Raw genomic sequence first — 115,343 nt, forward strand, 5'->3', positions numbered from 1 at the left:
TGTCTCAGGCAAGACCTATTTGGGGAAAAGAGCCTGGGCGCACTCGCCGATGTGACTGAATTTCCTTTCCCACGTTACTTTGGAAAGGCTCGTACACCCAGGCTAATTGATGAGCTAAACACAGACCTGAATTCTTACATCTAATCAGTCCTTTCTTTTTATAGTTCATGCCACTACCGAGATCTTGAATAATCTCAAATTCCCATCCCTGTTTGGCACAGTAACTTTCTAAGACTAAAACTTGTCTATTTAGATCGTCTTTTTGGTCGTGACTAGATACTCTAGCATAACCAACGGTTAATTCGTTACCAGATTTATTACCAATTAAGTCAACAATATCGTATCGACGATGACCACCAGCTGTCCGAGAAGCTCGTATTTTGCCGTTGAGTTCCCATCGGTGCAAAGTTTTGACCGTCACACCTAGTAGAGTTGCTGCTTCTTGGGGCGTTAAACTAGACATTGTTTAATTATATCATAGAAAATGTCCAGTTATGTCACTAATTGTCTAGATATTTACCGACTGTTAGTTAACCCTGCTATCGCTGAAGGTGAGGACTTTCGCGATTACTGGACTGACACAGCTAAAATTGTGGAATAGATTTGACGTTTAACCCTGAATTTCGACAGGCTCAATTGCCGCGAAGCGACGCCCTGAGTGTGCCGAAGGGTCGAAGGGTTAAACCGGGCGCACGCCATGCGCCCCTACAATGCTAATCCACCAATTAAGGTGTGCCACGCCACTACGTTAAGGTTTCCGGTGACTTATTGTTTTGAGTTTAATCCTTACCAGCGCCAATTCCGACATCCCCTAACCACTCATCATGGCATCTGGAAAGTACGCGAGGGGATTATCCTGCGTTTGGTGGATGAAAAGGGGCGAGTGGGTTGGGGAGAAATTGCCCCACTTCCTTGGTTTGGTTCTGAAACCTTAGAACAAGCCCTAACCTTTTGTCAGCAGTTCCCGTCTCAGATTACATCAACCGATATTTTCTCGATTCCGGCTGAATTTCCCGCCTGTCAGTTTGGCTTTGAGTCAGCGTGGGATGGGTTAGTCGCAAGGAATGGGGGAGATGGGGGAGATGAGGGAGATGAGGGAGATGAGGGAGATGGGGGAGATGAGGGAGATGGGGGAGATGGGGGAGATGAGGGAGATGAGGGAGATGGGGGAGATGAGGGAGATGGGGGAGATGAGGGAGATGGGGGAGAGAGTCGTATTGAAACAGAAAAAACAAGCCTATCGTTACCCAATTCGTCGCTGAAATACAGTTATCTTTTGCCCACTGGAGAAGCCGCGTTAACCTCTTGGCAGGAAGGTTGGCAACAGGGCGATCGCACGTTTAAATGGAAAATTGGTGTAACCTCGATGGAGTCGGAACTGAAGTGGTTTGAACAATTGGTTCAAGCCTTACCCCCATCGGCTCAATTACGCTTAGATGCGAATGGGGGACTTACACAGAATCAAGCTCAACAATGGTTACAGGTGGCGGATCAGGCGGGAATTGTCGAGTTTCTGGAACAACCCTTGCCACCAGAGGAATTTGATGTGATCAAGGCAATGCAGGATCAGTATAAAACAGCGATCGCCCTTGATGAATCCGTTGCTACGTTGAACCAACTCAAAACCTGTTACCAGCAGGGATGGCGAGGAATCTTTGTGATTAAAGCGGCGATCGCGGGATCTCCAACACAACTCCGACAATTTTGTCAAGTCCACGATATCGACGTGGTTTTCTCCTCCGTCTTTGAAAGTGCGATCGCAAGAATAGCGGTTCTCAATTTAGCTGTAGAATTATCTCATCCCCATCGGGCAGTTGGGTTTGGAGTTAATCACTGGTTTGTCTAAGTGGATAGGCGTTTCAATTCTGTATTCCCTATTGCCTGTTGCCTATTCTCTATTCCCTTTGAGAAATTTAGAATCCAAATTCAACGGCTGAACAGCTTATGATTCAAGTCAAAACTAAACAACCCGAAGGACCCAAAGCCCCCAAATGGTGGCAAAAAATTCAGTGGATTACTAAGCCGCTGGATTACATGGATGCAGCAGGGCAACACTATGGTGATATTTTCAATGCCCCTGTTATTGGCAATCATTCCTGTATGTTGTTTGTCAGTCATCCCCAAGCCTTACAACAGATTTTCACCAACGATACCAAGCAATTTACAGCTCCTCCAGATAGACTTTTGCAGCCAATTGTTGGAGATCATTCAATATTTGTGTTAGAAGGCGATCGCCATCGTCGGGAACGCAAACTCTTAATGCCACCGTTTCACGGCGAACACATCCGAACTTATGGGCAACTTATTTGTGACCTAACGGATAAGGTAATGCAGCAAGTGCGTCCCGGTCAAATCTTTGTGGCTCGTTCTCTAGCTCAAGAAATTTCTTTAGAAGTTATCTTAAATGCTGTTTTTGGTATTCATGATCCAGAGCGATTTGGTCAACTGAAAGGGCTAATTGCTAGCATGATGGATCAATTTAAATCTCCCTTCACATCAGGATTACTTTTTTTTCCAGCCCTACAGAAAGATTGGACACCTTGGGGTGAATTCCGTCGCTTAAAGCAGCAAATTAGTCAGCTAATCTATGCGGAAATTCGAGAGCGCCGTCAACAGAAAGACTCTTCGGGTTCAGATATTCTCACCCTACTGTTATCGGCAGAGGATGAAGAAGGTAAACCCATGACAGATGAAGAATTGCATGATGAATTGTTTACTTTATTAGTAGCTGGTCACGAAACTACCGCTACTGCGATCGCGTGGGCGCTGTATTGGGTTTATCGATCGCCTGATGTGCAAAACAAGCTGTTGCAGGAACTGGATTCTCTGAGTCAAGAGGCCGATCCTGTGGACATTGCTCGTTTATCTTATCTCACAGCCGTGTGCCAGGAAAGCTTGCGGATTTATCCTGTGGCTGTCTTAACTGTACCGAGAGCCGTGAAAGAACCTGTTGAACTGATGGGATATCAGCTACAACCAGGAACCCGAGTTTATGGCTGTATTTATTTAACTCATCATCGCCAGGATTTATATCCAGAATCTCATCAATTTAAGCCAGAACGCTTTTTAGAACGCAAGTTTTCTCCCTATGACTTTTTCCCCTTCGGCGGTGGGATACGCCGCTGTATTGGTGAAGCTTTGGCATTCTTTGAAATGAAATTAGTCCTTGCCAAAATTGCCTCTCAGCATCAACTAACTCTGGCACAGCAGCAACCTGAGCAACCTCAGCGACGGAGCGTAACCCTAGCGCCTAGCACGGGTGTAAGGTTAATTATGCAAGGTAGGAGATAGGGGAACCAGGGTATTGGTAGGGGCGGTTTTAGGGATTAATTTCGTTTTTTTTCCTAACTGAAATGCAAAAACCGCCCTAATTTTTGGTTGGGGTGGGTTTAAGGAAATGAATTCTATTTTCATCGATATAAAACAGCGAAATAATGATTGGCTTATTGGTTTTGACAACAACCAATTCAAAGAAACAAATCAGAAATTATTTGATCAATTTTCTAACTTATCTCTATGTAAAACCGTTCCTAAGATTATTCTGGCTGAATCTAACCCTTGGCGATTCCTTGCTGCATTTAGCGCCGCTATTGCTGCCGATTGTTCAGTATTTTTGGGCAATCCCAACTGGACACAACCGGAATGGCAGCAGGTTTTAGCATTAGTTCAACCCGATTTAATTTGGGGAGATTTGTCACGGGTGATTCGTCAAGAGTCATTCGTCCAAAATAAGGGACAAGGGATAATCAAGACGGAACCGACAAGGGATGTCACTGAATTGGGCGTTTGTAGTAAGCGCTTGATTCGTGATGGCACTAAAGTGCCTACTACAAACCCTGATGGCACTAAAGTGCCTACTACGAACCCTGGAATAATGATTCCTACAGGGGGTTCCTCTGGTAAGATTCGCTTCGTGATGCACAGTTGGGATACTTTAATGGCGTCGGTGCGAGGGTTTCATCAGTATTTTGACCAGAAGCCAGTGAACTCCTTCTGTGTCTTGCCTGTGTATCATGTGAGTGGGTTGATGCAATTTCTGCGATCGCTAACCACAGGAGGACAACTGGTTATTCTACCCTTTAAAGAGGTGGTGGCGGGGAAGGGACGAGAGATTGACCCAAGGGATTTTTTTATTTCCCTAGTTCCAACTCAATTACAACGCTTACTCCGTGCGAATGCAGCAAATTGGTTATCTCAGTTTCACACGGTTTTGTTAGGTGGTGCGCCAGCTTGGGAGTCTCTCTTAACTGAGGCGAGACAACAGGGTATTCGCTTAGCGCCAACTTATGGAATGACAGAAACGGCGTCTCAAGTGGTTACTCTTAAACCAGACGCATTTCTAGCAGGGAATAATAGTTGCGGTCAAGTTCTCCCTCACGCCCACGTTACCATTCGCAGTACAACCGGGGAATTTTTTGGGACGCATCAAATCGGAATTGTCACGATTGCAGCAGAGTCTTTGGCATTGGGTTACTATTCTTCAGGAGATAAGGAAGATAAGGAAGGTGTAGAGTTAACTCAAAACCATGTCCTTGAGCGCAGCGAAAGAGGAATCAGGGCGAGTTTTGAGGAAACCACTGGCGCGAATCAAACCTCGTCCCTACAGACGAATAATGGCACATCTCTACACTTCCCCAATCACCAATCCCCAATCTCTAATAGTCATGCAACGCCTGATAAAATCCCAATGCTGCAATCCGATGATTTGGGATTTTTTGATGAGCAGGGGTATCTAACCATTGTCGGACGGCACAGTCATAAAATCATTAGCGGAGGTGAAAATGTTTTCCCAGCAGAAGTCGAGGCGGCTATTTTAGCCACCCAATTAGTGCGCGATGTGTGTGTGATTGGCATACCGCATAATTATTGGGGTCAAGCCGTTACAGCGGTTTACGTTCCTTGTGCATCGGACGTTTCTGTGGATATTTTAAAAGCCGCGCTGGTCAATCAGTTAAGTAGCTTTAAGCAGCCCAAATATTGGTTTCCTGTTGAACAATTACCCCGCAATGAGCAAGGAAAAGTAAATTATGAATCTGTTAAAACAACGGCTTTAGAATTTTTGCCTAGGGCTGAACCTGACAGCAAGCCCTAAATAGGGTCTGCTGAATAAGTCTGGTGGAGGGGGTAGGGAGCAGGGGAAGCAGGGGGAGCAGGGGAAGCAGGGGGAGCAGGGGGAGCTATAGTACATTTTCCCTGATAGCGGTGCAAGGGTATAAAAGGGTTAAACCCTTTTTTCTTGAACAGAAACAAATATCAATGCCACTCAAAGCCTTGATAGCTAAGGGTTCCTGACTTGTGCAGCAAGCTCTAAATAATGACTTTGCCAATCATTAAAACCCCCTGATCTGCTCGCAGATAGGGAACAGACGTACCCTTAAACCCGGTAATAAATGGCTTGTGATGCAACTGCCAATAGCTGGAACTCATATCATTGGCGATCGATTTTAAAGCCCTAAGTTCTTCCACCAGTTCAGTGGCGAGTTCGTTAATCCGATTGGCATGATCATAAGCCTGTTGAGTGGCGATCTCTACCTCATCAGCGAAGGTTAAGGGTTGCTTGGGTTTGGCGAGAGGCTGTAGTTGTTGCTGTTTTTGCTCCAACTGCGCCTGCAACGCCGCGATCGCATTATCAATTCCTTGGACTTCGGCGGAAACCTCTGCGGCTACCCTTGCTTGATGACGATAAGCCGCCGCGATCGCTTTGGGTGAATTATTCTCCGGTTGAACCTCCTGATTGGTTAGAGTATCCCGTTCTTGACGTAGTGCCTCGAGTTGGGAGCGAATTGCCTCAATTTCTGCTTGTATCTGATCCATCCTGATTCCACGTTGTCTTATAAAGATACTTTTTTCTTGGTGCGGGTCTACTACCTTTACATAACACAATCGTTACATAACACATAAGTAGGGACACGGCAGTGCCGTGCCCCTACTTGTTTCGTAAATGCGAGTTGACCTGATAATCTGGAGAGTCAACTTATTCAACTATACCCAGCAAAGGTTGGGCTTTGGCTTTGGGTAGGGATGGTGCGTTGAATTTACCAGAATACAGCTTTGTCCGTTCTTGTGCAATGACTGGCAAAACTTGACGAACTTGAGCCGTTACCGCCACGGTTTTGACATCATAGGTTTGGGTAGCAACCTTGGGATATAAACCAATGCCGACGATGGGGATTAACAAGCACAGGGCGACAAAGATTTCCCGTGGGTTGGCATCCCCGAAATAGTTATCCATAGAGAACTCCATCTTAGCTGTGCCGTAGAACACTTGGCGCAGCATGGAAAGTAGATAGATGGGAGTGAGGATTAATCCCACGGCAGCTAACAGTACCATGACGACTTTAAAGGATGAATTGTAGGCATCGCTAGTAGACATGCCCAGGAAGATAGACAATTCTCCGACAAACCCACTCATCCCCGGTAATGCTAGAGACGCCATTGCACCAGCCGTAAACAGGGCAAATACTTTAGGCATTTGTTTTGCCATACCCCCCATATTTTCCATTTCCAGAGTATGGGTGCGATCATAAGTGACACCTGACAGGAAGAATAACGCGGCGGCAATTAATCCATGAGAGATCATTTGTAGCATTGCGCCATTTGTACCTAATGCCGTAAAGGAGGCAATACCAACTAGGACAAATCCCATGTGGGAAATAGAAGAATACGCCAAGCGCCGTTTCAGGTTATTTTGAGCAAAGGCAGTCAACGCCCCATAGATAATATTGACGACACCTAAAACAGCCAGCACTGGGGCAAAGCGAATATGGGCATCAGGCAGCATTTCCATATTCATCCGGATCAATCCGTAGCCTCCCATCTTCAGCAACACACCCGCTAAAATCATCGAGACAGGGGCAGAGGCTTGAGAGTGAGCATCAGGTAACCAGGTATGTAAGGGGAAAATCGGTAATTTTACGCCATAAGCAATTAACAAGCCTGCATAAACCGCCAATTCCATTCCCATGGGGTAATGCTTTTGGGCAAGCTGTTGCATATCAAAGGTAAAGGTGTCGCCATAGAATGCCATGGCTAATGCCGCGACGAGAATGAAGATAGAACCTGCGGCGGTATAAAGAATAAACTTAGTCGCGGCATAGAGGCGCTTTTCTCCACCCCAGATGGAAATCAGCAGATACACGGGAATCAGTTCTAATTCCCACATTAAGAAGAATAATAGTAAGTCCTGAGCCGCGAAGACGCCAATCTGGGCGCTATACATCACCAGCATCAAGGCATAAAACAGACGAGGCTTACGGTTGACTTTCCAAGATGCCAGAATAGCGAGGGTAGTGACTAAGCCTGATAACGCAATTAAGGGCATAGAGAGTCCATCGACTCCGACTGACCAGTTTAAGCCTAGTTGGGGAATCCAGGAATAGGTTTCTTGGAGTTGGAACTGAGAGTTTTGTAAATCGTAGTGACGCCAAAAGGCATGGATGGTGAGGAGGAAGTTTGCCATGCCAACCCCTAGAGCATACCAGCGGACGGTTTTACCTTCTTTGTCAGGGATTAGGGGAATCGCTAGAGACGCCAGTAGGGGCAATAAGATAATCGTCGTTATCCAGGGAATCTGACTGCCAATCATGACTAAGGATATATGCTTATCGTTAATGTTGGTTACATTGTATTAAGTTTCGTAAAGGTTTGAGAAGAGGAGAAACACAAGCATACCAAATCTTCACAATAAACAGGACTAATACAAAGTTTCTCTGGAATTCAGGTTGAGGAACATCTAACATCACAAATTATTCAAATTGTCAACAATTGAATCCTTGGCTACCGATCGCCCTCACGCGATTCAGGTGGTTGCCGGGAATGGAGCCGGATCGATCAATACAGGTATCACTTGTGGGGTTAAACATTTGCAAATGACTAATTTACAAAACAATCAAACTGTTTCCTGTTTCCTGTTCCCTGTTCACTGTTCACTGTTCCCTGTTCCCTCAATTTGATGATAAAGTTTTCTCAAAACCCAACCCGCCTACGTGAGAGAGTGTTCAGTTTTGAGTGACTTATGACTGATAAATCCGGTACAGGATATCGAATCGAACAGGATTCTATGGGGGAACGACAAATCCCCAGCCATGCCTACTACGGGATTCAAACCCTACGGGCAATTGAAAATTTTCCCATCAGCGGGATTAAACCCTTACCCACCTATATCGACGCCTGTGTACTGATTAAAAAAGCCACTGCGATCGCGAATGGTAATCTAGGCTGTATTCCCCAAGAGATTAGCCAAGCGATTGTCCAAGCGGCGGATGAAATCCTCAAAGGGCAATGGCGGGATCAATTTGTCGTCGATGTTTACCAAGCGGGCGCTGGTACATCCCACCACATGAATATTAATGAGGTGCTGGCAAATCGGGCATTGGAAATTCTGGGTGATGAGAAGGGGAACTATAAGCGGGTTAGTCCCAATGATCACGTCAATTATGGACAATCCACCAACGATGTCATCCCCACAGCGATTAGAATCGGGGCGCTGTTGGCTTTAGAACATACCTTGTATCCCGCCCTATCTGATGCGATTACCGCCCTGGATAACAAAGGCGATGAATTCCAAGATGTAGTTAAATCTGGCAGAACCCATCTCCAAGACGCTGTACCTGTACGCCTGGGGGAAGACTTTCGGGCGTGGGCGCAAATTCTCACCGATCATACCACTCGGATTGAACGAGCCTCAGAAGATTTAATGGTACTGGGGTTAGGTGGAAGTGCAACAGGAACGGGATTAAACACCCATCCCGATTACCGCCATCAGGTTGCCCAAATTCTTGCCCAACTGGTAGATCAACCCCTCAAATCTGCCCCCCATCTCATGGCAGCGATGCAAAGTATGGCACCATTTGTTAATGTATCGGGCAGTTTACGCAATTTGGCACAGGATTTAGTCAAAATTTCCCATGACTTGCGGCTAATGGATTCGGGACCCAAAACTGGATTCAAGGAAATTCAACTTCCCCCGGTGCAACCAGGATCATCGATTATGCCAGGAAAATATAATCCGGTGATGGCGGAAATGACCTCTATGGTATGCTTTCAGGTGATGGGGTATGACAGCGCGATCGCTCTGGCGGCTCAAGCGGGTCAATTGGAGTTGAATGTGATGATGCCGCTGATTGCCTATAATCTGATTCACAGTATTGAAATTTTAGGCAATACCCTATCTGCCTTAACCCAAAAATGTCTAACGGGAATCACAGCCCGACGCGATCGCTGTTTGGACTACGCCGAAGGGAGTCTCGCATTAGTTACCGCCCTGAATCCCCACATCGGTTATCTAAACGCGGCGGCTGTCGCCAAGGAATCCCTAGAAACAGGCAAATCTCTACGGCAAATCGTACTCGATAAAGGATTGATGAGTGCTGAAGACTTAGCCAAGGTACTCGATCTTGATAAAATGAGTGCCTTGTCGTCTAACCAATGACAAAGGACGAATGACGAATGACAAAGGACTAACCATGCAAAGTCAAGATAGTTTTACTCAAATCACCTTGCATTACATCAATGGCGAAACCGAATCCTTTGATATTCCGGTGACACCAGAAGCCTTTAGCGAACAACTTGCCGATTTCCTCAGTCAACCGTGGTTAACCCTGCATCTGTTTGATCAAACAGTACTGATCCTCACCGCACAAATTGTCAAAGTGGAAGTGACACCCCAGCTTACTCAACTGGAAGGGGATGGGGTTTTCTTTGATTGTCAACGAGTCACGGCTCTGTCCCGTGGCGCGAAGGTCTAAGATAAACTAAAGCTATTTCACGACACTTATGTCTAGCGTTAGTTTAATTCGGACAGATTCCTATAACCAAAAGCCATTGAGAACCGCCGTAGAAACCTTGCTGGAACCATTGGGCGGGATTAGGGCATTTGTCAAATCAGGCGATCGCGTCCTCCTCAAGCCTAATCTGCTGACGGCTGGGCGTCCGGGAAAAGAATGCATTACTCGCCCCGAACTGGTTTACACTGTCGCCGAGTTGGTCAAGGAAGCGGGGGGTCAACCGTTTCTGGGTGATAGTCCAGCCTTTGGTACAGCTAAGGGGGTAGCACAGTCGAATGGCTATTTGCCGATGATGGAGGAACTGAATATCCCCATTGTCGAATTCCATGGTCAGCGTTATCAAACGGTTAGCCATACCTTTAACCACCTGCGCCTGTGTAAAGAAGCGATGGATGCGGATGTGGTGATTAATTTACCCAAGCTGAAGTCTCACACCCAGTTAACTCTGACGCTGGGGGTTAAGAATTTATTTGGCTGCGTCCCTGGTAAAATGAAAGCCTGGTGGCACGCAGAAGCAGGTAAAGATGCCCTACGGTTTGGGGAAATGTTAGTGGAAACGGCGCGGGCAATTGATCCCAGCTTGACGATTCTGGATGCGATCATCGCTCATGAGGGTAATGGTCCGAGTGGGGGAGAACCCCGACGCTTGGATACTCTAGCGGCGTCGGCGGATGTATTTGCTTTGGATTGTGCGATCGCGAATTTACTCAATGTCGATCCGACTCAAGTCCCCACTCTAGCCGCCGCGATGAACTTAGGGTTAAATCCAACTCTGGACACTTTAGATTTTCCTCACCTGCACCCAGCCGATATCAATGTACTCGATTGGAAGCTACCGGATAGGTTAATGCCGATTGATTTTGGGATGCCTCGCCTGATTCGCTCCACATTTAAGCATTTTTACATCCGGTGGATCAAAGAACCAATGGGCGTGTATGCTCATCGCTAATGTGATAATTGTCGTATCATTTTTGAGCAAAATTTAACATTTAAAACTCAAAAAGGGATTATTTGGTAAACATTGTTACAGTCTCCCAAGAAGGAAAGAACGTAATCTAATACTACCCTCCGATTGCTTAATTCCACCGCCTAGTGTTAGAGGCGGTTTTTTGTATTTTCTGACTGGAATTAGACTAGATTAGGTGTTTACGGTTAGGTTTTTAGTTAGGAAAATTAAATGTCACATTTGATACGTAATCCCTAATCAATAGAGTTTTATTAAGCTGACTTTTTACAGTATTTTTTGCTGAAAAATATGGTAAAGTGGGAAAGGTAAAGTTGTGAATTTGAGTCAACTCACCATTCTTTGATCTCCTGGATTAGACGTCGTATCCCTACGCTAACGTACCGTTGGACTTGCCGAGCTTGACTAAGGCTCTTCCTTGTCTCCTTTGTCTCCTTTCTAAGAGAGGGTCAGAAACTTCTGCGAGGATGCACGAGGACTCACCTCAATCTGTCTCGTCAATCTGTCTAAGGTCAGTTGTTTGGGGAAAACAGATGTCCTAAGTCATAAAATGTAAGGTTTTATGCGAATTGTTTACTAGAAAACAATTATTGATAAAAAAACTTGTTAAAATAGACGCCATGGGGTTTCATAGTGTACCCCATTTTCAGATCAATTCTCAATTGACTCAAGTTCCGATCAAAACCTCATTTATGGAATCAAGCGGCTCGTCTGCCAACTCTTCTGAACCCCATCCTCATAGGTGGGCAGAAATTATAGGTGCGGTAATGGCTTTTTTAACTCTGACCTTACCTTTCTTAGCCATTGCTTATTACTCGTCTGGCAGCTTAGATGTTTTGCCGACAACACCCTACTCACTGCCAAGGTCAGAAATAAACAATTGGCAAAATTATTAAATAACAAAATAACGATGAAATAATTAATAAACAAGGATGGCGGATACCAAATTCGAGTTGGCGGGATAAATCCGATCATGTCCGCCTAAAGCATCATCTGAGGTTTTGGCGCACGGCTAATAGATACCAAATGTCCCCTGTGGTACTTGGTATCACGGAAGGTTTTGGACAGTCCCAGCAACGTTGTATAACAGAAAAGGCACAGGTCAAAAATCAAAGCGAACCGCTACCTGTGCTGGCTTGACCTTGACAATCTTGGATAGTTAGGTCATCCCATCTGCTGTGTCGCTTACACGATTTAGTCATGGATTTATCACGCATTGTAAGTCAACCCAAACCGGGACTGATCAACGTTTTAATTGAAATTCCAGCCGGGAGTAAAAACAAGTACGAGTACGACAAAGATTTACAGGCTTTTGCCCTTGATCGAGTCTTATATTCCTCGGTGCAATACCCTTATGATTACGGCTTTATCCCAAACACCTTAGCCGATGATGGCGACCCCCTTGATGGTATGGTGATGATGGATCAGCCTACCTTTCCGGGTTGTGTGATTACCGCCCGTCCCATTGGTATGCTGGAGATGATTGACTCAGGCGATCGCGACGAGAAAATCCTCTGTGTTCCTGACAAAGATCCACGCTATGCTCAAGTGAAATCCCTTAAAGATGTTGCCGAGCATCGGTTGGATGAAATTTCTGAATTTTTCAAGACTTACAAAAATCTGGAGAAAAAAGTCACGGAAATTCTAGGCTGGAAGGATATCAAGGAGGTTATGCCACTGGTTGAGAAGTGCGTCGCCGCCGGGGACAAGGCTGGCAGATAGTCCCGTAGCCTCAGTAGTGGTTGGGTTATAAAACATCCGTGTCAACTTAAGCTCAACCCCTCTCCCACGCCAGCCCTCACCCCCAGCCCCTCTCCCAAGCTTGGGAGAGGGGAGCAATAGGGGAGCAAGAGAGTCCGGTTCCCCTTCTCCCGTGCAACAAAAGCGAAGCATCCTCTGTCCTCCCCCCTCTTGTAGGGGGGAACGAGGGGGGTGGAGTTGGGGTTAGGGGATGAGGGGGAAAATTGAGAGGAGTAGACAGACACGGCTTAAAACCTCGTCAGTATTGGTTTGCACCTTAAGTTGACACCAGTGGGTAACCCAACCCCTACTCATTGCTTTTTGTGACAGAACTCACAAGTCCAGTCCACCAAACACGCTAAAATTAACAGACTTGAGAGAAACTTCCTGATCGGAATCAGGGTGCTAGAAAATTCAACCTAGGGGAAAGCTATAAATTCATCGTTGTTTTTGTACAAGCTCTCCCAACCAAATTTCCTTTAAAAATACCTAATTTGCTCCCTTGGACACAAAAGCCTTAGCGACTATCTCACCGAAAGTACCCTTATCTGAGTATCATATAGTGGAAATTGCTTGGTGTGAAGCTTGGCTAAGGGCAGCTCACTTAATTGAACGATGCCAGATTCTGATCCAGCGTCACCCAGTCCCCGCACATCTAATGTTATAGCCAACATGGTAACTGGCCCTACCGTCAATTTTGTTGTCCAATTTTGGGGCGTTCGAGGTAAAGTTTCGGCTCCAGGAAAAGAAACGGTACGCTATGGTGGCAATACCTCCTGTGTAGAAATGCGTGTCGGTTCCAAACGCCTAATTTTTGATGGGGGGAGTGGTTTGCGACTTCTCGGCAACCATTTACTCCGTCAAATGCCCCTAGAAGCTTACCTCTTCTTCACCCACTGCCACTGGGACAGCATTCAAGGATTTCCATTTTTTACACCTGCCTTTATTCCCGGCAATTGTTTCCACATCTATGGTGCAAGGGCGACTAACGGAGACTCAATCGAAAAGCGCTTAGGGCGGCAAATGTTAGCGCCTAATTTTCCCGTTCCCCTCCAAGTCATGCAATCGGAGCTAAAATTTTACGAACTGGGTTCGGGGGATAAAATCACCGTGGATGATTTGGTCATTGAAGCCGTTTTACTCAACGCTGCATCCCACTCAATGGGCTACCGAGTCACCTGGAACGGTCATTCTGCCGTCTATGCGATCGCTCACTCCCAATCACCGGATCAACTGGATCAAAATTTGTTGCACTTAGCCCGCCATGCTGACTTGCTCATCTTGGATGCTCCCTGTAATATTCATGCAGATGATTCTCTAAAACCTTCGCCTTTAGACTGGCAAGACCAACTCTGGAAAACCGGTTTAGCTACAGCTAAAGCCGCAGGAGTTAAACGAATTGTCATGTCTCACTACCATCCTGACCATGATGATGAGTTTCTTGAATGGATGGAATCCCACGTGAAATCGGTCTTTCCCAATGATGTATTGGCTCGTGAGGGTATGGTTATACCAGTTTGTTAATCAGAGACGTTTTGACACTTTAAGCAAAATAATTTATATTAACATAATTGATTTGTATTTGAGCCAAGAAAAACTAACTCAAATACCTCATTGCGGTTATTCCCAAACGAAAAAGAAAGTTCAAGCGCACTGACCATATTGGCAGGTAACGGAATAGGTGTAACAATCAAACGCTTCATCACATCAGGGGCTGAAAAGCAAATAGTAAGCTGATATCGCCAAGCGAGTCGCTTTAGATCAGTAGGTTGGTGGACATAACCCCAACTAGGTTAACTGTTGTAAACATTCCTCAAATCCTTACATAAACGTAGCTTGCTTCTCGCTCAAGCGAGTATGACTATCCCCGCCGTTAATTTTGATTTTTCCCACCTACTTAGTCGTACCACTCCGCCAAAGTCGCCAGTCTCCTAGGGTTTTACGACAGGAGCGAGACGATTAATGAGAATAGGTGTAGAATCTTTGCCATGCCTCACGACTAGTGGTCGATCGAACAGACGACTCTATTCATGAGCAACGATAATTACCTCACCATGTTTCTCGATAATTAGCCTCTTTATTTTTTATAAATGAACAAGATGATTGGTGTTAATTCCAACGGGCAAATTCTATTCACTTCTATAGCAGCATTGTGGGCGGCGTTTTGGCTAACTCCCTCGGTCAACGCTCAAACTCTGCCTATCCTCACAAACACTAAGTCTTCAGCCGATCAGGGCTTGTCTCTCACAAAGGCAGAAGATTCCATCAAGGCAGAAGGTAGGGAACAGAGGGCAGCAGGTAAGCAGTCAGGTGGCAAGATCGAAGGACATGATAACTGTTTAGGCGGACATGAGATCAGCCATTCAACCCTCAGTCAGGGCGGGTTTTGCCCAAACGTTACTATCTATAGGCAAACGACAGTCCCTAAACCTGCCCCTACAAACCAGGTTTCCGATGCACCTAGGGTTGGGTCAATACTCAACACCCAACACTCAACATTCAACGCTCAAGTTCCCGATCGCACCACTCCCCGTGACAGTCCCTCAATTCCTGAACTCCCTCCGCCTCAAGACATTGAGCCACCGCCTCCCTCAAGGCAACCAGAAGCCACACCCTCTCCCACACTACCTCCCCCCGAACAGCTTCTCGAACCCCCTGAATTTTCACCGACAACGCCGGAGACGCCTGAGGGTGTCACAAGCGAGCAAATTACGGTGAACCAATTTGAATTCATCGGTAACACCGCCTTTAGTGATGAAGAGTTAGCCAAAGTAACGGCGGAGTTCACCAATCGCCCGATTACCTTTGCTGAACTCCTAAATGCTAGAACGGCTGTCACCCAGTTGTACGTGGACAACGGCTATGCCACATCGGGTGCCTTTATTCCACCTCAACCCCTAACCCAAGACACCGTAACCATTGAAATTGTCGAAGGTGGAATTGAAGAGATTCAGGTGAATGGGCTGCGCCGTCTGCGTCCCAACTATGTGCGATCGCGGATTGCCGTGGCGAATCCCAAACCCCTGAATGTACCGCATTTACTAGAATCCCTGCGTCTTTTGCAACTCGATCCCCTGATTGAAAATGTCTCGGCTGAACTCTCAACGGGTTCTGGTCCGGGTACAAGCTTATTAATTGTCGATATTATCGAAGCCAACACTTGGAGTTACCAACTCGTTGCCAACAATGGACGTTCCCCTAGTGTGGGTAGCTTCCGACGTGGGGCGTCCATCACCCAAGCCAATTTACTCGGATTCGGTGATGGCGTAACCCTCAGCTATACCAACACCGATGGTAGCGACGAGATTGAATTTAACTATACCCTACCCGTTAATCCGCGTAATGGCACGGTTAGCTTTAGCTTTAGCAATACCTCCAGCGAGATTATTGAAGATCCATTTAACCTTCTCGATATCCAATCCGACTCCACCAGTTTTGACCTGACGTTTCGTCAACCCCTCCTGGAAACGCCAACCCAAGAATTGGCAGTGGGTTTAACCGCATCCCGACGCAATACCAAAACCGTTTTCTTAGAAGAGTTGGTGGGAGAAGAAGTGGGTTTCCCCTCGCTGGGTGCTGATGAGGATGGACGGATTCGGGTTTCAGCCCTACGATTCTTTCAAGAGTGGACTCAACGAGGGGCTAGTGAAGTCTTTGCCCTACGCTCTCAGTTTAATTTGGGTCTGGGTATCTTTGATGCCACAGTCAACGATGATGAGCCGGATAGTCGCTTCTTTTCCTGGCGGGGTCAAGCCCAGTGGGTAAGACTTTTAGCCCCGGATACATTACTGGTGCTTCGCGGTGATCTTCAACTGGCGGCTCAAGATTTGTTACCCGTTGAGCAGATTGGGTTAGGGGGTTTAGGGAGTGTGCGCGGCTATCGCCAAGATATTCGACTCACGGATAATGGTGCCTTTGCCTCGGCGGAGGTGCGGCTGCCCATTTTACGCATTCCTGAGTGGGACGGTATTTTGCAGGTTACTCCCTTTGTGGATGTTGGCACAACCTGGAATAACGGCGAGATCGAAGATCCTGACCCCAGTAGCTTGGCAGCGTTAGGGTTGGGACTACAATGGCAACAAGGCGATCGCATTACCGCTCGCTTAGATTGGGGGATTCCCCTGATTTCAGTCGATTCGGAGGATGATACTTGGCAAGAAAATGGCGTATATTTTTCGATAACGATTAATCCGTTTTGATAATTTTTATCTGATGACTGGTCATCCTTTTATTATTTCAACCCAATTTCTAAAAGAACACCTTGATGATCCGCCAGTGGTTGTCATTGATTGTCGTTTTGCCCTTGCTGATCCGCAACAGGGATATAAAGAGTATCAGACGAGTCACATTCCGGGAGCGTATTACTTGGATTTAAACCAAGATCTGTCTGCCCCTGTGGAACGTCATGGCGGGCGTCATCCCTTACCTGATCCCAACCGAATTGCCCAAAAACTTGCCGCGATTGGGGTCAGATTCGGTGACACCTTAGTCGTGGCTTATGATGATTCCCGTTTTGCGTTTGCGGCGCGTCTGTGGTGGTTACTGCGTTACCTGGGACACGATCGCGTCGCGGTACTGGATGGTGGCTGGGGCGCATGGCAATCTCAAGGGTATCCGGTAACTGATGCGATACCGGAACCTCAACCGGGGCAGTTTGTGCCGCAAGTGCGCTCTGACTGGGTGGTTGATATCAACGGGATCAAAACTCGGAAAGATTTACCTGAAGTGGCTTTGGTTGATTCACGGGCACGCGATCGCTATTTAGGAGAGCATGAACCGATTGACCCCGTTGCGGGACATATCCCTGGAGCGATTAATTACCCTTGGCAAGAGGTAACGAATGCTCAAAGCTATTTACACTCCCCTGATCAGCAAAAACAGCGATGGCAGGATATCCAAGATAAATCAGACATCATTGTCTATTGTGGCTCTGGAGTCACCGCCTGCGTGAATCTCTTATCTCTGGAATTAGCTGGAACGGGAAGGGGTAAGCTTTATGCCGGAAGTTGGAGCGACTGGTGTTCTTACTTAGGGTCTGCTGAATAAGTCTTGTGGTGGGGAGAGGGAATAGGGAATAGGGAATAGGGAACAGTAAAGAATGTCCTAGGCGTGACTTTCCTTATACCCCACGGTAGAATTATGCTTATATCAGTATGTTTAGGAAAAAATATGTAATATTATCACACTTGTTCATGAACCGCGCCTTACTTCGAGAAGACGCGGATTGGCAGAGGGAACCTGTCAGTAGAGACGCGCCATGGCGTGTCTGTACATGAATAGGGCATGAGTTGTTAGGGGATAACCACTTCTAAGCACTTCTCTAGCTTGGATTAAATGTAGGTTCAGGAATCTCTGAAAACTGGGTAAATCCAGGACACACCCTTATCAATGCCTTAAGAGACGTAAACATTTACACGAATGGATTATCTCTATGAATCGTGTTCCAGTAGTTAGCAAAGAAGGAAAACCACTGATGCCTACCAAGCCATCCAGGGCTAGACGGTGGGTCAAAGAAAGTAAGGCGGTGGGGAAGTGGTCAGACTTAGGGGTTTACTATGTTCAACTGACTTCACCGCTATCGGCAGAGGAAGTACAACCAATTACTGTTGGAGTCGATCCGGGTAAGTCCTACTCCGGTGTCGGTGTCCAGTCCGCTAAATGTACCCTGCTGCAATTGCACCTTATTCTTCCGTTTGGGCGGGTTAAAAAACGGATGGAAACCCGCGCCATGTTACGACGGTCTCGACGTTCTCGACGAATCAACAGGGATGTCCCGTTCAAACAACGTAACCATCGGCAATGCAGATTTGACAATCGCAAACAATGCAAACTTCCTCCATCCATTAAAGCCTCCCGGCAGTTGGAGTTACGGACAGTTACCGAATTAGCGGCTATCTTTCCGGTAACAGCGATTGGGTATGAACGGGTTAGAGCCGATGTAGATCAGACCAAACGCAAACGTGCCAAATCGGGCAAGGGCTTCTCCCCAGTGATGACAGGTCAGAATTGGGCAATATCCCAAATGGAAACAATCGCCCCCGTCTATGTCCGCGAAGGTTGGCAAAAGGATGGGAACGGTACATCCCAACTCCGAACCCAGCTAGGGTTAGAGAAGGACAAGATTAACAAGTCCATAGCCAAACCGGAAACCCATGCAGTTGATGGGGTGACGTTGGCTTGCGGGTATTTTGTCAGATATGTCCCGTTCACTGGCTCTAACTCCCAGGGTTACACCCATAAGGGTAGCGTTAACGTGACCCCTTCCCCTTTTAAAATCATCACCCGTCCTGGTGCGCCGCGTCGAGGGAAAGAGTATGGATTCTTCCGTCGTCAATTGCACTTTGAAGTCCCAGATAAGTCGGGAGTAAGGAAGCGTAAGGGTGGAACGATTACCCCGTTTGGTCTTAGGATTGGTGATTTGGTTAGAGCCGAAAAAGCCGGGAAAGTCTACATTGGCTACGTCAGCGGGTTTACCGATACCAAAAAGACTCAGAATTTTTCCGTTTGCGACTACACATGGAAACGTATTGGGCAATTTGCCCCCAGTAAAGTCGAGTTAATCAGGAGGCATAACGGTTTATGTGTAGCGTAAAAAGAGTTGGATGCCTCCATTCTTCCAGCATCCCGCTATCTCTCCCCATCTTGCTTACGCGCTACGCGCACGCAAGCGAACGCTGAAGATGGGGACTTCCGCGAACACGTTGACTTGAATGCAAGGAAGCTTGCTGTTACTGGCGATTCATCCCTAACTAACTCTGATCGGGTATAGTTGGGGATGAATCGCTGAATTCGATAAAGTACATCTACAGCTAATGGGTTGGTGTTATTCTCAAGCCTGAGAATAGCTTGAAGATAGCCCCCTGTCTACATCCTATAGAGTTGCTAAGGTTTTCTAAAGCAGAGAGAAATCTAGCGACAGGAGTTTCTTTGCCAGGGGATTGAACTTGGAGGTGAGAGAGTAAGAACATTTAGATAGCGCTAAAACGCTTAGGAATTACGCCGATAGACTAACTATCAGCCAATATTTAGATTAAAATTGCTAAAATAAGAAGTTCACTTAAATTTCCCAAAACTATTAGGTCTGAGTTTATATGCCTTGCTCGATGAACCGTATTTCTATTTTTGTTGATGGGAATAATATGTTCTATGCTCAACAAAAAAATGGCTGGTTCTTTGATCCAAAGCGGGTCTTAGAATATTTTAGAAAAGAACCCCATATTGTTCTGGTTAATGCATTTTGGTATACCGGATTAAAAGATCCCCAAGATCAGCGCGGATTTAGAGATGCCTTAATTAGCCTAGGTTACACCGTCCGAACTAAAATTTTAAAAGAGTATTATGATGATAGTTCGGGTCGCTACTCCCAAAAAGCTAATCTTGATATAGAAATTGTTGTTGATATGTTTAATACTGTAGAACAGTATGACCGAGTTATTCTGTTTAGTGGAGATGGTGATTTTGAACGGGCAATCGAGTTGCTGCGTTCAAAAAATACTCACATTACAGTCGTATCAACGGAAGGAATGATTGCTAGAGAATTAAGAAATGCTACAGATCGGTATATCGACTTAAATGATATACGTGATTATATCGAGAAAACGGATTCTTGATTAATCACACAAACTAGCCCTTATGATTTAACTCATTGAAGATTAACGAGTTCTGACTGGAGACAATCAAATGAACACACAACCCAATCGAATTATTATTTTTGATACCACGCTGCGCGATGGCGAACAGTGTCCTGGAGCCACATTAAATGTAGAGGAGAAACTGACGATCGCACGGCAACTAGCACGACTCGGTGTGGATGTGATTGAAGCGGGTTTCCCCTATGCCAGTGTCGGTGACTTTGACGCGGTGCAAAAGATTGCTCAAACCGTTGGCGTCGAGTCAGGACCGACAATTTGTGGGTTAGCCCGAGCCACTCGTCAGGATATCGAAGCCGCCGCCAAAGCCCTCAAACCTGCTGCCCATGGGCGAATTCATACATTTATCGCCACATCTGATATTCATCTAAAATATAAACTGAAAAAGACTCGACAAGACGTATTGGCGATCGCAGAGGAAATGGTAGCGTATGCCAAATCCTTTGTCGAGGATGTGGAGTTTTCCCCCGAAGACGCAGGGCGTTCTGATCCAGAGTTTCTCTACGAAGTGCTAGAACGTGCGATCGCGGCGGGGGCGACAACGGTGAATATTCCCGATACCGTAGGCTACACCACCCCCACTGAGTTTGGCGGATTGATTCGCGGGATTAAAGAAAATGTCCCCAATATCGACCAAGCGATTATCTCCGTTCATGGTCACAATGACCTAGGATTAGCCGTTGCCAACTTCCTGGAAGCGGTGAAAAATGGGGCGCGACAGTTAGAATGTACGATTAACGGCATTGGCGAACGGGCAGGAAATGCCGCCTTAGAAGAACTCGTCATGGCATTACACGTCCGGCGGCAATTTTACAACCCCTATTTGGGACGCCCTCCGGAGTCAGAGGAATCATTAACCAATATTGACACGCGCCAGATTTACAAAACCTCGCGGTTAGTCTCGAATTTAACCGGAATGTTAGTGCAACCGAATAAGGCAATTGTCGGTGCTAACGCCTTTGCCCACGAATCGGGAATTCACCAAGATGGCGTCCTCAAAAATAAGCTGACTTACGAAATCATGGATGCCAAGTTAATCGGTTTAACTGATAATCAGATTGTCTTGGGTAAGCATTCTGGGCGCAACGCCTTCCGCAGCCGCCTGAAGGAATTGGGGTTTGATCTGTCCGAGACGGAGTTGAATAAGGCATTTGTCCGGTTTAAAGAAGTGGCGGATAAGAAAAAAGAGGTATCGGATTGGGATTTAGAGGCACTGGTTAACGACGAAATCCGCCAAGTTCCCGAACTCTTCCATCTGGAATTAGTCCAGGTATCCTGTGGGGATCATGCTCGTCCCACGGCTACTGTAACCTTATGCACCCCAGAAGGTGAAGAATTGATGGATGCGGCGATTGGAACCGGTCCAGTGGATGCGGTATATAAAGCGATTAACCGGGTGGTGAATGTTCCCAACGAACTGATTGAATATTCGGTGCAGTCAGTGACAGCCGGGATTGACGCCCTAGGGGAAGTCACAATTCGGCTACGGTATAACAGTCGCGTTTTTTCCGGTCATGCTGCCAATACCGATATTATTGTGGCATCAGCCCAAGCCTATGTGAATGCCCTGAACCGACTCTATGGTTGGTTACAGGGGCAAGGTCAACAAGAGAGCGATCGCGAGACAGATAAAGCGGTAGCCTCAGTTTAATCCTCCTTACCAGATCCCTGACTTCTTGGAGAAGTCAGGGATCTAATTTATAATCCAGTCCGCGCAGGCGGACTTTGTTTGTGTAGCAGCGATTTTAATCGCCGTGGCTTCTTAAGTGGATTTGATATCATCAATTGCATCAATTGGAGCAAAATAGCTTGAGTGTCACTATTCCCATTCGCGCCATTAAACTAACTCCAGGTAGCACCATTCAGATTTCTGACGTATCTTGGCAAGACTTTGAACAAATTCTGACTGAATTAGGCGAACAACGGAACACTCGCATCGCCTACTACCAAGGCATTCTCTCAATCATGTCCCCTTTAGCCATTCATGAACGTCCCCATCGCATCATTGCCGATATTGTTAAAACGATTTTAGATAGCCAAGAGCGGGATTGGGAAGACTTTGGTTCGACAACCTTCAAACGTCCAGTTATTGCTGGTGTTGAACCCGATACCTGTCTCTATATCCAAAACGCCAACCGTGTTCAGGGTTGCACGATGATGGATTTGGATATTTACCCACCCCCTGATCTGGCTATTGAGTGTGATGTCACCTCAAAAACCACCCTTGACGCCTACGCCGCGTTACAAGTCCCAGAAGTTTGGATTTATCGTCATCACCAGCTTAGGATTTATATTTTCCACAATGGGGACTATAGTCTCTCAACAGAAACAGCCATCTTTCCTGATATGTCGATTACCGAACTGATTCCCCCATTGGTGCAACAAGCCATTGAACAAGGAACCAGTCGGATGCTGCGGGAATTGAGACGACAACTGGGTCGATAAGATTATAGAAAGAAACTCAAATCTTGCACTCGCGATCGCGATAATTCCAGCCATGTCTCCATTCTCTGTTGTATCAGGATACCGTCCCCAGGCTGAAGACACCAGTATAGAAACTGATCAGTTGACATTCCACTTACTCCGACAACGGACACCGGGCGATCGGTTGAAAATGGCAGCATCGCTGACAAAGAGCGCCCGTAAGCTGTCGTTGTGTTCTCTAAGCCAACAATTTGCACATCTTTCCCCAACCCAGTTCGCCCAAAAAATTGCCAAAGCGTGGTTACAAGACCATTGCCCTCCTAATTACATTCCCACCGTCAAGTCACAAATGTGGATTCAGGATTCGGTACAGTTAGCGGTTAAACTTCATCCCATTTTTACCGCCTTGTCCATTCCCTATTACATCACGGGTGGGATAGCAGCAATTGCTTACGGTGAACCCCGGACAACACAGGATTTAGATTTGGTTATCGGGATTTCTGCGACTGATATTGATCGCCTTACCGACGCCCTCAGCGAGTGTGGTTTTTATGTTCCTGGTGTTGATGATGTGAAATTAGGTCGGATGAGAACCCTGCAAATTACCGATATGGAGAGCATTAGTCGTGCTGATTTGCTGATAACCGGAACCGAGGAATTTGATCGCCTAAAGTTTGAGCGCCGACGGGTGATTGAGTTTGAAGACACGATGCTCTATTTTGCTTCTCCTGAAGATGTTATTTTAAGTAAACTCCGATGGAGGCAGGGTTCAGGTTCGGACAAGCAATGGCGTGATGTCTTGGCAGTCCTCAAGGTGCAAGGGGAACAACTTGATTTTGATTATTTATGGGAGTGGGCAGAAAATTTTGGTTTAACACTTGACCTAGACCGAGCTTTTACCGAAGCTGGCTTGTTTGGTTTTTGAGCTTCAGGGGTTCCCTGATTTCTTCTTTGTTTTCAGGGCGCGATCGCCATTTTTTTTACCGACAAAGGTGATATTATCCCAGGGCGACCCGAGTCAATTGAGTGGACAAAATTGGGCATTTGTGCAAGCGGGTCGCCCCTACAGGAGAATCAAAGGTGATGTACTCTCGATTCTATAGCAGTAGACACATCGATTAGGACTTTCGGCACCATTGTAGAGACGTTGCATGCAACGTCTCTACATAAATGATGTGTCCTAACAGCCATGGCGGTTGCTATATCTACCTTGCTCACCACCCTTCTTAAAATATGATCAGGTAGTATAAAATTTACCATGACAGATTCTTTTTCCTTCTAGATTGCTTACCCACAACATGATTGACGAAACTCTCAGCAAAGAACGCCAGTTTCATGATAACTGGGCAGCCGCCATTGATGTCGATGGCATTCGCGTGGCTGATTATTTTGAAGCCTGTACTGCCCCAGAAAACCGATTTATTCTGCAACAACTAGGCGATATTCGCGGTAAACGTCTCTTAGATTTAGGCTGTGGTGCAGGTGAAAATAGCGTTTATTTTGCCCAAAAAGGCGCGAATTGTGTCGCCGCTGACTATTCAGCCGGAATGGTAGACGTGGCGCTAAAATTAGCAGCGGCTAACGGCGTTAATATTGAGGGACACACAGCGAATGCTATGGCGCTGGATTTTGCCGACAATACGTTTGATATTGTTTATGCCTCCAATTTATTGCACCATATTCCTGATCCCAAAATCGCCCTAAAGGAAATGCACCGTGTTCTCAAACCTGGAGGAAAAGCCTGTTTTTGGGACCCGCTAAAGCATAATCCTGTGATTAATATTTATCGGCGTATGGCGACTGAAGTGCGTACCGATGATGAAATGCCCTTGGATATTAATATTATCAAGGTGGTTAAGTCTCTGTTTTCGCAAGTAAGCTATGATACCTTTTGGCTGGCAAGCCTTTGGATTTTCTTGCGATTCTATTTAATTGAAAAGGTTGATCCCAATCAGGAACGTTACTGGAAAAAGATTATTATCGAATATGAACGATTAAATCCGACGTATCGGCGGCTGGAGACAATTGATCAGAGTTTAAAAAAGATTCCTTTGATGAAACGGTTGGCGTGGAATATCGCTGTTGTCGCGACGAAGTAATTCCTGAAAAAATACATTCAGAATACAGATGACAAAAGGAAAAGAGTAAGGTAGCCAAATGACAGGAAACAATAACGGTTTCGGCGGATATGATATCATGAATCGAAATCAACCGAAAAATCTTAGCCTTAGCTAACCCAAATATATACTTTTTTGACCCTTTGCAACCCTCGATGGCAAGTTTTTAAACTTTGTCAAGACGCGATCGCGACCTCCTGGATACAGCTTCCTGGGGATAGTCCGGAAAAGAATCGTTCACGAGACTCTTGCCTAACCAAGCCTTCCATGACCGCTTGCTGCAATCGAATGAAGGCTTTCAAGTCTTCTGTGCCATAGTTTCTAGATAGGAGCTGGCGCAGTTGATTTTCCGATTCCAGGGTTAAATAACCGGTTAATAGCGCTTGTTGAGTAATTTCACAAATTAGATTCATTCCTTCTTGTCCTTCTTTAGATGTCTGTTCAAGATCAGGTGTATTTTATCACCAACTGTATCCAAATCTACGATTGCACTTCAATGGCAACCCAGGATTCTTATCGAAAAAGACGTACTCCTTAAGGGTTTGTTTCAAGGTTGCGCTGATACGCCCCACGTTTTTGATTAAAGATTACATTTATTTACAGAAAACCTTGACTCAGTTGACAAGTGCCTAACCTTATACTGAGTAAGTTAGCTAAATCATTATGTTTTGGGTATCCTTCTGAAGAAAGAATTAATCTAAGTTAGCTGTGACAAAAAGGCAGGATGCACCGAACCTGACCCAATACCTGCTCTCCCAGACGCGATCGCGCCAGTGCATCCAGGATTAATATGGCTGCCAACGGCGTTGCCTGGTATAGTTAATGGCAAAAACTTAAACTATAAAATCATTTCTACTCTTGCTACCGATGAAGTCTTATCTTGCCGCTGCTGTGCAAATGACAAGCTTGCCTGACCTAGAGAAGAATCTGGTTGAGGCAGAAACATTGATTGAATTGGCGGTGCGCCAAGGCGCTGAGCTGATTACTTTACCGGAAAATTTCTCGTTCCTCGGTAAAGAAGAAGACAAAGTGGCGCAAGCTGACGCGATCGCTCTCCAGAGTGAAAAATTCCTCAAAACCATGGCACAGCGCTTCCAAGTCACGCTGCTTGGGGGAGGATTTCCTGTGCCTGTAGACAATACAAAAGTTTACAACACCGCCTTGCTCATCGATCCCAATGGCGTCGAACTGGTGCGTTATCAAAAAGTTCACTTATTCGATGTGAATGTTCCCGATGGCAACACCTATCAAGAGTCGAGTACGGTGATGCCAGGGGATCAACTACCACCTGTTTGCCACTCTGAAGCATTGGGCAACTTAGGACTATCGGTGTGCTATGATGTTCGCTTCCCAGAACTTTACCGTCATTTAGCCTATAAAGGGGCTGACATTCTGTTTGTTCCGGCTGCCTTTACCGCGTATACGGGAAAAGATCATTGGCGAGTCCTACTCCAAGCACGAGCCATTGAAAACACCTGTTACGTGATTGCACCCGCCCAAACGGGACGTCATTACGCCATGCGTAAAACCCACGGTCACGCCATGATTGTTGACCCTTGGGGGGTGATCTTAGCCGATGCTGGCGATCAACCGGGTGTCGCGATCGCAGAAATTAATCCGACTCGCCTTGAACAAGTTCGCCGCCAGATGCCATCCCTAGAACATCGGGTTTTCATCTGATTGGTCATTGGTCTTATGTTTTTTGGATGTGAAGTGACCCAACAGGATTAGACAACTGGTTTTGCCGTAAAAATTTGTTAAGCCTAAATTTACAACATAAAACCTATGGATGCTACAGAAATTCGGTCGCGTTATGCCGCAGGTGAAAGAAATTTCCGCAGTGTCAATCTGATTGGTGCTGACCTAAACCAAGCTGACCTAAGTTATTCTGACTTGAGTGGTGCTAATCTAAGCGAAGCTAATTTGCAAGGTGCCAATCTAACGGGTGCAGATCTAATTTTTACCACCCTCAGTGATGCGGATTTGAGAGGGGCTAACTTGAGTGAGGCAAACCTGATTGGCGCCAAGATGGGTGTTGCTAACCTGAGCGAGGCAAATCTGATCGGTGCCAACTTAATCAGTGCAGAACTCAGTGGTGCTAACCTCAAGAGCGCCAGCCTGAGTCGCGCTTATCTGAGTGATGCAAGTTTAATTAAAGTGAACTTAAGCGACGCTAACTTAAGCGGTGCTAATCTAAGTATTACCAATCTCATCGGAGCGGATCTCAGTGGTGCTAACCTAATTAGTGCTGATCTCAATGGAGCTAACTTGATTGAAGCCAATCTCAGTGGTGCCAATTTAAGTGAAGCCAAATTGTATCGAGCCAACCTAGCTCATGCCAAGCTAAATGGAGCATTATTGTGTCATGCAGATCTGCGCGACGCCAACTTAGCTAGTGCGGATTTGACCGATGCCAATCTAGATCAAGCTAAGCTAGAAGGAACCTTGATCAGTTTGACTGGAGATTCCCAAACCAGTTCCGTGAGTTAGGATTCCGGTATCCTCTGGTTCGTGCTAAAACTTAGCATTGGGAAAAGCTCATTCAAGCTGAATTCCCAACAAACAAAACCTACCTACACCTATGGATGCAAACGAATTTCGGTCACGTTACGCAGCAGGAGAGCGAAGCTTTCAGAATGCTGACCTGCGTGATGCCGACTTGCGTGATGCTGACTTGCGCGACGCTGACTTACGAGGGGCTGACCTTATGGGAGCTAACCTGCGTAATGCTGACCTCAGTGATGCTAACTTACGAGATGCCAAACTAATTGGAGCGGATCTCAGTAGAGCTGATCTGATTATTGCCACGCTCAGTAATGCGGATCTCAGAGATGCTAACCTCAAGGATGCGAATTTGATTGGCAGCAAACTTGGCGTTGCCAACCTGCGGTATGCCAATCTCAGTGGCGCTAACTTAAGTGGGGCTGAACTGAGTTGTGCGGATATGAGTCATAGCAGTCTGATGATTGCTTACCTGAGCGGCGCTAACTTGATCAAAGCGAATTTGAGTAACGCCGATCTCACAGGTGCTAATCTCAGTATCACCAATATGATTGGAGTCAACCTCACCAATGCTAATCTGAGTGGGGTTAACTTGAGTGGGGCGAACCTCATTGAAGCTAATCTCACAGAAGCTAAATTGAATGGAGCCAATTTAGGTCGGTCTAATTTAGCTTATGCCAAGTTAACGGCGGCGATTCTCAAAGATGCGGATTTAAGCGACGCCAATTTAGCCGGGACTGACTTGACAAATGTCAAACTTGATAGCACCAAACTAGAAGGGACAATCCTTGAGGTCACCTCTTTAAACTTAGTGGAATGAATTGGATAGTTCTCCCTCCGACTGTAGAGACGTAGCATGCTACGTCTCTACCATAAGATGCATCCTAACCGCTATGGCGATTGCTGCTATATTTGGGAAAATACAGATTTGCTACAAATAAAATGAATCAACCAATTCTTCAGTTTCTGGCAGCAAAAAATTATAAAAATCTACAATTATATCAGTCGAACTATCTCAATAATCTTAACGTCTTTATCGGTTCAAATGGTTCAGGAAAAAGTAATTTTATTAGTTGCTTGGAGTTCTTGAAAAATTGCCTAACAACTATTCCTGATGAAAGTCGAGGGGTTAGTAGTTTTGAAAATGCCGTTGCCCAAATGGGTGGGAATAAAATTTTAGCTGGGAACCTGGATAGTCCGGCAACGCCAATAATATGGATTTAAATCAAATAAGACTGGCAGAACCGAAAATAGCTGGGAGGGAGTATTTCATTTATTGTTGCTTCAGCACTAGCAATGTAATATCATCAAACACTTTCTGCTGACCAATGTGTCGCCGCACATCATCAATCACCGCCTGCTTAATCTCCTCCGCCGACTTTTGCCAATTTTGACTCACCACCTGACAAAGCTTTTCTATCCCATACTGAATCCGGTTTATATTTTCAGCTTCGGTAATCCCATCGGTATAAAGGACAATCCCATCACCCGGATTGAGTGGTACGAGAGTATGACGAATAAATTCGGAAATTTCATACTCCAAACCAATGGGAAACCCTAAATCTAGGGTGTCAATGCGTTCTATTTTGCCACCCTTTCGCACTACAATAGTTTCTTCATGTTGACCACTTATGCTGACTTGATTTTGGGCATAATTAAGAATCGCTAATGTCAAATTTTTGTCCGAGTTCATCCGTTGAACATTCTTATAAATAGTCCGATTAAGCGTATCCAGGAATCGAATCGGATCAGTTTCGCGAATTTCTTTAAGCGTGCGGACACCCATTTGAGTCATCAGCATTAAAATACCACTTTCGAGTCCGTGTCCAGTAACATCACCGATACCAATAGTGACAACACCGTCACTGTAGAGTACATCATAATAATCACCACCCACTTCATCTGCGGGTTCCATAAATCCAGCAATATCGAGTCTTTCAATACATTGGAGTTCCTCAGCTTTGGGTAGAATTAGATGCTGCATTTGACGGACAATATCCAGTTGAGCGCTCATGCGGAGGTTTTCGGTTTTCAGCTTCTGATTGAGCGCCTGAATCTCTTGATTCGCTGTCGCGAGTTGGGCAGTGCGTTCGGTAACTTTATCTTCTAAGGTGACAAAGGCGTGCTGAAGTTGTCCTGACATACGGTTAAATGAGTCAGCGAGTTCCCCCACTTCATCGGTTGAATTAACCGCCGCTTTAACACTCAAATCCCCCTCTTGGAGACGACGGGTCACGTCTGTTAGCCGTTTAATCGGTTCAGCAATTTGTCGGCGTAACCAAAATGCCATAGCGATGGCAAGGATTAAGGCAAAAATTCCCCAAATCAGCGTTTGCCATTGCGCTTGATTGAGACTGCGATTGGCTTTTTTTAATTCCTGAGCTAGCATCAATTGCTGGTCAGTAACAATTTGATCAAGCTGGCTCAACATATCTTCAGCTAGGGGTTCAGCTTGGGTTTTCAGTAAGAATAATTCTTGGCGATAGCGGTCACTTTCAACAATTTCAAACATTCGTGGGGGTAAACGAAAGAATTCGGTACGTCTGTTGGCAATTTCATCAAAGCTGGTGCGCTGTTTAGCCGTCAAAAATTGTTGTTTTGCTACTAACTCTTGCCAAGCATTTTGGTTGGCTTGAGCCAGAGCATTGTACTCAAAGCGAAAGGAAGGAGAACGAGTGACTAAGTAGCTTTGTAAAGCAGAGATGAGGAGAGCAAAACTACTTTGAAACTCAGCCATATCTCTGAGGAGAGCCGTGTTAGTAGCGGAAGGCGATCGCGTCTGTTGATCATCGAGCATTTCTTCTATCTCTCGCTGAATAATAATAATCGGTTTTTTCCCTTGGCTATCCAAGAGTTTTAAGGCGGGTTGATTTTCCAGCAAGTCATCTCGCAAGGCGATTAGCTGATCGGGGAGTTCCGACCAAATCTGATACGTTTGTTTCAGTTGACCGACGCGATCGCGAATATCAGAGGCGGAGTGGTTCGCCAGCGCCTCCATTTGGGCTAAATCGGCTTCAAACTTCTGTCTCGATTCCTGGTAGCGGTAGCGGTACTCCGGATCTCCCGTTGCTACATAAGCTCGCACCTGGGATAACATTTTCAGCAAATTTGCCTGGGCTTGGGCGGAGGCGAGGACAGTCGGAACTCGTGTATTCTGGGTTCGATTGATATTGACTTGAGCCTCTCGCCCCCCCAAATAATTTCGCCCAATCACCAGAAACGTCATCACAATTAAAATACCAAAGGCAATATTTAATTTTTGTCCAATTTTCCGATTACGCAGCTTAACAGCTAGTTTCCGACGGTTAGCTTGAAATCGATGATTGAGTAGTTTAGATTTAAAAGCATTCAGCCTGAAACTCACCGTATTAACCTCGCCCCATGTAATCGGGTTGAACTGATACCGAGTTTAAATTTTATAGTTTAGCACCTTTTACCCGAATCAATCCCGACTCAATCATTAATTTTAGCTAAAATCTTTAGGTACAAACTGCTCCAAACTCAATTCATTGATCCGATTCCACTGATAAATCTTACGGCGAAACGCTTTCCATTTATTATATACCTCTCTAAAGATTATATCTTGACGAGCATTTTCTTCCAAAAGGTCAACACTCACTTGATACGCCGTTTGTAATATCTCTTGGCTGTAGGATTTTAATTGGGTTCCACCCTCAACTAACCGTTTCAGCGCCTCCCCATTCGCTGCATCCAAGGCGGCTAACATCGTCAAACTCGTTTCCGTCGCCGCCGCTTGCAAAATTTGCTGATAGGCTTTCGGTAACGTTTGCCATTGCTGGCGACTCACGAGAATATCTTCACTCGCGCCCGGTTCCCACCAGCCTGGATAATAGTAATAGCGAGCGACACGGTGCAATCCTAGCTTCTCATCATCATGAGGATTGCGCCATTCGGCTGCCTCAATTCTACCCGTCTTTAGCGCCGCCAAAATTTCATCGCCCCCTAAGATAATCACTTTCGCCCCAAAACGGCTGAGAATTTGCGCTCCCCATCCAGGAATGCGAATTTTTAGTTCTTTAAAGTCAGTTGAACTATTCATTTCTTTGTTGAACCATCCGCCCATTTGGATACCCACAGCCCCAGCCGGGAATGCAATAATGCCAAAGTCAGCATAGAGCTGATGCATAATCTCTAAACCCCCCCCATAATGTAGCCAAGCATTCTGTTGGTACGTTGTTAGTCCAAAGGGAACAGAAATGCTAAAGATTAAGGTGGGATTTTTGTCCAGATAGTAAAGAGCGGTTGTATGCCCGCACTCAACCGTTCCCGCTTTAACCGCATCAAACACCTGTAGTGGGGGAACAATTTCACCCGCCGGATAGGGAATAATCACAAACCGTCCATTCGTCGCCACCTTCACTCGTTGACAAAGTTCTTCCACCGCGCCAAAGGTAATATCACTTTTGAGCCAACTGGTTGCCATGCGCCATTGAATCGTGGGTTGCGTTGGTGTAGAAGCCTCAGGTTGAGGAGTACTTTGAGTTGAGGCTACTGTGGTGAACCCTGCTGTTCCTAGCACAGCATTTTTGCAGAAGTTTCGGCGCTTCATCGTTAGAATACCCATTGAGTTTAAATGGAATGGTACTGACTTAAGCACTAAAGTTCTGACTACAAACCTCAGTTTTGCCAGTAAGATAGATTTCATGAGGATGTAACTCTAATCCACCAAATAGGGAAAATATTATAACGTTCCCATTACAGCATCAACCAATAAATCTGCCCCAAATCGCACCACATCCGTACAAGGTAAACCTGTCTCATCCTGAACCTGGGCGATCGCGTCTTGTGCTTTCTTCTCTGGCAAATGCCCCGTATTTAAGGCAATTGCCACGACTGGAATGGGTGCAAACGCCCCTCCCGCCCTAGCCACAGTTTCATAGAGGTGAATCACCTCCGGTAACGGTGGAATCATTACATCCTGACAATGGCGAATATGAGTTTGTCCAGCGCGATGAACTACTATTAACCCTGTCGGTTGTGTGCCTCGCATTAAGGGTAAGGTGGCTGTAGAACCGGGATGAATCAGTGAACCCTGTCCTTCTATGATTAATAAGTCATAACTATTACCAAATTTCATCACCGTATGTTCAACCGCACCCGCCGCAAAATCAACTCGAATCGCATCTAAAGGAATACCATCTCCAGCAATCATTAACCCCGCTTGACCCGTTGCCAAAAACTTAGACTTGATTCCCTTTCGACAAGCTGCACGATGGAACTCAATACTGGTAGACATTTTGCCCACACTCATATCCGTCCCCACGGTTAAAATCCGTTGACAAGAGAGCGATCGCGCTTGGGCTTTGCCAATCCCTAAATCCTGGGGTTCCTGACGAATATCCCAAATTTGTTGATTCGGTTGAAGTAATTCCCGTAATTCGGGATCAGATGCCATTGGCGTATGCAAGCCGTTATAAACGGAAAGTCCAGCCGCGATTCCCTGCTTAACTTCTTGCCACCAAACCTCTGGCAACCCTCCCCCCGATGGGGCAATTCCAATCGCTAAAATCGTGGGATTGTAGGCGAGGGCGGAACTCACCGAATCCACAATCGGCGCATTACAGTTAATTCCAGTTAATTCAGATAAAGACTCTCCCGCACAATCTTGATCAATCACCGCCACCACTGTCGCTTCGCTATATCGTAGCAGCGTTAATCCGGTTTTCCCCTGATCGCCGCGAATCCCTTCATGTAATAAAATAGCGACGCGCTGATCACTTGTCAGATACATGGCGCTGTACTCCCAATCCTGATAAATTATTTGGTATCAATCGTCCATCTTGCAGCGTCGCCCCGGTGAAAGGATCGTCGGCTAAGTTCAAATGGCTGTCTAAATCCAGATAATCGGCGAAAGATGATAAGTGAGAAGCGGCGGTATTAGCGAGGGTACTATCGGAATAGCAGCCATACATCACCTGTAACCCAAAGGCTTTGGCGGTATGTACCATCCGCAAGGCTTCGGTTAATCCACCGGATTTCATTAGTTTGATATTAATCCCATGAATGCAATCAGCGAGGGGCGGAATATCCGCACTGGTAAAGCAGCTTTCATCCACAAAAATCGGTAGAGGCGATCGCGAATACAGGTGAGGTAAATCCGCCTCTTGTCCGGCGGGAAGAGGTTGTTCGACGTATTTGACGCCCTGGGGGGCTAACCAGTCGCACATTTTTATCGCATCATCTACACGCCAACCGCCATTCGCATCAACGGTTAACTGGGCTTGGGGGGCGACATCTCGGATAGCTAATAGCATTTCGCGATCGGCTTCAATTCCGTCAGGGGAACCGAGTTTAATTTTAAGCACATTGCCCCCCGTAATCGGTATCCAATTTCGCACTCGTTGTTTGACGGCTTCCGGTGTACCAATTCCTACCGTGGCGGAAATTGGCACAATCCGGTGACGATTACATCCCCACAATTTCCATAAGGGAACACCTAGGTGTTTTCCTAACCAATCCTGTAATGCGATATCAATCGCCGCCCTAGCCGCCGATGGTGCATCCGCATCTGCCAAGACTCGTTCAATTTTCTGGCGTTCCCAGGGGGTATAAGCTTCTAATGTCGGTATCACTAACTCCAGTGCATCCAACAACATCTGAGTCGTTTGGGGAGGTTTAGTTAAGGGATGGGATGGAGTCGCGATCGCAAAGGGAGAGGCTTCACCCCAACCCTCTATACCCTGATGTTCTAGCCGCACCCAGATATTGGTGCTTTGGGAGGTTGTACCGCGACTAATGGTTAAGGGAAATCGCTTGTGAACAGTAAAAGGTTCTAGGCTAAGGCGCATAATCCAAGGGTGGTTTGGGGAAAAGGAAACCCATACTAGGTTATGGTACTGGAATTTCCTGATCTCAACCGGAAGCCGATGGGGTAACGGGCTTAAAGCTTGGCTTGACAGCGCTTCAGGTAAATCTGTGCCACGCGATCGCTTGAATTTTGCCGTAGACATTCCTCGAACCCCTGTGCCGCTTCTTTGTAGGCATTGAGGTTGTAGTAGGAACAGGCTTCTGTATAAGTTTGCAGGGTGGCTAACTTCTTGTCTTTAATATCAGGGAAATCAGCATCAAATACTTCGTAAACAATCACAAATTCTGACTTGCCTTTAACTTTCACCCTATCCACTTGACGAATATCATAATTTGTCGGATTTTGCAAGCGGGAAAATGTATGCTGGGAGATTAATAAAGATACACCATACTCTTTCGTCAGACTTTCAATGCGAGAGGCTAAATTCACCGCATCGCTAATCACGGTTCCATCCATCCGGTTTTGTCCGCCAACCGTTCCCAACATCAAATATCCTGTATTAATTCCAATGCCATTTTGAATAGGTTTATAACCAGACTTAACCCGATGTTCATTATAATCAGTCAGGCGGTGCAACATCGCAATTCCGGCTTTTACGGCATTATCCGCTTCACCGCTAAACAGCGCCATAATCGCATCACCAATATATTTATCAATAAACCCCTGATGTTCAGTAATGGCGGGTTCCATGCGGCTGAGGTAGGAGTTAATAAACTTGAAGTTATCCTCTGGCGTCATTTTTTCTGAGAGACTGGTAAATCCGCGAATATCGGAAAATAGTACCGACATTTCTAACTGAACTTGATTGCCTAATTCCACATCAACAATACTGTTTTTCTGTAAAAACTGGAGGAATTGATTTGGCACAAATCGCTCATACGCCTTGTTTAGTTTGCGGATGTCGGTAAAAAGTTGAGAATTTTGGATTGAGATAGCAGCTTGTCCTGATAAAAGTTTCAACAGTTCCACTCGTTCAGCAGTAAACGCTCCTGTTGTTAGATTATTTTCTAAGTAAACAATACTAACCAGTTGACCTTGATCAATTAGGGGAAAGCACAGAATTGACTTCGGCTGATTGTCTTGAATATAAGCATCATGGGTAAAGTTGCCTTCGCGGGTTGCATCATTTAATACCACACTGTCTTTTGTTCTGGCGACATAATTGACAATTGCTTGTGAGACAACCTGAGAGTTCGCTACAGGAATTGATTGTAACAGGGTTACTTGCTCTGAATCAATACTTCCTGTCGCTTCAATCAGTAGTTGTCCCTGATGTTCTAAAATTAAATATCCTTTTTGCGCCCCAACATTCTCAATCAGAATTTTCATCAAACTGGATAGTAATTTTTCCAGCACTATTTCCCCAGAAATTGCCTGTGAAGCTTTCATCACTGTGGCGATATCTAGATGTGATGTTGAACGACTGCCCGTTTGAGTTGTAACAATTTGATTGTCTTTGATTTCTGATTGATTGATTGATTGATTGATAGATAATAACTGGGAATATCGCGTTTCTAAATCTTTGACCTTAGCCTTAGCGCCCCATCGCTGATACCAGTAACGCGCCTCTTGCATATAAGCTCTGGCAATTAGTTCTTTTCCTTGAGACAGATAGAATTTGGCAGCGAGTTCGTAAGCGAGAGCAGCTTCATTAATATAGTCGTTTTCTTTGGCAAGAGCAATGGCGCGATCGTAATAATCTGCTGCTAAGAAATCTTTACCCAAAACCCGATATCGTTCTGCCTCCACAAGATAAAATTTGTGTAAGTAATTGATTCTTGAAAAGTTTGACCATTTTTTTATTTTGTTTATATTTTTGCTTATTATAGACAAATCTCTATTATTTTTTATACTACCTAACAAACTTGTTAAGATTAAAGAGTAGTAAAAATAAAACTGAGAAAAAGCTACTGTTCCTATAGCTCCATCTAAATATTGTTCTGCCAATTTCGCATAGTGATAAGCTTTTCTGTACTCTTCAAACAAATAAAACAATGTAGTTTTATGTAAAAATAATCTATAAGCTGCACTTCTATCTTTAGATGTCAAATAAAAAGGCAACATTTGTTCTTCATCATAATATTTTCCGATTAAACTGCATGGATTATCGGACAATCCTAGTAAATTAAGAACTACTTGATAATTCATTTTATGCACAGTCAAAATTGTTGGTTGCTTGAGTTTATTTATTATACTGCCATAGCAAGCCATCTCCTGTTCAAGTTGCACCAAATTTATCCCTATAATGTAGGAATGATAAGAATATAGAAAGGCTGCGTGTGCCGCAAAGGAAAAGTTTCCATTTTCTATTCCACTCAAATAAGCTTTTTTAAGTGAGTACAATGTTTTATTGATAGATTCTTTCCAATGTACTATACCTGCATTGACTATAGTTAAAACTTGAGATTCAAGTTTACTTGAATTGAATTTGCTAAATAGACTTAAAGCTAACTTACCAAATCGATAACCAGACTCAAAATCTTCCTCTATTCCATTGATTAATTGTGCATAACAAGCATACCCAAATGCTGATGAAGAAGTATTACCATATTGAATTGATAAAATGACTTGTTGACATACAATCAGCGTATATAAGTTAGGTAAGGATCTAAAGGTTGCACTCTGTACGCTAACTAAAATACGAATAGCTGCTAATTTAGAAGGATTTGTCATTGTAGGCAGATCAATTAATTTTTTATGGCTTTTCAAGCACAAAGCAATTTTAGTTTTTTTCATAAAAACAAATGCATCAATTTTATTGGGATTATTTGGCAAGTAAATTCCAAACTTTTCTAGGAATTTTATTGCTGTATTGATTGCTAGCTCTAGTTTATTTTGATTGGTTAATGCGATAATTTTTATTTCAATGATGCTGCTGCTATCTAAAATATTTTTTGCATTTTGCAGCACAATTTTAATGAATCTATTCATCTTTTCAAAGTCACCAATGAGATAAGTAACCTCTGCGGCTTCCTTATAAAGTGCTAATGCCAAGCAATACTGAAGTTGCCAACCATTTTTTTTTAGCAATTTCATCCCAAATTTCAGGTAATTAAATCCTGAATGATATGCTGCTGAAGCTTTCGCTTTCTTCCCGGCTTGTAGATTCAATTGAGCCAGTTCATTGCGTTCTGACTGATTCGATATAAGTTTCTTGCCTAAATTAAGTTGATTAACAATCTCAAAGAGTTTTGCTTCTCGCCTTTCTTTCGGAGTGTTTTGCAGCAGTAGTTGTCCAATTTGCTGATGAATGACTGGCTTGTGTTCTTCGGAAATTAACGAATACGCCGCTTGCTGAATTCTGTCATGAACAAACTTATATTCAGGAGGTTGGTAATTGGTAGATTCACTCTCGATAAGCGCTAATTTTACATCTTCCCGACTTCCTAGAGGTATAACCAAACTCGAAGCAACAGCTCCATGTAATTCATTGGCTGTATCTTGCAGCGATTTTTCACAACTGCTTGCTAGGGTTTTGAGGTCAAACTGATTACCAATACAAGCCGCTATCTTTAAGAGGTGTTGTGTACTTTCTGGCAGCTTTTGAATTTTACTCGCCATCAGTTCAACAACATTGTCTGTGAATCCTAGTGAGTTAATTTGTTCTAAATCCCATTGCCATTGTCCTTTCATTTCTCCATTACTCAGGGTAGAATAGGTGAATTCCAATAACCCTTCTGTATAAAGTGACGTGAGAAACTCATTCATAAAGAAGGGGTTTCCGCCTGTTTTAAAATCCACCAATTTAGCCAGCGATTTAGCCCTGTCTTCAGAGCAGTTGAGGGTATCACAAATGAGTTGAGTAACGGTAGGTAAATCTAGGGGAGACAAAGAAATCTGATTGACAATTGACCCAGCTTTGGTAATCTCCTCTAACATTAGCATTAGCGGATGTGCTGGAAACACCTCATTGTCTCGATACGCGCCAATTAAAAATAGTCCAGGTGACGCAGCGGACATTAACACTTGGATGAGTTTTAAAGACGCACCATCTGCCCATTGCAAATCATCAATAAATAAGGCGAGAGGATGGGAGGTATCAGTAAAAACGTTGATGAAGTTCTGAAAGACTAAATTAAATCGATTTTGTGCTTCTGTCGCCCCCAGTTCTGGTATTTCAGGTGGCTTGCCAATAATCCATTCAACCTCTGGAATGACATCAATAATGACTTGTCCATTAACGCCTAACGCCGACAAAATTTTCTCTCGCCATTCTTGAAGCTGGGCTTCCGGTTCGGTTAACAGTTGTTTGACTAATTCCTGAAATGCATTAACAATTCCACTGTAGGGAATACCACGCTGATACTGGTCAAACTTACCGGAAATGAAATAACCGCGCTTTTGGGTAACGGGTTTGTAGAGTTCTTGTACTAAAGCAGATTTACCAATTCCTGAGTAGCCAACAACCAACATCACTTCACTGCGTTCTGACACTCGCTCAAAAGCACTAATTAATTGTTCAATTTCACGTTCTCTCCCGTAAAGCTTTTGGGGGATTTGAAATTTATCGGGACTATCGTGACAAGCGAGGGGGAAATTTGAGATAATACATTTTTCGTGAACTTGACGCTGGCATTCTTCTAAATCGGCTTTGATTCCCAAGGCACTTTGATATCGCTCCTCAGCGGTTTTTGCCATTAATTTCATGACAATCTCTGAGATGATGGTGGGTAAAGGTGCATCGTCGTAGGGCGCAGGTTGGTTCAAGGGCGCACGTCGGTGCGCCCCTACGAGTTCGTGGGGGGGTATGGGTTGTTTCGCTAGATGACAATGGACTAACTCCAAGACATCCGTGGTTTCAAAGGGGAGTTTTCCGGTTAGCAGTTCATAAAAGGTAGCACCGAGGGAATAGAAATCTGTGCGGTAATCGAGGGAACGATTCATTCTCCCGGTTTGTTCCGGTGACATATATGCCAATGTACCTTCCAACACATTCGGGTTTTTCAGAGTTGGCGTTTCCCGTGATAACACCGTAGAAATGCCAAAATCAATCAGTTTTAGCTGTTTCGTGTTGGGATTGTAAACAATATTGGCAGGGTTAATATCTTTGTGAATAATGTTAGCGGCGTGGACTTGAGCTAAACTTGTGGTTGTCGCGATCGCAATCTGTAAAAAGTCCTCTAGGGTGAAGGAATACTGATTCATCCACTGTCTGAGAGACTCACCCCCAAAGTCTTCAAAGACAATGACTAAGGTATTTTGATAGGGTTCCAGACTCAGGGAACGACATACCCCTTCTAAATTAAGGTGGTGAGTCAAATCATACTCTTGCCTATAGCGAACTAATTCTTCCGGTGTAGGATAATCTTGTTTCAGTAGTTTGAGGATAACTGGTTGACTATCTTGAGTGCGGATAGCGCGGTAGACGAGGGAATTAGCGCTTTCGTAGACTTGCGCCTGGGTTTGATAGTCAGGGAAAACCAGCATAGGGTTTGACTAGGGGTAAGAGTACAAAAGCATGAGGGGAAGAAATTAATTCTCTTTTTTTAGCACAATTAACAAGCAACAACAATCCTCAATAGAGTAGTACTGACTTAAGCGGAATATCGCTGACTTTTCTGTCAGGGTTCGCGGAGTCCTGAGCGAAGCGAAAGAACGGCAGCGAAACATCTGGTAGAGATTCTTCACTCAGCTATCGCTCCGTTCAGAATGACAGACTCTGACCATGCGAAGTATATAAACTTATTGGGTAAGTCTTTGAACCCGTTTTAACGGGACGCGAGCTTTTAGCCCGTAGACGTGGAGCGGCTTCTATTAATTCAGGGCTTAATTCTTTGTTGTTTTACGGTAATGTTATATTTTGTCACGTTATTCAAAGAATCTTTACGAAATTATCTTCCTGCACCCCTCCGCCCCTCCGCACCTCCACCCCCCACACCCCAACTTTTAACCGGGGGGCCAGTCCATCTGGCGTCCGCCTAAAATGTGTAAATGTAGATGATCCACGGTTTGACCGCCATCAGCACCGTTGTTGATCACCACCCGATACCCTTGATTCAAACCCACTTGTTCAGCCACTCGCTTGGCGGTTAACAGCAGATGCCCCATGAGGGCGTGATCGTGGGACTCCGCCGCCGCTAGCTGGGGAATCGGTTGTTTGGGAATGAGCAGAATATGAACGGGGGCTTTGGGTGCAACATCCTTGAACGCTAGGACTAGATCATCCTCGTAAACAATGTCAGCCGGGATTTCCCGACGGATAATCTTGCTAAAGATTGTCTCACTCATGGCTTATCGCGGTTTTAGTCTAAATGCTTCATTAGAAAGTAGCATACAGGAACCAAAACCACCTAAGATCGAGATAGAGTAAACAATTTGGGAGAAACCTCTCTAATTCAACCGCATCGGTTTTCTATAATTTATTAGCCTTCAACGAGAGTGCATGGCATTCTCACTATTGGAACAAGACGTTAGTCAGCTATGTCTATCGAGAAACTTCAGCCTGCTGAAAAAGCCGCCGTCGGTGTCTACATGCCTTATTATCAAGGCGCTAAGCGCAATGCTCTCCCTCTGGCGATTAGTCTGTATCAACAGGGATCGTTAGAAGGGAATCGCCGTATTGAAGGCGGTGAGAGCATTCCTTTTGTGGCAACCTGGTTTGTCTCTAAACTCCCTTCAGAACCCACTCGCTGCCGATTACAGTTTGACGGCAATGCGGAACTGAGTTATGAGGTAACGTTGCCGAATTCTGAATTTATTAACTACTTAATCGAAGTGATTTTGAATTTCAAGCGTACCCGCTTGACGGATTTTTCCCAGACGTTTTATCGCAAACTACTACGTGACGAGTAAACTCAAGTGGCATTTTGAACAGAGGAGCGAAATTAGGGGTGACAAAATCCGTGAATTATTTACTAATCGGATCAACTGAAGCATATAGTGGCAAGTCCGCCATCATTCTGGGCATCGCCCATCAGCTTAAAAGTAAAGGACTAGATATTGGTTATGGTAAGCTTTTAGGCTGCACTGAGTATGTGAATCAACTGAATCGGGAAGGCGATGATGTGCAGTTTATTCCGTCTATCCTAGATCTACCAGAAAAACGGGTGCGATCGCCTCTACTCTATCTGGATGATCAGACGATGCAGAAACGCTTGCGGGGTGAGGATTCGACCAATTATCGTGCATCGCTGAAGTCCTATCTCCAGCCGCCAATTGGTGATTTAATGGTACTCGAAGGACCGAGTACCCTGTTTGAAGGCAATTTATTTGACCTCTCATTGCTGAACATTGCTCAGGAAATAGAGGCTTCAATTATATTAGTCAGCCGTTTTCATTCGGTGCTACTGGTGGAAACGCTGCTATCTGCCAAAAACCAACTTGGCGATCGCTTACGGGGAGTTGTGATTAATGCGGTTCCGGCAGATCAACTGGAAATCGTCCAATCCACTGTTCAACCGTTTCTAGAGGCGCAAGGTATTCCCGTATTAGGGATTCTACCTCAAAACGATTTACTCCGCAGCGTTACGGTTCGAGAATTGATTCATCAACTCGATGCTCAAGTGCTTTGCCGTCCGGATCGGATAGATTTATTGGTTCAAAGTTTGACCATTGGCGCGATGAATGTCAACTCTGCCCTAAAATATTTCCGCAAAGGCAAGCACATGGCAGTCGTCACCGGAGGCGATCGCACGGATATCCAAATGGCAGCACTGGAAACATCAACCCACTGTCTGATTCTAACAGGGCAAATACCACCCCAACCGTTAATTGTCAACCGGGCTGAAGAACTAGAAATCCCTATCTTATCAGTGGATCTCGATACCCTGACAACGGTGGAAATTATCGATCGCGCTTTTGGTCAAGTACGCCTGCGCGAATCCATTAAAGCCCAGTGCATCCAACAGCTTATGGGAGAACATTTTGATAGTGAACGGTTGATGAATCTATTGGGTTTAGAAGCGGCTGTGTCAACGCATTAAGACTTCATCATTTGTCATTTGTCTTTAGTTTTTAGTCATGAATCTGTCTACCTTGATACGGCAGATTTTTTGTTTGAATCTTGAATTTTAAATTGGCTGGATTAATGGTTACCCATCACTGAATAGACTCTCATGAGGTTAGATTTAGAACGATTTTTTGCGGCGTGTAATCCCAGCAAAACTCTAAACATGAAAAATGCTGAGGATAACAAGTATTACATCGAATTTGCTGGAGTGCGGGGTGGTAAGGCAATTGAAGCCCTAAAACGAACGATCGCACGGCTATCACCTAACGAACCCACCTGTCAATTATTCACCGGACATATTGGCTGTGGCAAGTCTACAGAGTTATTGCGGTTAAAGATGGAGTTGGAGGCGTTGAACTTTCATGTCGTCTATTTTCAAGCCACCGATGATTTAGATGTCGCGGATGTTGATATTACCGATATTCTACTCGCGATCGCCCGTCAGGTGAGCGCCAGTTTAGAATCGAGTCGGGTGGCGTTACAACCGGGTGGATTTAAGGCGTTTTTACAGAAAACTATTGATGTGCTACAGACACCGATAGAAGTGGGAGGGGAAGCCAAAGTTCCGGGGATTGGTACAGTTAAAGCGAGTACCGAGGGCAACTTTGAAGTCTCCCTTCCCGATAAAATTGCCAAACTGACGATCAAAGCCAAAAATAGCCAGCAGATGCGTTCCAAACTCAGACAGCATCTGGAACCCCAAACCAGTCAAATTTTAGAGTATATTAATCAGGAAATCCTCGAAGTTGCTATTGCACAATTGAAGCAACTAGATCAAAAAGGATTAGTCGTCATTGTCGATAACTTAGATCGCATTCCCAACCAAGAAACCGCAGCCTCCAGCAAACCCCTTCCCGAATATATTTTTGTCGATCGCGGCGAACAATTAAGTCAACTCAATTGCCATTTGGTGTATACCCTTCCCCTATCGCTAATTTTCTCCAATTTACGAGAACCGTTAAAGAATCGTCTCGGAAATGGTCGTAGTCCGATTGTCTTATCTATGGTGCCAGTCTTCTCCCGCGATGGTCAAGATCATCCGGGAGGAATTGCGCTACTGCGACAGATGATTTTAGCCCGGGCATTTCCAGAAGCGACAGCCGAGGAACGTTTAGCAAGTGTCACCAAAGTATTTGATAGTCTTGACACATTAGACCGACTGTGCAAGATTAGTGGCGGTCATGTAAGAAGTTTGTTGGGGATGCTTTATGCCTGTCTCCAGGAGCAAGATCCGCCGATTTCTCGCCCGATTTTGGAAATGGTCATTCGCCAAGAACGGGATAGTTTATTATTGGCAATTGATAATCATGAATGGGAGTTATTGTTTCAAGTGGTGCGGGAACAAAAGGTTAAAGGCGATCATGAATATCAAGCGTTATTGCAAAGTTTATTTGTGTTTGAGTATCAGGATGAACAGGGAAGTTGGTTTGGCTTAAATCCTTTGTTATTTGAGACACAAAAATATCAGGCGTGGGTGCGGCAGAATGGATAAAAGGATAGGAGAATAGTGGCGTACATTGGTGTCAACTTACGCTTAAACACAAAGCGATACCTTGATCTGACCCCACCCAAACCCACCCCATGCCAAGGGGAGGGAACTGGAATGGCTTGAGTTTCCCCTAAAACGCCGGGAGGATTAAGGGGGATCATTTTCAAGGTAATGAGATTCAAACTCTCACAGGGAAAAGCTTTTCACCTGAAGTTTACACGGATAAACGACGTGCGTCCGATTTAACCGTAAAATCTCCTACACAATTTTAGCTGTGTCACACCAGTACCCCTGCGATACGATTTATATATCTGTAGGGGCGAGTCGCTGAACTAAGGTCAATGGCACAACCAATTACTTTTACTGACTAGCCATCTGCCTTCTACCTGATTGTGCTAGGTTAATTGATTGCGTTCAACAACCCCAACTTACTTTGTTGAAGTTGGGGATTGCCGGACAAACGGTGATTTAAACCGTTGAATACCGCATTGACCCTTCGGCTTCGCTCAGGGTCAACACCGAGCGAAGCCGAGGTGTTGAGTCTAAACCTGGTACAGACTCTCGGATGCTTCCCTAGTCCGAGTTATCTCTAAGACTTTTTGTCGAGTCGCTATTCATTTAGGACATCTTGGTTTAGATGCGGGAAGGGACTACAAACTCACTCGTGAGGATTATCTCCAATGTTACGAGTACCAGTTTTATCAAAATCAGGCAAACCTTTAATGCCTACCTTACCTAGCCGTGCTAGACGTTGGCTGAAAAAGGGTAAAGCCAAAGTTGTACACTTTGAGTTTGTTCAATGGCGGGAATGGCATTCTGACAACGCCAAACATGGTAGCTGGAAAGGTAGTGTTCAGATTACACCAGCGCCATTTGCGGTAGTCCGTAGACCGCCCGTTAGTCGCAGAAAATTACACTTGTGCGTTCCATCTAAGGGTGGTAAGCGACGAAAGTACGGCGGTACAGTTACTCGTCATAACTTTAGGAAAGGAGACAAGGTTGTAGCCGAAAAAGCGGGAAAGACTTACACAGGTTGGTGTTCTGGAGACACCAAAACACAGATTTCTGTTAGTAATGCCAATTGGAAACGGATCGGGCAATTTACTGCCAAAAAAGTCCAGTTGTTGCAGCTAAGCACGGGATTAATCGCCGTGCCTTCAACTGGATTGTCAAATCTTACTACATTGAGTAGCAAGATTTGACCGCTATTCCTCTCCGGCTTGCTTCGCTCTTATCCGGAGTCTCACGCGAATACGATGAATACCCCAACCCCAGATCCCCTAGCCGAAATTGCCGCCTGTAACGATCAGGCATTAAACACCCTAACCCGATCGCTTACCCATTCCCAGGGAGAGTTTACCTTGATTCTGGCGCGGTGTAACTATACCTGTTTGCGATCGCAGATTCTCCACCTGCTACACCAACGCTGTTCCCTCAATTTATTTGAGTTATCTCTAGACTCATCGGCGCAGACAATCTATACCGCGATTCACAATCATGTAGAGAATCAAAAACCGGATGCGGTATTAGTCACCGGGTTTGAGTCAGTAACGGATCTCGATAACTTACTCATCGCCACCAATCGAGTACGGGATTTATTTCGCCAGTGTCCCTTTCCCGTCGTCTTTTGGGTAACTAATCAGGTATGCAAACGGCTGATCCGAGTCGCCATGGATCTCTACAATTGGTCGAGTCCAAAGTTAGAATTTGTGTTACCTGAACCTGCACTAATGGCATTAGTTGCAGAAACAGCGAACCAAGCCTTGGCAGATGAGGAAAACTTAACCTTAGATGATACCGAATTACAAGCCATTCTGCAATCATACTCCGATCAAGGACAAAATTTCCCCCCTGAGTTTCATGCTATTTTATGCTTAAGTTTGGGAATCATTCACACCCGAAACAATCACATCGATGAAGCCATTCCTTACTATCAGCAAAGTTTAACCCTTTGGCAACAGCATCAGTCCGGAGAACATAAGGGAATTACGTCACTGCATCTGGCTTGGGCGTATGCGCTGAAAGGGGAGCAATATCAAGCAAAAATTTGGGACTATGTGCAGCAAGCTTGGCAGCATTTGCATCAGGAACGCTGCACCGATTCCTTGGTTCATCATAGTTGTAAATTTGGGGATTTACTGAGACAGGTTGGTGACTGGGAAAAATTACAACACTTAGCGGAAAAAGCATTAACTTGGCATCAGCAGCAGGGGGATGTTCAGAAAATCGCCCAAGATTATGGGTTTTTAGCCGATGTTGCTTTAAATCAACGTCAATGGCGGGATGCTCAAAAGTTGGCACAGCAAGGGATTAAGGCTTGGCAACAGGTATCAGAGTTTGAGATTAAACGGTTAGGATTGTGTTATTTTATTCTGGCACAATCCCAGCAACACTTGGATCAAGAAAAAGACGCGATCGCGACATTGGCAACAGCGAGAGAGATTAGCGTAAATGCCACCATTCCCCTGCATCAGTATGACCCGAAACTTTATGTTCAAATCCTGCAAGACTTACGCACTCTGAAATTTGAACAAGGCGATTATTTAGACGCCTTTCATTTAAAATTAGAACAACGGCAAATCGAGACCCAATATGGCTTACGGGCATTTATTGGGGCGGGACGCCTGCACCCGCCGCGACAGGTTATTCAGCCCGGTATTCGGGGAAGACAGGGGTTATCCTTATCCCAAATCGTCGCGTCTTCTGGACGCCAGAGGGATGTAGAGGAACTGTTAGAACGGATTCGACGACGCGATCGCAAATTGACGGTGATTTATGGGTCATCTGGGGTAGGAAAGAGTTCGATTTTGCAAGCGGGATTGGTTCCGATTCTGCAACAGACGTATTTTGAAGGACGGGATATTGTCCCTGTTTTGCTACAAGTTTATAAGGATTGGGTAGGGGGATTAGATAAGGGTTTAGTCGAAGCGTTGAAGAATGTTAATCGTTCTTCTATTTCTGCTAAGGATTCTCTAAAGACTCAATCTGATTCCCCCCCCGCCCCCCTTAAAAAGGGGGGAGCTAAGAGAGGCTCTAACATTGATCTAATTGGGGATAATAAAAGAAGTTCTGACTCCCCCCTTCCCTTGCAGGGAAGGGGGGCTGGGGGGGTTAGGTCAACCCGATCAACGATTCTCAAACAATTGCGTCAAAATGAACACAGCCAACTATTAACGGTGCTAATTTTTGACCAATTTGAGGAGTTTTTCTTTAATCACAAAGATCCAGCCAGCCGACGAGATTTTTATGACTTTCTGCGCGAATGTGTAGAGATTCCTTATGTCAAAATTATTTTATCCATGCGGGAAGACTATATTTATTATCTGTTAGAGTTAAACCGCACAACGCCGTTACCCAAAGATTATAAAGCTCCTGATCATATTCTCTATTACTTGGGAAATTTTTCAGCCGCAGACGCCAAATCAGTTATTCAGAGTTTAACCGCGCGATCGCATTTACCTTTTGAGCCAGATTTAGTTGACCAATTGGTGCAGGATTTAGCCAAGGATTTGGGAGAAGTGCGTCCGATTGAATTGCAGATCGTGGGATATCAACTGGAAACGAAGAAGATTACTACGCGGGAGGAGTATCGAAAATATGGGTCTAAGGAGGAATTAGTTGAGGCGTTTTTAGCTGATGTTGTTCAAGATTGTGGATCAGGAAATGAGCAGGTTGCCAAACTCGTCTTGTATTTGCTCACTGATGAGAATAACACTCGCCCTCTAAAAACTCGTGCGGATTTGGAATTGGAGTTAGAGGTAAAGAGTACAACGCTAGATTTAGTTTTAGAGGTGTTAGTCGAATCAGGGATAGTCTTGAGAGTTCCGGCTATTCCAGATGACCGCTATCAACTGGTTCACGATTATCTCGTATTATTTGTGCGTCATCAACAATCTGAGCGATTAATTAAGGAATTAGAGAAAGAGAGAGAACAACGGAAGCTGACGGAAGCCAAGCTGAACCAAGTTCTGAGACAACAACTCGAAGACACTCGCCGTTCATTAGTGTGGAAAGTGGGACTCGGCGTGCTTAGTGGCGCGTTAGCAATATTCTTGCCATTTGTGTTACTGAATCAGAATGATAGTTATCTCAATTCTCGGATTACTGAAGCGAAAAGGAAACTTAGCTCAAACCAAGATTTAGAGGCGCTAGTTGAAACCTTAAAGGCAGGAAAACGGCTGCAACGTTGGTCAATTGGCGTCAATCCTGAGACTGAAATTAAAGTAAAAGCAGCATTACAGGATGTGGTTTACAGTATCAGAGAAGTGAATAGTTTTCACGGACATAGCGGTACAGTAACTTGTGTTTCTTTTAGTTCGGATGGTCAGTTAATTGCATCGGGTAGTGAGGATACAACGATCAAGATTTGGAGTGTGGATGGTAGGGAAGTTGTTACACTTAAAGGACATGAGGATACGATTACCAGTATTGACTTTAGCCCGGACGGAAAATGGATTGTTTCTGGAAGTGAAGACAGCACCCTTAAACTATGGCGTATTGAGGGTAAAGAACGTCAAGCGGTTGCTACGTTTACAGGACATGATAAACCTGTTACCAGTGTAAGCTTTAGCCCCAATAGTCAGCTAATTGTATCGGGGAGTGAAGACAAAACTGTAAAACTCTGGAAGCTTGATGGTCAAGAAGTTGCCACGCTCAAGCATGATAAAAAGGTCAATAGCGTCAGTTTCAGTTCAAATGGTCAGCTAATTGCCTCTGCTAGTGATGACGAAACGGTAAAGCTTTGGAGTCAGGATGGTAAATTAATTAAAACCTTAAATCATGGTTCTTCTGTTAATCAAGTAGTTTTTAGTCCGGATAGTCAAATTATTATATCTCAGTTAGATCAATCCCTATTCTCATGGCGACAAGACGGTTTCTTGATAAAAAAATATAATTACTTTGGGGAAATATCGGATTCTAATCAGAAAATATTTGCATTCTCTGATCCATTTTATTCAAACACAAAATACGTAACACTACTTCCATTTTTTAACGAAAAGAAAGCAAAATTTAGATTAATAAAAGGTCATAAAAATAAAGTTAGTAGTATTGACTTGAGTACAGATGCAAAAATGCTAGTTTCTGGAAGTGAAGATAACACAGTAAAATTATGGGATGTAGAAAAATCTAGTTTTGAAACTCCCAGACATATTGATTTGAGTGGTACGGCAACTCATATAAATTTTAGTTTAAATTCTAATCTATTTGCCTCCACTACTACACTTTATACCCGATATGGGTTCAGCAAAATCAAAAATAAAAATACTGAACTAGAATTATGGAGTTTAGATGGCAAACTCTTACAAAGCTTTCCAGGAGAAAACTCAACAGTAAGTTTTAGCCCCAGCAGTCCGATTTTGGCTGCTGCCAGTAGCAATAAAGTTTTACAAATTTGGAGCGAAACTGGTAAAATATTTACCCTTAAAGGAACCAATATTGATGAAACAATTAGTTTAGGTGCTAATGACATAGCGCTAACAAATAATAATCATACACAACTGTCAAACAAAGATGATCAATCAAAAATATTTCTCAAGGGGCATGAAGATCAGATATATCTGATCGATTTCAGTGCTGATGTAAAGACTATTGCCACAGCAAGTAAAGATAACACTGTTAAAATTTGGCAACGGAATGGCAAGTTAATTAAAACTTTGAAAGGTTACAAAGATAGAATTAATAACATCAGTTTAAGCTCAAATGGTGAGACATTGGTTATTCATGATAGCGATAACAATGTAAAATTCTTGCAAAGAGATGGAACAATTATTAAGACAGTTCAAGGATATGGTCTTCTTAATGTTAGGTTCAGCCCTGATGGTCAGACTCTGGCGATTTTGGATAACCCTCTACCTCTATATATTTACACTAATAACACATTGACAACTTGGAAAATCGACGGCACTAAAATTGCCACGTTTAAAGTCAATGGCTGGATTAAAGATTTTAGCTCGGATGGCAAGACAATAGTTACTGAAGATGACAACAGTAAGCAATTCTGGGATCTAAACGGTACTTTGCTCAATACCTTTGACAAAAAAACAAAAGGCTACAGTCATGATTACCGAATATTGTTGACGGTCAAAGATGATAAAATATTACAACTTTGGCAGCGTGATGGAAGTAAACTTGCTACTATTAAAGTTCAGGCTGAGTCACTGTACAACGACATATATAGTGACTTTTTAGTTAGGTATCGTTTCAGTCCAGACAGTAAAAAGATCGCCCTGCTAACTAGCCAAAACACAGTGGAACTCTGGAAAACTGATGGCACTTTTATAAAAACTATTCCATTTCAGAGTGATCGATTCTTTAAGGAAGATAAAACTGAACCCATACCCATGACTTTCAGTCCCAATAGCCAAAGCTTTGCCATTCGCAGTGATGACAACACTGTGCAACTTTGGAGTGTTGAAGGCAAATTGAAGCAGACTATTCAGGGACAGGGAGATGCGATTACTGATCTAAACTTTCTGCCAAACAGCGAAACCCTTGCCATTACCGGGATTGATGATACAGTGAAGATCTGGAAAACTGACGGCACATTGCTGAAAAGTCTTCAAGAACCAAGAAATCAGGTGAACCGCGTCAGTTATAGTCCCGACGGTAAACTGATTGCGGCTGCTAGCGATGACAAAACCGTTAAAATCTGGAACCGGGAAGGCAAATTAATTAGAACGCTTAAGGGACATACTGATCATGTTAATGATGTGAGTTTCAGTTCCGACGGTAAATTTATTGCCTCAGCCAGCGAAGATAAAACCGTCAAACTTTGGCAGCTTGATGGTACATTAATTAAAACCTTCAACGAACATGGCAATAGCGTCAATCGGGTAACGTTCAGTCCTGATGGACAGTTTATTGCTTCTGCGAGTGATGACAAAACCGTTAAACTCTGGAGTCTGAATGACAAAACAACTCTCTCATTCTCTCATGACTATCCAGTGACCAGTGTCAACTTTAGACCCGATGGTCAACTGATTGCTTCAGCGAGTACACAAAACGTAAAACTCTGGAGTTTGGATGGTAAACTACTGACAACCTTTGATCGGATAGGCAGTCATGACGTGAGTTTCAGTCCGGATGGTCAACTGATTGCGGCTGGCGGTTATGACAACATTGCCGTGTGGGATTCTGATTTGGATAAATTGCTAGAACGGGGATGCAATTGGGCGCGGAATTATCTCAAGCATAATCCCAAGGTGAAAGAACGCGATCGCACTCTCTGTGATGATATTGGTACTCAAGAGTAAATTTTGGTTCGTGGCTATCTTGTCCACAGTTGTCCTGTGTTGAGCGGATAGCGCTACTCTGAAATTGCACTCTTATCTTGTGCCATGAACTCTATCCTGGTTTTCGGTAGCATCAATATCGATTTAGTCACCAAAACTCCCCGCTTACCTGTTGCGGGTGAAACGGTGAACGGATCTGAGTTTTTTACCGCTTCTGGGGGGAAAGGGGCAAATCAGGCTGTTGCCGCCGCACGACTGGGAATGGTGACTCATTTGGTTGGGCGCTTGGGAGATGATGCATTTGCCCATCAACTGCTGGCAAGTTTACAAGCCGCAGGTGTGCAAACAGATAAAATTTTGCGGGATACTTCAACAAGTTCCGGTGTGGCGGTGATTTTGGTTGATGAAACGGGCGAAAATCAGATTGTGATTACAGCAGGTGCCAATGGACAACTAAATCAAACCGATGTGGAACGCCTCAAACCCCTCTTACCCACAGCCACCGCGCTACTGATGCAGCTAGAAATTCCCCTGATTACCGTTGTTGAAGCGGCTAGAACTGCCCATGATGCAGGGGTTCCGGTGATTCTTGATCCAGCACCTGCCCAGGATATTCCACTTGAACTGTATACCCTGGTTGATATTATCACTCCCAATCAGATAGAAGCCAGTCAGTTGGTGGGTTTTGCTGTGGATAGTTTGGAAACAGCCCAGAAAGCCGCGCCTATCCTTCAGCAACGAGGTGTGAAGACTGTCATTCTGACATTGGGGAACCAAGGCGTTTACTGTAGCACCCCATCTGAACGCTTTTTTATACCAGCCTTTCCAGTTCAAGTTGTTGATACCACGGCGGCGGGTGATGCGTTTAATGGCGCATTAGCGGTGGCGTTGGCTGAGGGATTATCGATACAACAAGCCGTTGTTTGGGGTGCAGCAGCCGGGGCAATTTCGGTTACTCAAGCCGGGGCGCAGCCTTCACTACCGAATCGTGAAGCATTGGCACAGTTTCTAACGGATGTAGAGACGTAGCATGCTACGTCTCTACGCAACATTCGTGGCGTTGTTTTTCGTTCAAATTAACCGCCCGCTACAGCAGGGACAATGCTGACTTCATCGCCATCGCTGAGTTGGGTATTTGTGCCATCCAGAAAGCGAATATCTTCGCTATTGACGTAGAAGTTTAAAAAGCGACGCGGCTTCCCTTGATCATCACACAAGCGCCCTTTAATTCCAGGACAATTAATTTCGAGGGAGTCTAAAAGTTCAGCGACATTGCCAGCGCTGCATTCAATCATTGCTTTATTGTCAGTGAATTTCTGGAGGGTGGTAGGAATTAAAACTTTTACAGCCATAGATTTGGAATCAGTGATTAATGGGTAGATGTTCGAGATGTTTCCAAGTAGAGATATAGGGAAACAACTTAAGGTGATAAGCAATACTGGTCAGCTTTTGGGCTGTGTACTCGCACTTTTTGCCTCCCTTCTTCTACCCAAGCCGGGTTAACGACCCCCTTCATGAGTAGAGACAAGGCAACAGGCTTTCATCGGCTAAGGGATAAAGGGGGTTCCTGTCGTCGGATTTGGTATTACTCCCCTCTCCCAAGCTTGGGAGAGGGGTTGGGGGTGAGGGTTGTCAACGTATTAAACCAAAACTTGTTGCCATTCTAAACGGTCAAGGGTATGCGCCCGTTCTAATGCTCGCTCAAAACTGTCTAATTTGGGTTCAATGGTGAGGGGTTCTCCAATATAGCCTTGAACTGCTTCTTGGGTTTTGAGTCCATTCCCAGTGATATAGGCAACGGTGGTTTCATCCGGGTTAATTTTTCCAGCTTCCACCAATTTTTTGAGAACGGCAATTGTTGTACCGCCAGCGGTTTCGGTAAAGATACCTTCAGTTTCAGCCAGCAGTTTCATCCCTTCGACGATTTCGGCGTCGGTGACGGATTCAATATTACCGTTGGTTTTCTGGGCGATCTCTAGGGCGTAAATGCCATCAGCAGGATTTCCGATCGCGATCGACTTAGCAATTGTACTCGGTTTTACCGGAGTGACGAAATCCCGTCCTTCCCGGAAGGCTTGGGCAATGGGAGAACAGCCTTCGGCTTGTGCGCCACTGAAGCGCACCGCTTTATCCGCTACTAAGCCAGTTTTGACGAACTCTTGGAAGCCTTTATAAATTTTTGTGAACAGAGAACCGGAAGCCAAGGGCGACACAATATGATCCGGTAGTTGCCAACCCAGTTGTTCGGCGACTTCAAAGCCCAGAGTTTTTGAGCCTTCTGAATAATAAGGACGCAAATTAATATTGACAAATCCCCAACCATGGGTATTGGCAACCTCACAACAGAGGCGGTTGACCTGATCATAGTTGCCTTCTACTGCCATTACGGTGGGGTTGTAGATTAATGTACCTAAGACTTTCCCCGCTTCTAAGTCAGCCGGAATAAATACACAACAATCTAAGCCCGCGTGTGCCGCGATCGCAGCGGTAGAATTAGCTAAGTTCCCTGTACTGGCACAAGATACGGTAGAAAATCCTAATTCTCTAGCTCTAGTGAGGGCTACAGATACCACCCGATCCTTGAAACTCAAGGTGGGCATATTTACAGCATCATTTTTAATATAAAGATTTTTTAGACCCAGGCGGCGGGCGAGACGATGGGATTTGACTAGAGGTGTCATCCCTGTCCCCACATCAATAGGATTATCGGTAGCTACGGGTAGGAAGGAACGATAGCGCCAAATTGAATTCGGACCTGACTGAATCGTCTCACGGGTGACGTGGCGGCGCAGGGCGTCGTAATCATACGTGACTTCCAACGGACCAAAGCAGAACTCGCAAACGTGGATGGGTTGGAGTTCATATTCAGCACCACACTCTTTACAGGTGAGGTTTTTGAATGTAGCAGAGGTGCTGGATGTATTGGATGTATGGGGGATGGTTGCCTGGGTCATGATGTGGTCTCTCTCTATTCGTCAACGTTTTGCTGATAGTAACACAGCCCAAAACCACCGTCAAACATACCCGACTTTTTTTGTCGGGATTAATTTTGTGGAAAGGAAGCTGGGTAAGATGGGGGAGATGAGGGAGATTATGTAGGAGCGGGTTTCACTACTATTGTTTGAAATGGTGCGTTACGCTTCGCTAACGCACCCTACATACGAATGACAAATGACGAATGACAAATGACAAATGACAAATGACAAATGACAAATGACAAACACTTCCCTTTATCAAGTCGGTGGGAGTCTACACAAAGATGCTCCCACCTATGTTCAACGAAAAGCCGATCGCGAACTGTATCATGCTCTAAAACAGGGTGAGTTTTGCTATGTTCTCAACTGTCGGCAAATGGGAAAATCGTCTCTATTAGTTCAAACCCACCATCGCTTGCAAGAAGAAGGATTCCAATGTGCCACGCTTGATATGACCATGATCGGTTCGGAAACAATTACGCCTGATCAGTGGTATAAGGGATTAGTTCTGGATTTAACTCGCAAATTTAAACTGTTTAAAACGGTTAATCTAAAAAAATGGTGGCAGGAGCAGGAAGATATTTCGTTGCCTCAACGATTTAATAAATTTATCAGCGAAATTCTTTTAACCCATTTCCCTACCAAAAACATTATTATATTTATCGATGAAATTGATAGTATTTTAAGCTTGAATTTTCCTATTGATGACTTTTTTGCCCTAATTCGGTTTTGTTATAATCAACGTAGTCTAGAATCTGACTACAATCGCCTCACCTTTGCTATCTTTGGTGTCGCCACACCCAGCGATTTAATTGCCGACAAAAAGCGCACGCCATTTAATATTGGCAAAGCCATAGAACTGCACGGCTTTCAACTGGACGAAGCCCAACCCTTAACCCAAGGATTCAGCCAACAATTTGCTAAACCTGAAGCCATTATTAAAGAAATATTAGCCTGGACAGGAGGGCAACCTTTTTTAACCCAAAAGCTGTGTCAACTGGTGCTAGACGTGGCGCAAAATACAGTGAGAGATGATCTAAAAATTCCACCGGGTACTGAAGCCTTTTGGGTTGAATCCGTGGTACGCGATCGCATCATTCGGCATTGGGAATCTCAGGATGAACCAGAACACCTACGTACTGTCCGCGATCGCCTGTTGAGAAACGAAGCACGGGCGGGTAGATTACTGGGCATTTATCAACAAATTTTACAGGGTATTGATATCGCTACCGATGATAGCCGCGAACAAACAGAATTACTTTTATCGGGCTTAGTTCTTAAAGAAAAAGGAGTATTAAAACTAAAAAATAGAATTTATTCCGCCATTTTTAATCAGCAATGGGTTGAAGCCCAATTTACCCATCTGCGCCCTTACTCTCAAGCCTTAGCTGCTTGGGTTGCCTCCCACTTTCAGGATTCATCACGACTCTTGCGCGGACAAGCGTTAAAAGATGCCCAACAATGGTCTCAGGGCAAAAGTTTGAGTGACTTAGACTATCAATTCTTAGCCGCCAGCCAAATCTGCGATCGCAATGAAGTACAACAGCAGATAGAAGCCGCACGCATCAAGGAGGTTGAAGCACGACTCACCGCTGAACGTCAGATTGCTAAAAAGCAGCGATTACTATTAGCAACCTTTGCGGCAATGTTAATTATAGTCAGTGGATTGGCTGGGGCAATTCTGGTGCAAAACCGCAGGTTAGCGATTAGTGAGATTGAAGCAATTACTACGTCTTCAGAAGCACTATTTGCCCTCGATCAACGATTAGAGGCATTAATCGCCGCCCTGCGAGCCAAACAGAAATTACAAGCTTTAGGTCGAGTGGATACCCAGACAAAACATTCGGTTGAAAAAGTGCTAAGAAAGGCAGTGTATGGTGTCAGAGAGCATAATCGCCTCTCTGGTCATCACCAGCAAGTCCATGATGTAACATTTAGTCCTGATGGTTTAATGATTGCTTCAGCAGGTGACGATAAAACGATTAAGCTTTGGCAACCTGATGGAACGTTCTTAACCACAATTAAGGGACACAGTGATACCGTTAAAAGCGTAGCCTTTAGCCCAGATAGTCAACTCATTGCTTCAGCAAGTAAGGATAAAACAGTGAAACTGTGGCGGCATGATGGCACATTAGTAGCTACACTTAATGGGCATACTAATCAGGTGAATAGTATCACCTTTAGTCCGAATGGTCAGATGTTAGTCACTGGGAGTGATGATCAGACAATAAGACTTTGGAAAATTGATCAAACTTGTATGAATTTAGCCGACAAGGTAGATGAGAGAGATAGGGGGAATGAGGGCGGGTTTAGTAACATTAGGGTGACAAAAAATGATCAGCGTGAAACCCGCCCCTACACAAAATTTAAAATCATGCCATCGAGGGTTGCAAAGGGTCAAAACCATTCCCTCGAACGAATTGAAGGAGCGCCCAATCCCCAAGAATGCTTTGTTTCTAGAATTATAAAAGGGCATCGCGGAGAAGTTCGCAGTGTAGCCTTTAGTCCTGATGGTCAATACTTTGCCTCTGCTAGTTGGGATGACACTATCAAACTTTGGACGCCTAATGGGACGTTACTGAAAACTCTCAAAGGTCATCAGGGTGGGGTCAATGATGTAACTGTTAGTCCCAATAGTCAAATCTTGGCTTCAAGTTCGATAGATGGAACCGTCAAACTCTGGCAACCTGATGGACTATTACTGAGAACGTTAACTGGACATACGGATGGAGTTTTTGGTTTAGCATTTAGTTCCGATAGTCAAACCCTTGCTTCTGTAAGTTGGGATCAAACTGTTAGACTGTGGCAAACAGATGGAACCGAACTCAGTGTTTTGAAAGGGCATCAAAATGGACTCTGGGCGGTGGCATTTAGCCCCGATGGTCAAATGTTGGCGTCTGCGAGTTTGGATGGTACAATTAAACTTTGGACGCAAGAAAAAAGCTTATTAACCTTTCTCCAAGGACATCAAGATGCGGTTTGGGGTGTTGATTTTAGTCCAGATAGTCAAACTCTGGTTTCCGGGAGTTGGGATGGTGCGATCAAACTCTGGCGACGTGATGGTCAGGTGTTAGCGTCTTTTAAGGGGCATGATGAAGCCGTGTTAGATGTTGCTGTTGCTCCGCCAGTGAAGGCTAATTTTCCCTCTGAAAATGGCAGAGTGAAGCAGAAAGAAAAGAATCAAGGCAATAGCGAAACTATTGAATCACTGCCAACCAATGAGCTAATAATTGCCTCGGCGAGTGGAGATAAAACGATTAAATTTTGGCAAGGTGATGGGACTTTATTGAAAACCTTACGGGGACATAGCAGCAGAGTTTACGGTGTAGAATTTAGCCCAGAAGGTCAGTTACTTGCCTCTGCTAGTACCGACAATACCATCAAACTTTGGACGCGGGAGGGTAAATTACTCAAAACCTTAACCGGACATCGTGATGTAGTTTTTGACGTGGTATTTAGCCCAGATGGTCAATTGATCGCCTCTGGAAGTCAAGATAAAACGATTAAACTTTGGACAAGGGACGGCACATTGTTGAAAACCTTAACCGGACATGGTGATAGTATTCTTGGCTTAGCCTTTAGTCCCGATAGTCAGCGCCTTGCTTCCGCGAGTTGGGATAATACGATTAAACTTTGGACAAGGGATGGTACATTACTAGCCACCCTAGACGGGCATCGCGATCGCGTCAACGATATTGCATTTAGTCCCGATGGGCAACTTCTGGCGTCTGCGGGTTTAGATAAGACGGTTAAACTGTGGCGCAAGGACGGTACACTGCTAGTCACGTTAGAAGCCCATAGCGATCGCGTCTACGATATCACCTTTAGTCCCGATGGTCGCACCCTTGCCTCTGCTAGTGTAGACAAAAGCGTAATTTTGTGGGATTTGGAGCGAGTTGTTAATCTTGATCAGGTTTGGGCATTTGGTTGTGATTGGGTGGAGGACTATCTGCGGACAAATGTCAAAGTTAAGGAACAGGACAAAAAAGTTTGTGACAACGTTAGTAACCCTTAACGCCGCAGGCGTTTAAGTAGGTGGGGACAATTAAAGTTAAATTTCATCTAGACTAGCTATATATTTTTTATCAATACAGTGTGGTCATTCAGAACAACAAACTTATAACTTTATCACTTCTACAATATGGATACTCTGACCAAGCTGGCTAATCGCCGTTATTTTGACCAACAACTTGAACAAGAGTGGCATCATTTAAATGTCGAACAGTCTCCTCTATCCTTAATTTTGTGTGATATTGATTGTTTCAAAACCTACAACGAAATCTATGGCATAGCAGCGGGTGATGAGTGTTTGCGACGCATTGCCGATTGCCTACGTCGCTGTGTTAAGCGGACAACAGATATCGTCGCACGTTATGGGGGAGAAGAATTTGCGATTCTTTTACCGCATACTAATGCTATGGGAGCTTTTCAAGTAGCAGAAAAGATGCGAGAGAAAATCAAATCCCAAGGCATTGAATTTAAACCGCCTGGCACGTTCAATTTACCCGCGCCTGTTGTCACCGTTAGTTTTGGCGTTGCCTGTTTGGTTGACCCCCATACTGACATTGATGCTTTGATTATGGCGGCAAATCAAGCCCTTTATCTATCGAAACAGCAAGGACGCGATCGCGTTACCCTCAGTTCAGTATAAGTTTCAACCCCACCCAATTGTAGGGTGCGTTACGCTTCGCTAACGCACCGTTGTTCAAGGCTTTGGTGGGTTAGCAAGCTACGTCCTTTGTAACGGTTTGAGGTATATTTACAGAACTTAATAGAGTTCGGTCTATTTCCACCAAGCTACTTGGAACCCGAAGCTGTTCTTGAATGCCCTGTTTCCTGTTCCCTAACCAAGGACGAATGACACACATTGTAAACAAATATTGCGGATATCATAAAAATATGTTGAGAAATGTGCCAAAACTCAAATACGGTCTTATCCTTGGAACTTAAAGAAATGTGTCGAGGTTGATGATGGAACAATTTAACAAATATCGCTTGATCTGCACCCTGAGTTTTGGCGATATCTATGGACAAGTCATTGTGTGGTTAATCGTCATTTTCATAAGTCTTGCCTCTGCACTAGCGTTGTGGAGTGCCGATCGCCAAATTTATGCGTTGGCAACGGTGGGATTAGTCTTGGTCTTATCCTTACCCTTTTTACTCTTTGCCTTTGTGACCACATTGCTGAATCATATTGAAATATTAGCAATGGATGAGCAGGAAACAACGGCTGCCGATCGCAGCAGTCGCGGTGCATCCCAACCGGCTCAGGCAACGAGCTAGTACCAGAAGGCTCTAAGTCAGACTAACTTTTCACGGGATGTGGTGTCTCTGTAGGGGCGGGTTTCACCACTATCTTTTCGCTTGCAACCGGATGTAACTAAACCCGCCCCGACTTTCGGTAGGGAATTTTAGTAATCAGTCAAGATAGATAACAGCAGAAATTCAATCGAGTTGAGATGCGAGAACACGATGTCATTATTGTCGGCGGTGGTTTAGCCGGGTGTCGGGCGGCGTTGGAAATTAAACGCACTGATCCGAAGCTGAATGTGGCACTGGTTGCCAAAACCCATCCGATTCGTTCCCACTCCGTTGCGGCGCAAGGGGGGATGGCGGCGACGCTGAAAAATGTGGATGCGGAGGATACTTGGGAAGCCCACGCTTTTGATACGGTTAAGGGTTCGGATTATCTGGCGGATCAAGATGCGGTGGAAATTCTTACCCGCGAAGCGCCGGATGTGGTGATTGATTTAGAACATCTGGGGGTACTCTTTTCCCGCTTACCTGATGGTCGCATTGCCCAACGTGCCTTTGGGGGTCATTCCCATCGCCGTACCTGCTATGCTGCCGATAAAACGGGTCATGCGATTCTGCATGAACTGGTAAGTAATCTCCGCAAGAACGACGTGACAGTATACGAAGAATGGTACGTCATGCGGCTGATTTTGGAAGATGGGCAGGCAAAAGGGGTGGTAATGTTTAACCTCCTGACGACTCACCTGCAAGTGGTACGGGCAAAAGCGGTGATGTTTGCCACCGGGGGATATGGACGGGTGTTTAATACCACCTCCAATGATTTTGCCTCGACGGGGGATGGTTTAACCATGTCCGCGTTGGCGGGAGTACCGTTGGAGGATATGGAGTTTGTCCAGTTTCATCCGACGGGGTTGTATCCGGTGGGTGTGTTAATTTCTGAAGCGGTACGGGGTGAAGGAGCGTATCTAATTAATAGCGAAGGCGATCGCTTCATGGCAAATTATGCGCCGAGTAAAATGGAACTCGCCCCACGAGATATTACCTCACGCGCGATCGCATTAGAAATTCGTGCCGGTCGAGGGGTGCATCCGGATGGGAATCCTGGCGGTCCTTGTATCTATCTGGATTTGCGACACATGGGCAAAGAAAAGATCATGAGTCGGATTCCCTTCTGTTGGGAAGAAGCCCACCGACTTGTCGGGGTTGATGCCGTATACGAACCCATGCCCGTGCGTCCTACTGCCCATTATTCCATGGGTGGCATTCCCGTCAATACCGATGGACAGGTGCGAAGTGGACCCGATGGATTGGTTGATGGATTTTTTGCGGCTGGGGAATCCGCTTGTGTCTCGGTTCACGGTGCTAATCGTTTGGGGAGTAATTCCCTGCTAGAGTGCGTGGTTTACGGCAAACGAACCGGGGCTGCGATCGCGCAATATATTCAAAACCGCAAATTACCTGACATTGATGAGCAACTCTACCTCAATGCTGCCCAGAATAAGATTAATGCCTTGCTGGGTCAATCCGGAAGCCTACGCATCGGTCAACTGCGTCAAAACTTCCAAGACTGCATGACTCAATACTGCGGCGTCTTCCGCACCGAGGCGTTAATGCAGGAAGGATTAAATCAACTGCAACAGTTAAAACAGCAGTATGAAAATATCTATTTAGATGACAAAGGAAGCTGCTGGAATACGGAATTAATCGAGGCGTTGGAACTGCGGAATCTGATGGTAGTTGGGGAAATTATTCTCACCTCTGCCCTAAATCGCCAAGAAAGTCGCGGTGCCCATTCTCGCGAGGATTATCCCCAACGGGATGATACCAACTTCTTGAAGCATACCTTGGCATACTATTCCTCAGCCGGAATTGATTTGCAGTATAAATCGGTGGCGATGACCCGTTTTGAACCCCAAGAACGCAAGTATTAAGCATTCTTGCTCCTCTCTTCCTCTTCCCCTTTCAAAGGGGGGAAACGTTTATTCAATTTCATCGCTATGAATCCTGTTGAAATATCTGCGGAATGTAGGCTGTACCTAACTCTCAAACCCTTACATAAGACTAAGGACAAATGACGAAGGACGAATGACAAATGACAATCTCAGCCGTTAACTTTTATTGTCCCTACCTACTTAAAAAATTATTCCCCTTGCGGCTGCGGTGACGTGGGTGTACCAGGATTGGGTGGAACAGAACCACCAGGGTTGATGGGAAATTGTCCAGGAGATGGTGATAAACCCCCTGGATTCGGTTGGGGTGATCCAAATTGAGATTGACCCGGAATCCCTGGAAATTGAGGTGGCAAATTGGGGTTAAATGTGCCATCCGGATTCATTGGCAGTTGTCCAGGATTGGGGTTAAATTCGGGGACTCCAGTTGGCGGAGACGTGAGATTCGTTCCCGGAAATTGCGGCGATTGTCCGGGTGAATTAGCTAGCGCCACGCGATCGCCCCCCACTTCCCGGAGTAAGTCCAAGACTTGGACAACTTCGTTATACATAGCATTGGGGGAGGCGTAGAGGACAAACACGCCACTGGGGTTTTGTTGTTTGTAAGCTTGGAGTTGTTGAATAAACTGATCCTGGCTAATCACCGGATTTTTTTCCACATACACTTGTCCCAATTCATCCAGACTGATCATCAGAATCTGCCTTCCTTGGGAAGTTCCGGTACTGGCTTTGGGTAAATCCACATTAATGGCTTGTTGGCGCGATAGCCCCACGGCTGCCAGGATAAAGAAGGTCAAGATACAGAAAATAACATCAATGAGCGGTACGATCTCGATCCGAACTTCTTCGGTGGGGGAATCCATCCGCAAGTTTAAGGGGCGGGGTAATGGGGGGACAAAAGCGGCGCGTTGTTTTTTGGTTCGTGGCTGGGGTGACTGGCGTAGTGTTGTCATCGTTTAAAGATCAAAATCGGGCAAACTGTACGGGTTGATGATGTCTGCTTTGGTATCTGTGAGAAATGGGCATTGATTGCCAAGCTGCACTCAGGATATCAAGACAATCAGAGTTCTAATTTTCTGGCTTTCCTGGGGGGTTGGGGACAGCCGTGCGATCGCTTTCCGAGACTTGAGACTTATCTGGGTCAACGTTATCATCTGGGTTGGTTTTAGCCTTGGCGACGGGAGTGCGATCCTCCGGCTGCTGCTGAGATCGAGGTTTTTGGGGTGGAGTGCGATCGCGTTTGGGAACCTCAAAACTCTCTTGATAAAGGTTAACGTTATTCTCTGGAACGTTATAGTTCAGCACTTGCTCACTATCCTCAGCCTGTAACCAATCTTGGCGATACAGCAATTCCAACTCTGTCCCCGCTTTGCGGAATATTTTGACTTGGTTAAACCAAAAGGCTTGAAACAGTCGATAAAATGCCAAACTGGTAATCGCGATAATCAGTCCTGTTGCCGTACTAATCAGCGCTTCACCGATTCCCAAGGTTACCCCAGCGGTGGAGGCTGTACCCAGTTGATCAATAGTAATTGAGCCTAAGGAGTTGATTAAACCAAGTACCGTTCCCAGTAATCCCAACAGCGGAGACAGCGCAATCACCGCTTCTAATAGCTTATCGCCGCGCCGCATCGCCGCTAACTCGTCATCCGCCGCCCCCTCTAAAGCCAAGCGGAATAATTCCGGTTCGGGGCTAATCAGGCGTAGGGGAGCATATAAATATCGTCCCACGGGTTGTCGCCGTGATTTCATCGCGATTTCTCTAGCCACCTGCCAATTTTGAGTGGCTGCATCCAGCACCCGATTGACAATTTCCTGTTGTTTCAATAGGATTCCCGCCCAAAACCACAGGCGTTCAAAAATTGTCCCCACGGCTAGGATCGAAAGCCCCAACAGGGGCCACATGGCGATTCCGCCCTTTTCAATAACTGCAATAATATCCATATCGTTTCTCAACCTCCCTTGATTGCTCAGTATAATTGTCTTTGCTAAAATGCAAGCCACTCCAATTCTAGGGATTTCTCGCCGCTTGCAAAGAGGTTGATTAATTTTCGCGGCTAGAGTGCGGGATTCGGGAGAGACGGGTGGCGATTTGGCAACTGTCTCAATACAGTTCGGTTAAGGGGTGTAGAGACGCGCCATGGCGCGTCTGGGAGATGGGAAAGAAAACATTCAATCAATTGTTATTGTCAATAGTGACAAAATTCTCGTAGTGCGAGCATCTTGCTCGCTACTCATCCCCAACTTAAATTAAATGGCACTGAAAATTTGCATTTTTGAATCGCCGAAACTCTTGATATACCGTGGGGTGGGTTGAGCGAAGTCGAAACCCACCAGCCTTAATTCAGTACCATTCAACCTAAATTTTTGCACAAAATGTTCTCGTAGTGGCGTGGCACACCTTATTTAATGAATTAAGCATTAGCCCGGAAACTGTAGGGGCGCAAAGACTTGCGCCCGATTCAATGGTAAAATCTATTCCACAATTTTAGCTGTGTCAGTCTAGTAGTGGCGTTGCACGCCTAAATTGATGGATGAGATTCGGCTTGTAGTAAGGGCTTTAGCCCTATATCCTGTTGGGTTTCCTGTCGTCAACCTAACCTACAACCTATTCCACAATTTTAGCTATGTCAGTCCACTACTGGCGTGGCACAGCTACAATGGTGGGATAAATTTTACGGTTACATTAGACGCACGTCTGTACAGTAAAAGGGCGCACGTCTATGCGCCCCTACTCGTCATCCACCCAATTCGGTGTGTCACGCTACGACAACGGTGGCATACTCCACATTCAAAGCTGTATTCCTGACGTTTAACTAGGGACAGATACCAGAAAATGACACCATTATTTGATGCCTTTATCTCCTACGGACGAGCCGATAGTAAAGCTTTCGCGCAAAACCTGCAAGCGCGTCTCACTGCACAAGGGTTTAACGTCTGGTTTGACTTTAATGATATCCCCCTAGCCGTAAACTTCCAGAATCAAATTGATGATGGCATCGAAAAAGCCAGTCATTTCCTATTTATCATTGCGCCTCATTCCGTTAACTCTCCCTATTGCCTAAAAGAAATTGAACTGGCGATTAAGCTGAATAAACGAATTATTCCTATATTACACGTCATGGAAATTAGCCAGGAAACCTGGCAGCAGCGTAATCCCAATGGCACAGAGGAAGAGTGGGAAGCCTATAAAGCAAAGGGATTACATGAAAGCTATCAAAATATGCACCCAACAATCTGTAAACTCAACTGGGTGTTTTTTCAGGATGGGGTAAACGATTTTGAAGCCTCCTTAGCTGACTTAGTAAAATTACTCCGTTCTCATTCCGACTATGTAGACAAACATACCCGTTTTCTAGTCAAAGCATTGGAATGGGAACGGAATCAAAAGCAACATCGTTGGCTATTAGTGGGCGAAGAGAGACAACAGGCAGAAGCTTGGTTAAAAGTACGGTTTAAAGATGAACAGCCGCCTTGTACTCCCACTGATTTACATTGCGAATACATCACCGAAAGTATCAAGAATGCTAATAACTTGATGACGCAGGTGATTCTTGCCTACAGCGATGTAGATAAGGCGATGATGGAAAAGATTCGTCGGAGTTTGAGACGAGAAAGCATTACCGTGTGGACAAATACGACAGATATCAAAACAGGAGAATCCTTTGAGGAGGCAATAAAACGAGGAATTCAACAAGCTGATAACTTGGTGTACTTGCTTTCACCAGATTCCATAGGCTCAAAATACTGCCAACAAGAATTAGACTTGGCGGTGTCACTGCATAAGCGAATTATTCCGGTATTGGTACGGGAAACATCATCAGGAGAAGTCCCATTGGCGCTACAGGGATTACAATATATTGACCTCACCGATAATGTGAAGGAAGACGATTACCTACTTGATGAAAGTCAGTTATTACGGATTCTGCATCAGGATGAGGCTTATTATCGAGAACATAAGATTTTACTGACTAAAGCGCTGAAGTGGAAAGAGCAATACCAAAATCCTAGTATTCTGCTCCGAGGCTATAACTTACGCAGTGCTGAAGCGTGGTTAAAAGTCGCACAAAAACGGACACACCATCCACCCACTGCCTTACAAGAAGAATTCATTACTGAAAGCCTGCGACAACCACCGTTAGAGTCGCTGGATGTGTTTATCTCTTACTCTCGTGCGGACTCAGACTTGGCGAGAAAGCTGAATGATGCCTTACAGATGCAAGGAAAAACGACGTGGTTTGACCAGGAAAGTATTGCATCGGGGAGTGACTTTCAGCAGGAAATTCAGTTAGGGATTAAAGCCTGTGATAACTTTTTATTTATTCTTTCACCGCGTTCGGTTAATTCACCGTACTGTGCTGCTGAGGTGGAGTATGCAGCGAGTTTAAATAAGCGGTTTGTCACTGTATTACATCAACCCTTAGACTCGGCAGATTTACATCCAGAGTTATCCAAGATTCAGTGGATTGATTTCAATCAGAATCAACGGGAGTTTAATGCCAATTTCAATCAATTGGTCAGGGCTTTAGATACGGATAGAGAACACGTTCGCCTGCATAGCAAATGGTCACAACGGGCGTTGGAGTGGCAGCAGCATGATAAAAGTGATGATTTGTTGTTGCGGGGAAATGAATTAGCCATTGCACAAGACTGGTTACAGGAAACGAATCAAAGCCGGAAAAAGCCTTCATCCACCGACTTGCAACACGCATTAATTCAGGCAAGTCTAGCGGCAAAAGAGGCTTATTTGCGTCAAGAAGAAAGTCGCCGTCAACGAGAACTTAAACAAGCTCGCCGCATTATCGTTGTATCGGTTACTGCCTTGATTGGGTTAATTGGTTTAACCAGCTTGGCTGTAGTCCAGTGGCGGGAATCCGAACAAAGGATGGCAGGTCAAATTGATGCGTTAAGCCGCTTTTCCCAGATACTGGTTAAGTCCAATCTGAAATTAGATGCTCTAATTGAAGGGATTCGGGCAGGAGCGCTACTCAAAAAATCGAATTCAGAAAAGTCGGAGATTGAGCAGCGAATTTCTCAAACTTTGCAGACGGTAATTTATGACAACAGATTTAGAGAGCGGAATCGACTAACTGGTCATAAAGATTGGGTCGATAGCGTAGTGTTCAGCCCAGATGGAAACACGATTGCTTCTGCTAGTTGGGATAAAACAGTCAGGTTGTGGAATCGAGAAGGTGAACTTCTCCACAGTCTTTCTGGTCATGAAGAACCAGTCTATAGCGTAGTGTTCAGCCCAGATGGAAACACCATTGCTTCTGCTAGTGGGGATAAAACCGTCAGGTTGTGGAATTTAGAGGATTTAACCCTAGATGCACTCATGCATAGAGCCTGTGATTGGGTTGAGGATTATCTAAAATACAATGCTCCAGAGAGTGATCAGGCTTTGTGTGATACTGTAGAACAGTAACAAGCGCGATTCCCATCATCCCCAGCAAATTCCAGTCGCATCAAACTCTCCCCCTCACGTCAGCAGGTGTAAGTTCTGCACCTGAACAGGTGGGTTATCCCCATAGAGGTTCCGGGATTAATTTGGCAAGATAAAAGGTAGCTGTCGGGGAAACTCATGAATAATTTTTCAATCCAATCCATATATAACTGGTATCGTAACGCGGTTCGCAATCCTAAATACCGTTGGTGGATAGTCTTAGGGACTCTCCTTTACGTGTTTAGTCCCATTGATATCGCTCCAGACTTGATTCCAATTGTCGGGCAAATTGATGATGTTGTCGTGCTGACGCTGCTGGTGTCTGAGATGTCGCAGTGGTTGATTGATTTGGCTAAATCTCGCCAAGCGGGAATCGTCACGGAAGAAACCAGTACGACACCGGAAGCTACGGTAGATGTGAAATCCGTTTCTGTCGAATAGTTCATCCTGTAGCTTACTTTTCACGGGATCTAGAAAACCTCTCTCCAAACCTCTCTCCTGCAAGGAGAGAGGCTTTAAATTCTCCCCCTTTTGTGCAACAAAAGCGAAGCATCCTCTGGCTTCCCCCGTGGAACAAAAAGCGAAGCATCTGCTGGCTTCCCCATGCAAAAAACGCGAAGCAACATCTGGTCTCCCCCTTTTTACGCTATGCATTATTCACATCTTTCTTAACAATTCAGAAGCCTGGACATATCTAGGTTTCAATCTAATGTCGTTACATTTATTAATATGCCCCCTCGGTAGTCCCTGGTCTATCGTCAACGTCGGCCGCCGCCGTGCTAGCAAGGGCCAGCTTTAGGGGTAGAGAGGCTAGTTGCATAGGCATTTTCTGGAGAATCGATGTATAGGACTACGAGTTTACTCATTAATATCGCTGATTCGCCGCAGATTCAAGATATCGCTCATCTTTTTAATTTGAGCAAAACTTTGCTGCAACTGCCCGTAATCCCGAATATCGATGCACAAATCAATCAATGCAGGTTTACCGTCTTGAGTTTTCACCTGAGCTTTCCGCACATTGATATGATGATCACTTAAGCGGGAAAGGATATCCTTTAACACCCCGACCCGATCCAACACTTCAATTTGAATATTAACCGGATAGGTTTGCGGACGCCCACTCTCTTGATCCGTCGGATTCCAATTCACCGGAACTAATCGGTCTCCCTCAATATTTTCCACATTGGGACAGCCTTGACGATGAATCGAAATTCCTCGCAATCGGGTGACAACACCCAAAATAGGTTCGCCGGGAACTGGATTACAACACCCAGCAATCCGATGCATCAATCCCTCGACGCCCGCAATGGGTTCGCCTTTAATCGTCCATTGGTCACTTGTTTCCTTCGCCGTCGGTAACGATGGCAGTAAATCTTCGATTTCTGCGGGTTCAGTTTCCAGCGGTTGTGTGGCTTTCACTGCATCGCGCAACCGATTGACCACTAGATTCAGGGTAACTTCTCCATACCCTAATGCCGCCAGTAAATCTTCAGCATTTTGATAATTACAGCGTTCGGCAACAGATTGCATGGGTTCTGATTTGAGCAAGGATTCAAATCCATTTTTACCCAGTTCCTTCTCCAGCAAATCTCGACCTCGCGCCACATTTTCATCGCGGTGCGATCGCTTGTACCATTGGCGAATCCGATTTCTGGCACTGGGCGTGACGACGAAGTTCAACCAGTCTAAACTGGGGTGACTATTTTTCTGGGTGATAATTTCTACAATATCCCCATTTTTTAACGGTGTATCCAGAACTCGCCATTGACCATTAATTCTCACCCCAGCACAGTGATTCCCAATCTCGGTGTGAATCCGATAGGCAAAATCTATCGGCGTTGCATCCCGACTCAGGGGTATCACATCTCCATCGGGGGTAAAGACGTAGACATCATCGTCAAATAAATTATCTTTGACACTTTCGATATATTCATGGGCGTCTTTCAGGTCATTCTGCCATTCCAGCAACTGCCGCAACCAGGTAAACTTGTCATCGTCGGCGCCAATCTGGGTCGGATCAGACGTCCCAGTTTCTTTATATTTCCAATGTGCGGCAATCCCATATTCGGCAATCCGATGCATTTCCAGGGTACGAATCTGCACTTCAATGGGACGCCCATGGAAGCCAATCACGCCTGTATGTAGAGACTGATACCGATTAGGTTTAGGTAAGCCGATATAATCTTTAAACCGACCGGGGATCGGTCGAAAGGCATCATGGACGACAGCTAATGCCCGATAGCACCCTTCGTTGGTCTCCACGATGATCCGCATCGCCGCTAAATCATAAATTTCGTGAAATTCCTTATTGCGGCGTTGCATCTTTTGATAAATTCCATACAGATGCTTAGGACGACTATTCAAGTCCACACATCGAATGCCCATCTCATCGAGACGCCCTCGCAGGATTTGCGAAACCTGGGTTAATCGTTCCTCCCGGTCTTGACGCCGTTCGGCAACCAGTTCCTGTATTTTGCGATAAGCATTCGGTTCAAGATACTTAAAGGATAAATCTTCTAGCTCCCACTTAAACCGCCCAATCCCCAAACGATTAGCTAAGGGGGCAAAAATCTCCCGGGTTTCCTGGGCGATCGCCCGCTGTTTTTGGGGCTTAAGATGTTCTAATGTCCGCATATTATGCAGGCGGTCTGCTAACTTGACCACAATCACGCGGATATCCTTCGCCATGGCGAGGAACATGCGGCGGAAGTTTTCGGCTTGGCGTTCGGTTTTACTGGAGAAGTTAAATTTGGAGAGTTTGGTAACGCCTTCAACTAAATGGCGCACCTCGGCACCAAAAATTGATTCAATCTCGTCCGGTGTGACATCCGTATCTTCGACCACATCATGGAGTAAGCCAGCCGCCATCATGGTACTGTTGCCGCCTAAATCTCTTAATAAGCCAGCAACGGCTACGGGATGGGCGATATAAGGTTCTCCAGAGGCGCGATATTGTTCCGAATGCAGTTGATAAGCAAATTCAAACGCCCGCACCACCAACGCCGCGTCATCGGGCGTTGATGGGTCAGAGGTGGCAGAGGCTGTTGATAAACAGTCCTGCAACCAGTCGGGAACGTCTAGGTTATAGGTGGTGGTTAGGACAGTGGCACTCATAATTCTTTCCCTGACAGATCTATAAATAATAAGGATGGTTCAACGGTAATGGCAGTAAGATCTCTGTTTAGTGGTATAGTTATCAGTTTTTGTGAATTCCAGAAATGGGTCAAAATTCCCTAGATTATCCGTATAGTAATCAGACCTAGATGAGAAATAGTAACATGAACTACCAGATATCCACCCTTGTTACCGCGTACAGAAGCAATACGTCACTTCTGTCACGGACTTGATTTCCAGTAAAATCTTGAATAACCAAAGGACTGGGTTGAAGCCAACACGCTGAAATTTTTGCGGATGGTTGTCAATAGCTGGTCGCTAAGATAGCAAACAGTAACTGTTTTCCAAGAAATCATCAGTTTTGGCAGATAGTCCCTACCTTGGTTACTCGGCAATGAGAATGCCAGCTGACTCTCAGACTGAACCCTGATCTTCAGCTTGGTGGCAAATTCTTGTATTTATAAACAAAAATACAAGATTCTTTACATTTAGTCTAGACCAACCTGTCTGATAATGTTAGTCCCCTCCCAACGGCAATCCTATCAGGACTTTAAACACGTCCTAGACGACCTGTACGCCTGCACCCAGAGTCAAGAGTTAGACAAAACCGAGATCCAGGAGCGTTTCCAGGCGGTGAAACAGCTCTTTCAAGGGCGAATTATCACGCTCAATCCCGATGAGGTTAATCAGGAACAAGTATCAGTATGGCAGTCTAGGCAAACCGAAATCCATAGACATATCCGACTTCTAGAAACTGATATGTTAATGTTGCGGACGGCGCGACATTCTGCAACCGTTCAGTCTAGGGTGGCTATCATCCGCGATCGCCTGAACACCCTGATTCAATACTGTAGTGCTATGCTTCAACTGTAGCGCTCTAGTCCAGTCCTGTCGAGGGAGTTTCGACCCTAAACTTCGTTCGAGGGCATGGTTAAGGTATTCTCGCCGAATTAGGATAAGTTACAGGTGCTTTGAGGAAGAAAATCGGTGCAATGTCCTAAATGTAGAAAAGTAACGCTCTTAGACGGCTATTTAGAGCATCAGTTTGCCGTGAAGTATTGCCAAGAGTGCAAAGGCACTTGGATTCCTGCTAAAGAGTATGAAGCATGGCAGGCACGTCAACCGTCTGATCAGAAAATGCCTGACCTTCCCCCTGAAGCGCTGAATGTGAATTTTGTCAAGTCTCCCTTCGATACCAAAGCCGCATTATGTCCAGAGTGCCAGCGCTATCTCTCTCGCGCTAAAGTTAATCTCAAGACGCCCTTTTATGTGGAACGCTGTTCTCACTGTCGCGGGATTTGGTGCGATTACGGGGAGTGGGACATTCTCGAAAGCTTGGGACTCCATACCATAGTTGAGCAACTCTTTACCAACGAATGGCAGACTAAGGCGCGAGAACAGCAACTTTGGCAAAAAGAACGCCAAGCCACGGCTGAAAAATTAGGGAATGAGTTAGGGGCGCAGGTGATTGAGTTGGGGGAACGGTTAGCGGCACATCCAAATGGCGATTTTGGTGTGGCTTACCTGATGCGGCGCGTCGGCGGAAACTGGCAAAAGCATAATCAGAAATAGACTATGGGGATGTCCAATGATCGATGCTATCCTTAAACGAAACGTATTATATTAAGATATATTAAGCAATGTAGAGCAATAATCATGCCCAGCGTTTCTACTCCTCAAACCGCTCGTAAATGTCTACCCACAACTACCCAAAACTAAGCATTTTGGGTAGGTGGGGTGAGCGTGCAGACTCAGCCGTAAAAAAGAGTAACCTACCATCTGGCAAGGTTGGCTACGCTTCCTGTGGTCATGACACCCAAGACGGTCATCCCAAAAGGTGTGAACACAGGAACTTATGTTGCTCGACTTTGCCCATACAGCAACGGTAGAGGTGAGATCTATCCGACAACTGGCAAAAAACGGATTGGCATCAAACTCGAATATGTCGAAAAACCAATTCATCGAAAGGATGGCTACAGCTATGGGTGAAAAGTACCCAAACGGGAAGAAATGTCTATATGTGTCCAGAAATTAACAAACAGCTTCTAACCCATCGCGTCGTTGTCATTGGTGCAGGAATTGGGGGTCTAACGGCTGGCGCACTTCTTGCCCGTCGAGGTTACTCAGTGTTAGTCCTCGACCAAGCCTTTGTCCCTGGCGGATGTGCCTCCACGTTCAAGCGTCGCGGCTTTACCTTTGATGTGGGTGCAACCCAAGTGGCTGGTTTAGAACGAGGTGGCATTCATCAGCGAATTTTCGAGGAGTTAGAAATTGACTTACCTACCGCGACTCCCTGTGACCCCGCTTGTGCCGTATTTCTCCCTGGCGAAACTGAACCGATTAACGTTTGGCGTGACCCAGAAAAATGGGCAAAAGAACGGCAACGGCAATTTCCGGGGAGTGAACCCTTCTGGCAACTGATGACCACTCTATTCAATGCCAGTTGGAGATTTCAATCCCGTGATCCCGTATTACCCCCACGAAACCCCTGGGATTTGTGGCAATTAATCTCAGCGGTGCGTCCAGATACCCTGATTACGCTACCGTTTACGTTTATGACGGTGGGAGATGCGTTGCGCGGCTATCGACTCTATGACAATCAGCGTTTGAGGACATTTCTGGATTTACAACTGAAGCTGTATTCCCAAGTGGATGCCGATGAAACCGCTTTATTGTATGCGGCGACAGCCCTCGGCGTTTCCCAAGAACCTCAAGGATTGTTTCACCTGAAGGGGAGTATGCAGGTATTGAGCGATCGCCTGGTCGCCGCCTTGGAGAAATGGGGTGGTAAACTGTTGATGCGTCATACTGTGCAACAGATTCAGGTTTCCGGGGACAAGGTTACAGGCGTAACGGTAAGAAATCAGAAAACGGGACAAGTTTGGACAGAATCAGCCGATGAAGTGGTGGCAAATGTGACGGCACAAAACCTGGTTAAGTTACTGGGAAACCACGCGCCCAAGGGTTATCAGCGTCGCGTCGATAAATTACCGCCTGCATCGGGTGCCTTTGTCATTTACCTAGGTGTTGACCAAACGTCCATTCCTGCGGGTTGTCCACCTCACCTGCAATTTCTCTACGATTACGACGGTGAGATTGGCGAAAATAACTCTTTATTTGTCTCGGTTAGTCAACCTGGTGATGGTCGCGCCCCAGAGGGAAAAGCCACGATAATTGCCTCCTCGTTTACCGATACCCGACTGTGGTGGCAAGGTTCTCAGGAGGATTATGACCAGTTAAAACAAGATTATACCCAAGAGGCGATCGCACGGCTAGGTCAGTATTTTGACTTAACTCCAGAAACCATTATCCACCAAGAAACAGCAACACCCCGCACCTTTGCCTATTACACCGGACGCCATCAAGGAATCGTCGGCGGAATTGGTCAGCGAGTCCCGACATTCGGTCCCTTTGGCTTTGCTACTCGCACCCCCATTAATCACCTATGGTTGGTGGGAGATTCTACCCATCCTGGTGAAGGGACGGCTGGAGTCAGCTACTCAGCATTTACGGCTGTACGGCAAATACAGCGCTTCGCGCTGGGCAATAGGCAATAGGCAACACCTCGGCTTACCTAGACTTCGCTCGGTGTGTCATAGGTAATAGGTAAGAGACTTGCGGCTTAATAATATACCAATCAAGCTTGGCTGAGTTGATGAATACAGCTTTCCTCACTGGTACTTTATTTTTACGCAGCTCCCTAAGGTAGAGTTTTGAGTTAACTTCCCCCATCTTCCCCATCTCCCCCAGCTCCCCCAGCTCCCCTGCACCCTGATCCCTAAATCCAGGAAGATTCTTTGACGGGTTTCCGGTAATCTAAAGAAAGAGTTTTGTTGGTAGACTGCAATGGGATTAAACCTGTTGGCAATAGAATAGAGACCATAACCTTTGTAGGTTGTGTGTATACATAGTTGTTTGGATTAGGGAAAACTGCCGTGGATGGGGGGAATCAGCAACGAATCTTAGGTTATTTCATCGAAGAGGCGAAAGAACACCTTGATACCCTCGAACAAGGGTTATTGAATGTGCAGGAAAGTGCCCAAGACCCAGAGATGGTCAATGAGATGTTCCGTGCGGCTCATTCGGTCAAAGGGGGGGCGGCAATGCTAGGCTTTAGCAGTCTACAAAAAGTTGCCCACCGCTTAGAGGATTGTTTGAAGATTCTCAAAGAACATCCCGTTAAGCTTGATCGCCATGTCGAGAGTTTATTCTTACAAGGCTACGACACTCTCAAAGACCTGATCGAACAACTTCAAGGACCCTTTGGTCTGCGGGATGATGAAGCCGATAAAATGGTGCAAGCTGCCGAACCGACGTTCAAGGAATTGCAGACGTACCTGGAACGGTTAATTAGTGGTGGTGAACCAGCAAGCGCAGCTCCGGCAAAATCAGCAAAGGGTGGAGCGAAAGCGACGGGTCAAGCACCTGATAACTTTTCTGCTCAGGTGACAGGTATCCTCAAGCAAATGTTGCAATTGTTCAAACAATCAGACACACCCGCCAATCGTCAAAAGCTGCAAGAGAACTGTCATAAGCTAGCGAAACTTGCCCAAACAGTTGAACCCTGGCAAGTCTTGGTAAAAAATGCCTCTGATGCGATCGCGAATTCGCAAAATTCGTTCCACTCTCTCGCACCTGTCATTATTAAAGAACTCAAACAAGCTAGCGATCAAGTCCAGCAAGGAAACGAGAGTGCTGTCAAGGCAAGTCCAGCGTTACAAAAGTTGGCAAAAGCTACCCCCAGTAAAGGCGGTGGTAAGCAGATTACGATTACCGTGGAACCCAAAGCGGCAGCTAAAGCGATCGTCAAAGCCTTTGATAAACGGCAACTCACTCAACTGACCAAATTACTGGTTCAAGCCACTCGCACTTCTTCGTAGGTGATATCAAATCTGGAACCAAAAGGAACGGAAGCGAAACCTCGGACAAAATTCTTCAATCCGCGAATCGCTCCGTTCAGCATGATAAATTATTGGCTTAAGATGGGGGCAGAGGGACTTGAACCCTCACGACCTTTTACGGTCAACGGATTTTCATTCTCACTGTAGCTTTCGCTACTGCCTTCACTAGCATCTGAGAATTGGACTCTCCCTTTACCCTCGGCTTCACGTTAGGGTAGCTCCCGTCGAGTCTCTGCACCTTCCGATCCTTCGCTTCGCTCTAGGACATGGTTTTGACCTGTCGCTTCGCTCCAGTGAGCCTGGTTTTGAGTTAGTTTGGTTTAACCCATAACTCAGCACTCTTTTATCGGCTTGGCTCAGGATTGCCTTATCTGTTTTCAGACGTAGGTTTCCCTGAATTTGAGAGCATCCACTTGACAGATTTCTCCATCAAGGCTCAATTTGCTTAAGTCCGTAGCGTCTACCATTCCGCCACGCCCCCTTTTGGGTTGTGCTTCGGTATTGAAGTTTACATCAAAACCTCCGCATTTGTCTATTTGAACATTAAATGGGGCAGATTGGCAACTAGAAAATTTGAGGAACCTGAACAAGGTAAGATAGTAGGGGCGATCAAGGAGGTTTAGGGTAGCCTGACCGGGAACCATTCACCTCTTGATTATGCGATCGCCTGTATTTTAGAAACCCGTTGCCGCTATAAGACCATCACACTATGATTGTTGCACTACTCTATCTCGCTTTAGGTGGACTCTACCTGGTTGTCGTTCCCTTGGTCACATACTTTTACCTCAAACAGCGCTGGTATGTCGCTAGCTCCTTTGAGCGTAGCTTCATGTACTTCCTCGTCTTCTTCTTCTTTCCTGGATTAATCCTGTTTAGTCCCTTCCTGAACTTCCGTCCCAAAAAGCGTCAGATCCAAGCTTAATCACAAATGCGACGAATTGATGCGATCGGAATTGCCATCGGCGTGTTTGCGGCTGGTGGTATTATGTATATCCTCTTGCAGGTTGCTGGTTTGGACGAGGTAAAAGCCGGGATTTGGAGCCAAGCCCTCTTAGTGGGCGGTTTACTCGGCTGGGTACTCACATATCTGTTCCGAGTGGGATCTCATAAGATGACCTATAACCAGCAACTGAAAGAGTACGAGGATGCTGTCTTGCAAAAGCGCCTCGAAGAGATGACTCCAGAAGAACTTGCTCAGTTACAAGCTGAATTGGAACAAGACTCTGAATAAATCAGCCAATGACCAATGACCAATGACCAATGACCAATGACCAAAATTTCCCAGTGCTTCGAGACTCTACGCCAACGCTCTGAATGCGCCTTTATTCCCTTTATCACAGCAGGTGATCCGGATTTAGTCACCACGGCTCAAGCTTTGCGAGTCCTTGACAAATCAGGGGCGGATATGATAGAGCTAGGTGTGCCGTATTCCGATCCCTTGGCTGATGGTCCGACGATTCAAGCGGCGGCGACACGAGCATTGAAACGGGGGGTACGATTGGATGATGTCCTCGCGATCGCGCAGGAAGTAACCCCCGATCTAAACGCACCAATTATTCTATTTACCTATTACAACCCCATTCTCAACCGAGGGATTGAAGTCTTTTTAAAACAAATTGCCGCAGCAGGGATAGCGGGGTTAGTCGTGCCGGATTTACCCTTAGAGGAAGCGGAATCGCTGATCCAGCCCGCGACTGAGATTGGCATCGAAGTGGTTTTGTTAGTTGCACCCACCAGTCGGAAAGCTAGAATTGACGCGATCGCAAAAAAATCCCAGGGCTTCATTTACCTGGTTAGTGTTACAGGCGTCACCGGGATAAGAAGCCAAGTTGCATCCAGTGTCCCCGATTTACTCGAGGAAATGCGGGCAGTAACAGACAAACCCATCGGAGTCGGTTTCGGTATCTCCCAACCCGAACAAGCGCGACAGGTGAAACAGTGGGGTGCAGATGCAGTAATTGTGGGGAGTGCTTTCGTGAAGCGTTTAGCCGAAGGAACCCCGACTGAAGGATTAAAAGCGATTGAGGAGTTTTGTCAATCCCTCAAGTCAGCGATTAAGTAGGTGGACACAATCTAAACTTAAAGGTGGTGATCGTCATTTGTCATTTGTCCTTGGTCATTTGTAATCGAACAGTGATCAATTACGAAGTACCTAGACATAAATTCTGTACGCTGTACTAAGAATGTTAAGGATTCTCCAACCCTTACTATTGCCTATTGTCTATTCCCTATTGCCTTTCCCCACCACAAAACTTATTCAGCAACCCCTACTGATGGTTAACCTTCCCACTCAAACTGACCCCCCCCTTTCACCTCGGCAAACCTTACCCACGATGTATGATTTACCGAGTGACAACCCGGAGGAACCTGGATTGCCAGACGAGTTTCATTTTTTACAACCCTTATTGTTATTTCTTACCTTTCAACCCGCTAACTGGAATCCGGAGTTGGTATTTTCGGCTTGTGATTTAAATCTTTACTATGATGTGAACCATCCCCAGTGGTACAAACGTCCCGATTGGTTTGGGGTAGTGGGAATACCTCGGTTGTATGAAGGGCGAGATTTACGTTTAAGTTATGTAGTGTGGCAAGAAGTAATCAATCCTTATGTGGTGGTGGAATTATTGTCTCCCGGTACACAAGAGGAAGATTTGGGTCAAACGGTGCAAACACCTGGAAATCCACCGACAAAATGGCAGGTTTATGAACAGATTTTGCGAATTCCGTACTCGATTGTGTTTAGTCGCTATACCAATGAACTTCAGGCGTTTCAGTTAGTCGGGGGTCATTACGAACCAGTAAGCCTAGTAGATAATCGCTTATTGATGCCGGAGTTATCATTAAGTTTAGGACTATGGCAGGGAAGTTTTCGAGGAATTAACCGTTTGTGGTTGCGGTGGATGACACTTGAGGGAGAGTTGATTTTAACGCCTGAAGAAGAGGCTATCGAGGCGCAAGAACGGGCAGTCGAGGCGCAAGAACGGGCAGTTGCAGAACGGGAAAGAGCAGAACGATTAGCAGCACGATTGCGGGAGTTAGGGATTGAACCTGATGATGTGGAGAATGAAGAATGACAAATGACGTAGCTTGCTTCTCGCGAAGCGAGTATGACGATCTCAACCGTTAACTTAATGAAAGTCTGACTACTTATGGTTAATCTTCCCACTCAAACTGACCCCCCCCTTTCACCTCGGCAAACCTTACCCACGATGTATGATTTACCGAGTGATAACAGTTTTCGAGGAATTAACCGTCTATGGTTGCGGTGGATGACACTTGAGGGAGAGTTGATTTTAACGCCGGAAGAAGAGGCAGTTGCGGAACGAGAAAGGGCGGAACGATTAGCAGCACGATTGCGGGAGTTAGGGGTTGAACCTGATGATGTCGAGTAAGTGCGATCGCCTTTGCCACTGCGGTAAGCTGTTTGGCAACAAACGTACCCTTGCTCCTCCAACTCCCCCAACTTCCCCAGCTTTCCTTAATGAACCTCAACAAAAACGCCGCTGCGAGCAAACTCCTCTTCTTCGGGAGTAAAGTAAGGAGCGTTATCTTCCAGAGTCGGGTCGAAGCTGTAAGACTCTTGCAGGAAGTTCCCTGCCAAAACAGCGTTTTCTAACTCCTTAATGTAGGTATCAGCCAGCTTACATAACTCTTGGATACCCTGTTCGTCGCCTCTGTCCAAAAACGTTTGCAGTCCCAAATGAAGTCCCGACAGGCGGGCGGTGGGTTTGAGCATACTGTAGATATGGTAGATGCGATCGGTGGTGATGCTGATGTGACGCAGGGCGCGGGCGCGGGTCAATTCGGCATCCAGGCTGGGCCAATAGCGGCTGGTGTAAAAGGCTTGGTCATTCCGTTGATACCACTCTTCCGAACGGGCGATGGAAGAATTCACGGTGTTATGCAACTTCCAGAAAAACAGACGCATGGATAGTCCATCGGTTACTGTCGCCAGCTTGTTGTCGAAGGACATACTAAACTGGGTGGCATGGAGTTCCTGTCCCAACAACAGGTACTCCATCGGGTACATCTCTACTTCCTTGTTCTGTACCACATAAGCATTCAAGTGATGGCGACAATAGGGACAAGGGTACATCGTGGCGAACAGTTTGATGAAATCTTTGAAAACCCCGATCAGCTTTTGCTGAACTTCCGGAGATTTGGTGCAGACGATTTCAGCAGATGTGTGGAAGAAACGCCAAACCCCTGGTCCGATGTAGTAGGGGAAACTGACTCGCATTTGGGCATCTCGCACGTAGCTGCGGTTAACCCATACATCGATAAATGCCACATACTGGGAGAGGGCGCCACATTCACGACCAAATTCCAGACGTTCCCGGCGCTTCTGTACACCGTTGAGATAGTGGTGACTCAGCCGCCAAGCCTGCAAAATTGCCAGTTTTTGCTGGGGTGTGCAGTTGGGGAATTCTTCGCAAACGTCGCCACCGTAGCGATCAAACTCTCCGACGGCTTTAGTCTCTGCGTACAACTGATCCAAGGAGGCTTCGTCGGGATTGGTGTTTCTTTCAATGTCATCCGCCGTACAAACACTAAACGCTGCCAGCAATTTTGGCATGAAGTCTTCGTACCAGTAAGCCACGGGCATCATCGCGCCGTCGATTTCTTCGCGATCATCTTGGAGAATCACCCGGTTCCATTGCTTCAAGTAAGCCTTGGGAGCTTCCCCATTCATTGTTGGTGGCGGGGGGGTCAGTTCCCCATTCAATTCCAGTTGGCGCAACCGATTCAGTTCATTGATTGCCAGCACGCCTTCAACCAAATCTCCCAAGTGGAGGTGCTTTTTCTTCATCGTGATGGCGAATTCCACCCCAGCGGCGAATTTCTCGCGAACCGTGGCAGATTTGCTGCGGGTTTCATGCATCCGCTGCGCCTCTGCGAGCATTTCTGGGGTTTTTTCAATAGTCTGCCAGTTTTTGATCCGATCTTGCAGGCGGGCATATTCGGCTTCGATGGAGTGAATCACCTGATCCAGTATGGGATAGCAAGCCTCTTCCACAATACCCAAGTCTTTGTAGTAGGTGATGGCAACGCGCACAAACTGGGTGAAATCAGAAATGCGGTAGGGTAAATCCCTCACCCGTAAATGGGTTTCATGGTTAGCCGAAAAACTTTCGCGGAAACAGCGATAAGCAGCACCCTGAATCAATCGAAACAAACCAATTTGCATTTGTAGGCGAGAAGTGCCGCGCTTTCTGGTACAGTCATCCTTAACTTGTTGGGTGAGGATTTCCTCAAGCTTTGTTACCTCCCCTGCAAAATCTTGGGTGCTGAAGTTGGTATCTGCTTCAGAGGATTGTGCCTGTAGGGATTGGGTTGCCGTAACGGAGGACTTGTTATCACTACCTAACCCTTGATTCTCTTCGGGAATAACCGGGCAAAATTCTTCAAAATCAATGAAATCTTCACCTTCGCGATCGCCTTCGGTGAATTCAACGTGGGAATCATGATAGCCAGTCGAGGATTCGTTTTCTTCAGGAACAAGCTGGCAAAACTCTTCAAAGTCGATGAAAGCGTCACCATCGCGATCAACTTCTTTGATCATCTCTTGCAGTTCTTCATCTGTCAGCCCGAACTTACTCATGACGTTTTTCAGTTCGTTGGCACAAATATGCCCCGAACTGTCCTCGTCAAAAACGCTAAAGGCAAGTCTCAGCCGACTTTCGCGATCGCCTTGTTGAGACACCATCAGGGCTTTGAACTCTTCAAAGTCGATGGCACCGGAACCGTCTACGTCCACCTCTTGCATCATGTCATGCAATTGGGCATCTGTGGGATTTTGACCCAGCGATCGCATGACGACACCCAACTCGTCGGCAGAAATTTCGCCACTGCCATCTTCATCGAAAACTCTGAAAGCTTGCCAAAGTCTTTCCACCTCGGCTTCGTTCATTGTTTTTGGGTTTTGTCTGTTCATTTCTGCCAATTTTAAAGCAAGTTCTCAAACTTCATTCCAGTTTCCCTCTACCAAACTAGAAAACGGGTCATCCGTCAAGTTGACTCAGAAAAGTCTCTGTTATCCGAATTTAGGGACGAAAACAAATGATGCCAATCTGGAGAACTTGTTTCGGCTTCTTTCACTTCAAACGTAACATTACAAGCTTGGGGTTGTTCTAGTGCCTGAAGGCAAAGTTCAGCAATATCCTCTCGGCTGACTTTTCCTCGAATATTATCGCCTTGCTCAAAGGCTAAACCTTTACCGCCGGGTTCTTCAGTCAAAGCACAGGGACGGATAATCGTATAGGGAATACCACTTTCCCGCACCGCATCCTCTCCCCGTAGCTTCCAGGTGAGAATTCCGCCTAATTGGTCATTCATTCGCACGATTTGCACTTCTTCTTCTAAGTTAATTCCGGGACGCCCTGGACGAGTAACGCCAGCAGAACTAATCATCATAAATTGGGATAATGTTGCACCGTTGTATGCCTTAATTGTTTCTACCTGTAAGGAAAATGTTCCGGGTTCAAAGTGGGGATTAAGTGCGCCGTCATACTCAAACTTACTCAGCATCAATTGCACCGCGTAAATATGGCTCGGATCAAAGGGTTCGGCATTGTCTAAGGTTTTGGCACGAAATACCGGAATCAGCGCCCCAAAGGGAACGCGAACATCAATCCAGGTATCTTTTTCAGTATCAAACGAGTAGCAATAAGAAATGCCATCCCACCGTGATTCTGTTCTCAGAATAAACTTATAACGCTGTCCATCGCCTTTAACGCGCAGTTCCATCCCCTCATATCCGGCTAAATTTAAAGGTGGATCGAAATTACGGGTGCGAACGGAAACAAAACCACCGGAGTTTTTGGTAGATACAGTGCCACTGAATAATGCTGCATTATCAATCAGCCGAATTGAGCTTTCACTCACACCCCCCATGACGACATCATCCACAGCTCCCCAAGTTTCTTTTACATCATCTGAGGGATTTTTGAAATCGAAAATTAATTGTTTCCCTGCTTCTAGATAATTAGCGGCGACTTGGACTAAATTCTTAATCCCTTGATAGTCTACAATTTCGGGACTATCGACAACTTCTGGCATATAGAATTTGATGCCTTGATAATATTTTTCCCGGTTTGGCGTATCTCCTTCTACAGGTTGCACCCGAACACCTGTGCAACAAATAACGGCGGAAATACCCTCCATCATGGCAGGGGTTAAGGTTTCGGGGATAGTGATATCAGCTTCAAACAGTTCCACCTCATCTCCCAGCATTTCCCGCCCTCGCTGAGTATCTCTGACTAAAGCGCGTACCGGATAATCCCGTTCCATCAGACGCCGCACGACTCGCTTCCCGACGCCACCTGTTGCACCCGCTACCAGTATCTTACCCAATCGTTTTCCTCCACTTTGGTTTGGTTTGTGATGTTGTGTATTACCTGAAAATAAGCGTTTTAAACAGCTAATAAAAGGGATAACCTCAAAGTAAGCTAATGTTTTGACAAATCTACCAGCATCCCATTGGGAGCGATTGTTCTGGGTCATTATCCTCTCCTATACTATTTATTTTTTTCAGTGTACCGAATTTGGCAACGGGGATGAATCCGCTATAGCGGATCGTCTTGCGGTGCAACCTAGATTAGGTTTAGGGGGATACCAATATCATTGTCGGGGCGGGTTTAGGAATTCAATGTGGCTGATTGAATCCGGCGCACGCCATGCGCCCCTACAATTTCTGGATCTACTTACGATTCAATCACTGGCGGTAATAGCTCAGAAACTGTAATCGTACAACTGGGAAATTGCAACGGCGAAACACTCGCATCTTCTGCCAGAATTACTTCACTTTGATAACCTTCTGGAGTCGGTTGACGAAAAACGTGCAGTTGTCGATGTTTAAGATCAAGTACCCAATAGTCAGCAATTCCGGATTGGGCATAATCCCTCGCTTTTATTTGATAGTCGATTTGCAGGCTAGTATCTGCTACTTCGATAATCAGATAAATATCGGATGCTAAGGGATGATGGTCAGCATAGTCTAGGGGATCAACTCTGACGATAGCAACATCGGGTTCGGGTTCCGAGCGATCATTTAATTGAATCGGAAGTTGTTTCTGGATCAGCACTTGCTCTGTCAAACGGTGACTAAATACCCGATCCGTGCGTCTAATTGACGCCGCATGAGGACTTCCTTGGGGACTCATTTTTTTAATAATCTGTCCTGCAATTAATTCAACCGATTCATCGGGCTGCAAAATGCCCACTTCAGCCATTCGATGGTACTCTTCAATAGTCCACAAGCGCAGTTTGACGGGGGGTTGAGTTTTCGGCATAACTTTTATTGCTGAGATTGACCCATGGTTATCAATAATTTGAGGATTCATCGTTTATTGTACTCACTTCTCTCCCAGCCAGCCATATCGTTTACTGTGCCTTGATGGATACTTGGTCTTGAGCTTCTCGAAATACTCATCGGTCACGGTTTCAGTTCCAGAGTTGACAATCACGGATTTTCCGGTAGTTTAGTATAAAATGCTCGAATCTGGACTTGTGCGCCCTAAGCTGCATCCAGAATAATGTTTAAGCTGAATAGATTTAGCTGTGAGTTCTAAGAATTTACCGGAAACCACTGCCTACGTTCGGATTACCCAGCACTCTTGGCAACGGGGCAAAATCGAGGGAGAAGTTCAAGCGGCTGCTTATGAGTGGCAGTTTCAATGGCGTTTCCGTCAAGGTCAGTTAGTCGTCAGACCTGCTTTGGGACGTGCTTTAATTCAAGAACCACTGGGTCGATTTTTAGAACGTTGCGATTACCAGTTAGAACCAGGAGGAGATTATGCGTTTACTATTCGAGCAGAATTATAAGAGTGTTGAGGGTTAACCCTTCACAGCTTTCGAGGAAACATGGTTTGTAGGGGCGGGTTTAGGGACTTTGGTGTCGCTATTGATGATAACGTTTGTTCAAAACCCGCCCTGACCTAATTTTTAGCTCTGAGTTTGTAAGTAGCGCTCAATGAGTAAGATAGCAACAATATCATCAATCGGTCGAGGTGGTTGGCGCATCCCTTGGGGAATTAGGCGTTGGAGTCCTTTGGGAGGGTACATTTGCCAGTAGCGATCGCGTGCTTCTAATGTACTATAACGTTCATCGACTAAGACAATAGGAATAGTGGCAGAAATGACTTCACGAATTTTTCCTTGCCATTGCTTAGAGGTGGTTTGGTTCCCCATGACAATTGTCTCAATGGAAAACTGCTGAGATAACTTTTTAATAGTTGCGATCGCCTGATCGGATGGTATCACTTGATGATAGGAAATCTCTTGGTCTTTGCCTTTCACGGCTAAACCACATTTATCTCGTCCTGGGTCAAACCCTAATATCATAATTAGTCATTGGTCATTGGTCATTGGTCATTTGTCATTTGTCTGTCATATCACATTGAGGTTCGATATTTTTCCAATAACTCTGGCAGGTAATCATACCCATCTACCCCAATTAAAGGAATAATTTTTGACCGTTGCTGCTGGAGGATTTCTTGGAATATTTCTCCTCCCAATTGCCCTTGCAAAATCGTCAGTAATCCCACGGCTTTGCGCCAGTATTCTGTACCAATCTGCTCCAATAAATATCCGCCCAAACTACCTGTGTAAATCGTTTTACTCCAGTTTTGCAACTGATAGTAGGCTTGCGCCAGATACGCTAAATTAAGTCCCTGCAAATACAAATCTCCAGAAAATTGTGCGGCTTGCCACCCTTGTTCTAAATAGGTAATCGCCTCTTGGGGTTGTTGCATAACCACATAAGCAATCCCCAAACTACATAAACACAGGGCTTGACTTTGGCGATCGCCTAATCGTTCTAACAATTGCCGCCCTTGTTGCAGGTACATGATGGCGCTTTCGTAGACATCAGGATCAAGGGCTTGCTGTTGGGCTTGAAAGACCTCACTATAGCCTAAATTCGCTAAGGCGTTGGCTTCGCCTAATTTATCCCCGGCTTGCCGTGCTAAGATTAATGCCCGTTGGCTATAATTAATCGCCTCAGCATAATTTTTCTGTGCCACACAGATTCGGCTTAAATGATTGTAATTAGCAATTTCACAGACGCGATCGCTCGCTGAACGGGCAATCTCTAAAGCTTGTTCATGGAATTGTATGGCTCGATTATATCGACCTTGCGCCCGTTGGGAATAGCCTAATAACGTAAGAATTCGCGCTTTCTCTTCGGTTCCCTCGACGCGCCGCAAGGGTTCATCCAGGTAATCCATGGCATTCCGCAGATAATTCCCACTTAAGGATGCAAAAACACCGCCATATAAAGGAAAATACTCCCGTTGGGCAAAAGTGCGGAGAATTTGCAGTGTCGCCTGAAAACAGCTATCGATCAAGCGTTCTCGTTGGGGAACCGTTGCTTGATTTAAGGCAAGGGCAAGTTGTGACCAGATTACCGCAAATACGATAAAGGTGGAAATCGAGAGTCTAGCCCCCATTTTGGAGTTATAAACTCGTTGATCAAACCATTTAACTAACCGACGTTGTAACCATTGCAGAACAACGGTTAATTCTACCCAAGCATCCAGTTCTAAGGTTGGCTGTTGGCGAATCCATGCATCGAGAGGTTGATTATATGCCAGCGCTTGGAACAATGACTTAGGTAAAGGACGATTCACCTTTTTTGCCCAGAGTCCCCAAGGTCCCCGTTGTTCAGCGAGTTCCTCAAATCCCAAGGAACCCTGACTTTGCTCATAAATCCAGCTAACTAAATCATTTTCCAAGTTTCCCCAAGCGGCTAACCCCCCAGTAATTCCTTGGGCTAGCTGTTCAAGTTCCTTAGCACGTTCGGAGTCGGAACTGGCGGATGCTTCTTGCTGAAGGGTTTTAGCTAATTGAGCCAACTGAGAGAGATTCAGGACAGGTTCTCGATTCGGATCGATCGCACGTAGCCAAGCGCTCAACCGTTCACTCTGATCAGCTTGGGTAATTCCTTGGGTAGCCGTTGCGATCGCCGCAGACACCTGATTCTCCTGCTGTACCCGTTCCCATTCACTGCTAATCATATTCAGCGCCCTCTGCGCCCGTATCGCTTTAGCTTGTTTGAGTTCACTCGCCGGATTATCGATTTCCGCCTGAGTGCTGCTATGACGTTCATCCAGACAGCGTTCAAACATTTCCCCGGTTCCACTGCTGACACCTGACGCCAGCGTTTGGTAAACCTGTCGCTTGGATCGGATTTTTCCTTTCAGCGTCGCGGCGACAATTTCATCAATCAGTTGAAAACAGCGATCGCGTAACGGTAAAGAGTCTGTCATCGTGTTTTGTTCTCAAAACTTACGTTAATATCCTAGACTTGGGCTAACCTATGTTAATATGCATCCCTCAAATCAAAGCGTTGTGTAGAAGCTAGAATTGAGCCACAGCCTACCTCACACGTTTTTTCACCCCGTCGAAGATGCAGGCAATCATTCATTGATTGGCTCACTGGTAGGGAATCACCGTCCTTGTAGGGCGGTGAGGATGTCAACACAGAGACAACCATGCGTACCCTGTCCCTCCCCTATCCCGACGACTTACTCATTACATCTGGTAAATCACCCCAAGCCTGAGAAGCTGAACTGATCTTCTTGCTCGCCGTTAAACTGTTCGAGTTACGTCGGCTGTCTCTGGGCAAAGCTGCTGACTTTTGCAACATGAACAAACTGCAATTCATGTACGAACTTGGACGACTGCAAGTCCCGGTAATCAACCTAGACGATGACCAAATTACCGACGAATTACGGGATGACTAACGCCGCAATCATCGCTGATAGCAGTCCGCTTATTTCCCTATTCTTTAGGTCGGTTACGTTCTGTACATATTAGGGATAGGTAAAAACGATGAAAATTGAATGGAAACTCGATGAAGAAGGCGGCATCGATCCCATAGATCCAGTGGGCGATATTTCGATTAGCGATGGCGAGAGAACAATTCAAGAAGAATCGACTTATTTAGATTCTTGGTTTGATGCCTTGATTGCAGTAGGTAAAGCAATAAAATCAGGAAATAATTTGGCTGTTGAGATAGCAGAAGAACCCTATAATTTTAAGCTTGAATTAGTGTCGTCAGGAGCTGAAATCTCCTATAAAAACAAAACAATTTTAGTAAATAAAGTCGATGAATTTATTGAAGTTATTAGGCAATCAGCAACAGGTTTTGTTTTGAAACTAAACAACAGGGAATAAATAGAATCTGCCAAGAACTCAAGTTCTTGGCTAAAAGCTAAAACCCGTTAAAACGGGTTCATAAGTAGCCAGCTAAAGGAAGCTTTAGCTTTGACGCATAAATTTATTTCCTGGCTATATAAGTCAGCGACATTCCACCGAAATTACTGTGAAGTAGGCAAGAGCAACGGACGATAATATAAGTGCATTAACGGGGACCCGCTTCAATCGCAGAATTAGCAATGTTGACCATCATTGCTTCGGCTTGATTGACATCTGTACCCATCCCTTTTAAGGCAATTCGATAATGGGTATCTCGCCACACCCATTCAATCACCGCTGGCGTACAAATACTCTGACATCGACTTGGTGTAAAGTATCCCCAGATTCCATTGGTGAGGGGAATTTTTTTAATGAATCCATCGTCAGGAGAATACTGTGAATTCACTGGCGTGGCGCTAAATGCACCTACAGTACAATCAGGCATTCCATTGCAGTTTTGCTTTAAGTTTAAGGCAATACTATAGGTATTGGGTGACCTAAAACTATTCACATAAATCCGCTGTCTAAACTTCGGCATTTGGCTGGGTAATAAAATTAAGGTATCGGTTTGTCGCTGGAGTTGCGGTAAAACAGAGGTGAAAAGATTCGCAACAGGGGATGGTTCTGAGGGTGTATTCGGATTAGCGCGATCGCGATTAATTAACTGTCGCGCCATCTGACGAGGAATCCCATAGCTAGCCAGAGTGCTGGGAGTAAATGGAGTTTTGGTTGACGCGATCGCGTGCCATTGATTATTCTGATTAATCACAACCGTCTCCCCAGCACTATTGTCCCAAAACCAGTGCGCGATCGCATAATTCTCAACAACTGTAATTTGGGTAACTTCTGGAGACAACCGAAACCCATTCCCCCTTTCCCATAAATCCAGGAGTACAACTTTCCGAATCACTCCCGTATCATCCGCTACAGCAGGAGTCGCTTCTGTCAATATTGTCAGCACCGGATAACTAGCCAATAGCATCAAGCTGGCGATGTACCCAAATCCAAAACTAACCTTCATAATTCCCTGTCATAAAAAGATTTGTAGTTGCGCTTGTAGTTGCGCTTTAGCGCCGATAAAACTCACGCATCTACTAATATAGAACTATTCCTATCATAACTCCCATAGCATACAACCATGGAGCCAAACTTAACCCTAATAGCCAAAGGACTCTCTCCACTTCTCACACCAGTCAGTCGTCAGGTAGGAAAGCATCTCATTGGCAAAGAAATCCTAGAACGTTGGAAACTCAATGAAACAGCCTTACAACCCATTCTCCAAAAAGCTGCTGAGACAGTATCAGAACGAATCCAATGTTATGAACCCGCCGAAATTGACCAAATTTGCTTGTTTTTAGAATCTCCACCCGCCGAAACCATCGTCCGTCAAATTTACGCCGCCAAACTTTCAGATAATCCGCAAAATAATTTTGAACTAATCCGTCAGGAATGGCTAGTCGCATTCTCCGACTATACCAACATCCCAGAAGCTGAACTGCAAGACGCAGCAAATCCCATTTTGGATGATCTGATTGAGGGATGCGAAGAAGCGCTACAGAGTGAGATTGATAGAGGGAGACTCTCCGCGCATGAGGCAAAATCAGCATTCCGTCATCAAATCGTGCGGGATGAAATTGCGACAATTCAAAAAATGCTTAACCTGTTAACAGCGCCACAAAAACCTGACATCAAAGCCATTCTCAACTTTGAGGAAAACTATCGTAAACAAGTTGGTGAACGCCACAAATATATTATTCCTCCCGATTTCGATAAGGCGCAGAAGCTACCCATCAATCGCCTATATGTTTGTCCCAACTTTATCCCAACCCCCACCAAACAAACTAATCAACCAGAATCCCTAAAAATTAAAACGTTTCTCGATAGCATTTACCGCGTTGTCCTACTGGGAAATCCGGGTGGTGGTAAATCCACCTTTACCCAAAAAATTGCCCATGTTTTGGCAATCTGTTATTCAGAACGTCCCTTTGCGGGTAGACAAGTTACACCAATCCTGGTCATCCTGCGAGATTATGGTGCAAAGAAGAAAGAACTCAACTGCTCCATCGTACAATATATCGAAATAAAAGCGAATTCTGATTATCAAACACCGCCACCGTCTGGAGCCTTTGATTATTTACTATTGACAGGTCGAGTTGTAGTTATTTTTGATGGATTAGACGAACTTCTGGATACTCGCTATCGCCGGGAAATTAGCAGCGATATTGAATTATTCTGCAATCTTTATCCCTCAGTTCCTGTGCTGGTGACATCCAGAGAAGTGGGTTATGATCAAGCACCTCTTGATCCAGAAAAATTTGAGTTTTTTCGGCTGGCTCCCTTTGATGAAAATCAAGTTAAAGAATATGTTACGACATGGTTTAAGGTTAACGAAGAACCAGAAGAAAAGGGAGAAGCCTTTCTCAACGAGAGCCAATTTGTCTCCGATTTGCGTTCTAACCCGCTGATGTTGGCGTTGATGTGTAACCTCTATCGGCGCGAAGGTTACATTCCCCGAAATCGCCCGGAGGTGTATGAAAAATGCGCTGAAATGTTGTTTGAGAAGTGGGATAAAAATAGAGATATTCCGGTTGAGTTTCGCTTTGAGGATAATATTCGACCAGCGATTGCATACCTCGCCCATTGGCTTTATGATGATCAGGGCTTACAAGGAGGCGTAACCGAACGCCAACTTATTGCTAAACTCTCTGACTATTTGTTAGAACATCGTTTTGATGATCGGGATCAAGCAGAAAGGGCGGCGCGTGAGTTTATCCAATTCTGTCGGGGACGGGCATGGGTATTTACGGGAATAGGAACCACGGCAGATGGTGAGGAACTTTATCAATTTACCCATCGTACTTTTCTCGAATATTTTACCGCACTTTATTTGTTTAGAACCCAGGAAACAGCTAAGGAGTTAGCCGAGTTTCTTTTACCAAAGATTGCCAAGAAGGAATGGGATGTTGTCGCGCAATTGGCTTTTCAGATCAAAAGTAAAAATTCTGAAGGCGCTGGGGATAAATTACTCACCACTGTTCTTTATGCGGTTCGTGAGGCTGAAGCAGAGGAAGCTGAGAATTTACTATCTTTTGCGGCACGATGTTTAGAGTTTATGGTTCCTAGTCCATCGGTGACTCGGAAGATTACCACAGCTTGTATTGAATACTTATTAGAGTTGGGGGTGAGAAGTCTCAATAAAGATGATTATTCGGATGAAAATTCTATAGATTATCTAGAACAAGGGGAGACTCTATTACTTGAAAATGCTGCAACTGAAAACCGAGCAACTATTGCGGATACTTTAGAAAAATTACTGATCGAGCGATTTAAGAGGAATAGTGATGAACGCGAAGCCCTTGTTCTTTTTGAGATTAGTTCGCATGTTTGGCAAAGTGTCTCTCAAAAAATTTTTGATGCTTGTTCTGGCTGCATGGGGAAACTGTATCCGAAATACTTTATCCCTTGCCATATAGCTTGGCAAGACGGAAAGATTTCTCTTGAAAATTTGATTAATTGGCATGGTGTAGATTTCATTTTTTTGGATGCTGAGTTTTCCTTCTTTCCATATGGTTATTATTCTGTTGCCAACTTTTTAGTAAATTTCATAAATTATCAAAATAAACGTTCTAACGACACTATGGAATTGGAGAAGAATCTATATGATTTAAGGGTAATAGGTGAAATTTTACTAAATTCTTTACAACCTTGGATTAATGGTGATGAATTTGACATGGATATATTATTAAGACCTCGTTTTTTTTATGGAGGGCATTTACAGGAATCTTTAGAGCAAGATTCAGATGCCATATTCGGAATATTTGCATTATTGTCTACCACCTTAGAATCCGAGCAAGTATCATACCCGAATGCCGCTCCTTTCGCTATTGATGATCTTCAAGAAAATGATTGGTATTTCTTCGGTGGTATCCGCTGGATATTAATTGCCCGTTTTCAGCCAGTAGCCGACGATAAAGTACAAGCCGAAATGGATCGATGTGGCTTCTCACCTGAACAACAAGACTTTATTTGGCGGTGGATACGACGAGAAATCAATCTTGTCGCAGATACCGCAGAAGAAGAGATTTGTTAAATTCTCACGGTGTCTAGCAATTCAGCTTATAAGATTTGTGCATTCTTTGTCCTCACAAATCAGCTAGTCTAAATTCCTTGTCCTTTCAGATTGTAGAGACGTTGCATGCAAGGTTTCTACACTGTTTTTGGGGGTGACCAAAAAGTTTAATATAGGGCGACCCGAATAAATTGAGTGGATTTGAGTTGTTCATTGATGCAAGCGGGTCGCCCCTACATGACCCAATTTGATGCAAGCATTGATTTAAAATTAAACCCTGAACTAAAGTTCGGGCTAAAAGCTAAAACCCGTTAAAACGGGTTCAAAGACACCTGCTGAGGAGTTCAAATTCCGGGCAATTTAGTTCGAGTCTATTAAAATGGACTAAAATTATTATTCAGTCAGCTTTAGCTGACTTGAGCTTTTAGCCTTGGGTTTGAACCCAAGGCGATCCAACTTTAGCTTACAAGCATGAAAAAAGGTATAGTTTTTAGTATCTGTCTAGGATTAATGGGTTGGGTGGCTCAACCGACTTTGGCGTTACCTCCCCCAGATGACTTACCCGAAGAGGTGTTGAGAACCGAGATAATCACGGAAGCGCGATCGCCTATCGATGGGGAACCGCTTACCGCCGCCGAATACGCCCAACTTAAAGCTGAATTAGCCCAGCGAGGAACGACTCCGGAACTCGATCCTGAGATCCAGCAAACTGTTTTTCTGCTGCAACTGCTGGATTTCGTGCGGACAGTCACCCCGTTTTAGCCGAAGCAGAAAACCATGGAAGTCCCACTCTGTCCTCAAGGGTAGCGCTGGATACATTACCCAATCGACAGGCTATAATCCGTTTACATACCCCAATTTCCCCCAAATGTGTAGAAAAAATCAAAAAAGTATATAAATATTAAAATTATTTAACACCCATTTTCCATTCACTGAAGTAGATACCTTGAATTTTCCCATGATTGCCCCTGAACAGATTGACCGAATTGTCTGGAATCAACATCACGACCCCTTTGAGATACTGGGTCCACACCGATTAGAACAGGATGGAAAGACCACCTGGGCAGTGCGGGTGTATTTCCCAAATGCTGACGCCGTGTGGGTTGTGCTGCCAGAACAACGCCAAGACTATCCGATGCAATCAGTGCATCATCCCCACTTTTTTGAATGTCAGATTGATATCGAAGAACTGGCAAACTACCAGTTACGCCTCAAAGAAGGCGAACACGAGCGGGTGATCTATGATCCTTATGCCTTCCGTTCGCCCCGCTTAACCGACTTGGATCGGCATCTATTTGCCGAAGGGAATCATCATCGCATCTACGAAAAACTAGGAGCCCATCCCACGGAAATAGATGGAGTTCAGGGTGTCTACTTTGCAGTTTGGGCTCCGAATGCTCGCAACGCTTCGGTTTTAGGCGATTTTAACCACTGGGATGGGCGCAAGCACCAAATGCGGAAGGGTGACACGGGAATTTGGGAACTGTTTATCCCAGAAGTGGCAGTTGGCGACCATTACAAGTATGAAATCAAAAACTATGATGGGCATATTTACGAAAAATCTGACCCTTATGGTTTCCGCCAAGAAATCCGCCCCAAAACCGCCTCGATTGTTGCCGATCTCGATACCTATACCTGGAATGATCAGAACTGGATGGAGCAGCGCCGCCATACCGATACGCTGACTCAGCCAATTTCTATCTATGAAATGCATTTAGGCTCGTGGCTGCATGGTTCTTCAGGCGAACCCGCCATCGGTGCGGATGGCAAGCCTGAACCCGTGGTTATGGTGTCTGATCTCAAACCGGGAGCGCGATTTCTCACCTATCGGGAATTGGCAGATCGCTTAATTCCTTATGTTAAAGATTTGGGTTTTACCCATATTGAGTTACTCCCCGTCGCCGAACATCCCTTTGATGGTTCGTGGGGGTATCAGGTAACCGGATACTTCGCCTGCACCTCTCGCTATGGCACACCTGACGATTTCATGTATTTTGTGGATCAGTGTCACCAGAACGGGATTGGCGTGATTGTGGACTGGGTACCGGGTCATTTCCCCAAAGATGGTCACGGTTTAGCCTTCTTTGATGGCACTCACCTGTATGAACATGCTGACCCCCGCAAGGGTGAACATAAAGAGTGGGGAACCTTAGTTTTCAACTATAACCGCAACGAAGTCCGTAACTTCCTGGTATCCAACGCCCTGTTCTGGTTTGACAAATACCACATCGATGGAATTCGCGTGGATGCTGTCGCCTCGATGCTGTACCTGGACTATTGTCGTCAACCGGGAGAATGGGTGACGAACCAGTATGGGGGAAGGGAGAACATTGAAGCCGCCGATTTCCTGCGACAGGCGAATCATGTAATCTTTAGCTATTTTCCTGGTATCCTCTCCATTGCCGAAGAGTCAACGGATTGGCCCATGGTGTCTTGGCCCACCTACGTTGGCGGATTAGGCTTTAATTTGAAGTGGAACATGGGGTGGATGCACGACATGCTGGATTATTTCCACATGGACCCTTGGTTCCGCCAGTTCCACCAGAATAATATTACCTTCAGTATGTGGTATCACCATGCTGAAAACTACATGCTGGCGTTGTCTCACGATGAGATTGTGCATGGTAAGAGTAATATGCTGGGCAAAATGCCTGGGGATGAGTGGCAAAAGTTTGCCAATGTCCGTTGCTTATTTACCTATATGTTCACTCATCCCGGCAAGAAAACCCTGTTTATGAGCATGGAGTTCGGTCAGTGGAGTGAGTGGAATGTCTGGGGCGATTTAGAATGGCAGTTACTGCAATACGAACCCCATCAGCAGTTGAAGCTGTTTATGGCGGATCTGAATCAGGTCTATCGACGAGAATCTGCTCTCTATACCCAAGATTATGCTGAAGCTGGGTTTGAATGGATTGATTGTAGTGACAATCGCCATAGCGTGGTGGCATTTATCCGCCGTGCTAAGGATTCTGAAGAGTTTGTGGTCACGGTTTGCAATTTCACACCTCAGCCCCATAGCCATTATCGGATCGGGGTTCCAGAAATGGGCTTCTACACAGAACTGTTTAACAGTGATGCTCGCGAGTATGGTGGGAGTAATATGGGGAATTTAGGTGGTAAGTGGACCGATGAATGGTGGTTCCACAATCAACCTTATTCTCTGGACTTGTGCTTACCTCCCCTGGGTGTGTTAATTCTCAAGCTCAATCGCGAGAAGACAGTCGCCGCCCTGGGATCAGATCAGTCTTAAATGACATCTGTTACGTTAGAAGTCTCCCGTCAGGTTGATGACGGGAGATTGGTTGCACCATAACCAGGTTGCCCAAGGTAATCTAACCGAATAGAGGAAATCATTGGTTACAATAGTCGATGTTAGTGATCGTTAAGATGCTGATAGCTATAGAAGGCGTAGGTATCAAATAAGGCTGCCACAAAGCTACAGGTCAAGCTAATCACGAGCAGCCCTTCCACGGAACAGCCGTTCCCAAAAATCGCCAGAAACTGTAACAAATCGTTTGCGCCTGTTTGACCAAGGGTTTCCAAGCCAGGAACCCAGCTCATGGTGCATAGAAAGGCGAAAAATCCCAAGAAGAGGACAACGGGAGCAATAAAGCTGAGTAGGGCGGTTAAAGCAAGGGAACGAATCAATGTAGGTAGAGTAGTCATAAAATAATTAGCTCGTTATGGCAAGTGAGTGAACAGCAAGTTAGCGTCGCCGTTAATCGGCGCTCTGTATATCAGAATAGGCGCGATCGCCGCCAATAACCGAAATTGTCAAAAATCTTAAATCTTCATTAAGAATCTTGGTAAAACTCCGTAAATTTTACCAAGCAGACAAGGATAAAGTAGAGTATATCGCCCTTTCGGGTGATGTCAATCCACTTCAATGTTGAGTACGTCGGCGGGAATCTGGTTGATCAGATAACCACGGGATGGCATTTGTTGGTCAAGGGATTGACAAGGGGGAGGAGAGGGGGGCTGGAACCAGAGGTGATCAAATTCGTTCCAGAGGCGTTGTAACTGTAAATTAATCGCACTGTCGGCTAAAATGCCCATGACGACCTGATTGATACCCAGTAAGTCGGGTAAGTCACCCCTCACATAAATTTTGCCACTCATTACCGCCGCATCCAATGTCACAGAACCCGTAATGATATCTCTCAGGGTTTCAGCATCGCTGCAAAAATGAACGGGTTGTGGTTCTGTCAAGGATTCGATGTGAACCTGCAACGGTTCATCTCCCTGCGCCCACAGTTGCAATTGAGTTCCATCTAGCTCAATCACAGCCGTTTTGCCAGAAACCGTCTGAACCAACCTACGCCATGTCGAATTTCCTTGGCTACGCAGGATTTCTACAAGGCGATATAACCATTGAGCTAATTGTTCGTTATTGGTCATTTGTCATTTGTCATTTGTCATTCGTCATTTGTCATTTGTCATACTCGCTACCCTTGAGAAGCAAGCTACGTCATTCGTCTTATGTTAGGGAACAGGGTAATAGGCTATAGAAATTTTGTCTCCCATCTCCCTCATCTCCCCCAGCTCCCAGACGTAGCATGCTACGTCTCTACATTGCTCCCCCTGCTTCCCCAATATCGGTTACGAATAAGTCGGTATCGGCGGTAAATCCGGTGCTTCCTCAAGGTTGCTCATGTTATCCGCATCAATCTCACCTGTCGTCAGAAAGCGGAAGGTTTCCTGATACAAACTCTTCCAGAAACGATTCGTCATTCCCTGACTCACTTCCATCGGGTCTACCATAGGATGAGGTACAAGGTCACTCGCTGGATAGAGATAGTAATGGTGTCCTTTGTCTTTCCCACCTAATTGGTCGAAGAATCTCTGGTTGGTTTTCAGATCAGCCGCGTCTTCGTTCTCGGTTAACACCAAAAATGTGGGAATAGTCTTTAACGCTTCTCGGTTTTTGTCACTACGAACAAAGGCACCAAAACGGTTAGCAGCGGTTAAACAGCCAACCGGAAAACTAACATTTTGTTCCCAAGAAAATTCCCTCAAGTCTAAGGGACCTGTGAGGTTAATGTAACGCTCATTAACTTCATTAGATACTTCCAAAAGCGGCGCATAAGCCACCACCTTTTTAATGCGATCCGGTCGGGACGCCGCTAGTCCGAGGGCAACGGCACCACCAACAGAGAGTCCCAGGGTATAAATCGGTCCTGGCATCGCATCCAGTTCTGCCAAACGTTCCTGTGCATCGGTCAAATACTTCATATGAGACGACGTGAAATAGCGATCAAAATCTGGGTCATTGGGTCGCTCAATTGCCAATGCCATATCCAATAGCTGGGGTGCCATTTTGATGATCCGACCAATTAGTGCCATCTTCTGAAACGTTGTCAATCGTTGAAATTGCTTTGGCGATTTATTATCACGATTGGACAAGAAAAGATCTAGAACGGCATCTTTTCGGGCTTCTTCCCGTAGAGGATCACGAAATTCTGGCTTGAGGTCAACTTGGGGCCAATAACTATCGGGTGGAATAAACGCATGACCCGCCAAAGGAATTTGATAGATATTAAACCCGTTGCGGAAGAGGTAGTCACCCACCAGAAACATTTGCATCGGTTTAGCTGAAAAGCCATGAAAGATCATCACGGTTCCACGAATTGATTCTCCCGGTTCATGCATCTGATAAAAGGGAGCAACTCCTTCACGTTTGTATGGATGATAGAACCAGGAAATGTAATAATCTTCAATCGCTTTTTTGGTTTGAGCGATTTGATCAGCCGTTGGAGTAATCATGGTGTTTCAGTTTAGAATGTTGATAACTAGGTGGACACAATTAATGTGAACGGTTGAGATTAGGGAACAGGGAACAGTAAGGGTTTGAGTAACATTCGCAGAACTTAACATAGTTCGGTTTATTTCCACCGACCTACTTGATTTTTTTCTATGGATTGTATGTTACCCATAATAAAGTTAGAGGAGTGTCTATTGCTCTCCGTGTTTATCTAATAAAGCCTTGAATTTTTCCAGATTTGTAGGTCGGTAGTCAAAAAGTTTTTGCCACCGTTCTTTAACACTCTCATGTAGCTCATTAAAGTCATCACTTACTGTGCGGGTTATCTGTCCAGTTTTGAATGTTAATCGACCGATCAAACTCTGCGGTTCATTGCTGAACATGATAGTTGGGTCAGGGTGAATCCCATATTCGATGACGGTTGGATCAAGTTCCAATCCCAGACGTTGTTGTTGACGCAATTGCTCAATGGATTCAATCATCCACAGCAACGCTCCATCGGATAAACCAGCTTGTTCTTGAGAGCCACCGCCTACTGAGCCATGAACACCTGGAAACCAAACTTGACGTAGGAATTGATCCACTGGCTGACCCTTATATTCGCTCCTGCGGCTTATCTCCATGGGGGTAACGTTGAAAACCTCACGCTGCTCATCAATAGCAACAGCATGTAGGGCATTCTTAATAATAGGACTCAATGAGGTATCGTGGAAGGCGTATTTCTGGTTAATCTTTTGGTCGAAGGAGAGAAAAGCTGATAAATCAGGTATGCCAAGGGCACCGACGGTGTCCCAGCAACCAAGAAGCGTAATCGGAACTTGCTTGGCGTTATTGTCTTGGCGAAACTTTTCCATCTTGTAGGAATCTGGTTTATCTTCACTCTTACGGGAGCGATAGTTCTCGTAAGCTTCAGGAGCTTTGCGAATCTTTTCTCGCGGTAATAGTCCTGAATTAAAGATCATTCCCGCTAAACTGCGAACCGTATAAGCGCCACGGCTGAAACCGAACAAATAAATTTTATCCCCAGGTTCATAGTTTAAGCAAAGAAAGCGATAGCCATCTTGTATGTTTCGATCAATTCCTTTACCAAACGCGCCACCCAACATCTTAGCAAATGGGTTCTCTGTACCAATCCCCTCATCATAAAAGACAAGCTGGGGAATATTTTGACTACAGGTTGCTTTAACGGCTTGGGCAATTTTAACCACATTCGTGGGATAAGGACTCGTTAGTTTTTGCCAGGTTCCATCACAACAAACAACCAGACGCTTCATTAATTATCCTACTCCAAAAAAAACTGAATTGGCATAAACGGTAGATTCTCCCTTGGCTATAGTGACTAATTTAAGGATCTAAAATGAACCAGGTTAGCGCAACTGAAGCAATCAGCAACCCGACTAACACTAAATTTCCCAGTAATGAAGGGGGTTGACGAATATTTTGTCGTTTGACCAGCAAAGAGACTCCCCCCTGATTATCCGCCAGTAGGTCATCACTGATAAAAAAGCTGACCTCACTGCCAAATTTTAGGGTAAATGAGGTGTTTTTTGCTTTAGAGCGAGCGAGTTCTGGTGTTGCATATACACCTGTCGTGGGTACGCTAACGATAAATTCACTGGAGGTTATGTAGTATTCATTGAGCCATCCAGTAGTACAATTTTCGCCATTTTCTTCACATTCATAGACGAAACTCCAACGACTCCAGGCATCATACATACCACCTTGAGATTGATCAATAAACTGAACCTCATAAGTGCCAGGTTTCAAATATTTGATGACGGGGTTATTATTGTTGTTAACTCGCGCATCAATATTAATAATTGTCACATCACGAGAATGAGTCAAAAGGAATTGCTCAGATTGAGCTTGATTGGTCATAGTTCACCCTTTATAAATGCTGCAAATAGTTGCTCAAAAAGACAGTTTAGCTTAATGAATCACTAACACTCAAGTTTCTATAATGTCTGATGAGTTCCCCCTAAGCCAACATTCGTTTGTGTTTCTTAATGAAACCTGTTCAAGATTTACGCAGTGGCAATGGTGCGTTACGCTACGCTAACACACCCTACATATACAGCTTTTGCGATTAAGGTCTAAGTGCTGAACGGCTGATTTTTCCCTAGTGAAAGAAGGCAGAAATAACTGAACAGCTAATATCTCCCCCAGCTCCCTCAGCTCCCCCAGCTCCCCCAGCTTCATCGTATCTACGAAGCTGCTCAAGTATTTTTGCCGCGATGCACTAGCTCTCCTGAGTCAGGGGAGATGAGGGATAGAGTTATCACGTTTCGTTGGCAAATGCGATGTAAGCACTACCCGCATAAGGGCGCCCTTGAGCATCTGCATTATGCGCCCCGGTGATGACAACTCCATCACTTAGGGCAACGGTATACCCAAACCCGTCTTTGGGTTGCACCTCCGGAGAGTATAGGGTTTGTTGGTGCTGCCATGTTCCGTGATTGAGTTGGAAAATGTAGGCGCTTCCAGCATCGGAAGTCCCGACGACAGCCACTTGTCCCTGAATGGCGACAGAACAGCCGAAGCCATGGCGACGTTGTAAGTCAGTGGGTTGCAGCTTCTGTTTTTGTTGCCACACCCCGTTTTCCTGTTGGAAAATGTAGGCAGCGCCAGTATCGGGATACCGTTGGGCATCGACACCATAGGCACCGACAATCGCGACTTCGCCACTGAGCGCGATCGCATTCCCAAAATTATCCCCATATTGTAAGTCAGCAGGTTGCAGTTTCTGTTTTTGTTGCCACACCCCGTTTTCTAACTGGAAAATATAGGCACTCCCGGCAAATTGACCGCTATCTGCCTTGGCAAGACGCGCCCCAATGATCGCCATGTTTCCACTAATCGCCACTGCACCCCCAAAACCATCCCCGCGCTGTAAGTCATCGGGTTGCAGCTTCTGTTTTTGTTGCCACACCCCGTTCTCTAACTGGAAAATATAGGCACTCCCAGCTTCGGGACGACTTTCGGCGTCTACGGTATAAGCACCGATGATCGCGAAATTGTCACTAATCGCCACCGCACTCCCGAAGCAGTCATTTGCCTGTAAGTCAGCAGGTTGGAGTTTCTGTTTTTCTGTCCACACGCCATTTTCCTGTTGGAAAATATAGGCACTCCCGGCATTGGGGCGATCGGGCGCATCAGTAAAATAGGCACCGACAATCGCCAGATTTCCATGAATAGCAACCGCATTCCCAAAAACATCTTGATGCCCAAACCCCGACGGTTGCAGTTTCTGTATTTCCGTCCACACGCCGTTTGTGTGTTGGAAAATATAGGCACTGCCCACAGCCGGACAACCATTCACTGGAGCCAAACGCGCCCCAACAATCGCCGTATCTCCACTCATAGCAATAGCGCTGCCAAAGATCCCTTTTTCGGGTAAATCTGGGGGTTGTAGCTTCTGTTGAGGCTGCCAGGTGGGGCAGGGTATGACTAACGGCATCCAAGCTTTGACGGAGGTGAACCCAGAATTATTCAGATTTTCAATCACGGCATCCGGAGATGCGCCTTTATATCCGACAATTGACCAAGCCCCGCGAAATTGCAATTCATCAATCAGACGGCTACCGATCGCGCGACAGGCATCTTTGGCAGCTTGGGAGAGATTGACAAAGGCATCATCTTTAAGTGCGATCGCCACAATCTTCCCATCGGGTATCGCTTCAATCTGCTGGGCAAAGACATCCGCAACAGATGCATCTGCAAACAAGTCAAACGAACCACTCGAAAGGGGCTTGCCAGTAGCAGGTTCAAACACTACCACATTTAACCCCCGCTGATATCCTCCTTTAATTGGGATTACATATCCATTGCGGCTAATATGCGTTAAAACACCGTACTCTCCAGCCGCCGATGTCGCCGAAATCGTCGCCGTATCTGTGAAAATGGAGGGGAGTGTAAAGGAACGAGAACAGGTGACGCCATGCTCATCCGATAACGCTTCAGTCGCCGTTCCCGGTGTCGCTCCCTTTTGACCAATCATCGCCCAAGAACTGCGAAATTGCAGATAGTAAACCCAATACGCCCCCAACGCCGCACAAGCATTTTTCGCCCGCTCATCCAGATAGACAGTCCCCTCATCCTTCAGCGCGATCGCCACAATTCGACCAACAGGCAGACTCTCCATCCATTCGGTGAAGGCGATCGCACAACTGGGATCACCAAAGGTATCAAAGGTGGCGCTACCCAGCTTTTGACCCGTCACTTCATGGATAACTGCCACATTCAGTCCGCGATTGTACGGGTCAAACCCGAATTCTTCGTCATTTACAGTAATCCGAGCCGAATTTCCCTGGTTACCAGCGGCAGACTGAACAGTGATATGGAGATGGGCTTCGTTATGGTTCATTCCTTTGTTCTTCCTTCACCCGCATCTAAAAATTTGGTCATTCGTCATTTGTCATTTGTCATTCGTCATTTGTCAAGGGCGAGTTTAGTTACATCTGGTGTCATTTGTCATTCGTCATTTGTCATTCGTCATTTGTCATTTGTCAAGGGCGGGTTTAGTTACATCTGGGTGTCACCGAAAAGATAGTAGTGAAACCCGCCCCTACACAATTTGCCTCATCTTCCCCATCTCCCCCAGCTCCCTCATCTCCCCCATCTCCCAGACGTTCCACCGGAACGTCTCTACAGTTACGCCTTATGCTTAAGCGCCTCCAGCACGGTGGGCGGAACTTCCAAATAGGTGTACGAATTGTTACGATCCCTTGACACCAAGAACAGCGTATCGCTGTCAGTGGGGATATTGGTCGTCACTCGTACTGTTTCCGAGTCAGCGATAGGAAGCCAGTCCCCACTTGCGGTGACATATCCCAACTCAGCCAGGTAATCCTGATCCGCTGACGGAAATGTGAGCAGTACATAATTTTCTGAACTCTCACAATCGTATTCCTGAACACAGTGGGAACGATAGCGCTCTGGATCTAAGCTGTCGGAGACATCATACAGACGCAACAGTAGTGTTTCTCCCCCTTGGTGCTTTAAGGCTTGAATCTGGTTCGGCGCCAATTCCCAGTAAGCATAGGCATTTTTGCCGCTGTAAGGTACTAAGAATAGGCGACTGTGAGAGGGACTCGGAGAATGGGACAACCAGGTTCCTTCACCATGACCTATTCCTCCTGGGAGAACATTGCCCGTCCCCAAAATTGGCGTCACCCGCACAGTTTCCGATCGCGTCAACGGTAACCAGTAGCCTTCGCGGGTCAAGTAACCCAGTTCCACTAAATAATCCCGGTTTTCTGTGGGTAAAGACAACAGTAAATAGTTTTGCTCCCCCTGACATCCAAACTGTTGTAGCATCGGGGGCTGATCCCGCTCTGGGTTGGGACTATCGGTGACATCATACAGACGCAGCATCAGCTTTTCTCCCCCTAAACGCTGGAGGGATTGGGCTTGAACGGGGGCAATGTCCCAATAGGTGTAGGCATTTTTGCCGTCATAAGGAACCAAAAATAGGCGACTGTGAGCGGAGGCTGGCGCGTAATATCCTCCGCCGTACCCCGATTGGGGAGGCGGTGTTGTCATCGCCGATGTTGTCGTGGCTGGGTAGGGCGATGGCACAAGCCCAGCTTGTAGGTTGGGAGTGGCGGTGACGGCGGTACTGATGGGAATTGTCGGAGAAACCCGCACCTTATTTGAGGTAGCCAAGAGCAGCCATTCTCCGCCTGGGGTGAGATACCCTAACTCCGCTAAATAATCCCGATTTTCTGCGGGTAGCGTCAACAGGATATAGGGAGGTTGAGGTTCACAGCTAAACTGCTGGAGGAGATAGGGGGGCTGATGGGGCGAAATCAGGCTGTCGGTGACATCGTAAAGCCGTACTACCAGATCTTTGCCACCTTGACGCTGGAGATTCTGGATATGGGCTGGGGCTACGTCCCAATAGGTGTATGCGTTTTTGCCATCGTAGGGGACTAGGTGTAAACTGCTGTGGACTGGGGCTGGTGCTGGCGCTGGTGCTGGCGCTGGCGCTGGTGTTGGGAGAGGAACAGCCGCACTCGCTGTGTTTATTGGTGTGCCATTCGTCGCTATTCCCTCACCGAAAGGACTACGTTTTGGACGTTCATCATCGTCGCGATTTTTCAGCAGCCAGACGAGGAAACCGCCAGCTAGAAACGAAAGGGCGATCAGTAACGGTACCCACCAGGGGATTAGTCCGGGTGGCGTGGCTTGAGCATCGACATCGCCCTCATCAACCTCCACGGGGGCGGCAGGTTCGGGAGAATCGGGTACATTCGGTGCCTGGGCTAACTGGGGTGCGGCGGCGGCGGGTTCTTCGATCGCGTCTTCTGGTTCTGTGGTGGTTTCGGCAACGGCTTCGTCAACCGCCTCCTCATTGGAAGGATCTAAAGCATAGCCGACAAAGGCTTCTACCGCAGGCGTAGCAGGTTCCTTATAGACATAAGACAGGGATTGGGAAAAGGGGTAGCGTTCATCATCGGGAAAGACTTTATGCATGGGGATGATTTTCACATCCTGACGATCAAACACTTGATCCGCGATCGCATACCCAATCCCGCCAGCGTTTCTCCCCAGTTCTTCAATTACGGCATCGGTACTATCTCGATCCACCTGGGTGGTATTGGCTCCGGTTCTAAACGATGCCGCTTTAAACACATCGTAGCGTTGAAACGCCCGCCGGGTATCACTATACTCCGGGCGATCAATTAGTTGAATCGGTCCGGGTTCACCCCCAAGTTCTGACCAATCGGTAATTTCACCTCGGAACACCCTGGAAAAGTCCTCAAAGGTAATATCTATTTCACCATACGGACTATTGGGTCCGACGAGAATGGCAATCTTTTGCCGACTTAATGGAATTTGCACTAATCCTTGTGCCTTTTCTACCGCCGTCAACGGGCGTCCAATCGCCGCCAGATCAATTTCTTCGTTGACTAAGGCTTCTAAGGCGGCGGTACTCCCAGCCGCATTGAGTTGAACCTCACTATTGGGATACTGTCGCTCAAAGCGCTCTTTTAAGGCTTGATTTACCTTTGCCATACTGCTAGAACCATCCAGCCGCACGGTTGTCCCACGGGGAACGGATTCTGGTACCTCGAATTCCTCCGGTGAAACCTGAGCCAATACCGGACTCAACCGCAGGGAGGTGAGCCGGAACTGAGGGGTGACAGTTCCTAAGGTGAGAAATAAAATAACCGAGGCAATTAACGCCTCTTTTTTGCTGAACCTCTGCATCATTAGTACCCTTGATTCTAATTGATAAGTTTTTTATTTAGTTAACGCTTAATGGAAGTTCAAGCCCTAAATTCGTTTTTTCAGGGTTATGCAATGTCTAGAAATACTGAAAAAGTTATGATATCTCATGATCGCTTTTTAATCTAGCTAGTTTAGAAAAATTCATCGTATTCGCGTGAGACTCCGGGTGAGCGCGAAGCAACCCGGAGAGGGATAGCGGTCAAATCGACCCTTAAGGGCAAGGGGAGATTTGACAATCCAGTTGAAGGCACGACAATTAACCCCGTGCTTCGCTGCAACAACTGGACTTTTTTGGCGGTAAACTGTCCTAATCGTTTCCAGTTAACGTCACTAACTGAAACTTGTTTTTTGGTGTCTCCAGAACACCAGCCGATGTAAGTCTTTCCAGCTTTTTCGGCTATAACCTTGTCACCTTTTCTGAAGCCATGGCGGGTAACTGTACCACCGTATTTACGCCGTTTGCCTCCTTTTGATGGAACACACAAGTGTAACTGTCTACGGCTAATTGGCGGTCTACGGATTATCGCAAACGGTGCCGATGTGATTTGAACATCCCCACACCAGCGCCCATGTTTTGCATTATTCGAGTACCACTCTCGCCATTGAGTGAATTCAAACGCCGCCAAGGTAACACCATCAACAGCATGGGTTGCAGGTGTCTGTTGGTCCTTGTTTTTCTTGTCTTTGGCTAACCCTAGCCACTGTCTAAGCTGGCTAGTACCATTACAATTTCTTTCCCATCCTTGGTGAGTCGTGACGGGGGCTAGTTCAGACAGCCAAGTTAACATTTGTTGTTGACCGACCATGACTGGAGAAAACCCAACACCAGACCGAGCTGACTTGCGACCGCGGGTTCTGTCCACATCAGCCATGACTAACTCATAGTGAATAGCACTGATGGGGAATAGCTTAAACAGCTCCTTGACTACCCGTAACTCTAGCTGTTTGTTGGCTCGAATAGAGGGTGGTAGCTTTTTTTGTTTGCGGTTATCAAACCTGCCTGGGCGGTGGCATCGTTCATGGTAAGGCAGCTTCCGGTTAATCCGTCTACCTCTCCTTGCTCGACGCATGACACGCCGTAGTTCCATCCGTTCCTTGACTGTCTTAAACGGTAGGACTAAATGAGCCATCCAGAGGGTGACTTGATTTGATTGAACCCCAATCCCCGAATAACTTTTACCAGGGTCTATCCCTACCGCTATGGGCTGGGTGTTTTCCTCTGTTTCAAAGGTTAGCTGAATGACAAAGCATTCTAAATCGTTGTGTACCACCTTGGCTTTACCCTCCTTTAGCCAGCGTCTAGCGCGGCTAGGTTTGGTAGGCATTAAAGGCTTGCCCGACTTTGATAAAACTGGTACTCGTAGCATAGAGATAATCCTCACGAGTAAAGTATTTAGTCCCTTCCCGCCATCTCGGTTAAGATGTCTTGACTTAACAACAGCCCGACAAAAGGCTTTAGATTTGATCCGGACTAGGGAAGTATCCGGGTGTCTGTACCAAACCGAGACTCAATGCGGTATTCAACGGTTTTAATTGTAATTTGTCTTACAATCCCCACGCTCCACGTTAGTAGCGTGGGGTTGTTGAAATTGCTTTAGACTCAACAAGAGCAAATGGATAAGTTTTGAATTGACTCCTAACTCAGTTCCGAAACCGAGGCATTCTCTCACCAAACTCGAACTCCCACGGATCGATCATGACTCAACTGTTCTATGGCTGAACCTGCTGATGTATCTTTATATCCCACAATCGCCCAAGAACTGCGGAATTGCAGATGGTGAATCAGGCGACTACCAATGGATTCACAGGCTTGCTTTGCCCGTTCGGAAAGATTGATAGCGGCATCATCTTTGACAGCAATGGCAATCCCGTGATCTGGGGAACAATCTTCAATCAGTTGGGCAAAGGCTTCGGCATTCTCCGGATTAGCAAACAAATCAAAGGAACGACTGAATACTTGCGTTTTATTGTCCTGGTCAAAGACAACAACATTCAATCCCCGTTGATATCCTCCTTCTATCCCTATCTCTTCGTTATTCCAGGTCATTTGGGCGAAATTGCCCTGATTTCCCCCTGCTGATATCACCCCTAAGCTGGGACGGTTTACGGCATCCGCAGAGACAGGAATTAAACGAGAACAGATGACATCGGAATAGTCCGATAATTCTTCTTTCGCGATTCCAGGTTTAGCATCTTTTTGACCAATTAGCGCCCAAGAGGTGCGAAATCTGAGACAGTGAACTTGCCGACTGCCCAGAGATTGACAGGCGCGTTTTGCCCGCTGACTTAGGTTGGCACTGGCATCATCTTTAACCGCGATCGCGACAATTCGACCACTGGGCAACTGTTCGATTAGATCGGCAAATCGGTCGGCATTTCCAGGGAAAAAGGTATCAAATGTGGTGCAAACTAAGGGGTGTCCTGTTACTTCATCGATAACAGCAACATTCAGTCCGCGACTATAGTGAATAAACCCAATTTCTTGGTCGTTGAGTGTGATCCGGGCTGAGTCACCCATGAATCCACCCGCCGATTGAACCTTTATTGTTACTGGTGAAGAAGTCATTTAAATTAATTAGAGTTGATGCAACCGTCAAAGGATGTTCGTAGTCGGCACGAAGCGTGCCAGAAACGCCAGAAGCGCTAAAGCGCTTACTACAAACTAATGAACATATTCGCCATAGGCAAACCCCCTAGCTTGTATTATTTCACTTTGAAGCACCAGAGTCATGTCAACCGAACCTGTCACTTCCTCAATAAAGGTATATTGGCGACTCTGATTATCGGGTACAATTAACTCACTGGTGGCATCAAATGCCATGGTTAATGACAATTGATCCTGATCATCTGCCGCTTGTACCTGTAACTGTTGAGGCATACTCACCGTGCGATCGCCAAACAGGGATGCCATGATTCCAGGAAGACGTAACGGTAAACTAGCAGAAGCAGACCAATCCCAATCAATTTGTAACGTAGACCCCAAAAACACCTTCCGCAAGCGAGTGCCGGAATAGATAAAAATATAGGGTAAACCACTGATGGAATGGTTTTTATTCGTGCGTTTGTCTAACACTAGTGTGAACGATCTGCCCTTTTTGTCAGTAACATAAGCGACAAACCATTCCCAACCAATATCCTCACCCCAGCGAAACCGACCAAAATTGCGATCGTGATAGCAGAACCAGTCGTGATCAATGGCAAAGGATCGCCCACAAACGGATAGTTCTCCCGAAACCTTTAATCCTGGAATTAACCCCCAACCAATAAAACCACTGCCGAATGGCGCATCTTCAGTTACTAATAGGGGCATGGCTTCAGCTTGTCCTTGAACGTTGAGGGAAAGCTGCGCCCTCTCGTCGTGAACGTGAACCGATGAGTTCATGCCATTAATTTCCAGATTGATCCCTCTTCCTTGCAGACGTAAGGGATGACGACATACCATGTCCGGTTGCCAGTCTAGGCTAAAGGTTGTGCCAAAGGTTGCCACCGAGGGGGGGAATTCCAGTTCTGGAGTAATTTGGGTGGAGGGCAAGTTGGCAATAAAGCTGACTTGCATCTGCCCCTGTTCCGGTTTGCCAATCAGGGTAGCGTTGACGAGTAGACGGATTCCCGTTTTCAGATCCAGCAAAATAAAGTGATACCAATCCTTCCAATCCAGGGGTAAGCTGGGATCTTCTAGGGGAATGCGTAAAGCTTCGACACGGTTGAGGAGAACTTGTTCGTTGACATTCATCGCCCCAGGGAACCTCCTTCATTCAGAACATCATTGAACATGACGGGGGAGGTTGGAGTAGGCGCCAGAGGCGGCGGGGCTTGATCCGCGATCGCCTTTACCCACGTCGCCATCTTTGGTGACACCTGAATCAGTCCCAACAGAATCCCCACAAACCAGCGCTGGGCATCCATTCCCAGTTCGGAGACAAAGGTTTTTGTCGCTGCATTGGATACAGAAACGGGGTTGTCCATCCCTTTAACGTTTAAGGTATTGGGAACTAATGTCCACAACCATTTTTCGCCGACATGAAGTAATCCCCCTTGTCCCATCTGCACCCCCAGAGAGGAATGATACGCCGCCGCCGCTGATTGACTGATCACCAGCCATCGGGGGGCTTGGGCTGAAGCAAAGGCGAGGACACCATTCTTAAAGAAACGGGTACGGCTAAGTTGATTCAGTAATTGGCAACCGGATTCCGTGCGGCTATAGGTATCCCCTTGTTGTGCCAACAGAATCAGGAGTTCCACCACCAACCAACGCCCCGGAAGCGCATCCAGTCCCGGTAATCCGGTGGTTAAACTGTAGCTAGCTTGGGCGGCAACTGTATGATCAACAGTTGGTATTGTGGATTCCTGAGTCGCGATCGCCCGAAAACAATTCGCCATTCTAGGTGATACCTGGGCAAGTCCTAAAAGTAGTCCTGCAAACCATTGTTCAGGGTTTTGCGTGTTGAGTATTGACGCTTCGCTTCGCTGATAGGGAACCGGGTTTGTCGGGGCGGGTTTAGGGATTTTCTTGTCGCTATTGATAGTAACGTTTGAGCAAAACCCGCCCTTATTCAATTCTGAGTTAACTCCCCTATCTCCCCTATCTTCCCCATCTTCCCCATCTCTCCTACCTACCCCATCTCCGATTTCAATATCAGTTTGGGCTAAATCAAATAACCATTCCTCCCAAATAGAAAGCAGATGCCGTTGTCCAATTTGGGCGGCGAGGATAGTATTCGCCATGGATAGACTACTCGATATCCAAGCCGGAACTTGGGCAGAGGAAAAGGCATAAACACCATTTTTAAAGAACTGGGTGCGACTCAGTTGGGTAAGGAGTTCATTCCCTTGGGGCGTCTGGGCATAATTGGTTCCATGTTGGCACAGCCGTGTTAGCAGTTCTGCGATCAACCAACGGGCAGGAATTTTATCCAAATCGATTAACCCCGACATCAGACCAAAGATTCCGGCGGTACTGGGTTCAGCCGTTCCCAAGTAGTTTTCCTTGCTGTCTCTCGGCGGCGGAAAGGTGACCATTAAGGGATGGATTACGGGAGTGCGATCGCTAATTTCTGTGGTTTCTAATAGTTCCAATTGGATGGGAATAGCGTCTTCTAGCCAACCGGGAAATCTTAACCAGGTTTTCAGGCTTGTCCCACTCGGCAAATAGTCTGGAACGGGAATCGTTAATTGACAAGTAGACTCATACTCTGGAAACAAATAAACATAAGGTGGTTCTAAACGACTCACAACGGGCAAAATCTCACTGTTATTAAGAACCCAATCATCTAGAGTCGGACGTAAAAGTACGGCTTCATGAAGTTGATTCCGGATCAATAGCTGGAGAACCAAGTCTGTACCGGAATGGAGTTGTAACGTTACTTGGGGCAGGACAAGAGTTTTTTTTAAGCGCTGACTCATTTAACACCTAATCGGACGGCGTTTTACTTTGTCTATTTTAATCTTTATTCACTCTTTATACTTAAAAAAATTTATTAAGTTAAATAACGTTGATGTAATCATTGTCTAATCAGGAGTTAAGTTTAGTTCTACGATTAGAAGGCGTAGGCTACCCAGCCTACGGTTTCATCGACATGGTCTCCGTCGCTGTTAGACACCGAACTCTTGAGTTCATCAAAACGAATCTGGAACCCATTGGTACTCACATTCTGTAGTCTTAAGTTGGGTATTTCCGAACCATTATAAGTTTGAGTCATTGGCATAACGACCACTTTGGTGTTAGCTGGAAAAGGTGGACTAAATTCTACTTTATGCCAAGTATTCGCTGCCCGGTCTGCTGACAAGGGTTCAATTGTGCCGACGCGAGTTCCTAATGCTACAGATGCCATTTTATTTCCTCCGTAAAAAATATATATTTAACACTCTATTTAGAATTCAGCCACCTAACCTACAAAATGTTGCTTTAAGTGAGTGATATCCAAATATGTTACTAACGATAACCAATAGAACACCGGGGTGTAAATGCATAAAAGTTAGTCAAAATTGGTTAATTTGTTTCGGAGTCCCCCAAATGCTGATTTTGTGCATTTTGTCAATACATAAAAGTTGGTAAGTTATCGCCTTTGAAAGGGTAATGGCGAACAGGTAAGAACTGAATAGAGACGTGGACTAGCACGTCTCCACATTCATCAGAGGTCAAGCACAAATGACCAATGATGATTTAATCCAGAATCATCCAATCCACCGTGATGCACCCTTTATTATCCCAATACCACCCTGGCTCATCATTCATTTTAAAGATGACAATTTGACCTGCTTTGAGGCTGAGAGTCTTAGCGCTGCTGATTTCTTCAATAACTTCACCACTCGCTTGATCTACAGCAACCAAGGCGTAGGGTGTATTGTTCGGATACGTCACATGACTGAGTAGTTCAGCTCCTGGTTCTCCGGCGGCGGTAATCTCTACTCCGTCTTTCACCGACCAAGTACCAGACGGGGTGACTTTAATTTTAGCAGCCGTGTCCATAGGATTTTGGAATTCTACCCCTTCTTCAGAAGCCGCATAGACTTGCAATTGACCCGATGGGAGAACTTTTTTCTCAAAGGCTTTATAGGTGACATTATTTTGGGAGAAGTTATAGAACGCAATCCGCCCTTCACTAAAATCGCCGTCAATATCAATTTCTAAGCTGCCATTCACAGAGACTTGCAAATTGGTTTTAGTATAAACAAAGTCAAACGTATTTTCGACGTGTTTTTCCCATCCCTTATTGCCCAGAGTTTTTCCCCGCGCCAGTTCAGTGACTTTACCCGTATGACTCCAGAATTCAGCTTGATCTTTAGGAACTCCATTAATTAAAGATACCGCTAATCCGGTTTGGGCAAGTTCTCCCCACCGTTTCTGCTGACCTTTCCTCCAATCAACGAGTAGATATTTAGCGGAACTATTGGTGGTATCCCCGGGGTGGAATCCTAGGGCAAACCCAATAAAATCATCATCCCCCGTGTTGCCGACGCTTATTTTCCCGGATACTTTGGTATTAAAAACATTAAATGGACTATAAAATAACGTAGGTTTACCATTTTTCTTCTGGATCACTTCTTGACCATTCCGGGATACATCCCACTTTCCGGAACCCTTTTCATAGGATTCTTCTTTCCAGTCGTTTAGATCGACGGTTTCGACTTTGATTTGAGCCATTTTATTTACTCCTTATTCGTTTTTCGAGTTGTGAACTTGTCAAACTTTTTCTGCGCTATGATAAACTTTACAATTATCCTAAATCTGAGTATCCTATTATTGTAATCGAGCTTTATTCCCTTCTACTCAAAATTATCTATTCTTATTAAAACTTAATATTTTTGCAATCATTTTTTTTGATCATTTATCCATACGACAAAAAGCAATAACGAATGACAAATGGCGATCGCAACCTACTGACTTCGATAAATGACATAATTAATCAACTCCTTGAGAAATCGACGGTCATGAACTGGAGCAACCCATTGTTCTCCAGGGCGCAGTGGGGTTTCCGGGAACAAGAACTCCAAAGAATCAAAGATATCGGCGGCTTTTTGGGCAAGCGATCGCGCCACGTTCCAACCATGCTCAATGCTGCCGCACCGCTGCATTTGCTCCATAATGAAGGCAACATGATCAGGATGTTTCTGGGGGCGAGGTAGAGCCAGAATTTCCCGCATTTTCTCCGCTTCCTGTTTACTGTTAGCTAAAACATGGTTCAGCATCAACGTGCGTTTGCCTTCATAGATATCGCCACCAATTTCTTTGCCATAGGATTCCATTTCCCCCTGGAGATTTAACAAATCATCTTGGATTTGAAACGCGATCCCCAAAATCATGCCAAACCGGGTTAATCCGGCTAAGGGTTCGACCAAATCCTCAACACTTGAGGCAGGATGTCCGACAATTAGACCAATCCGACAAGGGGTAATAAAGGAATACCAGCAGGTCTTTTTCACGCACATGGTAAAGTAATCTTGGTCACTCAGATGGGAGGGATTAGTCGCCACCCAATCCAATTCCATTGCCTGTCCTTCCACAGATTGCCGCGCCATGAACTCAATTTCATGTAAAATATTCAGCGCCTTAGATACCCCCAGCACCGATAAGTTTTCCAGCAGCAATCCCACCGCTAAAACATTCGTCGCATCCCCCACATTAATCGCCCGGGGAATGCCAATCATTTGGTGTAATGTCCCCTTTCCCCGTCGAGACTCCGACTCATCTTCGATATCATCATGAATTAAGAACGCATTGTGATACAGTTCCAATGCAGCAGCAGCAGTTAATGCCGAATGTCCCATTCCTCCCACCGCGCGAGCGACACTAATACACATCGTTGGGCGTAACATTTTCCCGACGCGAAAGGGATAATCACTTAATAGCTCATAGAGGGGAGTATAAGCACCAGAGACTTGGCGCTGGCTTTGGATAAATTCCTCAATTTTGACAAAAATGGCATCTCGCGAACTCTGTAATGCCTCGTTGATAATGGTTTGATTAAACTTAGAGGAATCGGCGACGATACGTTGCTCCTTAGGTTCCTGTGCCGCCTGCAATTGGTCGAGATCCGATAAGGTTGTGGCAATCGCCTTACGACTTCCTGAATCAATATCCGATACCGTTGGCGGTGAAGGTTTAGGGGTTGGGGGGTGAGGCAGTAAAACTTGGTGGGGTGTACGTTTCAGCTTGAGGATTGGCAATTTTTTGGGGTCATACAATAACAAACTGAAGAAGGTCAAAAATACGAGAAATAAGAATAGTCCTAACATTAACAATTTTCCTCTAGAGCGTCGGTTCAGAAATAGCCTTTATATTTAATCCTTCTTAATTAAAATAGCCCCGATAACAACGATAACAATAATAGCCAGCAAAAGTCCGATAATGATTACTTGTTTCTTGTTCCCTGAGCTTGATTCGGAGGATTCTATCGATTCAGCCACAGGTTGAGCCACAGATGGATTAACTGGGGAAGAGTCAACCAAGGGAAACCAGGCGTTGACAGAAACGGAGCCGAAGTTATTCAAATTTTCGATAACTGCACCCCCAGAAGCACCTTTGATGCCGACAATCGCCCACGATCCTCTAAATTGAAGACGGTGAATTTGAGTACTACCAATAGACTTACAGGCGGTTTTGGCAAGATCCGAGAGATTAAAGCTGGCGTCATCTTTTGCCGCGATCGCAACCACCCGACCCTGTGGTATAGTCTCTATCCAGTCGGCAAAGGCATCCGCATTCGCGGGATCAGCATAGATATCAAAGGATCGACTCTGAAGTTGATGCCCATTGGACGGATCGAAAACGACAACATTCAAACCGCGCTGATATCCTTCCGCTAGGGGAATGAGTTCCCCATTACAGGTAACTTGAGCCATATTACCCCAATTATTCCCTGCCGATGTCGCGGCGATGGTAAAACTAGGAACACTCACCTTTGTCGCTGTAATCTCCCGCGAACAAGTAACCGCCGCCTCATGAGACAACTTTTCTGTTGCCGTTCCCGGTGCAGCATCCGTTTGACCAATTATCGCCCAAGAACTGCGGAATTGTAGATCATCAATCAGCCGACTTCCCAAGGATTTACAGGCTCTTTTGCCCGGATCAGATAAATTAAAGTTAGCATCATCTTTAATGGCAATGGCGACAATTCGACCTGGGGGTAAGGTGGAGACAAATTGGGCAAAGGATTCGGAGTTGCCTGAGTTAAAGGTATCAAACGTCGTACCAAAAATGGGTTGTCCGGTAAATTCATCGAAGACGGCGACATTGAGTCCACGATTGTAGAAATTCTCACCCAGGTCTTGGGTATTACGTTTAATCGACGCCGAGTTGCCGTGATCATAACCGGCTGAGGACACCTGCACCGTTGTTGTGACGCCGTTTCTGGCAGGGTTAACGTTTGTTGTGTTCATACGATTGACTAACCTGATGACCAATGAGGGGTGACAGCGTTTTAGCTTGAGGGACGCTGGGGGCGCTTTCTTCGGCTTCTCGTCTGGTGAACTCAAGAATTAGACGTTTCTTATGGCGTCCTATCCTTGAATAAGGGAAGGGATAAGAAATGAGAGTGTACAAATGAGATGTGAACATTCATTCACCTTAAACCCTTACGGACAGTCAAATTCACCAAAATTTTCGTTCACGAATCATTTGGAATTCCTCTATAGCTATATATTTTTTGAGATTAGAGAGGAAAATTAACAGGCTTTATTTACATCAAGTCAATGATAGGCTAAAAAATAATCCTACCACTAATATTGTGCAGGGATGTTAGGAGATGGGGAGCTGGGGAAGCGGGGAGAGCTGGGGAAGCCAATGTAGAGACGTGCCATGGCACGTCTGGGAGCAGGGGGAAAAGAGGCGTTCCGATAAAACATCTTTTGTAGGGGCGGGTTTTACTGCTAACGTTTCGTTTTCACCCTAATGTAACTAAACCCGCCCCGACCTAACCGTTCAATTATCGCAAATGACAAATGACCAATGACCAATGACAAATGACCAATGACAAATGACCAATGACAAATGACCAATGACCAATAAACATATTGTTTTAACAGCCTACGGTTCCTTTGGCGATATTCATCCCTATATGGCGATCGCGCTGGAGTTGCAAGCACGGGGACATTGTGCTGTTATTGCCACAAGTGAACTGTATCGGTACAAGATTGAAGCCGAGGGGATTGGATTTCATCCGGTTCGCTACGATAGTGCGATCGATATGCAGCAGGATGGGGAGTTTATCGGTGTGCTGTCCGAATCCCGTCGGGAAAGTGAATATACTATCTGTTATCTATTAATGCCCCATCTGAGGGCGACATACAAGGCGTTACTGGAGGCGGTGCAGAATGCGGATCTGCTGTTGACGCACCATTTAAGCTTTGCTGGATCATTGGTTGCAGCAAAAACAGGGATTCCTTGGGTGTCAACGGTTCTCTCCCCGATCCTATTTATGTCGGCTTACGATTCCCAAACCCTTTCCACTACAACCATCTCCCCTTATGAACAAGCCTTAGCCGTTGTCGCCAATGACGCCCGCCTGCGCCAGTTTCGTTGGCAAGCCCGATTGTGGAGTGCGCCGATACGTCAACTGCGGGGGGAGTTGGGGTTACCACCCAGTTGTGATCCGGTGTTTGAAGGTCAACATTCGCCGGATTTGGTACTGGCGTTATTTTCTTCAAAGCTAGCCAAGCCGCAACCGGATTGGTGTCCCCAAACTCAGGTGACGGGGTTTCCTTTTTACGATCGCGCTAAACAGGAGAATTTGTCTCCAGAATTGGCAAGGTTTCTTGACTCTGGAACTCCTCCGATTATATTTACCTTGGGTTCGCTGATGGTATGGACACCCGGAAACTTCTATTTAGAAGGTGCGATCGCGGCTCAACAATTAGGATACCGGGCGGTGCTATTAGTGGGCAAGGGAGTCCCCAACTTACCGTTAAACCAGTTACCGGAAGGGGTGATTGTGGTTGACTATGCCCCCCACTCTGAAATTTTCCCCCGTGCGGCGGTGATTGTGCATCATGGCGGAGTTGGCACCACGGGACAAGCTTTGCGATCGGGGCATCCCATGTTAGTGGTACCTTATGCCCATGATCAGCCCGATAATGCCATGCGTTTGGTGCGTTTAGGGGTGGCGCGTACTCTCGCCCGACATGAATATAGTGCGAATACATTAATGACTGAACTCAAGCAACTCTTATTTGAGCCGAGTTATGGAAGCAAAGCCGCCGAGGTGGGAAAGTGGGTGCAGCAAGAAGATGGAGTCAAGGCGGCGGGTGACGCGATCGAAACCTATCTC

At 45.7% G+C, this 115,343-nt stretch carries 84 protein-coding genes and 1 pseudogene (1 of these 85 running past the window's edge); 49 read left to right on the forward strand and 36 right to left on the reverse strand.

Annotated elements, in window-relative coordinates; genetic code table 11:
* Nucleotides 1-139: 139 nt before the first annotated feature.
* Nucleotides 140-463, reverse strand: a pseudogene (locus RIG66_RS05645) (IS607 family transposase); the annotation flags it as partial.
* Nucleotides 464-760: 297 nt separating this feature from the next.
* On the opposite strand from RIG66_RS05645, the gene RIG66_RS05650 reads away from it, so the two are divergent.
* From RIG66_RS05650 to RIG66_RS05660, 3 genes are all read left to right on the forward strand, one after another.
* The gene (locus RIG66_RS05650) at nucleotides 761-1,846 is read left to right on the forward strand and encodes an o-succinylbenzoate synthase (RefSeq protein WP_446376161.1); all 1,086 of its coding nucleotides are present in this window, start codon (nucleotides 761-763) and stop codon (nucleotides 1,844-1,846) included.
* Nucleotides 1,847-1,944: 98 nt separating this feature from the next.
* Complete coding sequence (locus RIG66_RS05655) at nucleotides 1,945-3,291, forward strand: cytochrome P450 (protein WP_446376016.1); 1,347 nt, start codon at nucleotides 1,945-1,947, stop codon at nucleotides 3,289-3,291.
* Between the two features lie 106 nt (nucleotides 3,292-3,397).
* Nucleotides 3,398-5,092, forward strand: coding sequence for a 2-succinylbenzoate--CoA ligase (locus tag RIG66_RS05660; protein ID WP_446376018.1), 1,695 nt, complete (start codon nucleotides 3,398-3,400; stop codon nucleotides 5,090-5,092).
* A 215-nt stretch (nucleotides 5,093-5,307) separates the two neighbouring features.
* Here the strand turns inward: RIG66_RS05660 and RIG66_RS05665 are convergent, their stop codons facing one another.
* Together RIG66_RS05665 and RIG66_RS05670 are read right to left on the reverse strand one after the other, a co-directional pair.
* Entirely contained in the window at nucleotides 5,308-5,814 is a 507-nt protein-coding gene (locus RIG66_RS05665; RefSeq protein ID WP_446376020.1) for a hypothetical protein, read from the reverse strand.
* Nucleotides 5,815-5,974: 160 nt separating this feature from the next.
* Complete coding sequence (locus RIG66_RS05670) at nucleotides 5,975-7,585, reverse strand: NAD(P)H-quinone oxidoreductase subunit 4 (RefSeq protein WP_446376022.1); 1,611 nt, start codon at nucleotides 7,583-7,585, stop codon at nucleotides 5,975-5,977.
* A 429-nt stretch (nucleotides 7,586-8,014) separates the two neighbouring features.
* On the opposite strand from RIG66_RS05670, the gene RIG66_RS05675 reads away from it, so the two are divergent.
* The 14 genes from RIG66_RS05675 (at nucleotide 8,015) to RIG66_RS05740 (ending at nucleotide 24,661) form a co-directional block, all read left to right on the forward strand.
* Nucleotides 8,015-9,430, forward strand: a complete 1,416-nt coding sequence (locus tag RIG66_RS05675; RefSeq protein ID WP_446376024.1) for an aspartate ammonia-lyase — start codon at nucleotides 8,015-8,017, stop codon at nucleotides 9,428-9,430.
* A 10-nt stretch (nucleotides 9,431-9,440) separates the two neighbouring features.
* Nucleotides 9,441-9,746, forward strand: a complete 306-nt coding sequence (locus tag RIG66_RS05680; RefSeq protein WP_446376026.1) for a hypothetical protein — start codon at nucleotides 9,441-9,443, stop codon at nucleotides 9,744-9,746.
* 28 nt (nucleotides 9,747-9,774) lie between these two features.
* Nucleotides 9,775-10,734 (forward strand): DUF362 domain-containing protein, encoded by a 960-nt coding sequence (locus RIG66_RS05685; protein WP_446376028.1) that lies wholly within the window; start codon nucleotides 9,775-9,777, stop codon nucleotides 10,732-10,734.
* A 584-nt stretch (nucleotides 10,735-11,318) separates the two neighbouring features.
* Complete coding sequence (locus RIG66_RS05690; RefSeq protein WP_446376030.1) at nucleotides 11,319-11,645, forward strand: hypothetical protein; 327 nt, start codon at nucleotides 11,319-11,321, stop codon at nucleotides 11,643-11,645.
* A gap of 304 nt (nucleotides 11,646-11,949) precedes the next feature.
* Nucleotides 11,950-12,471 (forward strand): inorganic diphosphatase, encoded by a 522-nt coding sequence (locus tag RIG66_RS05695; RefSeq protein WP_446376032.1) that lies wholly within the window; start codon nucleotides 11,950-11,952, stop codon nucleotides 12,469-12,471.
* A 690-nt stretch (nucleotides 12,472-13,161) separates the two neighbouring features.
* Entirely contained in the window at nucleotides 13,162-14,013 is an 852-nt protein-coding gene (locus tag RIG66_RS05700; protein WP_446376034.1) for an MBL fold metallo-hydrolase, read from the forward strand.
* A 566-nt stretch (nucleotides 14,014-14,579) separates the two neighbouring features.
* On the forward strand, nucleotides 14,580-16,688 hold the full coding sequence (locus RIG66_RS05705; RefSeq protein WP_446376036.1) for a ShlB/FhaC/HecB family hemolysin secretion/activation protein: 2,109 nt from the start codon (nucleotides 14,580-14,582) through the stop codon (nucleotides 16,686-16,688).
* 13 nt (nucleotides 16,689-16,701) lie between these two features.
* A complete protein-coding gene (locus RIG66_RS05710) occupies nucleotides 16,702-17,535 on the forward strand; it encodes a sulfurtransferase (protein ID WP_446376038.1) in 834 nt (277 codons plus the stop codon).
* Between the two features lie 385 nt (nucleotides 17,536-17,920).
* Nucleotides 17,921-19,081, forward strand: a complete 1,161-nt coding sequence (locus RIG66_RS05715; protein WP_446376040.1) for an RRXRR domain-containing protein — start codon at nucleotides 17,921-17,923, stop codon at nucleotides 19,079-19,081.
* 499 nt (nucleotides 19,082-19,580) lie between these two features.
* Nucleotides 19,581-20,099: a LabA-like NYN domain-containing protein gene (locus RIG66_RS05720; RefSeq protein WP_006101490.1), complete on the forward strand. Its 519-nt coding sequence runs from the start codon at nucleotides 19,581-19,583 to the stop codon at nucleotides 20,097-20,099.
* A 70-nt stretch (nucleotides 20,100-20,169) separates the two neighbouring features.
* Entirely contained in the window at nucleotides 20,170-21,789 is a 1,620-nt protein-coding gene (locus RIG66_RS05725; protein ID WP_446376042.1) for a 2-isopropylmalate synthase, read from the forward strand.
* A gap of 158 nt (nucleotides 21,790-21,947) precedes the next feature.
* Nucleotides 21,948-22,583: a Uma2 family endonuclease gene (locus RIG66_RS05730; protein WP_446376044.1), complete on the forward strand. Its 636-nt coding sequence runs from the start codon at nucleotides 21,948-21,950 to the stop codon at nucleotides 22,581-22,583.
* A 52-nt stretch (nucleotides 22,584-22,635) separates the two neighbouring features.
* On the forward strand, nucleotides 22,636-23,487 hold the full coding sequence (locus RIG66_RS05735) for a hypothetical protein (RefSeq protein WP_446376046.1): 852 nt from the start codon (nucleotides 22,636-22,638) through the stop codon (nucleotides 23,485-23,487).
* A 373-nt stretch (nucleotides 23,488-23,860) separates the two neighbouring features.
* Nucleotides 23,861-24,661 carry a class I SAM-dependent methyltransferase gene (locus RIG66_RS05740; RefSeq protein WP_446376048.1) on the forward strand — a complete coding sequence of 267 codons (801 nt, stop codon included), beginning with the start codon at nucleotides 23,861-23,863 and terminating at the stop codon, nucleotides 24,659-24,661.
* A gap of 194 nt (nucleotides 24,662-24,855) precedes the next feature.
* Here RIG66_RS05740 and RIG66_RS05745 read toward each other — a convergent pair whose 3' ends face one another.
* Nucleotides 24,856-25,092, reverse strand: coding sequence for a hypothetical protein (locus RIG66_RS05745; RefSeq protein WP_446376050.1), 237 nt, complete (start codon nucleotides 25,090-25,092; stop codon nucleotides 24,856-24,858).
* Between the two features lie 454 nt (nucleotides 25,093-25,546).
* Here RIG66_RS05745 and RIG66_RS05750 point away from each other — a divergent pair, with 454 nt between their 5' ends.
* The 4 genes from RIG66_RS05750 (at nucleotide 25,547) to RIG66_RS05765 (ending at nucleotide 28,405) form a co-directional block, all read left to right on the forward strand.
* Nucleotides 25,547-26,359: a carbon-nitrogen hydrolase family protein gene (locus RIG66_RS05750; protein WP_446376052.1), complete on the forward strand. Its 813-nt coding sequence runs from the start codon at nucleotides 25,547-25,549 to the stop codon at nucleotides 26,357-26,359.
* Between the two features lie 105 nt (nucleotides 26,360-26,464).
* Nucleotides 26,465-27,169 (forward strand): pentapeptide repeat-containing protein, encoded by a 705-nt coding sequence (locus RIG66_RS05755; protein WP_446376054.1) that lies wholly within the window; start codon nucleotides 26,465-26,467, stop codon nucleotides 27,167-27,169.
* A gap of 91 nt (nucleotides 27,170-27,260) precedes the next feature.
* Nucleotides 27,261-28,001 (forward strand): pentapeptide repeat-containing protein, encoded by a 741-nt coding sequence (locus RIG66_RS05760; RefSeq protein ID WP_446376056.1) that lies wholly within the window; start codon nucleotides 27,261-27,263, stop codon nucleotides 27,999-28,001.
* Between the two features lie 122 nt (nucleotides 28,002-28,123).
* Complete coding sequence (locus RIG66_RS05765) at nucleotides 28,124-28,405, forward strand: AAA family ATPase (protein ID WP_446376058.1); 282 nt, start codon at nucleotides 28,124-28,126, stop codon at nucleotides 28,403-28,405.
* 49 nt (nucleotides 28,406-28,454) lie between these two features.
* Here the strand turns inward: RIG66_RS05765 and RIG66_RS05770 are convergent, their stop codons facing one another.
* The 6 genes from RIG66_RS05770 to RIG66_RS05795 form a co-directional block, all read right to left on the reverse strand.
* On the reverse strand, nucleotides 28,455-30,545 hold the full coding sequence (locus RIG66_RS05770; RefSeq protein WP_446376060.1) for a SpoIIE family protein phosphatase: 2,091 nt from the start codon (nucleotides 30,543-30,545) through the stop codon (nucleotides 28,455-28,457).
* 102 nt (nucleotides 30,546-30,647) lie between these two features.
* Entirely contained in the window at nucleotides 30,648-31,751 is a 1,104-nt protein-coding gene (locus RIG66_RS05775) for a TRAP transporter substrate-binding protein (RefSeq protein ID WP_446376062.1), read from the reverse strand.
* 132 nt (nucleotides 31,752-31,883) lie between these two features.
* Nucleotides 31,884-32,933, reverse strand: coding sequence for a DUF1611 domain-containing protein (locus RIG66_RS05780; protein WP_446376064.1), 1,050 nt, complete (start codon nucleotides 32,931-32,933; stop codon nucleotides 31,884-31,886).
* Entirely contained in the window at nucleotides 32,917-33,990 is a 1,074-nt protein-coding gene (locus RIG66_RS05785; RefSeq protein ID WP_446376163.1) for a dipeptide epimerase, read from the reverse strand. The genes RIG66_RS05780 and RIG66_RS05785 overlap by 17 nt, the downstream gene beginning before the upstream one ends.
* A gap of 92 nt (nucleotides 33,991-34,082) precedes the next feature.
* Nucleotides 34,083-39,437, reverse strand: coding sequence for an AAA family ATPase (locus RIG66_RS05790; RefSeq protein ID WP_446376066.1), 5,355 nt, complete (start codon nucleotides 39,435-39,437; stop codon nucleotides 34,083-34,085).
* A gap of 459 nt (nucleotides 39,438-39,896) precedes the next feature.
* Nucleotides 39,897-40,238, reverse strand: a complete 342-nt coding sequence (locus tag RIG66_RS05795; RefSeq protein WP_446376068.1) for a histidine triad nucleotide-binding protein — start codon at nucleotides 40,236-40,238, stop codon at nucleotides 39,897-39,899.
* A 192-nt stretch (nucleotides 40,239-40,430) separates the two neighbouring features.
* Between RIG66_RS05795 and ebsA the strand changes: the two genes are divergently transcribed.
* The 6 genes from ebsA (at nucleotide 40,431) to rbsK (ending at nucleotide 51,708) form a co-directional block, all read left to right on the forward strand.
* Nucleotides 40,431-40,802, forward strand: a complete 372-nt coding sequence (ebsA, locus tag RIG66_RS05800; protein ID WP_446376070.1) for a type IV pilus biogenesis protein EbsA — start codon at nucleotides 40,431-40,433, stop codon at nucleotides 40,800-40,802.
* Between the two features lie 38 nt (nucleotides 40,803-40,840).
* Nucleotides 40,841-41,932 (forward strand): phosphotransacetylase family protein, encoded by a 1,092-nt coding sequence (locus RIG66_RS05805; protein ID WP_446376072.1) that lies wholly within the window; start codon nucleotides 40,841-40,843, stop codon nucleotides 41,930-41,932.
* Between the two features lie 132 nt (nucleotides 41,933-42,064).
* Nucleotides 42,065-43,450 (forward strand): P-loop NTPase fold protein, encoded by a 1,386-nt coding sequence (locus tag RIG66_RS05810; protein WP_446376074.1) that lies wholly within the window; start codon nucleotides 42,065-42,067, stop codon nucleotides 43,448-43,450.
* A 677-nt stretch (nucleotides 43,451-44,127) separates the two neighbouring features.
* The gene (locus RIG66_RS05815) at nucleotides 44,128-44,649 is read left to right on the forward strand and encodes an RRXRR domain-containing protein (protein ID WP_446376076.1); all 522 of its coding nucleotides are present in this window, start codon (nucleotides 44,128-44,130) and stop codon (nucleotides 44,647-44,649) included.
* A gap of 54 nt (nucleotides 44,650-44,703) precedes the next feature.
* Nucleotides 44,704-50,700 (forward strand): WD40 domain-containing protein, encoded by a 5,997-nt coding sequence (locus RIG66_RS05820; RefSeq protein ID WP_446376078.1) that lies wholly within the window; start codon nucleotides 44,704-44,706, stop codon nucleotides 50,698-50,700.
* A gap of 84 nt (nucleotides 50,701-50,784) precedes the next feature.
* A complete protein-coding gene (gene rbsK / locus RIG66_RS05825) occupies nucleotides 50,785-51,708 on the forward strand; it encodes a ribokinase (protein ID WP_446376080.1) in 924 nt (307 codons plus the stop codon).
* Between the two features lie 47 nt (nucleotides 51,709-51,755).
* Here the strand turns inward: rbsK and RIG66_RS05830 are convergent, their stop codons facing one another.
* Both RIG66_RS05830 and thrC read right to left on the reverse strand, forming a co-directional pair.
* Complete coding sequence (locus tag RIG66_RS05830) at nucleotides 51,756-52,031, reverse strand: MoaD/ThiS family protein (RefSeq protein WP_044207393.1); 276 nt, start codon at nucleotides 52,029-52,031, stop codon at nucleotides 51,756-51,758.
* Between the two features lie 288 nt (nucleotides 52,032-52,319).
* Nucleotides 52,320-53,633 carry a threonine synthase gene (thrC, locus tag RIG66_RS05835; protein WP_446376081.1) on the reverse strand — a complete coding sequence of 438 codons (1,314 nt, stop codon included), beginning with the start codon at nucleotides 53,631-53,633 and terminating at the stop codon, nucleotides 52,320-52,322.
* A gap of 259 nt (nucleotides 53,634-53,892) precedes the next feature.
* Here thrC and RIG66_RS05840 point away from each other — a divergent pair, with 259 nt between their 5' ends.
* The 4 genes from RIG66_RS05840 (at nucleotide 53,893) to RIG66_RS05855 (ending at nucleotide 60,841) form a co-directional block, all read left to right on the forward strand.
* The gene (locus RIG66_RS05840; protein ID WP_446376083.1) at nucleotides 53,893-57,669 is read left to right on the forward strand and encodes a WD40 domain-containing protein; all 3,777 of its coding nucleotides are present in this window, start codon (nucleotides 53,893-53,895) and stop codon (nucleotides 57,667-57,669) included.
* Between the two features lie 126 nt (nucleotides 57,670-57,795).
* On the forward strand, nucleotides 57,796-58,305 hold the full coding sequence (locus RIG66_RS05845) for a diguanylate cyclase (RefSeq protein WP_446376085.1): 510 nt from the start codon (nucleotides 57,796-57,798) through the stop codon (nucleotides 58,303-58,305).
* A 320-nt stretch (nucleotides 58,306-58,625) separates the two neighbouring features.
* On the forward strand, nucleotides 58,626-58,937 hold the full coding sequence (locus tag RIG66_RS05850) for a hypothetical protein (protein ID WP_446370958.1): 312 nt from the start codon (nucleotides 58,626-58,628) through the stop codon (nucleotides 58,935-58,937).
* 176 nt (nucleotides 58,938-59,113) lie between these two features.
* Entirely contained in the window at nucleotides 59,114-60,841 is a 1,728-nt protein-coding gene (locus tag RIG66_RS05855) for a succinate dehydrogenase/fumarate reductase flavoprotein subunit (RefSeq protein WP_446376087.1), read from the forward strand.
* 209 nt (nucleotides 60,842-61,050) lie between these two features.
* Here the strand turns inward: RIG66_RS05855 and RIG66_RS05860 are convergent, their stop codons facing one another.
* Nucleotides 61,051-61,812, reverse strand: coding sequence for an ExbD/TolR family protein (locus tag RIG66_RS05860; RefSeq protein ID WP_446376089.1), 762 nt, complete (start codon nucleotides 61,810-61,812; stop codon nucleotides 61,051-61,053).
* A gap of 115 nt (nucleotides 61,813-61,927) precedes the next feature.
* Nucleotides 61,928-62,803: a MotA/TolQ/ExbB proton channel family protein gene (locus RIG66_RS05865; RefSeq protein WP_446376091.1), complete on the reverse strand. Its 876-nt coding sequence runs from the start codon at nucleotides 62,801-62,803 to the stop codon at nucleotides 61,928-61,930.
* A gap of 892 nt (nucleotides 62,804-63,695) precedes the next feature.
* On the opposite strand from RIG66_RS05865, the gene RIG66_RS05870 reads away from it, so the two are divergent.
* Together RIG66_RS05870 and RIG66_RS05875 are read left to right on the forward strand one after the other, a co-directional pair.
* On the forward strand, nucleotides 63,696-66,284 hold the full coding sequence (locus tag RIG66_RS05870; protein ID WP_446376093.1) for a toll/interleukin-1 receptor domain-containing protein: 2,589 nt from the start codon (nucleotides 63,696-63,698) through the stop codon (nucleotides 66,282-66,284).
* A gap of 156 nt (nucleotides 66,285-66,440) precedes the next feature.
* Nucleotides 66,441-66,743 carry a YkvA family protein gene (locus RIG66_RS05875; protein WP_446350066.1) on the forward strand — a complete coding sequence of 101 codons (303 nt, stop codon included), beginning with the start codon at nucleotides 66,441-66,443 and terminating at the stop codon, nucleotides 66,741-66,743.
* Between the two features lie 417 nt (nucleotides 66,744-67,160).
* On the opposite strand, the gene RIG66_RS05880 is transcribed toward RIG66_RS05875, so the two are convergent.
* Nucleotides 67,161-69,416, reverse strand: a complete 2,256-nt coding sequence (locus tag RIG66_RS05880; RefSeq protein WP_446376095.1) for a RelA/SpoT family protein — start codon at nucleotides 69,414-69,416, stop codon at nucleotides 67,161-67,163.
* Nucleotides 69,417-69,929: 513 nt separating this feature from the next.
* On the opposite strand from RIG66_RS05880, the gene patD reads away from it, so the two are divergent.
* The 9 genes from patD (at nucleotide 69,930) to RIG66_RS05925 (ending at nucleotide 77,709) form a co-directional block, all read left to right on the forward strand.
* The gene (patD, locus tag RIG66_RS05885) at nucleotides 69,930-70,289 is read left to right on the forward strand and encodes a heterocyst frequency control protein PatD (protein ID WP_446376097.1); all 360 of its coding nucleotides are present in this window, start codon (nucleotides 69,930-69,932) and stop codon (nucleotides 70,287-70,289) included.
* Between the two features lie 114 nt (nucleotides 70,290-70,403).
* Nucleotides 70,404-70,988: a zf-TFIIB domain-containing protein gene (locus RIG66_RS05890; protein WP_446376099.1), complete on the forward strand. Its 585-nt coding sequence runs from the start codon at nucleotides 70,404-70,406 to the stop codon at nucleotides 70,986-70,988.
* Between the two features lie 446 nt (nucleotides 70,989-71,434).
* On the forward strand, nucleotides 71,435-72,973 hold the full coding sequence (crtD, locus tag RIG66_RS05895) for a C-3',4' desaturase CrtD (RefSeq protein ID WP_446376165.1): 1,539 nt from the start codon (nucleotides 71,435-71,437) through the stop codon (nucleotides 72,971-72,973).
* Between the two features lie 378 nt (nucleotides 72,974-73,351).
* Nucleotides 73,352-74,296, forward strand: a complete 945-nt coding sequence (locus tag RIG66_RS05900) for an Hpt domain-containing protein (RefSeq protein WP_446376167.1) — start codon at nucleotides 73,352-73,354, stop codon at nucleotides 74,294-74,296.
* Nucleotides 74,297-75,026: 730 nt separating this feature from the next.
* Nucleotides 75,027-75,239, forward strand: a complete 213-nt coding sequence (gene ndhL / locus RIG66_RS05905; RefSeq protein WP_006103418.1) for an NAD(P)H-quinone oxidoreductase subunit L — start codon at nucleotides 75,027-75,029, stop codon at nucleotides 75,237-75,239.
* Between the two features lie 6 nt (nucleotides 75,240-75,245).
* Nucleotides 75,246-75,548: a DUF3007 family protein gene (locus tag RIG66_RS05910; RefSeq protein WP_446376102.1), complete on the forward strand. Its 303-nt coding sequence runs from the start codon at nucleotides 75,246-75,248 to the stop codon at nucleotides 75,546-75,548.
* A gap of 36 nt (nucleotides 75,549-75,584) precedes the next feature.
* Complete coding sequence (gene trpA, locus RIG66_RS05915) at nucleotides 75,585-76,379, forward strand: tryptophan synthase subunit alpha (protein ID WP_446376104.1); 795 nt, start codon at nucleotides 75,585-75,587, stop codon at nucleotides 76,377-76,379.
* Between the two features lie 211 nt (nucleotides 76,380-76,590).
* A complete protein-coding gene (locus RIG66_RS05920) occupies nucleotides 76,591-77,391 on the forward strand; it encodes a Uma2 family endonuclease (RefSeq protein ID WP_446376169.1) in 801 nt (266 codons plus the stop codon).
* 75 nt (nucleotides 77,392-77,466) lie between these two features.
* Nucleotides 77,467-77,709: a hypothetical protein gene (locus tag RIG66_RS05925; RefSeq protein WP_446376106.1), complete on the forward strand. Its 243-nt coding sequence runs from the start codon at nucleotides 77,467-77,469 to the stop codon at nucleotides 77,707-77,709.
* Between the two features lie 86 nt (nucleotides 77,710-77,795).
* Here the strand turns inward: RIG66_RS05925 and RIG66_RS05930 are convergent, their stop codons facing one another.
* The 3 genes from RIG66_RS05930 to RIG66_RS05940 all read right to left on the reverse strand — a co-directional run bounded on the left by RIG66_RS05930 (nucleotide 77,796) and on the right by RIG66_RS05940 (nucleotide 82,659).
* Nucleotides 77,796-80,228 carry an EF-hand domain-containing protein gene (locus tag RIG66_RS05930; protein ID WP_446376108.1) on the reverse strand — a complete coding sequence of 811 codons (2,433 nt, stop codon included), beginning with the start codon at nucleotides 80,226-80,228 and terminating at the stop codon, nucleotides 77,796-77,798.
* Nucleotides 80,229-80,326: 98 nt separating this feature from the next.
* The gene (locus RIG66_RS05935) at nucleotides 80,327-81,820 is read right to left on the reverse strand and encodes a CIA30 family protein (RefSeq protein WP_446376110.1); all 1,494 of its coding nucleotides are present in this window, start codon (nucleotides 81,818-81,820) and stop codon (nucleotides 80,327-80,329) included.
* A gap of 200 nt (nucleotides 81,821-82,020) precedes the next feature.
* Nucleotides 82,021-82,659, reverse strand: a complete 639-nt coding sequence (locus RIG66_RS05940) for a Uma2 family endonuclease (RefSeq protein ID WP_446376112.1) — start codon at nucleotides 82,657-82,659, stop codon at nucleotides 82,021-82,023.
* Nucleotides 82,660-82,876: 217 nt separating this feature from the next.
* On the opposite strand from RIG66_RS05940, the gene RIG66_RS05945 reads away from it, so the two are divergent.
* Nucleotides 82,877-83,140 carry a DUF3146 family protein gene (locus RIG66_RS05945; protein WP_446364933.1) on the forward strand — a complete coding sequence of 88 codons (264 nt, stop codon included), beginning with the start codon at nucleotides 82,877-82,879 and terminating at the stop codon, nucleotides 83,138-83,140.
* Nucleotides 83,141-83,260: 120 nt separating this feature from the next.
* Here the strand turns inward: RIG66_RS05945 and RIG66_RS05950 are convergent, their stop codons facing one another.
* Together RIG66_RS05950 and RIG66_RS05955 are read right to left on the reverse strand one after the other, a co-directional pair.
* The gene (locus tag RIG66_RS05950; RefSeq protein ID WP_446376114.1) at nucleotides 83,261-83,659 is read right to left on the reverse strand and encodes a pre-16S rRNA-processing nuclease YqgF; all 399 of its coding nucleotides are present in this window, start codon (nucleotides 83,657-83,659) and stop codon (nucleotides 83,261-83,263) included.
* A gap of 50 nt (nucleotides 83,660-83,709) precedes the next feature.
* Nucleotides 83,710-85,584, reverse strand: a complete 1,875-nt coding sequence (locus RIG66_RS05955) for a tetratricopeptide repeat protein (RefSeq protein ID WP_446376116.1) — start codon at nucleotides 85,582-85,584, stop codon at nucleotides 83,710-83,712.
* 306 nt (nucleotides 85,585-85,890) lie between these two features.
* Here RIG66_RS05955 and RIG66_RS05960 point away from each other — a divergent pair, with 306 nt between their 5' ends.
* Nucleotides 85,891-86,061 carry a UPF0175 family protein gene (locus tag RIG66_RS05960; protein ID WP_446376171.1) on the forward strand — a complete coding sequence of 57 codons (171 nt, stop codon included), beginning with the start codon at nucleotides 85,891-85,893 and terminating at the stop codon, nucleotides 86,059-86,061.
* Nucleotides 86,062-86,149: 88 nt separating this feature from the next.
* Nucleotides 86,150-86,494, forward strand: a complete 345-nt coding sequence (locus tag RIG66_RS05965) for a hypothetical protein (RefSeq protein ID WP_446376118.1) — start codon at nucleotides 86,150-86,152, stop codon at nucleotides 86,492-86,494.
* A gap of 187 nt (nucleotides 86,495-86,681) precedes the next feature.
* Here the strand turns inward: RIG66_RS05965 and RIG66_RS05970 are convergent, their stop codons facing one another.
* Complete coding sequence (locus RIG66_RS05970; protein WP_446376120.1) at nucleotides 86,682-87,536, reverse strand: hypothetical protein; 855 nt, start codon at nucleotides 87,534-87,536, stop codon at nucleotides 86,682-86,684.
* A 117-nt stretch (nucleotides 87,537-87,653) separates the two neighbouring features.
* On the opposite strand from RIG66_RS05970, the gene RIG66_RS05975 reads away from it, so the two are divergent.
* The 3 genes from RIG66_RS05975 (at nucleotide 87,654) to glgB (ending at nucleotide 93,834) form a co-directional block, all read left to right on the forward strand.
* Nucleotides 87,654-90,605 carry an NACHT domain-containing protein gene (locus RIG66_RS05975; RefSeq protein WP_446376122.1) on the forward strand — a complete coding sequence of 984 codons (2,952 nt, stop codon included), beginning with the start codon at nucleotides 87,654-87,656 and terminating at the stop codon, nucleotides 90,603-90,605.
* 450 nt (nucleotides 90,606-91,055) lie between these two features.
* Nucleotides 91,056-91,346: a hypothetical protein gene (locus tag RIG66_RS05980; protein ID WP_446376124.1), complete on the forward strand. Its 291-nt coding sequence runs from the start codon at nucleotides 91,056-91,058 to the stop codon at nucleotides 91,344-91,346.
* 196 nt (nucleotides 91,347-91,542) lie between these two features.
* Nucleotides 91,543-93,834 carry a 1,4-alpha-glucan branching enzyme gene (gene glgB, locus RIG66_RS05985; protein ID WP_446376126.1) on the forward strand — a complete coding sequence of 764 codons (2,292 nt, stop codon included), beginning with the start codon at nucleotides 91,543-91,545 and terminating at the stop codon, nucleotides 93,832-93,834.
* A gap of 122 nt (nucleotides 93,835-93,956) precedes the next feature.
* Here glgB and RIG66_RS05990 read toward each other — a convergent pair whose 3' ends face one another.
* The 15 genes from RIG66_RS05990 to RIG66_RS06060 all read right to left on the reverse strand — a co-directional run bounded on the left by RIG66_RS05990 (nucleotide 93,957) and on the right by RIG66_RS06060 (nucleotide 113,457).
* The gene (locus tag RIG66_RS05990) at nucleotides 93,957-94,250 is read right to left on the reverse strand and encodes a hypothetical protein (protein WP_446376128.1); all 294 of its coding nucleotides are present in this window, start codon (nucleotides 94,248-94,250) and stop codon (nucleotides 93,957-93,959) included.
* Between the two features lie 207 nt (nucleotides 94,251-94,457).
* Complete coding sequence (locus RIG66_RS05995; RefSeq protein WP_446376130.1) at nucleotides 94,458-94,982, reverse strand: SCP2 sterol-binding domain-containing protein; 525 nt, start codon at nucleotides 94,980-94,982, stop codon at nucleotides 94,458-94,460.
* A 201-nt stretch (nucleotides 94,983-95,183) separates the two neighbouring features.
* Nucleotides 95,184-96,347 (reverse strand): alpha/beta hydrolase, encoded by a 1,164-nt coding sequence (locus RIG66_RS06000; protein WP_446376132.1) that lies wholly within the window; start codon nucleotides 96,345-96,347, stop codon nucleotides 95,184-95,186.
* Between the two features lie 189 nt (nucleotides 96,348-96,536).
* Nucleotides 96,537-97,619, reverse strand: coding sequence for a DUF2235 domain-containing protein (locus RIG66_RS06005; protein WP_446376133.1), 1,083 nt, complete (start codon nucleotides 97,617-97,619; stop codon nucleotides 96,537-96,539).
* A 70-nt stretch (nucleotides 97,620-97,689) separates the two neighbouring features.
* On the reverse strand, nucleotides 97,690-98,223 hold the full coding sequence (locus RIG66_RS06010) for a hypothetical protein (protein ID WP_446376135.1): 534 nt from the start codon (nucleotides 98,221-98,223) through the stop codon (nucleotides 97,690-97,692).
* A gap of 400 nt (nucleotides 98,224-98,623) precedes the next feature.
* Nucleotides 98,624-100,708: an interleukin-like EMT inducer domain-containing protein gene (locus RIG66_RS06015; protein ID WP_446376137.1), complete on the reverse strand. Its 2,085-nt coding sequence runs from the start codon at nucleotides 100,706-100,708 to the stop codon at nucleotides 98,624-98,626.
* A gap of 287 nt (nucleotides 100,709-100,995) precedes the next feature.
* Nucleotides 100,996-103,560, reverse strand: coding sequence for a DUF4912 domain-containing protein (locus RIG66_RS06020; RefSeq protein ID WP_446376139.1), 2,565 nt, complete (start codon nucleotides 103,558-103,560; stop codon nucleotides 100,996-100,998).
* A gap of 149 nt (nucleotides 103,561-103,709) precedes the next feature.
* A complete protein-coding gene (locus RIG66_RS06025) occupies nucleotides 103,710-104,945 on the reverse strand; it encodes an RRXRR domain-containing protein (protein WP_446376141.1) in 1,236 nt (411 codons plus the stop codon).
* Between the two features lie 299 nt (nucleotides 104,946-105,244).
* Nucleotides 105,245-106,144 carry an interleukin-like EMT inducer domain-containing protein gene (locus tag RIG66_RS06030; protein WP_446376143.1) on the reverse strand — a complete coding sequence of 300 codons (900 nt, stop codon included), beginning with the start codon at nucleotides 106,142-106,144 and terminating at the stop codon, nucleotides 105,245-105,247.
* A gap of 96 nt (nucleotides 106,145-106,240) precedes the next feature.
* Nucleotides 106,241-107,311, reverse strand: a complete 1,071-nt coding sequence (locus RIG66_RS06035; protein ID WP_446376145.1) for a hypothetical protein — start codon at nucleotides 107,309-107,311, stop codon at nucleotides 106,241-106,243.
* A complete protein-coding gene (locus tag RIG66_RS06040) occupies nucleotides 107,308-108,981 on the reverse strand; it encodes a hypothetical protein (RefSeq protein WP_446376147.1) in 1,674 nt (557 codons plus the stop codon). Before RIG66_RS06040 ends, RIG66_RS06035 begins: the two co-directional genes overlap by 4 nt.
* Before the next feature lie 134 nt (nucleotides 108,982-109,115).
* Nucleotides 109,116-109,409: a hypothetical protein gene (locus RIG66_RS06045; protein WP_446376149.1), complete on the reverse strand. Its 294-nt coding sequence runs from the start codon at nucleotides 109,407-109,409 to the stop codon at nucleotides 109,116-109,118.
* 332 nt (nucleotides 109,410-109,741) lie between these two features.
* Nucleotides 109,742-110,722 carry a hypothetical protein gene (locus RIG66_RS06050; protein ID WP_446376151.1) on the reverse strand — a complete coding sequence of 327 codons (981 nt, stop codon included), beginning with the start codon at nucleotides 110,720-110,722 and terminating at the stop codon, nucleotides 109,742-109,744.
* Between the two features lie 233 nt (nucleotides 110,723-110,955).
* On the reverse strand, nucleotides 110,956-112,314 hold the full coding sequence (locus tag RIG66_RS06055; protein WP_446376153.1) for a polyprenyl synthetase family protein: 1,359 nt from the start codon (nucleotides 112,312-112,314) through the stop codon (nucleotides 110,956-110,958).
* Between the two features lie 45 nt (nucleotides 112,315-112,359).
* Nucleotides 112,360-113,457 carry an interleukin-like EMT inducer domain-containing protein gene (locus RIG66_RS06060; RefSeq protein WP_446376155.1) on the reverse strand — a complete coding sequence of 366 codons (1,098 nt, stop codon included), beginning with the start codon at nucleotides 113,455-113,457 and terminating at the stop codon, nucleotides 112,360-112,362.
* A 617-nt stretch (nucleotides 113,458-114,074) separates the two neighbouring features.
* On the opposite strand from RIG66_RS06060, the gene RIG66_RS06065 reads away from it, so the two are divergent.
* A protein-coding gene (locus tag RIG66_RS06065) for a glycosyltransferase (RefSeq protein WP_446376157.1) crosses the window boundary here: on the forward strand, nucleotides 114,075-115,343 show its 5' portion. It continues 30 nt past the right edge of the window; only the first 1,269 of its 1,299 coding nucleotides appear in the window; its start codon is at nucleotides 114,075-114,077; its stop codon lies off the right edge, out of view.

Source organism: Coleofasciculus sp. E2-BRE-01 (genome assembly GCF_040221695.1).
Taxonomy (GTDB): domain Bacteria; phylum Cyanobacteriota; class Cyanobacteriia; order Cyanobacteriales; family Coleofasciculaceae; genus Coleofasciculus.

Excerpts from the sequence above, each read along its gene's own strand:
- RIG66_RS05930 (WP_446376108.1), bottom strand. The coding sequence starts at position 80,228 with ATGAACGAAGCCGAGGTGGAAAGACTTTGGCAAGCTTTCAGAGTTTTC.
- patD (WP_446376097.1), top strand. The coding sequence starts at position 69,930 with ATGTTAGTCCCCTCCCAACGGCAATCCTATCAGGACTTTAAACACGTC.
- trpA (WP_446376104.1), top strand. The coding sequence starts at position 75,585 with ATGACCAAAATTTCCCAGTGCTTCGAGACTCTACGCCAACGCTCTGAA.
- RIG66_RS05940 (WP_446376112.1), bottom strand. The coding sequence starts at position 82,659 with ATGAATCCTCAAATTATTGATAACCATGGGTCAATCTCAGCAATAAAA.
- RIG66_RS05865 (WP_446376091.1), bottom strand. The coding sequence starts at position 62,803 with ATGGATATTATTGCAGTTATTGAAAAGGGCGGAATCGCCATGTGGCCC.
- RIG66_RS05745 (WP_446376050.1), bottom strand. The coding sequence starts at position 25,092 with ATGAATCTAATTTGTGAAATTACTCAACAAGCGCTATTAACCGGTTAT.
- RIG66_RS06060 (WP_446376155.1), bottom strand. The coding sequence starts at position 113,457 with ATGAACACAACAAACGTTAACCCTGCCAGAAACGGCGTCACAACAACG.
- RIG66_RS05860 (WP_446376089.1), bottom strand. The coding sequence starts at position 61,812 with ATGACAACACTACGCCAGTCACCCCAGCCACGAACCAAAAAACAACGC.
- RIG66_RS05780 (WP_446376064.1), bottom strand. The coding sequence starts at position 32,933 with ATGTATCTGACAAGTGATCAGCGCGTCGCTATTTTATTACATGAAGGG.
- glgB (WP_446376126.1), top strand. The coding sequence starts at position 91,543 with ATGATTGCCCCTGAACAGATTGACCGAATTGTCTGGAATCAACATCAC.
- RIG66_RS06010 (WP_446376135.1), bottom strand. The coding sequence starts at position 98,223 with ATGACCAATCAAGCTCAATCTGAGCAATTCCTTTTGACTCATTCTCGT.
- RIG66_RS05670 (WP_446376022.1), bottom strand. The coding sequence starts at position 7,585 with ATGATTGGCAGTCAGATTCCCTGGATAACGACGATTATCTTATTGCCC.
- RIG66_RS05685 (WP_446376028.1), top strand. The coding sequence starts at position 9,775 with ATGTCTAGCGTTAGTTTAATTCGGACAGATTCCTATAACCAAAAGCCA.
- RIG66_RS06055 (WP_446376153.1), bottom strand. The coding sequence starts at position 112,314 with ATGTTAGGACTATTCTTATTTCTCGTATTTTTGACCTTCTTCAGTTTG.
- RIG66_RS05965 (WP_446376118.1), top strand. The coding sequence starts at position 86,150 with ATGAAAATTGAATGGAAACTCGATGAAGAAGGCGGCATCGATCCCATA.
- ebsA (WP_446376070.1), top strand. The coding sequence starts at position 40,431 with ATGTCTATCGAGAAACTTCAGCCTGCTGAAAAAGCCGCCGTCGGTGTC.
- RIG66_RS05750 (WP_446376052.1), top strand. The coding sequence starts at position 25,547 with ATGAAGTCTTATCTTGCCGCTGCTGTGCAAATGACAAGCTTGCCTGAC.
- RIG66_RS05675 (WP_446376024.1), top strand. The coding sequence starts at position 8,015 with ATGACTGATAAATCCGGTACAGGATATCGAATCGAACAGGATTCTATG.
- RIG66_RS05815 (WP_446376076.1), top strand. The coding sequence starts at position 44,128 with ATGTTACGAGTACCAGTTTTATCAAAATCAGGCAAACCTTTAATGCCT.
- RIG66_RS05855 (WP_446376087.1), top strand. The coding sequence starts at position 59,114 with ATGCGAGAACACGATGTCATTATTGTCGGCGGTGGTTTAGCCGGGTGT.
- RIG66_RS05975 (WP_446376122.1), top strand. The coding sequence starts at position 87,654 with ATGGAGCCAAACTTAACCCTAATAGCCAAAGGACTCTCTCCACTTCTC.
- RIG66_RS05910 (WP_446376102.1), top strand. The coding sequence starts at position 75,246 with ATGCGACGAATTGATGCGATCGGAATTGCCATCGGCGTGTTTGCGGCT.
- RIG66_RS05725 (WP_446376042.1), top strand. The coding sequence starts at position 20,170 with ATGAACACACAACCCAATCGAATTATTATTTTTGATACCACGCTGCGC.
- RIG66_RS05790 (WP_446376066.1), bottom strand. The coding sequence starts at position 39,437 with ATGCTGGTTTTCCCTGACTATCAAACCCAGGCGCAAGTCTACGAAAGC.
- RIG66_RS05735 (WP_446376046.1), top strand. The coding sequence starts at position 22,636 with ATGTCTCCATTCTCTGTTGTATCAGGATACCGTCCCCAGGCTGAAGAC.
- thrC (WP_446376081.1), bottom strand. The coding sequence starts at position 53,633 with ATGACCCAGGCAACCATCCCCCATACATCCAATACATCCAGCACCTCT.
- RIG66_RS05760 (WP_446376056.1), top strand. The coding sequence starts at position 27,261 with ATGGATGCAAACGAATTTCGGTCACGTTACGCAGCAGGAGAGCGAAGC.
- RIG66_RS05970 (WP_446376120.1), bottom strand. The coding sequence starts at position 87,536 with ATGAAGGTTAGTTTTGGATTTGGGTACATCGCCAGCTTGATGCTATTG.
- RIG66_RS05955 (WP_446376116.1), bottom strand. The coding sequence starts at position 85,584 with ATGACAGACTCTTTACCGTTACGCGATCGCTGTTTTCAACTGATTGAT.
- RIG66_RS06030 (WP_446376143.1), bottom strand. The coding sequence starts at position 106,144 with ATGACTTCTTCACCAGTAACAATAAAGGTTCAATCGGCGGGTGGATTC.
- RIG66_RS06040 (WP_446376147.1), bottom strand. The coding sequence starts at position 108,981 with ATGAGTCAGCGCTTAAAAAAAACTCTTGTCCTGCCCCAAGTAACGTTA.
- RIG66_RS05655 (WP_446376016.1), top strand. The coding sequence starts at position 1,945 with ATGATTCAAGTCAAAACTAAACAACCCGAAGGACCCAAAGCCCCCAAA.
- RIG66_RS05710 (WP_446376038.1), top strand. The coding sequence starts at position 16,702 with ATGACTGGTCATCCTTTTATTATTTCAACCCAATTTCTAAAAGAACAC.
- RIG66_RS06000 (WP_446376132.1), bottom strand. The coding sequence starts at position 96,347 with ATGATTACTCCAACGGCTGATCAAATCGCTCAAACCAAAAAAGCGATT.
- RIG66_RS05700 (WP_446376034.1), top strand. The coding sequence starts at position 13,162 with ATGGTAACTGGCCCTACCGTCAATTTTGTTGTCCAATTTTGGGGCGTT.
- RIG66_RS05995 (WP_446376130.1), bottom strand. The coding sequence starts at position 94,982 with ATGACCAATAACGAACAATTAGCTCAATGGTTATATCGCCTTGTAGAA.
- RIG66_RS05935 (WP_446376110.1), bottom strand. The coding sequence starts at position 81,820 with ATGACCCAGAACAATCGCTCCCAATGGGATGCTGGTAGATTTGTCAAA.
- RIG66_RS06025 (WP_446376141.1), bottom strand. The coding sequence starts at position 104,945 with ATGCTACGAGTACCAGTTTTATCAAAGTCGGGCAAGCCTTTAATGCCT.
- RIG66_RS06035 (WP_446376145.1), bottom strand. The coding sequence starts at position 107,311 with ATGAATGTCAACGAACAAGTTCTCCTCAACCGTGTCGAAGCTTTACGC.
- RIG66_RS05795 (WP_446376068.1), bottom strand. The coding sequence starts at position 40,238 with ATGAGTGAGACAATCTTTAGCAAGATTATCCGTCGGGAAATCCCGGCT.
- RIG66_RS05950 (WP_446376114.1), bottom strand. The coding sequence starts at position 83,659 with ATGATATTAGGGTTTGACCCAGGACGAGATAAATGTGGTTTAGCCGTG.
- RIG66_RS05705 (WP_446376036.1), top strand. The coding sequence starts at position 14,580 with ATGAACAAGATGATTGGTGTTAATTCCAACGGGCAAATTCTATTCACT.
- RIG66_RS05925 (WP_446376106.1), top strand. The coding sequence starts at position 77,467 with ATGGTTAATCTTCCCACTCAAACTGACCCCCCCCTTTCACCTCGGCAA.
- ndhL (WP_006103418.1), top strand. The coding sequence starts at position 75,027 with ATGATTGTTGCACTACTCTATCTCGCTTTAGGTGGACTCTACCTGGTT.
- crtD (WP_446376165.1), top strand. The coding sequence starts at position 71,435 with ATGTGTCCAGAAATTAACAAACAGCTTCTAACCCATCGCGTCGTTGTC.
- RIG66_RS05980 (WP_446376124.1), top strand. The coding sequence starts at position 91,056 with ATGAAAAAAGGTATAGTTTTTAGTATCTGTCTAGGATTAATGGGTTGG.
- RIG66_RS05715 (WP_446376040.1), top strand. The coding sequence starts at position 17,921 with ATGAATCGTGTTCCAGTAGTTAGCAAAGAAGGAAAACCACTGATGCCT.
- RIG66_RS06005 (WP_446376133.1), bottom strand. The coding sequence starts at position 97,619 with ATGAAGCGTCTGGTTGTTTGTTGTGATGGAACCTGGCAAAAACTAACG.
- RIG66_RS06015 (WP_446376137.1), bottom strand. The coding sequence starts at position 100,708 with ATGAACCATAACGAAGCCCATCTCCATATCACTGTTCAGTCTGCCGCT.
- RIG66_RS05755 (WP_446376054.1), top strand. The coding sequence starts at position 26,465 with ATGGATGCTACAGAAATTCGGTCGCGTTATGCCGCAGGTGAAAGAAAT.
- RIG66_RS05920 (WP_446376169.1), top strand. The coding sequence starts at position 76,591 with ATGGTTAACCTTCCCACTCAAACTGACCCCCCCCTTTCACCTCGGCAA.
- RIG66_RS05820 (WP_446376078.1), top strand. The coding sequence starts at position 44,704 with ATGAATACCCCAACCCCAGATCCCCTAGCCGAAATTGCCGCCTGTAAC.
- RIG66_RS05785 (WP_446376163.1), bottom strand. The coding sequence starts at position 33,990 with ATGCGCCTTAGCCTAGAACCTTTTACTGTTCACAAGCGATTTCCCTTA.
- rbsK (WP_446376080.1), top strand. The coding sequence starts at position 50,785 with ATGAACTCTATCCTGGTTTTCGGTAGCATCAATATCGATTTAGTCACC.
- RIG66_RS05875 (WP_446350066.1), top strand. The coding sequence starts at position 66,441 with ATGAATAATTTTTCAATCCAATCCATATATAACTGGTATCGTAACGCG.
- RIG66_RS05845 (WP_446376085.1), top strand. The coding sequence starts at position 57,796 with ATGGATACTCTGACCAAGCTGGCTAATCGCCGTTATTTTGACCAACAA.
- RIG66_RS05660 (WP_446376018.1), top strand. The coding sequence starts at position 3,398 with ATGAATTCTATTTTCATCGATATAAAACAGCGAAATAATGATTGGCTT.
- RIG66_RS06020 (WP_446376139.1), bottom strand. The coding sequence starts at position 103,560 with ATGATGCAGAGGTTCAGCAAAAAAGAGGCGTTAATTGCCTCGGTTATT.
- RIG66_RS05830 (WP_044207393.1), bottom strand. The coding sequence starts at position 52,031 with ATGGCTGTAAAAGTTTTAATTCCTACCACCCTCCAGAAATTCACTGAC.
- RIG66_RS05665 (WP_446376020.1), bottom strand. The coding sequence starts at position 5,814 with ATGGATCAGATACAAGCAGAAATTGAGGCAATTCGCTCCCAACTCGAG.
- RIG66_RS05850 (WP_446370958.1), top strand. The coding sequence starts at position 58,626 with ATGGAACAATTTAACAAATATCGCTTGATCTGCACCCTGAGTTTTGGC.
- RIG66_RS06045 (WP_446376149.1), bottom strand. The coding sequence starts at position 109,409 with ATGGCATCTGTAGCATTAGGAACTCGCGTCGGCACAATTGAACCCTTG.
- RIG66_RS05680 (WP_446376026.1), top strand. The coding sequence starts at position 9,441 with ATGACGAATGACAAAGGACTAACCATGCAAAGTCAAGATAGTTTTACT.
- RIG66_RS05775 (WP_446376062.1), bottom strand. The coding sequence starts at position 31,751 with ATGAAGCGCCGAAACTTCTGCAAAAATGCTGTGCTAGGAACAGCAGGG.
- RIG66_RS05740 (WP_446376048.1), top strand. The coding sequence starts at position 23,861 with ATGATTGACGAAACTCTCAGCAAAGAACGCCAGTTTCATGATAACTGG.
- RIG66_RS05990 (WP_446376128.1), bottom strand. The coding sequence starts at position 94,250 with ATGACTACTCTACCTACATTGATTCGTTCCCTTGCTTTAACCGCCCTA.
- RIG66_RS05695 (WP_446376032.1), top strand. The coding sequence starts at position 11,950 with ATGGATTTATCACGCATTGTAAGTCAACCCAAACCGGGACTGATCAAC.
- RIG66_RS06050 (WP_446376151.1), bottom strand. The coding sequence starts at position 110,722 with ATGGCTCAAATCAAAGTCGAAACCGTCGATCTAAACGACTGGAAAGAA.
- RIG66_RS05880 (WP_446376095.1), bottom strand. The coding sequence starts at position 69,416 with ATGAGTGCCACTGTCCTAACCACCACCTATAACCTAGACGTTCCCGAC.
- RIG66_RS05810 (WP_446376074.1), top strand. The coding sequence starts at position 42,065 with ATGAGGTTAGATTTAGAACGATTTTTTGCGGCGTGTAATCCCAGCAAA.
- RIG66_RS05870 (WP_446376093.1), top strand. The coding sequence starts at position 63,696 with ATGACACCATTATTTGATGCCTTTATCTCCTACGGACGAGCCGATAGT.
- RIG66_RS05720 (WP_006101490.1), top strand. The coding sequence starts at position 19,581 with ATGCCTTGCTCGATGAACCGTATTTCTATTTTTGTTGATGGGAATAAT.
- RIG66_RS05765 (WP_446376058.1), top strand. The coding sequence starts at position 28,124 with ATGAATCAACCAATTCTTCAGTTTCTGGCAGCAAAAAATTATAAAAAT.
- RIG66_RS05840 (WP_446376083.1), top strand. The coding sequence starts at position 53,893 with ATGACAAACACTTCCCTTTATCAAGTCGGTGGGAGTCTACACAAAGAT.